The sequence below is a fragment of the Nocardioides islandensis genome (assembly GCF_015352455.1).
Taxonomy (GTDB): domain Bacteria; phylum Actinomycetota; class Actinomycetes; order Propionibacteriales; family Nocardioidaceae; genus Nocardioides; species Nocardioides islandensis.
The window spans coordinates 1-115343 of sequence record NZ_JADKPN010000016.1; the positions used below are offsets into that span (position 1 = coordinate 1).

Annotated in this window: 96 protein-coding genes and 1 riboswitch (1 of these 97 running past the window's edge); of the genes, 55 read left to right on the forward strand and 41 right to left on the reverse strand. The window is 71.5% G+C overall.

Features of this window, described 5'->3' with window-relative positions; all coding sequences use genetic code 11:
* A partial coding sequence (locus ISU07_RS24270; protein ID WP_228522304.1) for a hypothetical protein occupies positions 1 to 275 on the reverse strand: 275 nt, incomplete at its 3' end.
* A gap of 105 nt (positions 276 to 380) precedes the next feature.
* Between ISU07_RS24270 and ISU07_RS20385 the strand changes: the two genes are divergently transcribed.
* From ISU07_RS20385 to ISU07_RS20410, 6 genes are all read left to right on the forward strand, one after another.
* Complete coding sequence (locus ISU07_RS20385; protein ID WP_228522313.1) at positions 381 to 1790, forward strand: wax ester/triacylglycerol synthase domain-containing protein; 1410 nt, start codon at positions 381 to 383, stop codon at positions 1788 to 1790.
* A gap of 10 nt (positions 1791 to 1800) precedes the next feature.
* Positions 1801 to 4479, forward strand: a complete 2679-nt coding sequence (gene adhE, locus ISU07_RS20390) for a bifunctional acetaldehyde-CoA/alcohol dehydrogenase (RefSeq protein ID WP_194708682.1) — start codon at positions 1801 to 1803, stop codon at positions 4477 to 4479.
* Entirely contained in the window at positions 4469 to 4906 is a 438-nt protein-coding gene (locus tag ISU07_RS20395; RefSeq protein ID WP_194708683.1) for an SRPBCC family protein, read from the forward strand. The genes adhE and ISU07_RS20395 overlap by 11 nt, the downstream gene beginning before the upstream one ends.
* Before the next feature lie 92 nt (positions 4907 to 4998).
* Entirely contained in the window at positions 4999 to 6567 is a 1569-nt protein-coding gene (gene guaA, locus ISU07_RS20400) for a glutamine-hydrolyzing GMP synthase (protein WP_194708684.1), read from the forward strand.
* Positions 6568 to 6598: 31 nt separating this feature from the next.
* Positions 6599 to 8380, forward strand: coding sequence for an MFS transporter (locus tag ISU07_RS20405; RefSeq protein ID WP_194708685.1), 1782 nt, complete (start codon positions 6599 to 6601; stop codon positions 8378 to 8380).
* Entirely contained in the window at positions 8377 to 9066 is a 690-nt protein-coding gene (locus ISU07_RS20410; protein WP_194708686.1) for an LppX_LprAFG lipoprotein, read from the forward strand. Before ISU07_RS20405 ends, ISU07_RS20410 begins: the two co-directional genes overlap by 4 nt.
* Positions 9067 to 9381: 315 nt before the next feature.
* Here the strand turns inward: ISU07_RS20410 and ISU07_RS20415 are convergent, their stop codons facing one another.
* From ISU07_RS20415 to ISU07_RS20430, 4 genes are all read right to left on the reverse strand, one after another.
* Positions 9382 to 10584 (reverse strand): glycine C-acetyltransferase, encoded by a 1203-nt coding sequence (locus ISU07_RS20415; protein WP_194708775.1) that lies wholly within the window; start codon positions 10582 to 10584, stop codon positions 9382 to 9384.
* A 3-nt stretch (positions 10585 to 10587) separates the two neighbouring features.
* Positions 10588 to 11619 carry an L-threonine 3-dehydrogenase gene (gene tdh / locus ISU07_RS20420; RefSeq protein WP_194708687.1) on the reverse strand — a complete coding sequence of 344 codons (1032 nt, stop codon included), beginning with the start codon at positions 11617 to 11619 and terminating at the stop codon, positions 10588 to 10590.
* 86 nt (positions 11620 to 11705) lie between these two features.
* A complete protein-coding gene (locus tag ISU07_RS20425) occupies positions 11706 to 12179 on the reverse strand; it encodes a hemerythrin domain-containing protein (RefSeq protein ID WP_194708688.1) in 474 nt (157 codons plus the stop codon).
* Positions 12180 to 12213: 34 nt separating this feature from the next.
* Positions 12214 to 12546 carry a cupin domain-containing protein gene (locus tag ISU07_RS20430; RefSeq protein ID WP_194708689.1) on the reverse strand — a complete coding sequence of 111 codons (333 nt, stop codon included), beginning with the start codon at positions 12544 to 12546 and terminating at the stop codon, positions 12214 to 12216.
* 195 nt (positions 12547 to 12741) lie between these two features.
* On the opposite strand from ISU07_RS20430, the gene ISU07_RS20435 reads away from it, so the two are divergent.
* Positions 12742 to 14040, forward strand: a complete 1299-nt coding sequence (locus ISU07_RS20435) for a cytochrome P450 (protein WP_228522305.1) — start codon at positions 12742 to 12744, stop codon at positions 14038 to 14040.
* Here the strand turns inward: ISU07_RS20435 and ISU07_RS20440 are convergent.
* The 3 genes from ISU07_RS20440 to ISU07_RS20450 all read right to left on the reverse strand — a co-directional run bounded on the left by ISU07_RS20440 (position 14037) and on the right by ISU07_RS20450 (position 18100).
* Positions 14037 to 14618, reverse strand: a complete 582-nt coding sequence (locus ISU07_RS20440) for a DinB family protein (RefSeq protein ID WP_194708690.1) — start codon at positions 14616 to 14618, stop codon at positions 14037 to 14039. The two genes, ISU07_RS20435 and ISU07_RS20440, sit on opposite strands and share 4 nt — an antisense overlap.
* 44 nt (positions 14619 to 14662) lie before the next feature.
* Positions 14663 to 16795: an MMPL family transporter gene (locus ISU07_RS20445; RefSeq protein ID WP_194708691.1), complete on the reverse strand. Its 2133-nt coding sequence runs from the start codon at positions 16793 to 16795 to the stop codon at positions 14663 to 14665.
* A 150-nt stretch (positions 16796 to 16945) separates the two neighbouring features.
* Entirely contained in the window at positions 16946 to 18100 is a 1155-nt protein-coding gene (locus ISU07_RS20450) for an acyl-CoA dehydrogenase family protein (RefSeq protein WP_194708692.1), read from the reverse strand.
* Between the two features lie 68 nt (positions 18101 to 18168).
* Between ISU07_RS20450 and ISU07_RS20455 the strand changes: the two genes are divergently transcribed.
* Together ISU07_RS20455 and ISU07_RS20460 are read left to right on the forward strand one after the other, a co-directional pair.
* Positions 18169 to 21858: an AAA family ATPase gene (locus ISU07_RS20455; protein WP_194708693.1), complete on the forward strand. Its 3690-nt coding sequence runs from the start codon at positions 18169 to 18171 to the stop codon at positions 21856 to 21858.
* A gap of 261 nt (positions 21859 to 22119) precedes the next feature.
* Positions 22120 to 26868: an Ig-like domain-containing protein gene (locus tag ISU07_RS20460; RefSeq protein WP_194708694.1), complete on the forward strand. Its 4749-nt coding sequence runs from the start codon at positions 22120 to 22122 to the stop codon at positions 26866 to 26868.
* Here ISU07_RS20460 and ISU07_RS20465 read toward each other — a convergent pair.
* The 4 genes from ISU07_RS20465 to ISU07_RS20480 all read right to left on the reverse strand — a co-directional run bounded on the left by ISU07_RS20465 (position 26858) and on the right by ISU07_RS20480 (position 30619).
* Positions 26858 to 27736, reverse strand: a complete 879-nt coding sequence (locus ISU07_RS20465; protein ID WP_228522306.1) for an oxygenase MpaB family protein — start codon at positions 27734 to 27736, stop codon at positions 26858 to 26860. The two genes, ISU07_RS20460 and ISU07_RS20465, sit on opposite strands and share 11 nt — an antisense overlap.
* Entirely contained in the window at positions 27724 to 28758 is a 1035-nt protein-coding gene (locus ISU07_RS20470) for an LLM class F420-dependent oxidoreductase (protein WP_194708695.1), read from the reverse strand. The genes ISU07_RS20465 and ISU07_RS20470 overlap by 13 nt, the downstream gene beginning before the upstream one ends.
* Before the next feature lie 86 nt (positions 28759 to 28844).
* The gene (locus ISU07_RS20475) at positions 28845 to 29963 is read right to left on the reverse strand and encodes an acyltransferase family protein (protein WP_194708696.1); all 1119 of its coding nucleotides are present in this window, start codon (positions 29961 to 29963) and stop codon (positions 28845 to 28847) included.
* Between the two features lie 83 nt (positions 29964 to 30046).
* Complete coding sequence (locus ISU07_RS20480; RefSeq protein ID WP_407671470.1) at positions 30047 to 30619, reverse strand: YbaK/EbsC family protein; 573 nt, start codon at positions 30617 to 30619, stop codon at positions 30047 to 30049.
* A gap of 38 nt (positions 30620 to 30657) precedes the next feature.
* Here ISU07_RS20480 and ISU07_RS20485 point away from each other — a divergent pair, with 38 nt between their 5' ends.
* A complete protein-coding gene (locus ISU07_RS20485) occupies positions 30658 to 31335 on the forward strand; it encodes an FMN-binding negative transcriptional regulator (RefSeq protein ID WP_194708698.1) in 678 nt (225 codons plus the stop codon).
* A 78-nt stretch (positions 31336 to 31413) separates the two neighbouring features.
* On the opposite strand, the gene ISU07_RS20490 is transcribed toward ISU07_RS20485, so the two are convergent.
* Genes ISU07_RS20490 through ISU07_RS20500 form a run of 3 tightly spaced genes read right to left on the reverse strand, consistent with a single transcriptional unit; the run spans position 31414 to position 33472 of the window.
* A complete protein-coding gene (locus ISU07_RS20490) occupies positions 31414 to 31617 on the reverse strand; it encodes a PspC domain-containing protein (RefSeq protein WP_194708699.1) in 204 nt (67 codons plus the stop codon).
* The gene (locus ISU07_RS20495) at positions 31614 to 32147 is read right to left on the reverse strand and encodes a hypothetical protein (RefSeq protein WP_194708700.1); all 534 of its coding nucleotides are present in this window, start codon (positions 32145 to 32147) and stop codon (positions 31614 to 31616) included. The genes ISU07_RS20490 and ISU07_RS20495 overlap by 4 nt, the downstream gene beginning before the upstream one ends.
* A 29-nt stretch (positions 32148 to 32176) precedes the next feature.
* Positions 32177 to 33472 (reverse strand): PspC domain-containing protein, encoded by a 1296-nt coding sequence (locus ISU07_RS20500; RefSeq protein ID WP_194708701.1) that lies wholly within the window; start codon positions 33470 to 33472, stop codon positions 32177 to 32179.
* A 156-nt stretch (positions 33473 to 33628) separates the two neighbouring features.
* Between ISU07_RS20500 and ISU07_RS20505 the strand changes: the two genes are divergently transcribed.
* From ISU07_RS20505 to pcrA, 4 genes are all read left to right on the forward strand, one after another.
* Entirely contained in the window at positions 33629 to 34951 is a 1323-nt protein-coding gene (locus ISU07_RS20505) for an ATP-binding protein (RefSeq protein ID WP_194708702.1), read from the forward strand.
* Positions 34944 to 35594: a LuxR C-terminal-related transcriptional regulator gene (locus tag ISU07_RS20510; protein WP_194708703.1), complete on the forward strand. Its 651-nt coding sequence runs from the start codon at positions 34944 to 34946 to the stop codon at positions 35592 to 35594. Before ISU07_RS20505 ends, ISU07_RS20510 begins: the two co-directional genes overlap by 8 nt.
* A gap of 124 nt (positions 35595 to 35718) precedes the next feature.
* Entirely contained in the window at positions 35719 to 36060 is a 342-nt protein-coding gene (locus ISU07_RS20515; RefSeq protein ID WP_194708704.1) for a hypothetical protein, read from the forward strand.
* Positions 36061 to 36270: 210 nt separating this feature from the next.
* Positions 36271 to 38715 (forward strand): DNA helicase PcrA, encoded by a 2445-nt coding sequence (gene pcrA / locus ISU07_RS20520; RefSeq protein WP_194708705.1) that lies wholly within the window; start codon positions 36271 to 36273, stop codon positions 38713 to 38715.
* 130 nt (positions 38716 to 38845) lie between these two features.
* Here pcrA and ISU07_RS20525 read toward each other — a convergent pair whose 3' ends face one another.
* On the reverse strand, positions 38846 to 39712 hold the full coding sequence (locus ISU07_RS20525) for a M23 family metallopeptidase (RefSeq protein WP_194708706.1): 867 nt from the start codon (positions 39710 to 39712) through the stop codon (positions 38846 to 38848).
* 274 nt (positions 39713 to 39986) lie between these two features.
* Here ISU07_RS20525 and ISU07_RS20530 point away from each other — a divergent pair, with 274 nt between their 5' ends.
* The 3 genes from ISU07_RS20530 (at position 39987) to sucD (ending at position 42562) form a co-directional block, all read left to right on the forward strand.
* The gene (locus ISU07_RS20530) at positions 39987 to 40418 is read left to right on the forward strand and encodes a cobalamin B12-binding domain-containing protein (protein ID WP_194708707.1); all 432 of its coding nucleotides are present in this window, start codon (positions 39987 to 39989) and stop codon (positions 40416 to 40418) included.
* Positions 40419 to 40480: 62 nt separating this feature from the next.
* The gene (gene sucC / locus ISU07_RS20535; protein ID WP_194708708.1) at positions 40481 to 41644 is read left to right on the forward strand and encodes an ADP-forming succinate--CoA ligase subunit beta; all 1164 of its coding nucleotides are present in this window, start codon (positions 40481 to 40483) and stop codon (positions 41642 to 41644) included.
* Positions 41645 to 41671: 27 nt separating this feature from the next.
* Positions 41672 to 42562 (forward strand): succinate--CoA ligase subunit alpha, encoded by an 891-nt coding sequence (gene sucD / locus ISU07_RS20540; protein ID WP_194708709.1) that lies wholly within the window; start codon positions 41672 to 41674, stop codon positions 42560 to 42562.
* 114 nt (positions 42563 to 42676) lie between these two features.
* Here sucD and ISU07_RS20545 read toward each other — a convergent pair whose 3' ends face one another.
* The gene (locus ISU07_RS20545; RefSeq protein ID WP_228522307.1) at positions 42677 to 43762 is read right to left on the reverse strand and encodes a class I SAM-dependent methyltransferase; all 1086 of its coding nucleotides are present in this window, start codon (positions 43760 to 43762) and stop codon (positions 42677 to 42679) included.
* Positions 43763 to 43879: 117 nt separating this feature from the next.
* Here ISU07_RS20545 and ISU07_RS20550 point away from each other — a divergent pair, with 117 nt between their 5' ends.
* Entirely contained in the window at positions 43880 to 46003 is a 2124-nt protein-coding gene (locus tag ISU07_RS20550) for an alpha/beta hydrolase (RefSeq protein ID WP_194708710.1), read from the forward strand.
* Here the strand turns inward: ISU07_RS20550 and ISU07_RS20555 are convergent.
* Genes ISU07_RS20555 through ISU07_RS20565 form a run of 3 tightly spaced genes read right to left on the reverse strand, consistent with a single transcriptional unit; the run spans position 45940 to position 52090 of the window.
* Positions 45940 to 49056: an ATP-binding protein gene (locus ISU07_RS20555; RefSeq protein WP_194708711.1), complete on the reverse strand. Its 3117-nt coding sequence runs from the start codon at positions 49054 to 49056 to the stop codon at positions 45940 to 45942. The two genes, ISU07_RS20550 and ISU07_RS20555, sit on opposite strands and share 64 nt — an antisense overlap.
* 10 nt (positions 49057 to 49066) lie before the next feature.
* Positions 49067 to 50194: a hypothetical protein gene (locus ISU07_RS20560; RefSeq protein WP_194708712.1), complete on the reverse strand. Its 1128-nt coding sequence runs from the start codon at positions 50192 to 50194 to the stop codon at positions 49067 to 49069.
* A gap of 33 nt (positions 50195 to 50227) precedes the next feature.
* Positions 50228 to 52090: a sigma factor-like helix-turn-helix DNA-binding protein gene (locus tag ISU07_RS20565; protein WP_194708713.1), complete on the reverse strand. Its 1863-nt coding sequence runs from the start codon at positions 52088 to 52090 to the stop codon at positions 50228 to 50230.
* Positions 52091 to 52272: 182 nt separating this feature from the next.
* Between ISU07_RS20565 and ISU07_RS20570 the strand changes: the two genes are divergently transcribed.
* The 7 genes from ISU07_RS20570 to ISU07_RS20600 all read left to right on the forward strand — a co-directional run bounded on the left by ISU07_RS20570 (position 52273) and on the right by ISU07_RS20600 (position 58753).
* Entirely contained in the window at positions 52273 to 53535 is a 1263-nt protein-coding gene (locus ISU07_RS20570) for a cell division protein PerM (protein WP_194708714.1), read from the forward strand.
* A 2-nt stretch (positions 53536 to 53537) separates the two neighbouring features.
* Positions 53538 to 53614, forward strand: a riboswitch (ZMP/ZTP riboswitch).
* Positions 53615 to 53643: 29 nt separating this feature from the next.
* Positions 53644 to 55197 (forward strand): bifunctional phosphoribosylaminoimidazolecarboxamide formyltransferase/IMP cyclohydrolase, encoded by a 1554-nt coding sequence (gene purH / locus ISU07_RS20575; RefSeq protein ID WP_194708715.1) that lies wholly within the window; start codon positions 53644 to 53646, stop codon positions 55195 to 55197.
* A 134-nt stretch (positions 55198 to 55331) separates the two neighbouring features.
* Positions 55332 to 56177 carry a bifunctional methylenetetrahydrofolate dehydrogenase/methenyltetrahydrofolate cyclohydrolase gene (locus ISU07_RS20580; RefSeq protein WP_194708716.1) on the forward strand — a complete coding sequence of 282 codons (846 nt, stop codon included), beginning with the start codon at positions 55332 to 55334 and terminating at the stop codon, positions 56175 to 56177.
* A 19-nt stretch (positions 56178 to 56196) separates the two neighbouring features.
* Positions 56197 to 56595, forward strand: coding sequence for a DUF3017 domain-containing protein (locus tag ISU07_RS24950; RefSeq protein ID WP_323742733.1), 399 nt, complete (start codon positions 56197 to 56199; stop codon positions 56593 to 56595).
* Positions 56596 to 56651: 56 nt separating this feature from the next.
* On the forward strand, positions 56652 to 57416 hold the full coding sequence (locus ISU07_RS20590) for a DinB family protein (protein ID WP_194708717.1): 765 nt from the start codon (positions 56652 to 56654) through the stop codon (positions 57414 to 57416).
* 9 nt (positions 57417 to 57425) lie between these two features.
* Entirely contained in the window at positions 57426 to 58388 is a 963-nt protein-coding gene (locus ISU07_RS20595) for a hypothetical protein (protein ID WP_194708718.1), read from the forward strand.
* On the forward strand, positions 58385 to 58753 hold the full coding sequence (locus ISU07_RS20600; protein WP_194708719.1) for a hypothetical protein: 369 nt from the start codon (positions 58385 to 58387) through the stop codon (positions 58751 to 58753). Before ISU07_RS20595 ends, ISU07_RS20600 begins: the two co-directional genes overlap by 4 nt.
* An 8-nt stretch (positions 58754 to 58761) precedes the next feature.
* On the opposite strand, the gene ISU07_RS20605 is transcribed toward ISU07_RS20600, so the two are convergent.
* On the reverse strand, positions 58762 to 59751 hold the full coding sequence (locus ISU07_RS20605) for a malate dehydrogenase (RefSeq protein ID WP_194708720.1): 990 nt from the start codon (positions 59749 to 59751) through the stop codon (positions 58762 to 58764).
* 68 nt (positions 59752 to 59819) lie between these two features.
* On the opposite strand from ISU07_RS20605, the gene ISU07_RS20610 reads away from it, so the two are divergent.
* Positions 59820 to 60527 (forward strand): hypothetical protein, encoded by a 708-nt coding sequence (locus ISU07_RS20610; protein WP_194708721.1) that lies wholly within the window; start codon positions 59820 to 59822, stop codon positions 60525 to 60527.
* A gap of 4 nt (positions 60528 to 60531) precedes the next feature.
* On the opposite strand, the gene ISU07_RS24275 is transcribed toward ISU07_RS20610, so the two are convergent.
* Positions 60532 to 61605, reverse strand: coding sequence for an MIP family channel protein (locus ISU07_RS24275; protein WP_228522308.1), 1074 nt, complete (start codon positions 61603 to 61605; stop codon positions 60532 to 60534).
* Between the two features lie 103 nt (positions 61606 to 61708).
* Between ISU07_RS24275 and ISU07_RS20620 the strand changes: the two genes are divergently transcribed.
* The 3 genes from ISU07_RS20620 (at position 61709) to ISU07_RS20630 (ending at position 66165) form a co-directional block, all read left to right on the forward strand.
* Positions 61709 to 63937, forward strand: a complete 2229-nt coding sequence (locus tag ISU07_RS20620; RefSeq protein ID WP_194708722.1) for an NADP-dependent isocitrate dehydrogenase — start codon at positions 61709 to 61711, stop codon at positions 63935 to 63937.
* A 291-nt stretch (positions 63938 to 64228) separates the two neighbouring features.
* A complete protein-coding gene (locus tag ISU07_RS20625) occupies positions 64229 to 65449 on the forward strand; it encodes an MFS transporter (RefSeq protein WP_194708723.1) in 1221 nt (406 codons plus the stop codon).
* 236 nt (positions 65450 to 65685) lie between these two features.
* On the forward strand, positions 65686 to 66165 hold the full coding sequence (locus ISU07_RS20630) for a hypothetical protein (RefSeq protein ID WP_194708724.1): 480 nt from the start codon (positions 65686 to 65688) through the stop codon (positions 66163 to 66165).
* Between the two features lie 5 nt (positions 66166 to 66170).
* On the opposite strand, the gene ISU07_RS20635 is transcribed toward ISU07_RS20630, so the two are convergent.
* From ISU07_RS20635 to ISU07_RS20645, 3 genes are read right to left on the reverse strand one after another with little or no spacing between them, the layout of a single operon-like run.
* Complete coding sequence (locus tag ISU07_RS20635) at positions 66171 to 67283, reverse strand: GNAT family N-acetyltransferase (protein ID WP_194708725.1); 1113 nt, start codon at positions 67281 to 67283, stop codon at positions 66171 to 66173.
* A 19-nt stretch (positions 67284 to 67302) separates the two neighbouring features.
* Entirely contained in the window at positions 67303 to 68418 is a 1116-nt protein-coding gene (locus ISU07_RS20640) for a hypothetical protein (protein ID WP_194708726.1), read from the reverse strand.
* Positions 68402 to 68905, reverse strand: coding sequence for a sigma-70 family RNA polymerase sigma factor (locus ISU07_RS20645; RefSeq protein ID WP_194708727.1), 504 nt, complete (start codon positions 68903 to 68905; stop codon positions 68402 to 68404). The genes ISU07_RS20640 and ISU07_RS20645 overlap by 17 nt, the downstream gene beginning before the upstream one ends.
* Before the next feature lie 87 nt (positions 68906 to 68992).
* On the opposite strand from ISU07_RS20645, the gene trpS reads away from it, so the two are divergent.
* From trpS to ISU07_RS20660, 3 genes are read left to right on the forward strand one after another with little or no spacing between them, the layout of a single operon-like run.
* Complete coding sequence (gene trpS, locus ISU07_RS20650) at positions 68993 to 70081, forward strand: tryptophan--tRNA ligase (RefSeq protein ID WP_194708728.1); 1089 nt, start codon at positions 68993 to 68995, stop codon at positions 70079 to 70081.
* A 10-nt stretch (positions 70082 to 70091) separates the two neighbouring features.
* The gene (locus ISU07_RS20655; protein ID WP_194708729.1) at positions 70092 to 70610 is read left to right on the forward strand and encodes a 2'-5' RNA ligase family protein; all 519 of its coding nucleotides are present in this window, start codon (positions 70092 to 70094) and stop codon (positions 70608 to 70610) included.
* Positions 70611 to 70614: 4 nt separating this feature from the next.
* Positions 70615 to 71685, forward strand: a complete 1071-nt coding sequence (locus ISU07_RS20660) for a YihY/virulence factor BrkB family protein (protein ID WP_194708730.1) — start codon at positions 70615 to 70617, stop codon at positions 71683 to 71685.
* 62 nt (positions 71686 to 71747) lie between these two features.
* On the opposite strand, the gene ISU07_RS20665 is transcribed toward ISU07_RS20660, so the two are convergent.
* Genes ISU07_RS20665 through ISU07_RS20675 form a run of 3 tightly spaced genes read right to left on the reverse strand, consistent with a single transcriptional unit; the run spans position 71748 to position 75229 of the window.
* Positions 71748 to 72488 carry a succinate dehydrogenase/fumarate reductase iron-sulfur subunit gene (locus ISU07_RS20665; RefSeq protein ID WP_194708731.1) on the reverse strand — a complete coding sequence of 247 codons (741 nt, stop codon included), beginning with the start codon at positions 72486 to 72488 and terminating at the stop codon, positions 71748 to 71750.
* The gene (locus tag ISU07_RS20670) at positions 72485 to 74503 is read right to left on the reverse strand and encodes a fumarate reductase/succinate dehydrogenase flavoprotein subunit (protein ID WP_194708780.1); all 2019 of its coding nucleotides are present in this window, start codon (positions 74501 to 74503) and stop codon (positions 72485 to 72487) included. Before ISU07_RS20670 ends, ISU07_RS20665 begins: the two co-directional genes overlap by 4 nt.
* Positions 74504 to 74524: 21 nt before the next feature.
* Positions 74525 to 75229 (reverse strand): succinate dehydrogenase cytochrome b subunit, encoded by a 705-nt coding sequence (locus ISU07_RS20675; protein WP_323742734.1) that lies wholly within the window; start codon positions 75227 to 75229, stop codon positions 74525 to 74527.
* A 197-nt stretch (positions 75230 to 75426) separates the two neighbouring features.
* Between ISU07_RS20675 and ISU07_RS20680 the strand changes: the two genes are divergently transcribed.
* The 10 genes from ISU07_RS20680 to ISU07_RS20720 all read left to right on the forward strand — a co-directional run bounded on the left by ISU07_RS20680 (position 75427) and on the right by ISU07_RS20720 (position 83697).
* Positions 75427 to 75933 (forward strand): SigE family RNA polymerase sigma factor, encoded by a 507-nt coding sequence (locus tag ISU07_RS20680; protein ID WP_194708732.1) that lies wholly within the window; start codon positions 75427 to 75429, stop codon positions 75931 to 75933.
* A 155-nt stretch (positions 75934 to 76088) separates the two neighbouring features.
* The gene (locus ISU07_RS20685; RefSeq protein ID WP_194708733.1) at positions 76089 to 76994 is read left to right on the forward strand and encodes a hypothetical protein; all 906 of its coding nucleotides are present in this window, start codon (positions 76089 to 76091) and stop codon (positions 76992 to 76994) included.
* Positions 76995 to 77077: 83 nt separating this feature from the next.
* On the forward strand, positions 77078 to 78538 hold the full coding sequence (locus ISU07_RS20690) for a nitroreductase family protein (RefSeq protein WP_194708734.1): 1461 nt from the start codon (positions 77078 to 77080) through the stop codon (positions 78536 to 78538).
* 105 nt (positions 78539 to 78643) lie between these two features.
* Positions 78644 to 79213, forward strand: a complete 570-nt coding sequence (locus ISU07_RS20695) for an RNA polymerase sigma factor (protein WP_194708735.1) — start codon at positions 78644 to 78646, stop codon at positions 79211 to 79213.
* Positions 79210 to 80043 carry a zf-HC2 domain-containing protein gene (locus ISU07_RS24280; RefSeq protein WP_228522309.1) on the forward strand — a complete coding sequence of 278 codons (834 nt, stop codon included), beginning with the start codon at positions 79210 to 79212 and terminating at the stop codon, positions 80041 to 80043. The genes ISU07_RS20695 and ISU07_RS24280 overlap by 4 nt, the downstream gene beginning before the upstream one ends.
* The gene (locus tag ISU07_RS24285; RefSeq protein WP_323742735.1) at positions 80040 to 80915 is read left to right on the forward strand and encodes an ATP-binding cassette domain-containing protein; all 876 of its coding nucleotides are present in this window, start codon (positions 80040 to 80042) and stop codon (positions 80913 to 80915) included. Before ISU07_RS24280 ends, ISU07_RS24285 begins: the two co-directional genes overlap by 4 nt.
* A gap of 29 nt (positions 80916 to 80944) precedes the next feature.
* Positions 80945 to 81841, forward strand: coding sequence for a hypothetical protein (locus tag ISU07_RS20705; RefSeq protein ID WP_194708736.1), 897 nt, complete (start codon positions 80945 to 80947; stop codon positions 81839 to 81841).
* Positions 81838 to 82428 carry a hypothetical protein gene (locus ISU07_RS20710; protein WP_194708737.1) on the forward strand — a complete coding sequence of 197 codons (591 nt, stop codon included), beginning with the start codon at positions 81838 to 81840 and terminating at the stop codon, positions 82426 to 82428. The genes ISU07_RS20705 and ISU07_RS20710 overlap by 4 nt, the downstream gene beginning before the upstream one ends.
* Complete coding sequence (locus ISU07_RS20715; RefSeq protein ID WP_194708738.1) at positions 82425 to 83066, forward strand: hypothetical protein; 642 nt, start codon at positions 82425 to 82427, stop codon at positions 83064 to 83066. Before ISU07_RS20710 ends, ISU07_RS20715 begins: the two co-directional genes overlap by 4 nt.
* Positions 83067 to 83253: 187 nt before the next feature.
* On the forward strand, positions 83254 to 83697 hold the full coding sequence (locus tag ISU07_RS20720; protein ID WP_194708739.1) for a hypothetical protein: 444 nt from the start codon (positions 83254 to 83256) through the stop codon (positions 83695 to 83697).
* Between the two features lie 189 nt (positions 83698 to 83886).
* On the opposite strand, the gene ISU07_RS20725 is transcribed toward ISU07_RS20720, so the two are convergent.
* Entirely contained in the window at positions 83887 to 86718 is a 2832-nt protein-coding gene (locus ISU07_RS20725) for an ATP-binding protein (RefSeq protein ID WP_194708740.1), read from the reverse strand.
* Positions 86719 to 87802: 1084 nt separating this feature from the next.
* On the opposite strand from ISU07_RS20725, the gene ISU07_RS20730 reads away from it, so the two are divergent.
* Positions 87803 to 88183: a nuclear transport factor 2 family protein gene (locus ISU07_RS20730; protein WP_194708741.1), complete on the forward strand. Its 381-nt coding sequence runs from the start codon at positions 87803 to 87805 to the stop codon at positions 88181 to 88183.
* Positions 88184 to 88424: 241 nt separating this feature from the next.
* On the opposite strand, the gene ISU07_RS20735 is transcribed toward ISU07_RS20730, so the two are convergent.
* Positions 88425 to 88685: a hypothetical protein gene (locus ISU07_RS20735; RefSeq protein ID WP_194708742.1), complete on the reverse strand. Its 261-nt coding sequence runs from the start codon at positions 88683 to 88685 to the stop codon at positions 88425 to 88427.
* Positions 88686 to 88838: 153 nt separating this feature from the next.
* Between ISU07_RS20735 and ISU07_RS20740 the strand changes: the two genes are divergently transcribed.
* Positions 88839 to 89690: a hypothetical protein gene (locus ISU07_RS20740; RefSeq protein WP_194708743.1), complete on the forward strand. Its 852-nt coding sequence runs from the start codon at positions 88839 to 88841 to the stop codon at positions 89688 to 89690.
* A gap of 51 nt (positions 89691 to 89741) precedes the next feature.
* On the opposite strand, the gene ISU07_RS20745 is transcribed toward ISU07_RS20740, so the two are convergent.
* The 4 genes from ISU07_RS20745 to ISU07_RS20760 form a co-directional block, all read right to left on the reverse strand.
* A complete protein-coding gene (locus tag ISU07_RS20745) occupies positions 89742 to 90164 on the reverse strand; it encodes a cupin domain-containing protein (protein WP_323742736.1) in 423 nt (140 codons plus the stop codon).
* A gap of 163 nt (positions 90165 to 90327) precedes the next feature.
* Positions 90328 to 91290, reverse strand: a complete 963-nt coding sequence (locus tag ISU07_RS20750; RefSeq protein WP_323742737.1) for a GNAT family N-acetyltransferase — start codon at positions 91288 to 91290, stop codon at positions 90328 to 90330.
* 24 nt (positions 91291 to 91314) lie between these two features.
* Positions 91315 to 92688, reverse strand: coding sequence for a sensor histidine kinase (locus tag ISU07_RS24955; RefSeq protein ID WP_194708745.1), 1374 nt, complete (start codon positions 92686 to 92688; stop codon positions 91315 to 91317).
* Between the two features lie 10 nt (positions 92689 to 92698).
* A complete protein-coding gene (locus tag ISU07_RS20760) occupies positions 92699 to 94375 on the reverse strand; it encodes an FAD-dependent oxidoreductase (RefSeq protein WP_194708746.1) in 1677 nt (558 codons plus the stop codon).
* A gap of 149 nt (positions 94376 to 94524) precedes the next feature.
* Here ISU07_RS20760 and ISU07_RS20765 point away from each other — a divergent pair, with 149 nt between their 5' ends.
* From ISU07_RS20765 to ISU07_RS20780, 4 genes are all read left to right on the forward strand, one after another.
* The gene (locus ISU07_RS20765) at positions 94525 to 95316 is read left to right on the forward strand and encodes a hypothetical protein (protein WP_194708747.1); all 792 of its coding nucleotides are present in this window, start codon (positions 94525 to 94527) and stop codon (positions 95314 to 95316) included.
* A 1-nt stretch (position 95317) separates the two neighbouring features.
* Entirely contained in the window at positions 95318 to 97186 is a 1869-nt protein-coding gene (locus tag ISU07_RS20770) for a fumarate reductase/succinate dehydrogenase flavoprotein subunit (RefSeq protein ID WP_194708748.1), read from the forward strand.
* 9 nt (positions 97187 to 97195) lie between these two features.
* Positions 97196 to 97972, forward strand: a complete 777-nt coding sequence (locus ISU07_RS20775) for a succinate dehydrogenase/fumarate reductase iron-sulfur subunit (protein WP_194708749.1) — start codon at positions 97196 to 97198, stop codon at positions 97970 to 97972.
* 124 nt (positions 97973 to 98096) lie between these two features.
* Positions 98097 to 98840 (forward strand): glycoside hydrolase family 16 protein, encoded by a 744-nt coding sequence (locus ISU07_RS20780; protein WP_194708750.1) that lies wholly within the window; start codon positions 98097 to 98099, stop codon positions 98838 to 98840.
* Positions 98841 to 99136: 296 nt separating this feature from the next.
* Here ISU07_RS20780 and ISU07_RS20785 read toward each other — a convergent pair whose 3' ends face one another.
* Together ISU07_RS20785 and ISU07_RS20790 are read right to left on the reverse strand one after the other, a co-directional pair.
* Positions 99137 to 100204, reverse strand: coding sequence for a glycosyltransferase (locus ISU07_RS20785; protein WP_194708751.1), 1068 nt, complete (start codon positions 100202 to 100204; stop codon positions 99137 to 99139).
* A 73-nt stretch (positions 100205 to 100277) separates the two neighbouring features.
* Entirely contained in the window at positions 100278 to 101048 is a 771-nt protein-coding gene (locus ISU07_RS20790; protein ID WP_194708752.1) for an inositol monophosphatase family protein, read from the reverse strand.
* 87 nt (positions 101049 to 101135) lie between these two features.
* Here ISU07_RS20790 and ISU07_RS20795 point away from each other — a divergent pair, with 87 nt between their 5' ends.
* From ISU07_RS20795 to ISU07_RS20810, 4 genes are read left to right on the forward strand one after another with little or no spacing between them, the layout of a single operon-like run.
* Complete coding sequence (locus ISU07_RS20795) at positions 101136 to 102830, forward strand: methylmalonyl-CoA mutase family protein (protein ID WP_194708753.1); 1695 nt, start codon at positions 101136 to 101138, stop codon at positions 102828 to 102830.
* Positions 102827 to 104992, forward strand: coding sequence for a methylmalonyl-CoA mutase (gene scpA, locus ISU07_RS20800; RefSeq protein WP_194708754.1), 2166 nt, complete (start codon positions 102827 to 102829; stop codon positions 104990 to 104992). The genes ISU07_RS20795 and scpA overlap by 4 nt, the downstream gene beginning before the upstream one ends.
* Positions 104985 to 105965 carry a methylmalonyl Co-A mutase-associated GTPase MeaB gene (meaB, locus tag ISU07_RS20805; RefSeq protein WP_194708755.1) on the forward strand — a complete coding sequence of 327 codons (981 nt, stop codon included), beginning with the start codon at positions 104985 to 104987 and terminating at the stop codon, positions 105963 to 105965. The genes scpA and meaB overlap by 8 nt, the downstream gene beginning before the upstream one ends.
* Positions 105966 to 105977: 12 nt before the next feature.
* Positions 105978 to 107156 (forward strand): amidohydrolase, encoded by a 1179-nt coding sequence (locus ISU07_RS20810; protein WP_194708756.1) that lies wholly within the window; start codon positions 105978 to 105980, stop codon positions 107154 to 107156.
* A gap of 42 nt (positions 107157 to 107198) precedes the next feature.
* Here the strand turns inward: ISU07_RS20810 and ISU07_RS20815 are convergent, their stop codons facing one another.
* The 4 genes from ISU07_RS20815 to ISU07_RS20830 form a co-directional block, all read right to left on the reverse strand.
* A complete protein-coding gene (locus ISU07_RS20815; RefSeq protein WP_194708757.1) occupies positions 107199 to 108503 on the reverse strand; it encodes an ABC transporter permease in 1305 nt (434 codons plus the stop codon).
* Positions 108500 to 109771: an ABC transporter permease gene (locus ISU07_RS20820; RefSeq protein WP_194708758.1), complete on the reverse strand. Its 1272-nt coding sequence runs from the start codon at positions 109769 to 109771 to the stop codon at positions 108500 to 108502. The genes ISU07_RS20815 and ISU07_RS20820 overlap by 4 nt, the downstream gene beginning before the upstream one ends.
* Positions 109768 to 111282, reverse strand: coding sequence for an ABC transporter ATP-binding protein (locus tag ISU07_RS20825; protein ID WP_194708759.1), 1515 nt, complete (start codon positions 111280 to 111282; stop codon positions 109768 to 109770). The genes ISU07_RS20820 and ISU07_RS20825 overlap by 4 nt, the downstream gene beginning before the upstream one ends.
* An 86-nt stretch (positions 111283 to 111368) precedes the next feature.
* Complete coding sequence (locus ISU07_RS20830; RefSeq protein WP_194708760.1) at positions 111369 to 112457, reverse strand: BMP family lipoprotein; 1089 nt, start codon at positions 112455 to 112457, stop codon at positions 111369 to 111371.
* Positions 112458 to 112670: 213 nt separating this feature from the next.
* Here ISU07_RS20830 and ISU07_RS20835 point away from each other — a divergent pair, with 213 nt between their 5' ends.
* Together ISU07_RS20835 and ISU07_RS20840 are read left to right on the forward strand one after the other, a co-directional pair.
* On the forward strand, positions 112671 to 113084 hold the full coding sequence (locus ISU07_RS20835; RefSeq protein WP_194708761.1) for a cytidine deaminase: 414 nt from the start codon (positions 112671 to 112673) through the stop codon (positions 113082 to 113084).
* On the forward strand, positions 113081 to 114367 hold the full coding sequence (locus tag ISU07_RS20840) for a thymidine phosphorylase (protein WP_194708762.1): 1287 nt from the start codon (positions 113081 to 113083) through the stop codon (positions 114365 to 114367). Before ISU07_RS20835 ends, ISU07_RS20840 begins: the two co-directional genes overlap by 4 nt.
* Here ISU07_RS20840 and ISU07_RS20845 read toward each other — a convergent pair.
* A complete protein-coding gene (locus ISU07_RS20845) occupies positions 114364 to 114819 on the reverse strand; it encodes a MaoC family dehydratase (protein WP_194708763.1) in 456 nt (151 codons plus the stop codon). The genes ISU07_RS20840 and ISU07_RS20845 overlap by 4 nt on opposite strands.
* A gap of 35 nt (positions 114820 to 114854) precedes the next feature.
* Here ISU07_RS20845 and ISU07_RS20850 point away from each other — a divergent pair, with 35 nt between their 5' ends.
* Positions 114855 to 115343, forward strand: partial view of an adenosine deaminase gene (locus tag ISU07_RS20850; RefSeq protein ID WP_194708764.1) — the start only. Its footprint extends 609 nt past the window's final position; the window shows 489 of its 1098 coding nt (coding positions 1–489); the start codon lies at positions 114855 to 114857; its stop codon lies off the right edge, out of view.

Genomic DNA, 115343 nt, shown 5'->3' on the forward strand with positions numbered 1-115343 from the left:
CGAGCCGGGAGGCCGGCCACGGCCGAGCGTGTCGAGACCGAGGAACGCTCACCGGGTCTCGACACGGGCTCGCCCAGGGGCTCGCCCGGCTCGACCAGCATGACGAGAGGGCCGCGGTGGCTCCATGGTGGTCGAGCCGGGAGGCCGGCCACGGCCGAGCGTGTCGAGGCCGAGGAACGCTCACCGGGTCTCGACACGGGCTCGCCCAGGGGCTCGCCCGGCTCGATCAGCATGACGAGAGGGACGCCGAGCAGCATCAGCCGCTGGATGGGCATCGAGGTACCGCCCGGCGTCCCTGCAGGACGGGACTTCAGGCCCTGCTCGTGCCGCGCATCCGGTCCTAGCGTGGGTGGACGCAGGAGGACGCGATGGCCAGTTTCATGCGCAACACGGATGCCTTCGCTTGGGGCATGGAGGCTGATGCGCGGCTGCGCTCGACAGTCGTCAGCATCGTGGTGCTCGACCGATCGCCGGACTGGGCGGTGCTGGTCGACAGGTTCGAGCGAGTGGCCAGGTTGATGCCGATGTTCCGGCAGCGGGTCGTGCCCTCGCTGCCGCCCGCGCCGCCTCGCTGGGTCTACGACCGCGACTTCGACCTGCGTTACCACCTCCGTCGGGTGATGGCACCGCCCCCCGGGACGCTCGCGACCGTCCTGGAGATGGCGCGCCGGGCCGAGCTCGACGAGTTCGACCACGCCCGGCCGATGTGGAGCGTCACGCTGGTCGAGGGGCTCGCCGACGACGGCGCGGCGCTGGTGGTCAAGCTCCACCACTCGCTCGCCGACGGGATCGGCGCCCTCCAGATCGCCGAGCTCGTCTTCGACCACACGCCCGAACCCGCCGACCGCGGCCCGCTGCCGCCGGTGCCGGTCGCGAAGGAGCCCGGCCTGCTCGACACGCTGCGGCACACGCTCGGCTACGAGGCGGCCACCCTGGGCCACGCGGCGAAGCTCGCCGCGCAGGCCACCCCCTCCGCGATCCTCGGCGGCGTCCGGCACCCCCGGGCGACCGTGCGGGCGGTCACCGAGACCACGGCCTCGGTCTACCGCACCGTGCGGCCGATCAACGAGACCTCCTCGCCGATCATGCGGGACCGGCGGACTCGGCGCGAGCTCGGCGTGCACGAGGTCCCGCTCCTCGCGCTCAGGGAAGCGGCCCACCGCGGCGGCGGGACGCTCAACGACGCCTTCCTGGCCGGGATCACCGGAGGGATGCGGATCTACCACGAGCGACACGGCTCCACGGTCGAGGAGCTGAAGGTGACCATGCCGATCAGCATCCGCTCGCAGGGGGACGAGGTCGGCGGCAACCGGATCACCCTGATGCGCTTCGTCCTGCCGGTCTCCGACCCGGATCCCGCCGCCCGGATCAAGGAGACCCACCGCCGTGCCGGATCCATCCGCGCAGAGCGCTCACTGCCGTACACCCAGACCATCGCCGGCGGCCTGAACCTCCTTCCTCGGTGGTACATCGGCGCCATCCTGCGCCACGTCGACTTCCTGGCCAGCAACGTGCCGGGACTGCCCGTCCAGGTGTACCTCGCAGGGGCAGCGGTGCGGATGCAGTACGGCTTCGGGCCGACGATCGGCGCGAGTGTGAACATCACGCTGATGACCTACCGCGACACCTGCGCGATCGGCATCAACGCCGACAGCGCCGCGATCTCCGACTTCGAGGTCTTCCGCGAGTGCCTGGTCGCCGGCTTCGACGAGGTCCTCGCCCTTGCGGCCGACTCCGAACCCGCGCATCCCGGTAGGACCCCGCGCAAGCGCACTCCAGCACGCAAGTAGGAGATCGACCATGGGCAAGTCAGACGTCGACGTCCGGCCGGCGGCAGCAGCAGAGGCCGTGGCGAAGCACGAGCCACCTCCGTCACCGGCCACATCACCGGCCACACCTGCCGGCACCACTGACGAGAGACTCCACGAGGTCGATGTCGTCGTCGACCGCGCCGCCGAGGCCGCCCGAGCCTTCCGGCTGCTGGACCAGCAGCAGGTGGATGCCATCGTGGCGGCGATGGCCCGCGCGGGCATTCGTGCCGCAGCCGAGCTGGCCACCCTCGCCATCGAGGAGACCGGCTTCGGGGTCTTCGAGGACAAGGTGGTCAAGAACTACGTCGCGACGGAGTTCCTGTCCGACTACCTGCGCGACAAGCGGTCCGTGGGCGTGATCGAGGAGGACGTGGAGCGCAACATCGTCCGGGTGGCCGAGCCCATCGGCGTGCTGCTGGCCATCACGCCGGTGACGAACCCGACCTCGACCGTGCTCTACAAGGCGATCGTCGCGGCCAAGACCCGGAACGCCATCATCTTCCGACCATCTCCGTACGCCATCCGCTCGTGCGAGCGGAGCGTGGCCGTGCTGCGCGAGGCGGCGGAGGCGGTCGGCATGCCCCTCGGCGCGCTGCAGGTCGTCCCGGACGCCGCCCACGACGTGACCCACTACCTCTTCAAGCACCCCGGTGTGGACTTCATCTGGGTGACCGGCGGCCCGAAGATCGTGGCGCTCGCCAACGCCGCCGGGAAGCCCGGGCTCAGCGTCGGGCCCGGCAACGCACCGACGTACATCCACCACACCGCTGACATCCCGGGTGCCGTCGTCGACATCTTGATCTCCAAGACCTTCGATGCCTCGGTGATCTGCCCGGCGGAGCAGACCTGCATCGTGGACGACGAGGTGTACGACGAGGTGCAGGACGAGTTCCTGCGCATGGGCGCCCACCTGCTCACCGGGGAGCAGGTCGGCCAGCTGGTCCAGTTCGCGTTCGGCGACGGCGACAAGGTCAACATGGCGGCCCTCGGCCAGCCCGCCGCCGAGCTGGCCGCGCGCTCCGGGTTCAGCGTGCCGCCGCTGACCAAGATCCTGCTCGCGCCCCTGCCGGCCGACCTCGAGCAGCTCGCGTCCCATCCCCTGCTGCAGGAGAAGCTGATGCCGGTCCTCGGCCTGGTGCGATCGCCGGACGTCCCGCACGCGGTCCAGGTCGCCGTCCTGGTCACCGAGCACGGCGGTCTCGGGCACACCTCGGCGGTGTATGCCCGCGACGCCGCCGTCGTCGACCTCTTCGCCGCGAGCGTCCGCACCGGCCGGATCCTCGTCAACGCGCCGACCGCGGTCGGCGCCCTCGGCGGGGTGTACAACAACCTGACCCCCACATTCTCCCTCGGCTGCGGCACGTGGGGCGGGTCGGTCACGACCGAGAACGTCAACTACGAGCAGCTGCTCAACATCAAGACGGTCTCGCACCGGCGGACGCCCTCCCAGTGGTTCCGGGTGCCCTCCAACACGTTCTTCAACGCTGGGGCGCTGGACAACCTGCGCGACCTCGACTGCGAAGTCGCCGTCGTGGTGACCGATGCCGCCAACGAAGCCCGCGGCGTGACCGACATGGTCCGCTCCAAGCTGCGGACGAGTCACGTCCACGTGTTCAGCGAGGTGGTGCCGGAGCCCGACGAGGAGACGATCCGGCGCGGTGTCGCCATGCTCGAGAAGACCCAACCCGACCTGCTTGTCGCCGTCGGTGGCGGTTCGGTGCTCGACGCGGCCAAGGCCATGCGCCTGTTCTTCGAGCACCCGGACCGCAGGCTCGAGGACCTGACCGTCCCCTTCCTCGACCCGCGCAAGCGGATGGCGGACTTCCCGCGTGAGCCGCACACCGTCCGGCTGGTCGCCGTACCGACGACGTCCGGAACGGGCTCGGAGGTCTCGCCCGCCGCCGTGGTGACGGTCGGCGAGCGCAAGGAGACGCTCGTCGACTACTGCCTGGTGCCCGACGTGGCCATCGTCGACCCGCTGCTCACCTTGTCGATGCCCGAGTCCGTCACCCTCGACAGCGGCATCGATGCCCTGACCCACGCCCTCGAGGCAGTGGTGTCGATCTTCGCCTCGCCGTACACCGACGCCTTCTGCGTGCAGGCGGCGCGGCTGATCTTCGACGCGCTCCCGCGCGTGCTCGACGACCCGGCCGACCTGGCGGCGCGAACGGACATGGCCAACGCAGCGACCCTTGCCGGGCTCGCCTTCTCCAACGCCTTCGTGGGCACCAACCACGCGCTCGCCCACGCCGTGGGCGCTCGCTTCCACATCGCCCACGGTCGCGCCAACGGCGTGTTCCTGCCGCTCGTCCTGCGCTACAACGCCGAGCTCCCGACCAAGTTCATGCCGGCGCCGGGGTACTCGGCGTACATCGCTCCCCAGAAGTACGCCCAGCTCGGGCGGGTCGTCTTCGGGGGGTCGGATCCGGCGGAGAGCCGCCGCCGGCTGTTCGAGGGGGTCGAGGCCCTGCTCGACCGACTGGGCATGCCGCGGTCCCTCCAGGAACTGGGAGTCGACGAGCAGGAGTTCGAGCAGGCCCTGCCGACGCTGGCGATGACCGCGTTCCAGGACCTGAGCAACCGCACGAACCCGCGGATGCCCCTGCTCAAGGAGATCGTCGAGCTGTTGAGGACGGGGTTCGTAGGAGGACGCGTCGATGCCCACTGACAACGCCGTGCGCACCGTCGAGGTGCGGGCTGCCTTCGAGGACGTGCTGTCCACCATCCGTGACGTGGAGAGCCAGCCCGAGTGGATCCCGGAGATCCTCGAGGCCGAGCTGCTCGAGGTCTACGAGGACGACGGGCTGCCGGCGACCGCGCGGTTCAAGGCGTCGGCGACGGTCGGCACCGACCAGTACACGCTCTCCTACGACCACGGGGAGGACTGCATGAGCTGGACGATGGTGGAAGGCCGGCTGCAGACAGGGCAGGAAGGGCGCTACACCCTCGTGCCGCTCGGGCGCGACAAGACCGAGGTCACCTACGACCTCACCATCCACCACAACCTGCCACTGCCCGGGTTCGTCCGGCGCCGCGTGATCGGGGGCCTCGTCGACAGCACCCTGGGCGGCCTCAAGGCGCGCCTGGAGGCCTGATCCCTGCGGGTGGCGACGCCGGTCCGGGACCACGGGGTCTCGACACGGGCTCGCCCGGCGCGACCACCAGGGCGCCTCGATAGGGTTGGGCCATGCCCAACACGGGGTCGGAGCACGACCTGGTCCTCGTCGTGGACTTCGGGGCGCAGTACGCCCAGCTCATCGCCCGGCGCGTGCGCGAGGCGAACGTCTACTCCGAGATCGTGCCGCACACCATGCCGGTGGCCGAGATGCTCGCGCGCGGGCCGAAGGCGATCGTGCTGTCGGGCGGGCCGTCGTCGGTGTACGAGGAGGGGGCGCCGTCACTCGACGGTGCGCTGTTCGAGGGCGACGTCCCGGTGTTCGGGATGTGCTACGGCTTCCAGGTCATGGCCCAGGAGCTGGGCGGCACCGTCTCGCCGACAGGTGCCCGCGAGTACGGCCGCACCCCGGTGGACGTCGTCGAGGCGGGCACGCTGCTCGCCGGCGTACCGGAGCACCACAACGTCTGGATGTCCCACGGCGACTCGGTGACGGCGGCGCCCGAGGGCTTCACCCTGCTGGCGTCCACGCTCGGGACGCCGGTCGCGGCGTTCGAGGACGTGGCGCGCGGGTACGCCGGCGTGCAGTGGCACCCGGAGGTGCTGCACACCGAGCACGGGCAGAAGGTCCTCGAGCACTTCCTCCTCGACATCGCCGGCTGCCGGCCGACGTGGACGATGCTCAACATCGTCGACGAGCAGGTCGGGCGGATCCGCGAGCAGATCGGCGAAGGTCGCGCGATCTGCGCGCTGTCCGGCGGCGTGGACTCCGCTGTCGCCGCCGCGATCGTGCAGCGAGCCATCGGCGACCGGCTGACGTGCGTGTACGTCGACCACGGGATGATGCGGCTGGGCGAGACCGAGCAGGTGCGCTCCGACTTCGAGGCGGTCTTCGACACCCTCGACGTGGTGGACGCCGGCGACCAGTTCCTCGGTGCGCTGGAGGGGATCCACGACCCCGAGGAGAAGCGCAAGATCATCGGCCGCGAGTTCATCCGCACGTTCGAGGCCGCCGAGGCCCGCGTGTTCGGGGACGCGTCCGACGCCACCACGGCGTACCTCGTCCAGGGCACGCTCTACCCGGACGTCGTCGAGTCCGGCGGTGGGGCGGGCACGAGCAACATCAAGTCCCACCACAACGTCGGCGGCCTCCCGGACGACCTCCAGTTCGAGCTGGTCGAGCCGCTGCGCACCCTGTTCAAGGACGAGGTCCGCATGGTCGGCGAGCAGCTCGGCCTGCCGCCCACGATGGTGTGGCGCCAGCCGTTCCCCGGGCCCGGCCTCGGCATCCGGATCATCGGCGAGGTCACCCGCGAACGCCTGGACATCCTGCGCCAGGCCGACGCGATCGCGCGCGCCGAGCTGACCGCGGCCGGTCTCGACCGCGACATCTGGCAGTTCCCCGTCGTGCTGCTCGCCGACGTGCGTTCGGTCGGCGTCCAGGGCGACGGCCGCACGTACGGCCACCCGGTGGTCCTGCGGCCCGTCACCTCCGAGGACGCCATGACAGCCGACTGGGCCCGACTGCCCTACGACCTGCTCGAGAAGATCTCGACCCGCATCACCAACGAGGTGCGCGAGGTCAACCGGGTCACCGTCGACATCACCTCGAAGCCGCCCGGCACCATCGAGTGGGAGTAGGCCCTCCGAACTGTCGCCCTAAGGAACGCATGTGAGGACCAGGTCGCGCCTCGCCGCCGCCGACCCTGCCGGGCGGGTGCTCCTGTGGCTCGCGGCCGTGGCGGTCGCCTTCGCGGCGGCCGACACCTACGTGGTGGTTCTCGCGCTTCCGGAGATGATGGCCTCCGCCGGGCTGTCGGCCGAGGACCTCCAACGGGCGGCCCCCATCATCTCCGGCTTCATGCTCGGGTACGTCGCGGCGTTGCCGCTGGTCGGCCGGATCGCCGACCTACGTGGCCGCACCCCCGTCCTCGTCGGCTCGCTGGTGGTGTTCTCCCTCGGCTCCCTGGTGACCGCGGCGGCCTACGACCTGCCCTCGATGGTGGCCGGTCGCGTGCTCCAGGGCATCGGCGCTGGGGGACTGCTGCCGGCCACGCTGGCCCTGGTGGCCGACCTCTACCCTCCGCGCCGGCGTGGAGTCCCCCTCGGGGTGGTCAACGGCATCCAGGAGCTCGGCAACGTCGTGGGGCCGCTGTACGGCGCCGTCGTGCTCACGTTCGGCACGTGGCGCGACATCTTCCTCGTCAACCTCGCCGCCGGCTTGGTGCTCGCGGCGGTCATCCGGCGGGTCGCCGCGCACCACGGCGACCCAGCCCTACGGCCCCGCCTGCTTGCCCGCCGGGACTGGTTGGGGGTGCTGCTCGCCACCGCGGCCGTCAGCGGGCTCCTGCTGGTGATGGTGCAACCCTCCCGGCTCACCGGCGACGTGGATCTCGGGGTCGCGTTCCTCCCGGTCGCGGGTCAGAGCCGCTGGCTCTCCCCGCTGGGGATCGCGGTTGTCGTGCTCGCGCTGCTGCTTCTCGTGCGCTGCCTGACCGCGCGCTCGCCCCTGGTCGACGTGCCGTCGTGGCGGCCTCTCCTGCGCCAGGTCGACCTGCTCGGTGCCGGGCTGCTGGCCGCAGCGCTCGCCGGGGTGATCCTCGCCTTCGCGGCGACCGACCCCGAGGTGCAGGTGCTTGCGCCCGCCGGGCCCTGGCTGCTGCTGGGCGGCGCGCTGGCGGCCGCCGGCTTCTGGCGTCGCAACCGCGCGGTGAGCAACCCGCTGGTGCCGCCCGGAGCGCTGACGGCGACCCCGGCCTGGGGCGCGCTGGTCGTGAGCTTCTTCGTGGGCGCCGGCCTGATCGCCGCCCTGGTGGACATCCCGATCTTCGCGCGGATCACGATCTACGGCGACTCCCAGCTCGCGGCGGCGCTCGTGCTGGTGCGGTTCCTCGTCGGGCTGCCGGTCGGGGCCCTCGTCGGCGGCTGGCTGACCCACCGGGTCCCGGCCGGGGTGGTGACGGCCATCGGGATGGCGGCGAGCTGTGCCGCGTTTGCGTGGATGTCGCGGTGGGGGCTGGAGTCCCTGCGCAGCCCCGTGGCGACGGTGCCGCTGGTCCTGGGAGGGCTGGGAGTCGGTCTCGCCATGCCCCCGACGAACGCCGCGTTGCTCTCGGCCACCCGCTCCACCACCCACGGCGTGGCCAGCGCTCTGCTCGTGGTGGCGCGGACCGTCGGGAAGCTGGTGGGCATCAGCGCACTGACCACTATCGGGTTGCGCCGCTACTACGTGGCCCAGGCCGACATCCCGGCCGCCCAGGACGTCTGCCCCGGCGGCCGGACCCGCTGCGCGGAGTACGCGCTGATCCTGCGCGAAGCCGGCCTGGTCCAGCTGCACACGATCTTCCTGGGCGCCGCGGTCTGCTGCGCGGTCGCGGGGCTGGCCGCTCTCGTGGTCTTCCGTCACGCCGACACCCGCGACGTCGGCCACGGCCGTGAAAGGCTGGAGCCGTGAAGACGCGTGTCGTCAGGTGGTCGGGTGTCGCACTCGCTGTGTGGGCAGTGGCGGGGTGCAGCTCGCAGCCCGCCACCGAGGGTCGCAGCGTCGACGAGGTGCTCACCGCCGCGAAGGACAACTTCGACGAGGCGGCGAGCGTGCACCTGACCCTGGCGACCAGCTCCACCCCCTCCGGGGGCAACGGCGTGCTGGGTGCCGACGGCACCCTCACGCACCAGCCCGCCTTCAAGGGCATGGTGAGGGTGCTCCTCGGTGGCTTCAACGCCGAGGTGCCCGTCATCTCGGTCGACGGCGAGGTTCACGCCAAGCTCCCGCTGACCACGAGCTACCAGGTCATCGACCCGGCCGAGTACGGCGCTCCCGACCCCGCCGACTTCGCCGACCCGGACAGCGGGATCTCCGGACTGCTGGTGAAGCTGGAGGACCCCTCGCGCGGGGCTGCCATCCGGCAGGGCGACCAGGTGCTGACGACCTTCACAGGGACGTTGCTCGGGACCTACGTGGACCCGATCATCCCGAGCGCCGACGCGAAGGGCGTCTACGACACCGAGATCGGGATCAGCGAGGACGACCAGATCACAACCCTGCGGGTGACGGGCGAGTTCTTCTCGGGCGGCGGCGACGAGACCTACGACATGACCTTCGACGCCTACGGCGAGGCGGTCACGGTCACGGCTCCCTGAGGCGGCGACCGCGGCGGGTGGACGTCCGACCGTCCTTCGGGCTGCCCTTCGTCAGCGGAGAGCTAGGGACCCCCAACGCCTGGACCGCCTTCGCCGGTGCCCACGTGGGGATCGTCCTTGCCGCAGAGTGCACAGCGTCTGAAGCGCTGATGGTCCTCGTTGTACTCCCAGTGCCAGTGGTGCCGCAGGTTGAGCCGGCAGAGCAACGGAACCGGGGGCCTGTTTGGAGCTTCCTCCATGGTCGTCTCCTACCAGACTTCGCGCGTTCAGGGTACCAATGGCCGTCCGGAGTCTCGCCGGGCGTTCCAACGGCGCCTATGCGCGGGTGGGTGGCGGGGCACCCCCGACAGCGTCGCGGGCCTCCACGAAGGCTTGGACGCAGGCGATGATGTCGTCGGCGGAGTGCCCAGCGGAGATCTGAACCCTGATGCGGGCCTTGCCCAAGGGCACGACCGGGTAGGAGAACGGGATCACGTAGACGCCGCGTTCGAGAAGGGCCTCCGCGATGGCGACGGCGTCGTGGGCGTCCGGGAACATGACGGGGATGATGGCGTGCTCCCCGGGCAGCAGGTCGAACCCGGCAGCCTCCATCCGCTCGCGGAAGTCGCGAGCGTTGCGCCACAGCGTCAGGCGCTGCTCGGCGCCGCTCGCCACGAGATCGAGGGCGACGAGGGTGCCCGCGACCACGCACGGCGCGACGGCGTTGGAGAACAAGTAGGGACGTGCGCGCTGCCGCAGCAGCTCGACGATCTCGCGGTGAGCACTGATGTACCCGCCTGATGCGCCACCCAGGGCCTTGCCGAGGGTGCCCGAGAGGATGTCCACGCGGTCGCGCACGCCGAACAGCTCGGGTGTACCCGCGCCTGACGGTCCGACGAATCCGACGGCGTGCGAGTCGTCGACCATCACCAGCGCGTCGTAGCGCTCGGCCAGGTCACAGATCTCCTCGAGGGGCGCGAAGTAGCCGTCCATGGAGAACACACCGTCAGTCACGATGAGCCGACGCCGGGCGCCGGCTGCGGCCCGCAGCTGCTCCTCGAGGTCGGCCATGTCCCGATTGCGATAGCGCAGGCGCTGCGCCTTGCACAGCCGGATGCCGTCGATGATCGACGCGTGGTTGAGCTCGTCGGAGATGACGGCGTCCTCGGCACCGAGCAGCACCTCGAACACGCCGCCGTTGGCGTCGAAGCAGGATGGGAAGAGGATCGTGGCCTCGGTGCCGAGAAGTGCGGACAGCTTGTCCTCGAGCTCGACGTGCTGGCTCTGCGTGCCACAGATGAAGCGCACGCTGGCCATCCCGAAGCCCCAGGTGTCCAGAGCGGCCTGCGCTGCCGCGATGACCCGCTGGTCGTCGGCCAGCCCCAGGTAGTTGTTGGCGCAGAAGTTCAGGACGTCCTTGTCGCCCGTGCGCACGTGCGCCGACTGCGGTGTGGCCAGCTGACGCTCCGACTTGTAGAGCCCGGCGGCCTTGATCTCGGTGAGGGACTGTTCGAGCTCTGCACGAACGTTGGTGTAGATGGCCTACTCCTCGCTCCAGTCGATGATGACCTTGCCCCTGTCGCCACGGCGCGCTGTTGCGAACGCGTCCTCCCAGTGTGAGGACGGGAACCGGTCGGTGATGACGCCGGAGACGTCCAGGCCGGTGCTGACCATGGCGTTCATGGCGTACCAGGTCTCGAACATCTCGCGACCGTAGATGCCTTTGATCGTGATCATGTGAGTGATGACCTTGACCCAGTCGATGGTGACGGGCTGAGCCGGCAGCCCGAGCACCGCGACGCGCGCACCGTGGGTGAGGTTGTCCAGCATCTCGGGCAGAGCGTTGGGAGACCCGCTCATCTCGAGCCCGATGTCGAAGCCCTCCTTCATGCCGAGCACCCGTTGTGCCGAGGCGATCCGCTCGCTGGCGACGTTGACTGCGAGGTCCACGCCCATCTTCCTGGCGAGCTCGAGACGCTCCTCGTTCACGTCCGTGATCACGACGAACCGCGCGCCGACGTGGCGGGCGACCGCGGCTGCCATCAGCCCGATCGGTCCTGCCCCGGTGACGAGCACGTCCTCACCCACGAGGGGGAACGACAGTGCCGTGTGCACCGCGTTGCCCAGCGGATCGAAGATCGCAGCGAGCTCGAGGTCCATGCCGGCCGAGTGGCTCCACGCGTTGCCCTCGGGTATCACGACGAACTCGGCGAACGCGCCGTCCCGGTTGACGCCCACGCCCGAGGTGTGGATGCACAGGTGCCGGCGGCCCGCTCGGCAGTTCCGGCAGTGTCCGCAGACCACGTGCCCCTCTCCGGAGACCAGGTCGCCGACCCGCACCGTGGTCACCGCGCTGCCCACCTCGACGACCTCTCCGGAGAACTCGTGTCCGGGAACCAGGGGTGCGTTGATCTCGCCGGCCGCCCAGCTGTCCCACGCCTCGATGTGCAGGTCGGTCCCACAGATACCCGTGCGCGCGACCCGGATCTTCACGTCGTTGGGGCCGGCAACCGGCTCCGGGCGGTCCGTGAGGGTGAGGCCAGGTCCCGCAGCGCCCTTGAAGAGTGCCTTCACTGCCTCTCCTCCTGGGGGTGTGGTGCGTCTCGCGACGCATCTCCGGAAACAGTCGGACCCTACCGCTGGGCCGTGGCCTGCGGTCCTCAGTCGCTGAGCATGCGCTCGCTCGGATGGGCGTCCTGCCAGGCCGCCATGGACGTGTTCCAGTCATCGCCGTCCAGGGCGGTCAGGGAGGCCGGGAAGAGGCCGTCCTCCTCCTTGCTGATGTGCTCCTTGAGCTCCTCGAACGCCGTCCGCAGGTCCGCCTGGCCCTGCTTCACGGAGAGGTCGACATGGGCGAGGAAGTGCTCCAGCTCGCGGTGCTCTTCGACCAGGGGAGCGACGTACCGGGCGTACTCGTCGTCGCGCGCCGCCATCACCGTGAAGATCCCGTTCTCCTCGCCCGCCCAGTGGCGAGTGAGGGCCTCCCGTGCTTCGTGCACCCCAGCGACCGCGCGGTCGAGGTCGTCGACCGCGATCGCACGCAACGCCGAGTCCAACAGGTCGAGGACGTCGTCGTGCTCCGCGATGTAGTCGCGGATGAGCGGGACGGCTCGACAGCCGCAGTACTGGCACACAGGTCCTCCGCGTCCGGGCGACGTGGGTCGTCCGTCAGCCGCGCAAGGCGACCGTCAGGAGCACGACCGTGTCCTCGACCGCCTCGAGGGCGTGACGAGAGTCGGGGATGGGCATGAGATCGCCCGCCGAACCGTCCCAACGGTCCTCGCCCGCCACGAGGGTCACGCGTCCATGGAGGACCTGGAGCGTTGCCTCGCCCGGGCTCTCGTGCTCGTCGAGGGTCCCGCCGGCCCGCAGCGCGATCAGCGTCTGTCGCAGGGCGTGCTCGTGTCCGCCGTAGATCGTGTGGCCGCTTCGTCCGCTCGCCGCCGCCTTGGCCCTGTCCAAGTGCTGCGGCACGAGCTCGGTGAGTGACTCCTTGTGCACGTTGCCTCCTGATCGGTCGCAGTCACCTCGGTGAGGCACCTTGATCATCGCGCATGGTCGACGGCGAAGCAGTACGTCCATGGCGGCCGTCCTCGCCGACCGGTGTCCGACCCTGACGTTTCCCTGAAACCGCCAGCCGATCACCCGATCGGGTGATCCCGCGCAGTAACCTTCACCGCAGTTTCGAAGACCGAGATGCTGCACGGAGAGCTGGGGGTCGAGATGGCGCTGCTGCTGGAGGCGGTGCGGTCGCGGGTGCGCAAGGCGCTGATCGCCCGCAGCCCTGGCATCGACCTGAGCCGGCTGGACCGGGTGCCCGAGCGGCTCACCTGGCCCCTGAAGCGCGACGGCATGGAGCCGGTCGACCGGATCGGGAACCTCCGCGAGGACAAGGGGCCGGTGGCGAAGGTGGTCACCTTCCTCGGCACCGAGGTCTGGCTGGTCACGGGCGACGCGGAGTGCCGCGAGCTGCTCGCCGACCAGACGTCGTACTCCACCGACATCCGCCCCTACATGGGCAAGGCCGGCGGCGCTGACGGCGACATCGGCGGACTGGGCTTCACCGACCCACCCGACCACACCCGACTGCGCCGCCTGCTGACGCCGGAGTTCACGATGCGCCGGCTCGCGCGGCTCAAGCCCGGGATCGAGCGGATCATCGAGGACCAGCTCGACGAGACCGAGCGCCTCGGCGCCGGGGGCGCGGTCGTCGACCTGGCGCAGACGTTCGCGTTCCCGGTGCCGTTCCTGGTGATCTGCGAGCTGCTGGGGCTGCCGGTCGAGGAGCGCGAGAAGTTCCGCTCGATGGCCAGCGCCCGGTTCGACGTGACGGGCGGGGGCATCGGCACCGTCGGCGCGGTGGCCGGGTCGCGCCAGTTCCTCTTCGAGGAGACGGCCCGCCAGCGCCGCGAGCCAGGGCCCGGCCTGATCGGCCAGATCATCCGCGAGCACGGCGACGAGATCACCGACTTCGACCTGGCCGGGCTCGCCGACGGGGCGTTCACCGGCGGCCTGGAGACCAGCGCCTCGATGCTCGCCCTCGGCAGCGCCGTGCTGCTCGAGCGCCCCGAGCTCTGGCGGCTGTTGATCGAGGAGGACGAGAGCGCCGCGCCGATCGTGGACGAGCTGCTCCGCTACCTCGCCGTCGTCCAGATCTCCTTCCCGCGCTTCGCCAAGCAGGACGTCGTGCTCGCCGGCCAGCGGATCAAGAAGGGCGCGGTCGTCCTCGCCCACCTGCCCTCGGCCAACCGCGACCCACGAGCCTTCCACGCGGGCTTCGACCACGGCCGGGCCACGTCCTCGCACCTGGCGTTCGGGCACGGCTTCCACCGCTGCGTCGGCGCCGAGCTGGCCCGGATGGAGCTGCGCGCGGCGTACCCCGCCCTCGCCCGGCGCTTCCCCGGCCTGCGGCTCGCGGTGGACCCCTCCGAGCTCGCCTTCCACGACCGCTCGATCGTGTACGGCGTGGAGTCGTTGCCGGTCTACCTCGGCTAGGTCCCCGGGGCGTCCGCGGCCAACGGGCGGTCGGTGTGGTGGTCCTCGTGCGGGCGCAGGAAGAGGTCCCGCAGCAGCGCGATCTCGGCGCCGTGGTGGATCTGCTCGTCGACGAGCGCACGGACCTGGTCACCGGCGGCCATGGTGCGCTCCGGCAGGTGGCTCGGCCGCAGCTCGACGAGGTCGTCGTCGTTGGCGTCGGCCAGCCACTTGGTGACGGGCACCCGGCTGTCGTGCCACGCCGCGCGGGCCGAGTCGGCCGTGTGCGGAACCTCGAGGTCGGGGAACGTCAGCGTCGCGTCGCCGAACCCGTGGTTCCAGTAGAGCCGGTTGCCGGCCGTCAGGTGCACCAGGCGCCAGCCGATGGTGGTCAGCGGGGCGGGGTCCTCGGGCGCGAACTCGTACTCGTAGGACCAGCCGCCCACGTGCCGCTCGTCGCGGCGGATGTTCCAGCAGCCCGGCACCGGCTCCCAGAAGAACTCCTCGTCGGTCAGGCCGCGGCAGCGCTCGCGCAGCCGCCGCCCGGACTGCTCCCACAGCGCGAGCAGCACCCGCACGGCCGACGTCGGCTCCCCCATCCGCCCAGAGTAGGACGGCGGGGGAGCCGACGCACCGCCGATCTTCAGTGGGAGAGGATCTGCTCCTGCTGCGGCTCGGGCATCTCCCGCGGCGCGTCACCGCGGTCGAGCTTGCTCGGCCACCAGATCTTCCCGCCCAGGTCCAGGTTGAGCGCGGTGACCAGGACGGACCGGACGACCATCGTGTCGAGGATGACGCCCAGCGCCACCGCCGTGCCCATCTCCGCCAGGAACACCAGGGGCAGGGTGCCGAGCACCGCGAACGTCGCCGCCAGCACCAGTCCCGCGGACGTGATCACCCCGCCCGTGGCCGACAGGGCGACGAGGGAGCCCTCGCGAGTGCCCCGTGTCTGGGTCTCCTCCCGCACCCGGGTCATCAGGAAGATGTTGTAGTCGATGCCGAGTGCCACGAGGAAGACGAACACGAACAAGGGGAACGACGCGTCGGCGTGGTTGAAGCCGTTGCCGTGGTCGATCAGCCGTGTGTAGACCTGCTGGAAGATGATCGTCGAGACGCCCAGGGCCGTGCCGAAGGACAAGATCACCGTCGCGATCAGCAGCAGCGGAGAGATCAGCGCCCTCAGCAGCACCATCAGGATCAGCATCACGACCAGGAGCACCACCGGGATGATGACGAGGTTGTCCCGGTGGGATGCGGTCTGGATGTCGAGGTAGATCGCCGAGGTGCCGCCGACGAGTGCGTCGGCCCCGTCGACCTGGTGCACGGCGTCACGCACCTGCTTGACCAGCTCGAACGCAGCTGGTGAGGCAGGGTCGTCGGGGACGGTCGCCGTGATCAGGGCGATGCCGCCCACGGGCGGGGTGGACGTGTCGGGTTCGCCCAGTCCGGGCACGGACGCGACGGCGTCCGCGACCGCCTGCTGCTGGTCGGCGTTGGCGATGACCTGGATCGGGTTCGAGGTGTCGACGAGCCCGTGCTCGGTCAGCAGCGACTGACCCTTGAGGCTGTCGAACTCCTTGGTGTACTGGTCGTCGGTGTTGAGCCCGGACGTGTCCAGCTGGAGCATGCCGAGGCAGGCGACTCCCAGCACGATGGCGGTCCCGACCCAGACGCGGCGGGGGCGCGGTGCGATGCGGCGGCCGACGCGGGACCAGAAGCCCGTTGACGTGGGCTCCGGCGAGCCGAACGTCGGGCGCTTGGGCCAGAAGATCCAGCGCCCGGTGATCACCAGCAGCGCGGGCAGCAGCGTGACCATCACGGCCAGCGTGACGACGACACCGATCGCCAGCACCGGCCCCAGGCCGGCGGTGGAGTTCATCTCCGCGAGGGTGAGGCAGAGCATGCCGATCGCGACCGTGGCCGCGCTCGCGATGATGGCGGGCGAGGCGCGGTGCAGGGCGAAGGCCATCGCCTCGTGCCGGTCCTCGTGGCGGCGCAGCTCCTCGCGGTAGCGGGCCACCAGGAGCAGGGCGTAGTCGGTGCCCGCTCCGACGACGAGCACGGTCAGGATGCCCTGGCTCTGCCCGTTGACGGTGAGGCCGAAGTTCTTAGCCAGGAAGTAGATGACGGCCTCGCTGGTGAACAGCGCGAACATCGCCGAGAGGATCGGCAGCACCCACAGCACCGGACTCCGGTAGGTGAAGAGCAGGATCACGATCACCACGACGAGGGCCGAGTAGAGCAGCGTGCCGTCGATGCCGGCGAAGGCCTCGGCCGAGTCGGCCGCCTGCCCGCCCGGCCCCGCGATGTGCACGGTGACCCCGTCGATGGCCGCGATCTCGCGGATCTTGTCGGCGGTGTCGGGCAGGTCGTTCCAGCCGTTCTTGCCGAAGTTGTAGGTCACGACGGTCTGGGCGACGGCGCCGTCCTCGGAGGGGATGGGTCCGACGACCTCGCCCTGGACGCCGTCCATGGCCTGGATGTCGGCCACCTGGGACTGGATCGCGGCCATGTCGTCCTGCGTCAGCCCGCCGTCGCGGTAGTAGACGACCACGGTCGGGATGTTGTTCTCGTCCTGTCCCGGGAGGGTGGTGAGCTTGTCGAGAGCCTTGGTGGACTCAGCGCTCGACGGCAGCCAGGAGGCGGCCTCGTTGTTCTGGACGTCGGTGAGCTTGGCGGCGAAGCCGCTCGAGATGACGACGATGACGATCCAGGCCGCAAAGACGAGCCACTTGGTGACACGGCCGGTGAGCTTGCCGGCGATCTGACGATGCATGGGAGAACTCCATCACGGGGCGGGGACAAGGTTCATCGGGTTTACCCCTGAGCAGACCCTGAGAGCGTGATGCACTCATCGCTGCCGGGGCAACCTTGCTGGAACGACGAACGAGATGCCCTGGATGTGACATCAGCCGAATCGTAGGGATCACAGACCCAGGGACCGGCCGATGATCTCCTTCTGGATCTCGGTCGTGCCGCCGTAGATGGTCTGGACCCGGCTGTTCACCCAGGCGCGGGCGATGGGGTACTCGAGCATGTAGCCGTACCCGCCGTGCATCTGCACGCCGCGGTCGACGAGCTTGTTCTGGAGCTCGGTCACCCAGTACTTGGCCATCGACGCGGTGGCGGTGTCCAGCTCGCCGCGGACGTGCTTGGCGAGGCAGTCGTCGACGAACACCCGCGCGATGCGCGCCTCGGTGGCCATCTCGGCGACGGTGAAGCGGTTGTGCTGGAACTTCCCGATCGGCCGGCCGAACGCCGTGCGCTCGCGGGCGTACCTGAGCGTCTCCTCGACCACCACCTCGCACGCCATGGCCGACGACACCGCGATCGAGAGCCGTTCCTGCGGGAGGTTGGTCATCAGGTGCACGAACCCCTGGCCCTCCTCGCCGAGAAGGTTGGCCTTGGGCACCCGCACGTCGCTGAAGAACAGCTCGGCGGTGTCCTGGGCGTGCTGGCCGACCTTGTCGAGGTTCCGGCCGCGCTCGAAGCCCTCCATGCCCCGCTCGACGACGAGCAGGGAGATGCCCTGGTGCCCGGCGTCCGGGTCCGTGCGGGCCACCACGACGACCAGGTCGGCCAGGATGCCGTTGGAGATGAACGTCTTCTGGCCGTTGAGGACGTAGTGGTCGCCGGCGTCGACCGCCGACGTCCGGATCCCCTGCAGGTCGGACCCCGCGCCCGGCTCGCTCATCGCGATCGCGGCGATCGTCTCCCCGGAGCAGAGCCCCGGGAACCAGCGCTCCTTCTGCTCCTCGGAGGCGGCGGCCACCAGGTACGGCGCGATCATGTCGTTGAACAGCGGGTACGCCGCCCCGTAGACGCCGCGGCGCGTCATCTCCTCGCCGATGACGGCGTTGTAGCGGAAGTCGGGCGTGCCTCCGCCGCCGTACCGCTCGTCGAGCTGGAGCCCGAGCAGCCCGTGGGCCCCGGCCTTGGCCCAGACGTCACGGTCGACGACGCCGTCCTTCTCCCACTGGTCGTGGAAGGGCACGACCTCCTTGTCCAGGAAGGCGCCGACGGTCTCGCGGAAGGCCTCGTGCTCGGGGTCGAAGATCGCCCTGGCTGTCCGGTCGCCCATCCCTGCATCGTGACAGTGGAACTGTCACGGTGCAAGGCGCACCAGGGCGGGTGACACGATGGGTGCCGATGGCCGATCTCCTATCGCACCTGCTGCCGGGGGACAACCCTCAGGCGTACATCCCGGGTGACCGCCGTCGCGCGCTCGCGCGCGGGGAGGAGCTGCCCGGCAGGAGCCGCGGCTCGGCCGTGTTCGTGGACATCTCCGGCTTCACGCCGCTGACCGAGGCGCTGGCACGAGAGCTCGGCGGCCGACGCGGCGCGGAGGTGCTGTCGGCCACCCTGGACCGGATCTTCAGCGCGCTGATGGAGCCGCTGCACGTGTGGTCGGGCAGCGTCGTGTACTTCAGCGGCGACGCGGTCACGGCGTGGATCGACGAGGACGACGGCACCCGCGCCGTGGAGTGCGGTCTGGTGATGCAGCAGGTGATGCAGCAGGTCGGGGTGGTCCAGACCCCGGGCGGGATCCCGATCACGCTCGGCGTGAAGATCGCGGTGGCGGTGGGCGAGGTCCACCGCTTCGTCGTCGGCGACCCGAGGGTCCAGCTCATCGACGTCATGGCCGGGACGCTGATGGACTCGCTGGCGGCCGCCGAGCAGCAGTCCCGACCCGGCGAGGTCGTGCTCGACGCCGGCGCGATCGCATCGGTGGGTGACCGCGTCCTGCTGAGCGAGGTCCGGCCCGGCGAGCTGGGCGAGGTCGGCGTGGTCGACGCCCTGGTGGACCACCTCGTCCCGCCGGACTCGGACCCCCGCTGGCCGCAGCTGCCCGAGGAGATCGCGCGTCAGTGGGTGCTGCCGCCGGTGTGGGAGCGGATGGTCGCCGGGCGGGGCGAGTTCGTCTCCGACCTGCGGCCCGCGGTGCCGATCTTCGTGCGCTTCGGCGGGCTGGACTTCGAGCGCGACCCTCAGGCCCCGCAGGTCCTCGACGACTTCGTGACCAGGGCCGAGCTGGCCCTCGACGAGCTGGGTGGCTACGTCCTGCAGCTCACCATCGGCGACAAGGGTGCCTACCTGTACGCCGTGTTCGGCTCGCCGATCGCCCACGAGGACGACGCGGAGCGCGCCTGCGAGGCGGCGCTGCGGCTGCTGGAGATCTCCGACGAGGTCCCGGTCACCGACGTCCAGGTCGGCGTGGCGACCGGCCGGCTGCGCAGCGGGACCTACGGGCACCCGGAGCGACGTACCTTCTGCTGCCTCGGCGACGCGGTGAACCTGGCCGCGCGCCTGATGACGCGCGCGCCGGCGGACGGCATCTGGGTGCACGGGGACGTGGCCGAGGCCGCCGACGACGCGTTCGAGTGGGAGGAGCTGCCACCCGTCACCGTGAAGGGGCGCGAGCAGCAGGTCCCGGTACGCCGCCTGCTCGGCCGCGCCTCCCGACGACGCGCGTCGTCGCAGACCCTCACCGTGCTGGTCGGCCGCGAGGCCGAGCTGGACCGGCTGCGCGACCTCTGGAGCACCGCCGAGGACGGGCACGGGCAGGTCGTGGTCGTCCAGGCCGAGGCCGGCGCCGGCAAGTCCCGGCTCGTCGGCGGCCTGGTCGCCGAGCTGGTGGAGGACGGGGTTCCGTTCGCCGGTGGCGAGGCGACGCCGCACGCCACCCAGGCGTCGTACACCGCCTGGCGCGGCGTGTGGGCCGACCTGCTGGGCCTGGACGAGTCGTCCTCCCCGGACGACGTCGTCCAGGCGGTGGCCCGGCTGGACGCCGGGCTGGTCGGCCGCGCGCCGCTGCTCGGGCCCGTGCTGGGCCTGACGCTGCCCGACAGCGACCTGACCGCGACGTTCGACGGCGAGCTCCGCAAGACCTCGCTCGAGGACCTGCTCGGCCGGTTGCTCTCCGCGCTGGCCGAGGAGGCGGCCGGGCTGGTGATCGTCGTGGAGGACGCGCACTGGCTCGACCCGCTCTCCCGCGACGTGCTGGAGGCGGTGTCGCGCACCGTCGTCCGGTCGCCGGTGCTGCTGATGGTCACCAGCCGGCCCGACGGCACCCCCTTGGCCGGCCTCCCGCTGGGCCGCGGCAGCCACGTCACCGACCTGGTCCTCGAGCCGTTGGACCCCGAGGCCTCGACCGCCCTGGCCCGCGAGCGGTACGTCGCGCTGGCCGGCCGGCCCCCGGCGCCGGAGGTCCTGCAGACGATCGTCGGCCGCGCCGAGGGCAACGCCTTCTACCTCGAGCAGCTGGTCGACTACGTGCTCGCGCACGCCGCACGCGTCGAGGGCCGGGCGGACGGACGTGTCGACCCGGACGCCCTGGAGCTGCCGCCCAGCCTGCACAGCCTGGTGCTCAGCCGCATCGACGCCCAGCCCGAGGGCCCGCGCCGGGCCGTCGGCGTGGCCAGCGTGATCGGGCGGGCCTTCCGGTCGCCGCTCGTGGCCGCGGCGTATCCCGACCTCGGTCCGGAACCGCAGGTCCACGGCGACCTGGTGACCCTCGCCACGACGCGCCTGATCGACCTGGAGGACCCCCAGGACAAGGCGTTCGCGTTCGGCCACGCGGTGACCCGCGACGTCGCCTACGACTCGCTGCCGTTCAGCGTGCGCTCCCTGCTCCACGGCCGGGTCGGCGGCGTGCTCGAGGCCGAGCCGGACGGACCGCGGCGGCACCTGGACCTGCTGGCCTACCACTACTCGCGCAGCGACGACCTGGACAAGAAGCGTCTGTACCTGAGCGTCGCGGCGTCGGCGGCCAGGGCGGCGTACGCCAACGAGGCGGCCATCTCCTACCTCGAGCAGCTGCTGCCGCTGGTCGAGGCCGACGACCGCAACGAGGTGCTGCTCCAGCTGGCCGAGTCGCTGGAGGTCGGCGGCAACTGGGCCGGTGCCGAGGACGCCGTCACCCAGGCGCGCGCCGCGGCCGAGGAGGTCGCCGACGAGGCGGGCGTGGCCCGGGCACGGACGGCGCAGGCCGAGCTGGCGCGCAAGCAGGGCAGGTACGTCGAGGCCGAGAGCGAGCTGGCCGCGGCCGAGGCGGCGTTCACCGACGTCGGCGACGAGGCCGGCCGCGCCCGGGTGCTGCACCTGCGCGGAACCCTCGCCTCGCAGCAGGGGCACCCGGACCAGGCGCGTGCGGCGTACGAGTCGAGCCTCGCCCTCCGCGAGGCCCTCGGCGACGAGGCCGGCGTGGCCGCGCTGCTCACCAACCTCGCCCTGGTCGCCGAGGACGAGGGGGACCTGGAGGAGGCCGAGCGGCTGGGCGAGGAGGGGCTGGCCCGCCGCCGCGCGCTCGACGACCGCCGGGCGGTCAGCGTCTCGCTCACCAACATGGGCATGCTCGCCCAGGCGCGTGGTGACCTGGCGCTCGCCGTGGACCGGTTCGTCGAGGCGCAGGCGCTCGCCGACGAGGTCGGCGACCCGTGGGTGGTGGCCGTGGGTCGCCACAACCTGGGCAACGCGACCCGCGACCTCGGCGACCTCGACGCCGCGGCCGGCCACTTCGCCGCGGCTCTGGGCGCGTACGACGAGCGCGACGACCGTTGGTCCCTCGCCCACCTCTTCGAGGACGTCGCGCTCTGGCTGCTGGCCCGCGGTCCCGAGGGCGACGCGGAGGCCGTCTCGCTGCTGGCCACCGCCGAGCAGCTGCGCGAGGAGATCGGTGCCCCGCGCTTCCCGCCCACCGAGGCCGCGCTGGCCGAGGCCCTCGCCCCGGCCCGGGAGCGGACCCCGGCCGACGTCCTCGACCGGGCGGCGGCCACCGGGCGTACGGCGGCGCTGGACCTGACCGTCCGGCGTGCCGCTCTGTTGCTCGGAAGTGACTGACCGGTAACGATTTCCTGCGTTTCACCGGTCCAGAACTGTCGGATCACGAACAGTTCTGCGTCACTTCCCTCAGGTATCGTGCAAACGCTTTCTCTCGGGGACTCGCCTGCTCGGGCGTGTCTGCGTGCGAGCCAGGGGGGCTTGAGGGACGTGGTGACATCTGTGCGTGCGCCGAGGCGTGCGACGGCGGGTTCGAACAACCGGCGACGCGGTCTCGCCGCCTTCGCCGCATTCCTCGCGGCGCTGGCAGGAGCGCTGACCGTGGTCACGGCACCACCGGCGACCGCGGTCGCCGACGCGCCGTGGACGGCGTCGGTGTTCGCCGGGGGCGGCTCGACGAGCGTCGTCTCCACCGGCGCGGCCACACCGGCCTCGATGACCTACAACTCCGACGGGTCCACGTCCGCGTCCTGGGACTTCACCACCAAGGCCACGGCTGCGAGCGCGGCCGGCCCGATCAAGGTCCCCTACACCTGGCAGGGCCTCCACGCGTGGTTCCAGGTCACCACCCGCCTCGACATGATCGTGAACGGCCAGGTCGTCAAGAACCTGCTCACCGACGGACCCGCGATCTGCTGCACCAGCCCGTCCAACGGCTTCATCTACGGCGGCACCGCCACATTCAACGACGGCACCACCGTCGACCTGGGCGCGGGTGACACCTACGGCTTCCGGATGAGCGGCAGCCACAACGACATCAACCGCCTCCTGCGCGGCACCCTGACGCTCACCACCAGGCCTTACCTGGACGCCACCGTCGGCACCGACAACCGTGACTGGTCGGGCGCGAAGACGCTGCCCACTGACGAGGTCAACCGGTCGCTGAACGAAGCCGGCGAGGCGCGCTGGTTCAAGTTCCCGGTCGTCCCCGGCGAGGACGTCACCGTCGAGCTAAGCGGGCTGACCAAGGACTACGACGTCGCGCTGTACGGCGACATCGGTGCCGCCTACAACGCTCTGAGCGGCGAGGGCGCAGCTGCGAGCAGCGGCACGTCGAGCACGGCCCTCGGCGACACGCAGGTGCCCGGATACCCCAAGACCGTCTCGACCATCCCGACCGCGCAGACCACGCAGAAGTTCGCGCCGCGGATCTATGCGCCGCGGATCTATGCGCCGCGGATCTATGCGCCGCGGATCTACGCGCCGCGGATCTACGCGCCCCGGATCTACGCGCCCCGGATCTACGCGCCGGACGCCTACGTGCCGGAGCTGGTGTCCGACTCGTCCTTCCAGGACGCCTACTCGGCTGCGCAGAACCAGACGCTGCTGGCCGTGTCCACGAACGTCAGCACCACCGACGAGGTGATCAACGCAGCCTCGGGCAACACCAACGGCTACTTCTACATCCGCGTCCAGGGCCACACCGACCAGGACTTCGCGGCGAGCACCCCGTTCACGATCACCGCCGAGGCCTCGGGCTCCGGCTGCACCTCACTGGACGACAAGGGCGGGCTCCAGCTGATCCCCAACGGCCTCAACCCGGGCGCAAACCCCACCACGTTGGTCGTCACCGACTCCTCTCGGACCAACTACGCCACCAATGACCTGGGTGAACGGATCAGCACCCCGCAGGCTCTCCTGGACAAGCTCGGCACCCTCGCCGGCAACCAGAACGGCCTGGTGGTCGACCTCAAGAACTCGCCGCGGGTCCAGGCCCTCTGGGGGCAGACCATCAACCAGAGCGACTGCCCGTACGCCGTGAACCTGGTGGCCGCGGCCGTCGACGAGATCATCGAGACCCTCCAGGGCGCCGGCACCAAGTACGTCGTGCTCGCCGGTGGCGACGACGTCGTGCCGTTCTTCCGGTACCCCGACGTGTCGGGCCTCGGCCAGGAGAGCCAGTTCGACCCGCCGATGCGTCCGGGCACGGCTTCCGACGGCAGCCTTAAGCGCGACCAGGTGCTCAGCCAGGACGCCTACGGCTCACAGACCGACGTGACCATCGCGGGCGTCTCGCTCCCCGTGCCGGAGCGTTCGGTCGGCCGGCTGGTGAAGACCGACCTGGAGATCGAGTCCACGATCGACAACTTCGTGACCGATGGCGGCAACCTGATCACGCCGACGTCCAGCCTGGTCACCGGCTACGACTTCCTCACCGACGCGGCCAACGCGGTCGACGAGCAGTTCACCCAGGCACTCGGGCCGGCTGCCCCAGCGGGTGCGGCCGACAGGCTGATCTCGGACAACAACGCCCCGAACGCTCCCGACTACCAGTGGGACGCCGACGCGCTCGAGGCCAAGCTGCTGGGCGGGTCGCATCACGACGTGGTGTTCCTGGCGGGCCACTTCAGCGCCAACGACGCCGAGGCCGCCGACTTCCACACGGCTCTGGACGCGAGTGCGCTGGCGCCCGACGGCCAGTACCCCGACCACCTGAAGAACACGCTCGTGCTGAGCGCGGGCTGCCACTCCGGCTACAACATCGTCGACAAGGACGGAGTCGTCCCGACCCAGACGGATCCCGGCACGAACACCTTCGACTGGACCCAGCGGATGGCCCAGCAGCACGCGCTGCTGATCGGCGGCACCGGCTACCAGTACGGCGACTCCGACTTCCTCGAGTACAGCGAGCGCCTCTACCTGGAGATCTCCAAGCGTCTGCACGACACGACCGGTGGCCCCATCGCCATCGGCAACGCGCTGGTGCTCGCCAAGCAGGACTACCTGTCCGGCCTGACCAACGTGACCGGGATCGACCAGAAGGCGCTGCTCCAGGCCACGCTCTACGGGCTGCCCATGACCGGGTTCGACGCTCCGGGCCGCACGTCCCTCGCCCCCGAGGACGGTGGCGTCAACCCGGACGACACCACGCGTGAGCCGGGCGCGACGCTCGGGCTGCGCGTGGCGGACCGTCTCTACAACACCGAGAGCCCCAAGCCGCGCCACCACAAGACGCTGGCCGACGGTACCGGCGGCACCGTCGACCTCACCTGGATCGAGGGCAAGGACGGTGTGGTCGTGCAGCCCGGCGCTCCCGCGATCCCCAAGCAGATCGAGGACGTGAGCGTCGATGGCGCCACCCTGCGCGGCGTCGGCTTCCGGAGTGGCAGCTATGACGACACGACAGGACTCTTCCCGCTCACCGGCGCCCCGGCGATCGAGGGGCCGACACCCAACTCGACCTTCGAGTCCGACTTCTTCTTCCCGCAGAGTCTGACGACCGCCAACTACTTCGGCACGTTGGGTGCGAGCGGGCGGACGTCGCTGATCCTGACGCCGGCCCAGTACCGCACCGACGCGGGCGCTGACATCGACCTGCCGACGGACACCGAGCGTGCCTACTCCGACATGGGCGTGCGGCTCTTCTACACCGGGTCCGACGACGCGGCGTCGCAAGCGGCGTCGCCGGCGATCGCGAACGTCCTCGGCACCTACTCCGGCACCGACGTGAGCTTCTCGGCCCAGGTGACGGGCGACCCGCTCGCCGGTGTCCAGCAGGTCTGGGTGACCTTCACTGACGGCCCGGACGGGCCCGACGGCGAGGGTCACGGGACGTGGGAGTCCTTCGACCTGACTCAGGATCCGAACGACTCCACGCGCTGGATCGGGACCACGTCCCTGAACGGGCGCTCGCCGGCCGACTTCAGGTTCCTCGTCCAGGCCGCGAACGGTGCCGGCGCGGTGTCCCTCGACACCGCCGCCGGGGACGGCTACCGCATCGGGACGACCACCGCTGCCGACGCGGCCTTCGTCGCGCTGCAGACGGGCGACGCGAACTCGCCGTACGGCGTCCGGGCCGTGGTCACCGACGGTGGCGGCAACAAGCTCGCCGACCGCACGGTGCACCTGACGGTCTCGGCCGGTGGTCAGGACGCGTACGACTACTACGACGTGACCGACACCAACGGTCGCGTCAGTCTGCGGGTGCCCACCGGCCAGTCCATCCCGTCGGGAGTGATCACGGTGACGGCGACGGTGCTCGGCGCGAGCGGTCAGGTCGTGGACACCGACACGTTGGTGCTCGACACGGCCAAGCTCACCTTGACCAACGGGGATCCAGCAGCGGGCAACCCGCTCGGCTTCAGCGTGCGGGCCACGGACCTCAGTGACACTGCCGTGGCCGGCCGGACGGTCCGCTTCACGGTGACGCGCAACGGCACCGAGCTGTACTCCCGCGACGTCACGACGGACGAGGACGGCGTGGCCGTGGCGCCGCTGAAGTCGGGCGTCACGACGGCTCCGGCGGGCGAGATCAGGATCGTCGCCCGGCTGCTGGACGTGTCGGGCGAGAACGTGCAGGACACGGTGTCGGCGACCAAGACCATCGCCGACGCGCCGGTCACCCTGTCCGCCGTCACGCCCGCCTACGCGGTCACCAGGGCAGGCCGGACCTACACGCTCGGCACTCCGCTGTCGGTGAAGGTCTCGGACCCGTACGGCGACGTTCCGTTCTACACGGTGACGTTCGGGTTCCCGACCGGGCCGGGCGTCGCCACGGCGACGTTCAAGACCTCGCCCACCGCGTCACCGGCGTCGTCGGTCAACGCCACGACCACCGCCTCGGGCGTCGCCACGGTGCCGGCGACCACGATCGTCACGGCGGGGACCCTCGTGGGTTCCTTCAACCTGACGATCACGGCCACGGGTGACTCCAGCACGATCCCGTTCGCGGCGCAGTACCTCCTGAGCCCCTACGGTGCTCCGGTCGACGGTGCCACCGTCGACACGAGCACCGGAGCGACGGTGCCTCTCAAGACCACTGCGGTGCTGGCCGACGACACGCAGCTGTCCGACGCGTTGTCCGCCCAGCTGGTGCCGACCCGCGTCCAGCTCCGCTACCGGGAGCAGGGCACGTCGCTGTGGAAGCTGTCCACGATCCCGATCGTCTACGACAGCAAGAAGCACTTCTTCCAGGTGGACCTGAAGCCCTCGTCGCTCAGCATGTCCAAGGGCAAGAAGTACGACGTGGAGTTCAGGGTCCTGGCGCTGGCACCCAAGCCGAGTGGTGACGAGCTGCAGCTCAACTTCGACCTAGGTCGGCGGAGGGTCGTCATCAACGTCACGAAGTAGCCTCCAGCGCGGCCAGCATGGACTCGGGTCCGAGGTCGCGGAGGGTGTAGCCGCCCGGGTAGGTCGCCGGGCGGTGGCGGTACGGCGTCCGGCGGGGGCGGGCCAGGTGCCGCAGGTACCTGGCCCGCAGACGTAGTGCACCGCGTAGAGCGCGCACGAACCATGCGGGCTGACGCGGCATGCCCAGGACCTGGCGCAGGGGCTCGTCCATCAGGGCGATGGCGATGGGCCGGGTCAGGGGGCCGGCCGGGTACCGGGCGGTGGCCCGTCCGATGCGGATGGTCGCCTCGGCCAGGCGGGTGCTGGCCGGCGTGTGCGCGAAGTGCTCGGCCTCGTACTCACGCAGCAGCCGGTGGTACCCGTCGTAGGTGGTGGGCAGGCCCTTGAGCCCCATCAGCTCGCCGAACCGGGTGGTGATGCGAGCGACGGCGACGAGCTCATGGGGATGCAGCTCACGCCAGCCGAACTGCCGGATCCACTCGACCGGGCCGACGATCGTGGTCGCCAGCACGTAGTGGAACTCGTCCTCGGGGATGTCGTAGTGACCGTGGATCCGGTTGAGCCGGCGCAGCGCGGCGTGCGAGCGCTGACTGTCGATGCCGTCCAAGGTTGCCTCGTCGCCGATGAGCAGCGTGTCGTCGTACCTCTTCACGCCGTGTCGCTCGAACTCGCCGGTGCGGTCGAGCAGCGCCGCGATCGACGGGATGCCGTAGTCGCGCAGGAACGCGATGCCCGTGCCCTGCTGGTAGTCCCACGGGAAGTCGTGCCGGCTGGTCAGCCGCAGGATCTCGTCGGCGTCTGCCTGCGGGTCGAGCGCCTCGATCCGACGGAGGTTGTCGAAGCGACCTCTCCTGTTCAGCTGACCCACTCCTTGAGCTGGCCGACGGTGGCGGCCGGGTCGTCGCTCGCTGGCTGGACGATCAGGTTCGTCACGCCGGCGTCGGCGTACGCCGCGATGCGCTCCTTCACGTACGACGCCGGCCCGACGAGGTTGGTCGCCTCGAGCCACTCCAGCGGGACCTTGGCCTCCGCGTCGCGCTTGTTGCCGCCCAGGTAGAGGTCCTGGATCTCGGTGGCCTCCTTCTCGTAGCCGTACTGGCAGGCGAGGTCGTTGTAGAAGTTCTTCCCCTTGGCGCCCATGCCGCCGACGTACAGCGCGAAGAAGGGTCGCGCGAAGTCCAGCAGTGCCTTGGTCTCCGGGCCCTCGCCGATCGCGACCATGCCGCCGGCCGCGATCTCCAGCGGGCCCAGGCCCTCCTCCCGCTTGGCGTTGCCGGCGGCGAGCGCGTCGCCCCACACCATGTGCGCCTTCTCGGGGTGGAAGAGGAACGGCAGCCAGCCGTCGGCGTACTCGGCCGTGGCCTCGACGTTCTTCGGACCGAGCGAGGCGATCCAGATCGGGACGCTCGGACGCTCGGGCCTGGTGAGCAGCTTCAGCGGCTTGCCGAGGCCGGTGCCCTGCCCCTCCGGGAGCGGCAGCGTGAAGATGCCGTCGTGCCGCAACGTCTCGCGGCGCAGCCCACGGCGGACCAGGTCGACGATCTCGCGGGTCCGGGCGAGGGGCCTGTCGTACGGCACCCCGTGGAAGCCCTCGATCACCTGCGGGCCGCTGGCCCCGAGGCCGAGGATGGCCCGGCCCTGGCTGACGTGGTCGAGCCCGGCGGCGGTCTGCAGGATCGCGCTGGGTGTGCGCGAGTAGATGTTGATGATCGCCGAGCCGATCTCGACGATCTCGGTCTTGGCGGCGAGGTACCCCATCAGCGTGGGGGAGTCGAAGCCGTACGCCTCCGGCACCCACACGGTGTCCAGTCCCGCCTTCTCCAGCTGCACGACCTGGTCGGCGGTCTCCCGAGGGTTGCCGGCGTACATCAGCTGGGTCGAGATCTTCACGTCCTCGACTGTGACAGAGCCACTGTCACGGTCGCAAGGCGCGTGCGGCCAGCCGAATCGAGGACGCGGGTCCCCTTCGGGGGACCTCAGCTCGCGGCGGCGGCGGCCGGCTGCCGGGCCGGTTCCCGGTGGTCGTGGTGCAGGGTCACGTCGACGCCGCTGATGCTGCCGCGGATCGACCGCATGGCGGGCCGCTCGACGACGAACCAGCTGGCAGCCGCGAACAGCCCGGTGCCGATGGCGGCCGTGACCATGTTGGCGAACGGCGTGACACCGAGGCCCAGCAGCACGACCAGCTGCTGGACGGGGAAGGCGTAGACGTACGCGCCGTACGACAGGTCGTTGCGGCGGATCCAGGCCGGGGACGGCAGCACCTGGCCGAGCCACAGCAGCACGATCGCCAGCAGCGGGGCGGCGGCCTGGCCGCCCCAGGCCTCCCGCCACAGGACGGCGCCGACGAAGACGCCGGCCGCGGGGAGGGCGACGTACCAGTGCAGCGGGATGGCGTCGCGCAGCAGCCACACCACCGAGCCGCCGAGGAAGAAGGGCAGCAGCGGCGTCAGGAAGATGACGTCGAGGTGGCCGCCGAAGTAGGTCTGGATCCACTCGGGGTGCGCGAGGAACACGACGCTGCCGACGAACACGGGCGCGAGGAGCAGTGGCCGGCGCCGCATGAACGGCAGGGCGAGCAGCGTGCCCACGATCAGGTAGCACATGAACTCGTAGTAGAGGGTCCACAGCGAGCCGTTCCAGATCCCGGGGAACGGCGCGTCGCTCAGCGTGCCGGCGACGGTGCCGCCGAACACCTTGAGCGTTAGGTTGTTGACGACGTAGTTGAGCGGCCAGTCGGACGTGGTGAGGTAGCCGCCCAGGCCGTGGTGCTGCTTCGCGTAGGCGATCGGCGCGAAGACGGTGATCGTGACGACCAGGCAGGCCAGGAAACCCGGGTAGATGCGGGCGATGCGGCGGACCAGGTAGGACCCGAACGGCGAGCCCACGCGGCTGCCGGTGATCAGGAACCCGCTGAGGGCGAAGAACCCGTACACCGCCCACGTGCCGAGGGTCTTCCCCTGCCAGGTCGGCTCGTCGCCGTGCCCGGTGATGGCGTACGCGTGCGAGACCAGCACCATCAGCGCCAGGACGAGCCGGACCAGGTTGAGGCTGTTGTCGCGACGCTCCGGCACCGCGCGATTCTCGGTCGTCATGTGTCCTCGTCCCACGTCCCGGGCTCGGTCGGGACGCGCCACCCTAACCGCATCGGCGCCGGGTCGCGGAACCCGCGGGTGCGTCACCCGAGGGGGGTGCCCAGCCCCTCGACGACCTCGGCTCCCGGCAGGTCGGCGAGCGCGTCGCCGGGCAGGATGATCTTCGAGCGCCGGTACCCGGAGCCGATCATCGCCGCGGGCTGCGCGAGCACCGCGGCGTCGACGAACACCCGCCAGGCCGCAGGGAGGCCGACCGGCGTGATGCCGCCGTACTCCATCCCGGACTCCTCGACGGCCCGGTCCATCGGGAGGAACGACGCCTTGCGTACGTCGAGCCGCTTGCGCGCCGCGTTGTTGACGTCCGCGCGGGTGTCGGCGGTGACGACGCAGGCGGCGATGCGCTCCTCGCCGCCCCTGCTGCCGGAGATGAGCACGCAGTTCGCGCTGGCCTCGAGCGGGAGACCGTAGGCCTCGGTGAGCGCGGCCGTGTCGGCCAGGTCGGGGTCGATCTCCACGACGGCGACCTCGTCGGCCCGCGACCAGCCGCGGAGTGCGTCGGCCACGGGCGGCGGCACCAGGTGCAGGTGCTGCAGCGCAGGTAGGGAGGTCAGGCCGTCGAAGCCGGGCAAGTTCACAGATGGGGCCATGTGGCCCATCCTGGCCTGCGGCCGCAGCGGCCCGGGAGAATGGGCCCGTGTACGTCCCGCGCTTCAACGCCCTCGAGGGCGTGCCCGAGATCCAGGCCCTGGTCAGCGCCGTCGGCTCGGCGCAGCTGGTCACGACCGGCCCGGACGGCTACCCGCTGGCGTCGTTCCTCCCGGTGATCTGGGAGCCCGCCGGCAGTGACACAGGTGGCCGGCTGGTCATGCACATGGCCAGGGCCAACCAGCACTGGAAGGCGATCGAGCCCGGTACGCCGTGCCTCGCGGTCGTCACCGGGCCGGAGGCGTACGTCTCGCCGGCGTGGTACGCCGCCAAGGCCGAGCACGGCAAGGTCGTGCCGACCTGGAACTACTCCGCCGTCCACTTCACCGGACGGGTCACCGTGCAGCACGACCCGGAGTGGCTGCTGGAGGCGGTCAGCTGGCTGACCGACCTCCACGAGGCGCGTCGCGAGCAGGGCGGGCACGAGGGGTGGTCGGTGTCGGATGCGCCGGAGAAGTACGTCACCGGCCAGCTGCGCGCGATCGTGGGCATCGAGGTCGAGGTCGAGCGGGTCGAGGCCAAGGCCAAGCTGAGCCAGAACCGGTCCGAGGACGACCGGGCCGGGGTCGTCGCGGGGCTGCGGGGCGAGTACGCCGGCGGCGTACGCGGCGAGGCCCAGGTCGCCGACCGGATGGCCGAGGACCTGGGCCTCGATCTGGGTGGTTGAGGGGCGAAGGCCGCGAGGCCTGAGCCTCGACATGGGTGGTTGAGGTGCGAAGGCCGCCAGGCCTGAGCCTCGAAACCACTACGCCTCCGGCATCAGGATCCAGGCGACGACGTAGGCCACGACCAGCGAGCCGAAGCCGAAGATCGCGCCGAGGACCGCGAGCACGCGGACCAGGGCGACGTCGAGGCCGAGGTAGTCGGCGACGCCGGCGCACACGCCGCCGAGCATCGCGTCGTCGGGGTTGCGGGTGAGCCGGCGGGTGCCGGTGGAGGTGGTGCTCATCGGTCGTGCTCCTTCGTGTCGATGGGGTCTGCGGGATCTGCGGGATCTGCGGGATCTGCGGGATCGGCCGGGTCCGCGGGGTCGGCGGGGTCGGCGGGGTCGGCCGGGTCGGCCGGGTCGGCCGGGTCGGCCGGGTCGGCCGGCTCCGGCGGGGCGACGGTCGAGGTCGACTGCCGGACGTTCACCTCGCGCTCGGCGCGGGCGAGCTTCTCGTCCAGGTCGTCGACGGCCGGGCGGGGCTCCTCGTGGCCGACCCAGCCGCGCTCGTGGGCCGAGTACGCCGCCTCGCGCCAGTCGTCGGTGTCGTGGTGCCGGCGGGTGGTCGCGATCAGTCCGGCGACGCCGGCCAGCACCCACGGGACGGGCAGCAGCCAGCGGATGTCGTCGCCGGTCACCGCGTCGGCCTCGACCAGGATCCAGACGAGGACGATGCCGAGGAACGCGATGCCCATCACGAGGTGGCCCACGTTGATCGGGTGGCGGCCGCTGCGCTTGACCGGGTTCTCCGGCCGGGTGTCGATGGTGCTCATGGTGGTCTCCTAGACGTTCGGCTGGGTGCTCAGCGGGTGCGGACGTCGATGTGGCCGACGTCGACCTGGAGGTCGAGGGTGATCGACGGGACGTCTTCGCCGCCGTCGTGGCGCTGGGTGTCGGTGGTGTCGATGCCGCCGCTGTCGTTGCCGAACAGGGTGGTGCCACCAGGACCGTCGACGGCGCCGGTGACCTCGACGTCCATGTCCGCCGGCACCACCACGTCGAGCTCACCGACGTTGACGGTCATGTGGATGGTGCGGCCGTCGAGCTCGTCGGGGTCGCTCACCTCGGTCAGGTCGAGGACGTACTGGCCGACGTCGTAGGTGTAGCTGTCCTTCACCTCGGTCGAGGAGCTCGGCACGACCTCGACCCGGTCACCGTCCCACTTCTCCGACGCCAGGCCGAGCCCGGTCGCGGAGGCGGCGAGCAGCCCGACGAGGATCAGCCCGCCGGCCCGACCGAAGAACGACCCGATCACGAGCATCACGCCGACGACGGCCACGACGACCGCGGGGTACAGGGAGCCGGGCACCGGGGCGCCTGACACGTCCACGACGCCGACCACACCGACGGCCAGGGTCGCCAGCGCCATGGTGAACCAGAACAGCTTCGGGCCGCGCTTGCGCGGGTTGCGCGGTGCGGGCGCGACGTACCGGATGGGCTGCACGGGGGGCGGCGGCGCCGGCTCGTCGGCACGGTCGTACGCCGGGGCCTGCTGGTAGGCCGCCGGGCCGGCCCAGCGCTGCTCGGGCGTGACGGCGTTCGGGCCGGCACCCGGGGGCGGGGCGGCGGGCGCGGCAGGAGCGGTGGGCGCCTGCGCTGCCGTGGCAGTCGTCTCGTTCCGGCGGGACATGAAGAGCCAGACGACCAGGCCGACCAGGATCAGCGGGCCGGGCACCCAGAACCAGTCCCACTGCCCGACGAGCAGGGCGGCGCCCAGGATGCCGGCCAGGATCAGCGCGACGCTGCGGCTGCGGTCGTCCAGGCCCAGCGGCTGCCGCTGCTCGCCGTCCTCGGGGAGCAGGATCCAGCCCGCGGCGTACATCACCAGGCCGGCGCCGCCGAACAGGCTCAGCACCACGAACGCCACCCGCACCACGAGCGGGTCGATGTCGAGGTGGCGGGCGATGCCGCCGGCGACACCGCCGAGCTTGCGGTCCACGGTGATCCGGCGCAGCCGGCCCAGGTCACGGACCTGGTCGAGGGTGACGCGGGGGCCGGTGCCCATCGGCGCCGGCTGGTCGGTCGGCCAGGTGGGGCCGGGGGCGTCCTGTCCGGTGGAGGATGCGCCGGGGCCGGCGGGAGGCGGAGTGCTGGTCATGGCACCAACTCTGCGGCCTCGCGGCGCTCCGGACCATCGGGGACGCCCCTGATCCGACCCTCGCCGGGACCGGCCGTCGGATGGGGGTGCGTCAGGGTGTCCTCAGGGTCTCTCCTCATGGTTCGGGCCCCACCCACCTGCGACGATGGACGCACGATGAGCACCACGCCGACCTACTCGCCCGCAGCCGCGGCACCCGAGGCGCCACCGCGCTTCTACTTCCGCCGCGCGACCCGTGACACCCAGGACCGGGTCATCGGCGGCGTCGCCTCCGGCCTCGCGGCGCACCTGGACGTGCCCGTCCTGTGGGTGCGGGTGGCGTTCGTGGTGGCGACCGCCCTGGGCGGTGCGGGCGTGGCGATGTACGCCGGCCTCTGGATGGTGCTGCCGACCGACGAACGGTTCGCCGAGTCGGCCCCGGGGCTCGAGAGCGCGACCCGCCGCGGGGCGCGGCCGCGCCGGGTACGTCGCCTGGTCGACGCCGGCCCGGCGATCGCGCTCGGCGCGCTGGGGTTCGGCGTCATCTTGCTGCTGCAGAGCCTGCTCGGGGCGGGTGCCTGGTTCTGGCCGCTGCTGATCGCCGCCGTCGGCATCGGCCTGCTGTGGCGACAGGCCGACGAGGCGCAGCGCGAGCGCTGGCTGGACTCGACCGGCCGGGTCGACCCGGTGCGCATCATCTTCGGCACCGGCACGTGGCAGTCGGTCGTGCGCGTGGCCGCGGGCCTGGTGCTGATCATCGTCGCGGTCGGCGTCTTCGCCCTGCGCGAGGGCCAGATCGGCGACATCTACAGCGTGATGCTGGCCGCCGCGGTCGGCGTGCTCGGGCTCGGCATCACCATCGGCCCGTGGATCTACCGGCTGGCCGGCGACCTGACCGCGGAGCGCGCCGAGCGCGTGCGCACCCAGGAGCGCGCGGACATGGCCGCCCACCTGCACGACTCGGTGCTCCAGACGCTCGCGCTGATCCAGAAGAACTCCCACGACTCCGCGCTCGTCGCCCGGCTGGCCCGGTCGCAGGAGCGCGACCTCCGGTCCTGGCTGTTCGAGGGGGACAGCAAGGACTCCGACACCCTCGCCGGCGCCATGCGCACGGCCGCCGCGGAGGTCGAGGACTCCCACGGCGTGGACGTGGACGTCGTGGTCGTCGGCGACTGCGCGTTCACCGAGCCGCTGCGGGCGATCGTCAACGCGACCCGGGAGGCGCTGGTGAACGCCGCCAAGCACGCCGGCACCGGCAAGGTCGACCTGTACGTCGAGGTCTCGCCGTCCGCGGTCGAGGCCTTCGTCCGGGACCGCGGGGTGGGCTTCGACCCCGCCGACGTGCCCGAGGACAGGATGGGCGTGCGCGGCAGCATCGTGGACCGGATGGACCGCCACGGCGGCACGGCCGAGGTCCGGTCGACCCGTGGCGAGGGCACGGAGGTGCGGCTGCGCCTGCCCCGCCCCCAAGGATCCAGCAACGAGGAGAACCATGGCTGACAGCTCAGCGGACAGGGTCCGGGTCGTGATCGTCGACGACCACGCGATGTTCCGGGTCGGCGTGAAGGCCGAGCTCGGCGACGCCGTGGACGTGGTCGGCGAGGGGTACGACGTCGACAGCGCCGTTGCCGCGATCGAGCAGCAGCAGCCCGCGGTCGTGCTGCTCGACGTACACCTCCCCGGCGGCGGTGGCGTCGAGGTCATCCGCCGCTCGCAGGCTCCGGACACGAGGTACCTCGCGCTGTCGGTGTCCGACGCCGCCGAGGACGTGATCGGCACCATCCGCGGCGGCGCGCGCGGGTACGTCACCAAGACGATCACCGGCCCCGAGCTGGTCGACGCGATCAAGCGCGTCCAGCTGGGCGACGCGGTGTTCTCGCCGCGGCTGGCCGGGTTCGTGCTGGACGCCTTCGCGGGCTCGATCGAGGTGGCGTCGGTCGACGAGGACCTCGACCGGCTCTCCGAGCGGGAGCGGGAGGTGATGCGGCTGATCGCCCGTGGGTACGCCTACAAGGAGGTCGCCAAGGAGCTCTTCATCTCCATCAAGACCGTCGAGACCCACATGTCCTCGGTGCTGCGCAAGCTGCAGCTCTCCTCGCGCCACGAGCTGACGAAGTGGGCGTCGGACCGCAGATTGCTGTGATCGTCCCGCCCCGAGCTTGCGAGGGGCGGAAATGGCGATCAGGTTGAGGAGCGTCCACCAAGACCCGAGCTTGCGAGGGGCTGGGTTGCGCGTCTCGAAACATCAGCGGGACTAGCCTCGCGACATGGACGTCGCCCACGTGGTGCTTCTGGTGCTGCACGTCGTGGGGATCGTGGCCCTGCTGGCGGGGATCCTGGTCCAGGTACGCCGCCCCGAGAGGCGCGTCAACGGCCTGATGCGCGACGGCATCGGCATGGCGTTCGTGGCCGGCCTCTTCCTGGTCGGCGTGCTCGAGGCTGGCGACGACCAGGTCGACCACACGAAGATCGCGGTGAAGTTCGGCATCGGCCTGGTCATCCTGGTCCTGGTGATGGCCAACCTCCGCAAGCCCCGCATCCCCGACGGCCTCTACTGGGGTCTGCTCGTCCTCACCCTCGCCAACGTCGGCGTCGCGGTGCTCGTCTGAATGGTGGTCGAGCCGCCGCGAGGGACGAGCGGCGTGTCGAGACCACGGTCACCTCACCGGGTCTCGACACGGGCTCGCTGGCGCTCGCCCGGCTCGACCAGCATGAGGAGACCACGGTCACCTCACCGGGTCTCGACACGGGCTCGCTGGCGCTCGCCCGGCTCGACCAGCATGAGTCGTGGGGGTGGCGGGACGTAGGGTTGGAGCAGCATGACCGAGGCCTTGTCGCTCCCTGAGCTCGAGAACGCCGGCGTCCCCGAGGAGGCGACGCAGCGGCGGCGTCCGCCCACCAGGGACGAGCTGCTGGAGGGGCTCAACGAGCCGCAGCGGGCGGCCGTCGTGCACGCCGGGGCGCCGCTGCTCGTGGTGGCCGGAGCGGGGTCCGGCAAGACCCGCGTGCTGACCCGGCGGATCGCCTGGCTGATCACCGAGCGCAAGGCGCACCCCGGCTCCATCCTGGCGATCACCTTCACCAACAAGGCCGCGGCCGAGATGAAGGAGCGGGTCGAGGCGCTGGTCGGCAAGCGCGCGCGGATCATGTGGGTGAGCACGTTCCACTCCGCGTGCGTGCGGATCCTGCGCAAGGAGATCGACAAGCTGGGCTACAAGTCGAGCTTCTCGATCTACGACGCCGCCGACTCCAAGCGGCTGATGACCCTCGTCCTCAAGGACCTCGACCTCGACCCGAAGCGCTACCAGCCGGGCGCCGTCCTGCACTGGATCAGCAACCACAAGAACGAGCTCCGCGACGCCGACGACGCCGCCAAGGACACCCGCAACAAGTTCGAGGAGTCGATGGCGGCGGCGTACACGCTGTACCAGCGCCGCCTCAAGGAGGCGCACGCCCTCGACTTCGACGACCTCATCATGTTCACCGTCCACCTGTTCCAGCAGTTCCCGGACGTCCGCGAGACCTACCGCCGCCGGTTCCGTCACGTGCTCGTCGACGAGTACCAGGACACCAACCACGCGCAGTACGCCCTCATCCACCAGCTGTGCGCGGACCAGATGGAGGAGACGTCGTACGACGGGTCGTTGCCGCCCGAGGAGACCCCGGACCGCGTGCCTCCCGCCGAGCTGATGGTCGTCGGCGACGCCGACCAGTCGATCTACGCCTTCCGCGGCGCGAACATCCGCAACATCCTCGACTTCGAGCAGGACTTCCCGAACGCCACCTCGATCATGCTCGAGCAGAACTACCGCTCGACGCAGACCATCCTGAACGCCGCCAACGCCGTGATCGGCCACAACCAGGGCCGCAAGCCCAAGCGGTTGTGGTCGGATGCGGGCGACGGTGCGCGGATCACCGGGTACGTCGCCGACGACGAGCACGACGAGGCACGGTTCGTCTCCGAGGAGATCGACCGGCTCACCGACGAGAAGGCCGCGCGGCCCGCCGACGTGGCCGTCTTCTACCGGACCAACGCCCAGTCCCGTGTGTTCGAGGAGGTGTTCATCCGCGTCGGGCTGCCCTACAAGGTGGTCGGCGGGGTGCGCTTCTACGAGCGGCGCGAGGTCCGCGACGCGCTCGCCTACCTGCGGATGCTGGTCAACCCGGCCGACCAGGTCTCGCTGCGGCGGATCCTCAACACCCCCAAGCGCGGCATCGGCGACCGTGCGGTCGAGTGCGTGCAGTCGTACGCCGACCGCGAGCGGATCACCTTCTGGGAGGGCCTCGAGCTCGCGGACAAGGCACCGGGGCTGGCCACCCGTTCGCTGACCAACATCCAGGCCTTCGTCGACATGGTCCACGAGCTCCAGTCGATGGTGGACGCCGGCGAGCGGCCCGACGTGATCCTCGAGTCGGTGCTCGCGCGCTCGGGGTACCTCGAGGAGCTCGAAGCCTCCGACGACCCCCAGGACGCCACCCGCGTCGAGAACCTCGCCGAGCTCGTCGCCGTCGCCCGCGAGTTCTCCGACGACCCGCAGGCCGGCCCGTCCGCCGACCCGGCCGACGTCGACGCCGGGCTCGTCGCGCCCGGCCTGACCGACTTCCTGGAGCGGGTCGCGCTGGTTGCGGACGCGGACCAGATCCCCGACAACGACGGGGACGACGGCGGCGTCGTCACCCTGATGACGCTGCACACCGCGAAGGGGCTCGAGTTCCCGGTCGTCTTCCTCACCGGCCTCGAGGACGGCGTCTTCCCGCACTCCCGCTCGCTCGGCGACCAGCCGGAGCTGGAGGAGGAGCGCCGGCTGGCGTACGTCGGCGTGACCCGCGCCCAGCAGCGGCTCTACGTCTCCCGGGCGCTGATGCGCTCGGCCTGGGGTGCTCCCGCGCACAACCCCGGGTCGAGGTTCCTCAACGAGCTGCCCGTCGACCTGGTCGACTGGAAGCGCACCGAGGCCGCCCAGACCATGTGGGACCGCCCGGACTTCTCCGGCGGTGTCAGCCGTGGCCTCGCGTCGCCGACGGCCGCGGGCCGGCGCAACTTCTCGTCGGCGGCCGCGCGCGCCGACGCCGCCTCGAAGGCCAAGCCCGCTCGCGACATCCCGTCGCTGGAGCCCGGCGACCGGGTCACCCACGACTCCTTCGGCCTCGGCACCGTCGTGGCGCTGGAGGGGGTGGCCGACAAGGCCGTCGCCTCGATCGACTTCGGGTCGGAGGGCGTCAAGCGGCTGCTGCTGAGGTATGCGCCGGTCCAGAAGCTCTAGCGGTGGTCGCGGCTGCCTTGCCACTCGCCGGGTTTCGACGCGCTCGCGTCACCTCGCAGGCTCGGTGACGGTCGCTTGCTCAACCTCCCTCCGGTTGAGCCGATCAGCTCGCTTCGCGTCGCTGATCAGCTCACGGAGTGACACCGTGCACGACGAACGCGGGGTACGGGTCGACCGGGTCGCCACCGCCGGGGCGGACCTCGACGTGGAGGTGCGGGCCGGTCACGTGGCCGGTGGAGCCGATGTACCCGATCAGCTGGCCCGCGGTGACTGTCTCACCGGAGCTGACGACGAACGAGGTCTGGTGGCAGTACCAGAGCTCGGTGCCGTCCGCGAGCGTCTCCACGGTCTTGTTGCCGTAGGAGCCGTCGTAGGAGGCCGAGCTGATCGTGCCGTTCGCGATCGCGTAGATGGGCGTGCCACTGGGTGCGGCGAAGTCGAGACCGGTGTGGAAGCTCGACCACAAGCCGTAGTCGCCGAACCGCGCGGTCAGGTGGTAGCCGACGACCGGCAGGTGCCAGAGGTTCAGCTTGAGGTAGGCCGCTCGCTTGTCGGCGGCCCCCTCGACCTTGGTCCGCGCCGTGGTCACCTGCTCGAGCTGCGCCTCGGCGGCGGCCTCCAGCTCGGCGTCGGGGGAGTCGGTCTGGTCGCGGCGCGAGGCGCGGCTCACGATCGGACCGCGTACGCCGGGGGCCCGGCTCGAGGCCACGGCGCCTGCGCCGGTCAGCGCGCTGGCCTGCATGATCTTGGTCGCGGACGGGGCGTCGGCGCCGACCAGCGACGGGTCGGCCGCGCTGACCGCGCCACCGGCCGAGATCGCCAGGGCGGCGACCCCGAGCAGGATCGGCGCGGACGGGAGGCCCCGGAACAGCGACTTGCGGGGCGCGCAGCGGCGGCCGGTGGCCGTGCGCGCGGCCACGGAGGGCGCCTGCTCGACGGTGCGCTCGACGAGCACCGGAGCGGGGGTCGTGGCCCGTCGGGCCGGCTTCTCAGCCACCCGCTTCCCGGCGGCACGTTTGCCGGCCGGGGAGGAGGGGTACGACGACGATGGAGGGGTCTCCGACTGGCGACCGCGCGAGGCGCGCGTGTCAGCACGGTGGTGACCCATTCGGCGAAGGCTCCGTGATCAGGGGATGGGGGAGACGAGCCACGACTGTAACGGATCGGTCACGGCCTCCGAAATCCTGTCCCCAGGATGGGCCGTGGTGCCGGTCACGCACGCGGGGGACGCCTCGTGGGGCGCCCCTCCGGCCGGCGGGTAGCCTGCGCCCATGACCACGACTCAGACCGGGACGGGCACCGGCCGGCTGCGCATCGTGGTCGGCAAGCCCGGGCTCGACGGTCACGACCGCGGCGCGAAGATCGTGGCCCGAGCACTGCGGGACGCCGGCTACGAGGTGATCTACACGGGTCTGCACCAGACGCCGGAGCAGATCGTGGAGACCGCGATCCAGGAGGACGCCGACCTCGTCGGCCTGTCCGTGCTCTCCGGGGCGCACATGACGCTGTTCCGCACCCTCCTCGACCTGCTGGCCGAGCGCGACGCCACCGACATCGCGGTCTTCGGCGGCGGGATCATCCCGGAGGAGGACATCCCGGTGCTGGAGGAGATGGGGGTGCGCAAGGTGTTCACCCCCGGCGCGTCCACCTCCGAGATCACCGGGTGGGTGGCGGAGTACGCCGCCGGCCAGCCGACCGGCTGACGCCGGACACCGGGCAAGACCCGTCTCGTGCCACGCCGAAAGCCGGGACTAGGGTGCCTGGCGTGGACCTGATGGAGTACCAGGCAAAAGAGCTGTTCGCCAAGCACGGCGTCACCACCACCCTCGGCATCGTGGTCACCACGCCCGAGGAGGCCCGCGCGGCCGCCGAGGAGCTCGGCTTCTGCGTGGTCAAGGCGCAGGTCAAGGCGGGCGGTCGCGGCAAGGCCGGTGGCGTGAAGCTGGCCAAGACCCCGGACGAGGCCTTCGAGCACGCCTCGAACATCCTCGGCATGGAGATCAAGGGGCTGCGGGTCAACCGCGTGCTGATCACCCCGGCGACGCCGCCGCAGGAGGAGTACTACTTCTCCTTCCTGCTGGACCGTGCGAACCGGCGGTACCTCTGCATCGCCTCCGTCGAGGGCGGCGTCGAGATCGAGGAGGTCGCCAAGACCAACCCCGACGCCGTCAAGCAGATCCCGATCAACCCCGGCACCGGCGTGGACGCCGAGAAGGCTCGTGAGATCGCGACCGAGGCCAAGTTCCCCGAGGCCGTCTTCGAGCAGGCCGTCACCATGATCGAGGCGCTCTACCGGGTCTTCACCGAGGAGGACGCCACGCTGGTCGAGGTGAACCCGCTGGCTCGGCTCGAGGGCGACAAGCTCGAGGCGCTCGACGGCAAGGTCTCCCTCGACGACAACGCGTCCGAGGTCCGCCACCCTGACCACGAGCAGTTCGTGATCAAGGACGAGACCGACCCGCTCGAGGCCAAGGCGAAGGAGAAGGGCCTCAACTACGTCAAGCTCGACGGCCAGGTCGGCATCATCGGCAACGGCGCCGGGCTCGTCATGTCCACCCTCGACGTCGTGGCGTACGCAGGCGAGGCGCACGGCGGCGTGAAGCCGGCCAACTTCCTCGACATCGGCGGCGGCGCCAACGCGCAGGTGATGGCCGACGGTCTCGACGTGATCCTCCACGACGCGCAGGTCAAGAGCGTGTTCGTCAACGTCTTCGGCGGCATCACCGCCTGCGACGAGGTGGCCAACGGCATCAAGGGTGCGCTGGAGATCCTCGGCGACGAGGCGAGCAAGCCGCTCGTGGTCCGGCTCGACGGCAACAACGTCGCCGAGGGCCGCCGGATCCTCGACGAGCTGGACCACCCCCTGGTCACCCAGGTGCCGACCATGGACGGCGCGGCCGACAAGGCCGCCGAGCTTGCCCAGAAATAAGCAGAGCGGCGCTGAGGAGCGAGACAGATGTCGATCTACCTGAACAAGGACTCCAAGATCATCGTCCAGGGCATGACGGGCGGGATGGGCTCCAAGCACACCACCTTGATGCTCGACGCCGGCTCGAACATCGTCGGCGGCGTCAACGCCCGCAAGGCCGGGACGACGGTCGAGCTCGGTGGCCAGGAGCTGCCGGTGTTCGGCTCGGTCAAGGAGGCCATGACCGAGACCGGCGCCGACGTGTCGGTCGTCTTCGTGCCGCCGGCGTTCACCAAGGACGCGTGCGTCGAGGCCATCGACGCCGGCATCGGCCTGCTCGTGGTCATCACCGAGGGCGTGCCCGTGCAGGACACCGCCGAGGTCTGGGCGTACCTCGACGGCCCGACGAATCTTGGGGGGACTCGGATGATCGGCCCGAACTGCCCGGGCATCATCACGCCCGGCGAGTCGCTGGCCGGCATCACGCCGCACACCATCGCCGGCAAGGGCCCGGTCGGGCTGGTCTCGAAGTCCGGCACGCTGACCTACCAGATGATGTACGAGCTCAAGGACCACGGCTTCACCACAGCCATCGGCATCGGCGGCGACCCGATCATCGGCACCACCCACATCGACGCCCTCGCGGCGTTCGAGGCGGACCCCGAGACCAAGGCGATCGTGATGATCGGCGAGATCGGCGGCGACGCGGAGGAGCGCGCGGCGGCGTACATCAAGGACCACGTGACGAAGCCGGTCGTCGGGTACGTCGCCGGCTTCACCGCCCCCGAGGGCAAGACCATGGGTCACGCCGGCGCCATCGTGTCGGGCTCGTCCGGCACGGCGCAGGCCAAGAAGGAAGCCCTCGAGGCCGTCGGCGTGAAGGTCGGCAAGACGCCGTCCGAGACCGCCGCGCTGATGCGGGAGATCCTCAGCTCGTAATGCTGGTCGAGCCGCGAGGCCGGCCACGGCCGAGCGTGTCGAGACCCAAACCCCCGTCACCGGGTCTCGACACGGGCTCGCTGGCGCTCGCCCGGCTCGACCAACATGTGGCCGTTATGGACGCGCCTCGTACACGAGGTTGAACGGCGTCTCGGCGACCCGGCGGAACCGGGTGAAGCCGGCGTCGGTGACGACCTGGCGGATGGCGGCCTCGCCGGCCTGGGCGCCGAGGGCGTACCCGCCGGACTGCGACATCGCGTTGGGCACGCAGAGGAACGTCGAGAAGCTGTAGAACACCCGGCCGACGGGGTTCAGGTTCGACTCGACGGTGTCGCCGGCGGCGGGCTCGACGATCATCCACGTACCGTCCGCGGCGAGGGCGCGACGTACGTGCTGCGCCGCTCCCAGCGGGTCACCCATGTCGTGCAGGCAGTCGAACGTCGTCACGAAGTCGAGCCCGGACCCCTGGAGCTCCTGGGCGCTGGCCACGTCGAAGCGCACCCGGTCCCCGACGCCGGCGTCCTCGGCCCGCTCGCGGGCGGCCTCGATGGAGCCGGTGTGGTAGTCGGAGCCGACGAACGTGCTGTTCGGGAACGCGTCGGCCATCAGCAGCGTGGAGGCGCCGTGGCCGCAGCCGAGGTCGGCCACCCGGGCGCCGCTCTCGAGCTTGGCCTGCACGCCGTCGAGCGCCGGGATCCACTCGGTCAGGAGGTGCATCAGGTACCCCGGCCGGAAGAACCGCTCGCACCCGGTGAAGACGTCGTCGTCGTGCTGCCCCCAGCCGTACCCGGCCCCGGTGCGGAACGCCTCCTCGATGTGGTGCTGCGCCTTCAACGCGCCGAGCGCGAGCTCGTAGGCGCCGGGCAGGAACACCGGGCCGGCGGGGTCGGTCAGCGCGAAGGCCTGCTCGGGGGTCATGGAGTACGTCGCGCTGCCCGCGTCGTACTGGATGTAGCCGCCCGCGGCCTGTCCGCGCAGCCACTCGTCGACGTAGCGCGGGTCGGTGTCGGTGGCCGCGGCGAGCGACCGGGCGTCGCCGGGCTGCTGCGCGAGCGCACGGTAGAGGCCGAGCCGCTCGCCGAGCAGCACGTTGCCGGCGGAGATGGTGGCGCCGAGGTCGCCGACGAACTTGCCGACGAACTCCATCAGCGTGTCCATGTCGACGGCGGGGGCGGCGGGCTTCTCTTCCACGGTGGTCATGTCTGGGTCTCCCTGAGGCAGGCATCCCGGGTGGATGCTGGTCGGGCAACCGTGGTGGCAGCCCGTTGCAGGGCGATTGCAACGGCACTGCAACCGGCAACCGGGAGGGTCATCGGCATGCGGGCACGGGAACCTGACGAGCAGGGGTACGTCGAGCGCGACGGCGTGCGGATCGGCTACGAGACGTTCAACATGGCGGCGACCGACAGGCCGGCCGTCCTCTTCGTCCCCATCGACCAGATCGTGCACAGCCGGGCGTGGAAGGGACAGGTGCCGTACCTCGCCCAGCACTACCGCGTCGTCACCATCGACCCGCGCGGCAACGGCCGGTCGGACCGGCCCACCGACCCCGCGGCGTACGGGGACGTGCATGCGACGGCCGACACGCTCGCCGTCATGGACCGTCTCGGGATCGACCGCGCCGTCCTGGTCGGCATCTGCTACAGCGCGTGGCAGTCCTTCGTCACCACCGCCCGGCACCCTGACCGGGTGCTCGGACTGGTCGCCGTCGCGCCCTGGATCCGGGACGCCTCGACGCCGCTGCCGTACCGCGCCGAGGCGGCCGCGCGCTTCGACGAGGAGCTGGACTCCTACGACGGCTGGTTCAAGACCAACCGTCACTACTGGAAGGACCACTGGGGGGACTTCGCCGAGTTCTTCTTCACCCAGCAGCTGTGCGAGCCGCACTCGACCAAGCAGCTGGAGGACGTGGTGGGCTTCGCCCTCGAGTCGACCTCGGAGGCCCAGATCGCCGAGTCCATGGTCGAGCCGTCGATCGCGGACGTCGCCGAGGCCGAGGCGATGCTGCGCGGCATCGAGGCGCCGGTGCTGGTCATCCAGCCCACCGAGGACCACTGCCAGCCGCAGGAGCGGATGGCCAACGCCGCGCGCCTGTTGCGGGCCGAGCACCTCGTGATGGAGGGGTCGGGCCACCTCCCGATGGCTCGTCACCCGGTGGTGGTGAACCGCGCGATCAAGCGCTTCGTCGACCGGGTGTCCGGTGCGGCGGCGCCGGAGCAGCGACGCGTGGTCGGCACGCGGCGGCCGCCCCGTGCGCTCTACCTGAGCTCCCCGATCGGCCTCGGGCACGTGCGACGCGACCTCGCCATCGCCGACGCGATGCGCAAGCAGCGCCCCGAGCTCGAGGTCCAGTGGCTGACGCAGTCGCCCGTGGCGGAGTTCCTCGAGAAGCGCGGCGAGGTCGTGCACCCCGCGTCGCGGCTGCTGGCCAGCGAGTCCGGTCACTTCGAGGCGGAGTCCGGCGAGCACGACCTGCACGCGTTCCAGGCCGTGCGCCGGATGGACGAGGTGCTGGTCAACAACTTCATGGTCTTCGACGACCTGGTCGAGCGGGACCCGTTCGACCTGTGGGTCGGCGACGAGGCCTGGGACCTGGACCACTTCCTGCACGAGCACGCCGAGCTCAAGCGGGCGCCGTTCGCCTGGCTGACGGACTTCGTCGGCTGGGTGCCGATGCCGGACGGCGGCGAGCGCGAGGCGTTCCTGACCGCCGACTACAACGCCGAGATGGTCGAGCACGTGGCGCGACACCCCTCCCTGCGGGACCGGGCCGTGTTCGTCGGCGACGCGGCCGACGTGGTCGACCTCCCGCTCGGCCCGGGGCTGCCCAGCGCGCGGGCCTGGACCGAGGAGCACTTCGACTTCGCGGGGTACGTGATGGGGGACCGCCCCGACCCGGCGGGCCGCGACGAGCTGCGGCACCGCCTCGGGTACCGCGACGGCGAGGTCGTGTGCGTGGTCAGTGTCGGCGGCTCGGGCGTCGGAGGTCCGCTGCTGCGGCGCGTCGTGGCGTCGTACGACGAGGCTCGGCGCCGCGTCGACGGTCTGCGGATGGTCGTGGTCACCGGCCCGCGCATCGACCCGGCATCGATCGGTGCCCCTCCGGGCGTGGAGGTCCACGGGTTCCTGCCGGACCTCGACCTGCACCACGCGGCCTGTGACGTCGCGGTCGTGCAGGGCGGGCTCAGCACCACCATGGAGCTGACCGCGGCCGGCCGGCCGTTCGTCTACGTCCCGCTCGGCCACCACTTCGAGCAGCAGGTCCACGTGCGGCACCGGCTCGAGCGGCACCGCGCCGGTCGCCCACTCGACTACCGCGAGACCGACCCGGGCCGGATCGCCGAGGAGCTCGTCGCGGCCCTGACCACACCGGTCGACTACGTGCCCGTGCCCACCGACGGCGCGGACCGCGCGGCGCGGCTGCTGATCGAGCTGGTCTGAGTCCGCAGCGCCGGCCAGGTGCCCCGGGTCGCCCGGTCCAGCGGCTCGGGGCGCCCCATCAGGAGGTACACGTCGGCGCCGGTCACCCACGCCTCGCCCGGCGGGCACTCGACGGCGTCCAGCGCGTGGCCGGCCTCGCGGACCACCGCGTCGTCCCGGGTCAGCGCGGCCAGGGCCGCCAGGCAGCGCAGGCGTCCGCCGGCCATCGCGACGTCGCCCATGGCCAGGCCGCGCCGCGCGACCGCCTCGGCCTCGGCGCGGTCGCCGGTCTCGATCAGGGTGGCCGCGAGCAGGCCGGCGGCGATGGCGTACCACCAGGGGTGGGTGACCGGTGACGAGGCCTCCACGGCCTCGCGGCCGACCCGGCGAGCGGTGTCGAGGTCCCCGGCCAGCCGCAGGTACCAGCCGTCGTGGGCCCGGAGGTAACCCGCGTACGCCGGGTAGCCGCTGAGCCGGTTCAGCTCCAGCGCCTCGGCGACGAGGGCGCGGGCCTGGTCCAGGTCGCCCCGGCCGGCTGCCGCGAAGGACTTCTCGAACACCGTCCACTGGAGCAGCCAGGTGTCGCCGCGGGCGCGCAGGAGGGGCTCGAGCTCGGCGACGACCGCCTCCAGGCGGTCCGGGTCGCCGAGGTACATCCGGACGGTCTTCAGCCCGTCGAGCGCGAGCACCAGGGCGTCCTCCGACCCGGCGGACCGCGCCCGGGTCACCCCCTTCTCCGCCCGCTCGAGAGCCGTGGCCAGCCGCAGCCGGCTCGCCTCCAGCACGACCAGGCGCCCGGTGAAGTCGGCCTCGGCACGGCGGTCGCCGAGGTCGGCGGCCAGCCGGAGCCCGTCCTCGAGCGGGCGCATCACCTCGTCGAGCGGGAAGCCGAGGCCGACCGCGGCGTCCCCGCCCTCCGCGCGCAGCGCCGCCATCTCCAGCCGCCGGTCGTCGGTGGCGCGGGCCAGGGACAGCGCGTCCCGTACGTCGGCCAGGGCGCTCGCGAACTCCGTGCGGGCCTCGTGCACGGAGGCGCGGGCGAGCAGGGCCCGGGCGCGCGTGCCCACGAAGGCCGTGTCGACGGCCAGCGAGCGGTCGAGCAGCCCCAGCGCGTCCTCGACGGCGGCGCGGCGCAGGGCGTCCTCGCCGGCCAGCAGCCAGCCGTGCGCGGCCCGGGGCTCGTCGCCGGCGGCGTACGCGTGCTCGGCCATCGCCTCGGGCCGGTCGCTCATCAGGTCCGCCGCGCGGCGGTGGTGGGCGAGTGCGACGGCGGGCGGCAGGGCCGCGTGCACGCACTCCTGGAGCAGGTCGTTGGCGAACTCGTAGTGGTCGCCGCTGCGCACCAGGAGGCGCTGGCCGACCAGGGCCTCGCACTGCCGGACCGCGCTCAGCTCGGTGGTCTCCAGCAGCGCCGCGAGCAGCCGCGGGTCGAGGCGGCGGCGGAGCACGGCCGCGGCCTCCACGGTCGTCCGCTGGGCCTCGTCGAGGCGGCCGACGCGGGTCAGCACGGCGTCCGCGAGCGAGTCGGGGACGCCGCTGTCGCCGCCGGCGAGCGCGCGCAGGTACTCGACCACCGACAGCGGGTGTCCGGCTGTCCGGGCCATCACCTGCTCGCCGTGGCCCGCCAGGCCGGCCGCGGCCGCCAGCGCGTCGACGGCCGACCGGGGGAGGGCCTCCAGCCGGAGCCGGACCGCCCGGTCCGCGAGCCGCTCCGCCGTGGCGGCGTCCTCGGCGCGGACCGCGGCCACCAGCAGCACCTCGCTGCGGCCGAGCCGGCCGGCGAGGTACCCCAGCAGGTCGACCGTCGCGGCGCCACCGTCCTGGAGGTCGTCGACCGTCAGCAGGACGGGCCGGTCGAGAGCCAGCCGGTGCAGGGCGGCGAGCACCGCGTCGTACGCCTGGCGTCGCTGCAGGTCGACGTCGGCGGGGAGCGCAGGTACCTCGGGGAGCACGGTCGCCAGGTCGGGGAGCAACGCGACCCAGGCGGCCTCGTGCCCGTGCAGCAGCGAGGCCAGTCGGGACCCGGGGGAGTCGAGGAGCACCGGCCGCAGGGCGTCGACGTACGGCTGGAGGAACAGTGACCGCTCGGCCGGGTGGCAGCGGCCGTGCAGGACCAGCCCGCCGGTGACGATCGCCAGCTCGGCCACCGCGTCGAGGAGCCGCGTCTTGCCGATGCCCGCTTCGCCCTCCACGAGCAGCAGGTGGGCGTCCCGGGCGCCCGCCCAGGCGGCCCCGGCCGCGGCCAGCTCCGGCTCGCGCCCGACCAGGCCGGGACGGGGCACCGGACGCTCGCTGGTCGGCTCGGTCGGGAGCGACGACTCGCGCAGCACCGCGACGTGCAGGTCCGACGTCGCCCGGTCCGGGTCGGTGCCCAGCTCCTCCCGCAACCGGGCGGCGAGGGCGTCGTACGCCGCCAGTGCCGCGCTCGGCCGCCCGTCGGCCACGGCCGCGCGCATCAGGTCGCGGACGGCCTGCTCGTCGAGCGGGTCGGTGGCCACCGCGTCGGCGGCGGTACGAGCGGCCTCTGCGGGCGTCAGCGTGGTGGCGAGGACGTGGCGGGCTCGGCGCCGGAGGGCGTCCGCCTCCCGCCGGACCGCCAGCACCCACGCGGCGTCGCCCTCGTCGGGGAGCGCGGGCTGGGTGCCGAGCAGGTCGAGGGCGCGGCGCCCTGCGGAGGCGGCGAGGACCCGTTCTCCCGCCTCGGCTCGCGCCTCCGCCTCGGCGAGGAGCGTCGCCGCCTCGTCCAGGTCCACGGTCCACGGGCCGCGCGCGGTGAGTCCGTAGGCCCGTCCGGTGCTGGTCAGGACGTCGGGGCCGAGCAACCGGCGGGTCCGGCTGACGAGCGTCGCGACGTTCGCAGCCGGGTCGGTGGGAGGTACGTCGGGCCACAGCGCGTCGACGACGCGGTCCAGCGGGACGAGGCGGCCACGCTCGGCTGCGAGCAGGGCCAGCAAGGTACGCGCCTTGCGGCTGCCCAGCTCCCGGCCGGCCAGCGTCGTGTCCGGCGTGCCGTCCGGGTGGTCGACGGCCACCGCCGAGCACAACCGGATGCGGATCGCTCCGTGGCCCTCCACACAGCGAGTATCACCCGGCGCAGCGCTGGTCGGGCAGCAGCAGCGTCACGCCCGTCACCAAGTGATCCTGTCCGAGCTCGAAGGAGTACGCGCGGTCGGGGTGGCCGGGAACCGGGGCCGTCCAGCCCCGGTCGTCCGGCGTCGCCCCCGGGTACGCCGCGGCGACGTCCCCGGCGGTCGACCCCGTGCCGACCCCCTCGGGCGTCCGGCTCCAGGTCGTTGCCCACAGCGCGACCACGCCGCTGCCTGGCCGGATGTCGGCCATGACGGCGTACGCGCCGCTCGGGTCGTCGCGGTACAGCACGGTGCAGGCGGCCCCGTGCGGCGACTCGGCCCGGACGAGACCGGCCGCGGCGGCCTCGGGCCCCGACATGCCGAGCGTCACGTCGTCGACACCGTCCGGGCCGACCTGCACGACCGGGGCGGTCTCGCGCTGGGAGCAGGGGTGCGCGGCGTACTCGCACAGCTCGGGCATGAAGCTCTCGACCTGCTCCACGACGTCGCCGACCGAGCGGCTGATGGTGTCCGCGGACCCGCCGCCCTCGCCGTACTCGAACGTGAGCAGCACCAGGTCGTCGAGGCGTTGCACGCCGATCACCTCGAGACCGGTGTCGAAGCCGATGTCGCTCCGGTACCGGTGCGTGACGAAGAACGACTCGTCGACGGAGTCGCCCGGGATGAGCTCGTAGACCTGGTCGGTGGCGCCCACCGTCTCGACCGGACACGCCTCGATGGCGTCACGCAGGGTGGCGACGGCGGCCGTCGCGTCCCGCCCGTCGTACCGGGCCAGCGTGCGGCCGCGGACGTCCTCGGCCTCACCGGTGTACGTCGTGCCGATGACGTCGGAGGCCCGGTCCGGGCTCCACGCCTGCCGTCCGCAGAAGACCAGGTCCTCCACGCCGGAGACGTCGCTGACCTCGACCGGGGAGCCGTCGTCGCCGTTCGTCAGGGGGTACCCCCGCACGAGCGGGAAGTCGTCGAGGGGACGGTGGCCGGTGGCAGGCGTCGGCGACACCGTCGGCGACGCGGAGGGCGTCGGCGAGGCGGTGGGCGTCGCGCTGTCGGAGGCGACGGGTGCCGAGGTCGCCTGGCCACAGCCCGCGAGCAGCACGCATGCCACCAGGACCGAGCCCTTCATGCCCGTGGGACGGCCGGCGGCCCGGAGAAGTTGTCAGCTCGCCGGCGCGAGGGCCGGCAGCCGGTCGAGCGCGCGGTGGGCCAGGGCGATGAAGGCGCCCGGAGCCATCTGCACCTTGCCGTCGGGCACGAACCCGATCTGGGCGACCGATCCGTGGTCGCGGAGGATGCCCATCAGGTACGTGACCGTCTGGTTGTCGCTGATCTCGACCTTCACGTGCCAGACCGTCAGGTCCTGCTGCTTGCTGGACATGTCGGCCACCCGGACGACGTCGGTGCCCAGCTGCTTGTCGGCGCAGGAGCGGAGCTTGGCGCGCACCCCGTCGACGAAGGCACGGGCGCGGGGACCCGGGAGGTACCCGACGGTCTCCGTGAGGCCGAACAGGTCGGACAGTCTGGCTTCCGGGATCACGAACGACCGGGTCATGCTGCGCCGCATCTTGTCCACCTGGAAGCTGGTCGAGTCGCAGCGGCTGGCGGCGAGGTTCGTGTTCGCGACCCGTGCCTCCGTGCCCACCCACGGCCGGTCGATCCCCGTGACCGGCGGCAGGTCGACGGCGCTCAGCATCGCCGGCACCTCGCCCGCGGGCACCGGACGTGCCGGGGCGAGGTCGGGCACACCGGCGCAGGTGCCGGCCTCCGGCAGCACGCAGAGGCTGTTCACGGCATCGCCCAGGAGCCGGGCAGCGGCCGTCAGGTCGGGGCGTGCGGTCCCTCGCGTGCGGGTCACGGTGACGGTGCTCGCCTGGCCGGTGCGGGCCACGCCCGCCACGACGGTGCTCTCCGGCCGCTTCCATGAGCGCAGCACCATGACCATCGCGTCGTCGCCGATCCGCCCGACGTCGTAGGTCGAGATGAGCTGCATCCGCGCATCGCCGCACCCGCCGAACCAGCCGAGCATGGTCCGGTACGACGTGCGCGCGGCGCCGGCGGTGGCCGAGACCTCGACCGACTGGACCAGGCTGCGGCGCGGCTGGCCCTTGCGGGCCGGGGTCTTGTACTGACGGACGGCGGACGCGGTGCCCGACGGGTCCGCGAAGCGCGTCGACTGGCAGGGCATCACGATGCCGGTGTCGGACTCGGTGCCGACCTCGCGCCACATCCCGGGCAGCTGTTCGCCGATCTGGTCGAGTGCGACCAGGTCCTCGTCGTCGAGGGCGACCGGCGCCGCAGCGGTGGATGCACCGGGGTCGTCGGCGGTGGCCGGCTTCGCGTGGCCGAGGCGCACCGCCGCGACCCCGGACGAGCGCGCGCTCTCCAGCGAGGGGCGGACCCCCTGCGCGTCGGTGACGACCGCGCCGCCGAGGACCACCGCGCCGACCACGGCGAGGGCGCCGACGGCGGTGTGCGTGCGCCGGCGGGCGGTGCCGGCCCGGCGCACGATCGTGACCCGGGGCCAGCGCGCGTCGTCGACGTGGTCGCGCAGCGGCTCGAAGAGCGGCCGGATGCCGGTGGTCGGCACCTCGCGGGCCATCGAGAACTGGGACGTCGCGGACTGCAGCCGCGTCTCGGCGTCGTGCAGCGTCAGCCCGGCCTCGCGGGCGATGTCCGGCATCGACATGTCGGTCAGGTGGGTCAGCAGCAGCACCTTGCGCTGCACGAACGGCAGCTTGGCCAGCGCGTCCAGGGTGGCCCGGATCTGCGGGTCGAGCTTGCGGTCGCGGTGGAAGATGCGCGCCGAGTGCCGGCGCTGCGCGTGTCGCCAGGCCAGCGGACGGACCCAGGCCTCCGGGTCCTCCAGCCGCGAGACCTTGCGCCAGTGGTGCCAGGCGGCCACGAACGCGTCGCGGACCGCGCCGCGCGAGGCCGGCAGGTCGCCGGTGAGGGCGAAGGTCTGCTGAAGCAGGCGCGTACGCGTCGACTTGTAGAAGTCGTCGAACGCGGCTGGGTCCTGCATGGCCGTTCCACGGTACGGGGCTTTGCCCGGCGGCGCACATCCGTGCCGGAATCCCCGGCCGGCCGGGAAAACCCGCGCTGGACGGGCGAAGCAACGCCCGTCCAGCGTCAGGATTGCCCGTCAAGCGGGGCGTCGGCGTGCCTGACCGGCTGGGGACGCGTTCGCGGCGAGGATGGGCCGCGATGACTTCCCTGCTCAGCGGACCGGTGAGGTCCGAGGCCCGGGCCGCGGCGGACGCGCGGCACCGGCGTCCGCTCGTGCTGCTGGCCGTGCTGGGTGGGGCCGCGGCGGCGGCGAGCACCCTCGTCGTGTGCCTGGCGGTCGGGGTGGTCGGCTGGTTCCTCACCGACGCGGGCTCCCACGGCGCCCCGCGCGACGGCCTGCGGGCCGGCGCGGTCGCCTGGCTGATGGGCCACGGCTCCGGCCTGGTCGTCGACGGGGTGAGGATCACCGCGATCCCGCTCGGCATCAGCGTGATCTGCGCCTGGTCGGTCTGGCGGATCGCCCACCGGGTCGGTGACTCGGTGTCCGGTCACGGACCGGACGCCGACGCGCTGGCAGACGGCGCTCGCGACTGGACGGTCCCGGCGGCGTCGCTGCTGTTCGCCGCGGCGTACGCCGGCGTCGCCGTCGTGGTGCTGCGTGCGGTCGCCGGCGCGGGCTCGCCCTCGGGCGGCCGCGTCGTGGCCTGGTCGGTCCTGCTGTCGCTGGTCGTCGGCGGACTGTCCATCGCGATCGGCGCGGGCCGCGCCGCGATCTGGACGGCGTTCCTCCCGCTGTCGCTGCGGGCCGCCTCGACGGTCTGCCTGAAGGTCGTCTCCCGGCTGCTGCTGGTCTCGGCCGCGACGTTCCTCGTCGCGCTCGCCGTCGACCTCGGCGCGGCCCTCAACGTGATGTCCGAGCTGCACACCGACGCCGGGGCCGCGACGCTCTACTCCGGCGTCAGCCTGGCCGTGCTGCCCAACGCGGTGCTGCTCGCCGCGAGCTACCTGCTCGGGCCGGGGTTCGCCGTCGGCACCGCTACGATCGCCAGCCCGACAGCCGTGGTGCTCGGCCCGGTGCCGGCCTTCCCCCTCCTCGCGGCGCTCCCCGACGACGGGCAGCCCGCCGGGTGGGTGGCCCTCCTGCTGCTCGTCCCGCCGCTCGTCGCGGCGTACGCCGCCGCGCGCGTCCACCGGCTGTACCCGACCACCCGCTGGGAGGAGGGTGCGGTGCGCGGCTGCGCCGGCGGCATCCTCGCCGGGCTCGTCGTCGGGGCGCTCACCGCCCTGGCCGGCGGCTCGGTCGGCCCGGGCCGGATGCAGGACGTGGGCGCGGTCGCCGGCCTGGTCACGCTGCACGCCGTCGTCTCCCTCGGCCTCGGTGCCCTGGTCGGCGCGCTGTGGGCCACCTGGTCCTACCGGCGCCACGTGCGCCGCATGGACGTCCCCCAGGTCGCGCCGTAGGCTGACGCGCACACGACTGGCGCGGGTGGGTGACCACCGGGGAGTGACGTCGTGGGCATCGCCCGCCTGGGTGCCCGCTCCGATCGATCATCGAAGGAGCGACCCCTCATGACGCAGATCCCGATCCGGCGCGCGTTGGTCTCCGTGTACGACAAGACCGGCCTCGACGACCTGGTCCGCGGCCTGCACCAGGCCGGTGTCGCGCTGGTCTCCACCGGGGGGTCGGCGGCCCGCATCGAGTCCCTGGGCATCCCGGTCACGAAGGTCGAGGACCTCACCGGGTTCCCCGAGTGCCTCGACGGCCGCGTGAAGACCCTGCACCCCAAGGTGCACGCGGGCATCCTCGCCGACCGGCGGCTGGAGTCCCACGTCCGGCAGCTCGAGGAGCTCGGCGTCGAGCCGTTCGACCTCGTCGTCTCGAACCTCTACCCGTTCACCCAGACGGTCGCCTCCGGCGCGACGCCGGACGAGTGCGTCGAGCAGATCGACATCGGCGGACCGTCGATGGTGCGGGCCGCCGCCAAGAACCACCCGTCGGTCGCCATCGTCACCTCGCCCGCGTGGTACGACGACGTGCTGGCCGCCGTCGCCGCCGGTGGGTTCACCCTCGAGCAGCGGCGGCGGCTGGCCGCGGAGGCGTTCGCGCACACCGCGGCGTACGACGTCGCCGTCGCGTCCTGGATGAGCCGCGTGCTCGCTCCGCCGGAGGGGGACACGTGCTTCCCGGACTTCGCCGGTGCGACGTTCACCAAGGTCGCCGACCTGAGGTACGGAGAGAACCCGCACCAGGTCGCCGTCCTCTACTCCGACGGCACCGGCGGGCTCGCCGCCGCCCAGCAGCTGGCCGGCAAGGAGATGTCCTACAACAACTACGTCGACACCGACGCCGCTCGCCGGGCTGCGTGGATGTACGACGAGCCGGCGGTCGCGATCATCAAGCACGCCAACCCCTGCGGCATCGCCGTCGGCGCGGACATCGCCGAGGCGCACCGGCTGGCGCACGAGTGCGACTCCACCTCGGCGTTCGGCGGCGTGATCGCGACCAACCGGCCGGTGACCGTGGCGATGGCCGAGCAGGTCGCCCCGGTGTTCACCGAGGTGATCGTGGCGCCGGCGTACGACGACGGCGCCGTGGAGATCCTCGAGGCCCGCAAGAACCTGCGGATCCTGGTCTGTGACGGGCCCGAGCAGGACACCGGCTTCGAGTTCCGCCAGGTGTCGGGAGGCGTCCTCCAGCAGGCGGTCGACCGCGTCGACGCGCCCGGCGACGACCCGTCGACCTGGACCCTGGCGGCGGGACCGGTGGCGGACGAGGCGACGCTGGCCGACCTCGCCTTCGCCTGGAAGGCCTGCCGCGCCGTGAAGTCGAACGCGATCCTGCTCGCCAACGACGGCGCCGCGGTCGGCATCGGGATGGGTCAGGTCAACCGCGTCGACTCGTGCCGGCTGGCCGTGTCGCGGGCCGGCGACCGGGCCAAGGGCTCGGTGGCCGCCTCGGACGCCTTCTTCCCCTTCGAGGACGGCCCGCAGGTGCTGCTCGACGCCGGCGTACGGGCGATCGTGCAGCCCGGCGGCTCGATGCGTGACCAGCTGACGGTCGACGCTTGCGAGCAGGCCGGGGTGTCGATGTACTTCACCGGCACCCGGCATTTCGCGCACTAGCTTTCACGCGTCAGCGGGAAAGCGTGTAGGTGCGCGGGTCGAGCGCGCGCACGAGCGACGAAGGAGCTCGTGACCGCGCAAGTCGAGACCCCACCGACGGGACCAAATACAGCAACCACAGGAGCCCTCAGAAGATGACCGCCCAGAAGCTCGACGGCACCGCCACCCTGAAGACCATCAAGGCGGAGCTCGCCGAACGCGTGTCGGCCCTGAAGGAGCGCGGCATCACGCCCGGTCTCGGCACCGTGTTGGTCGGCGACGACCCGGGGTCGCACTGGTACGTCGGCGCCAAGCACAAGGACTGCGCGGAGATCGGCATCACCTCGATCCGCCGCGACCTGCCGGCGACGGCCACGCAGGCGGAGGTCGAGGCCGTCATCGACGAGCTGAACGCCGACCCGTCCTGCACCGGGTTCATCGTCCAGCAGCCGACCGGGCTCGACGAGTTCGCGCTGCTGTCGCGGGTCCACCCCGACAAGGACGTCGACGGCCTGCACCCCATGAACCTCGGCAAGCTGGTGCTCGGCGAGGCCGGCCCGCTGCCGTGCACGCCGGTCGGCGTGATCGAGCTGCTCCGGCGCCACGGCGTGCCGATCGCGGGCGCGGAGGTGGTCGTGGTCGGTCGCGGGCTGACGGTCGGGCGGCCGTTGGGGCTGCTGCTCACGCGCCGTACCGAGAACGCCACGGTCACCCTCTGCCACACCGGGACCAGGGACCTGGCGGCGCACGTGCGCAACGCCGACATCGTGGTCGCCGCGGCCGGCGTCCCGGGCATCATCAGCGGCGAGATGGTCAAGCCGGGCGCCGCCGTGCTCGACGTCGGTGTCTCGCGTGTCGACGGCAAGGTCGCCGGCGACGTGGCCGACGACGTCGCCGAGGTGGCCGCCTGGGTCTCCCCGAACCCCGGCGGTGTCGGACCGATGACCCGCGCGATGCTGCTGTCGAACATCGTCCAGATCGCCGAGGGGTCGGCGACCTGACCGACTAGTCTGGCTCCTCGTGGCGCACCTCCGCGCGGTCCCGGACCCGGACGACGACGAGCCCGTCGTCGACCAGTTCGTCGACCCGGCCTCGCCGGTCGAGGCGGAGGAGGACGTCGAGGCGCCCGCCGAGGAAGAGGTCCGGCGCTACCCGTCCACGATCGGCGGCGCGTTCTACCTCAGCATCCTGGTGGCCGCCGGCATCGCCCTGGTCATCGCCGCCCGCAGCGACTGGCGGCTCGGCATCCAGGTCCTCGGCAGCGCGATCCTGGTGGCCGCGCTGCTCCGGCTGATCCTGGCCACCCGCGACGCGGGCATGCTGGCCGTGCGGAACCGGTTCCTCGACGTCTTCTTGCTGACCGGCGCCGGAGTCGCGCTGATCGTGCTGGCCTCGAACATCCCCGACATGCCGTCCTGACGCGGTCGGTGCGAACCGGACGGGGACTGTCCGCAGTCGCCCGTACCCTGCCGCGCATGACCGACTTCACCCAGTCCGACGACCTCAAGGGCTCGACGTTCGTCGGCGTGGACCTCTCCGGCGCACGGTTCGTCGAGTCCGACCTCACCGGGCTGGTGATGCGCGGCGTGGAGGTCGCGCGGGCCGACATCGACGCACCCTGGCTCGTGCACGGCGGGTACTTCCGCATCAACGGCGTCGACGTCATCGCCTACGTCGAGGCCGAGCTCGACCGGACGTTCCCCGGGCGAGCCGAGCGGCGGGCCGACGACCCCGAGGGCCTGCGCTCGGCCTGGGCCCGGCTCGAGGCCGCGTGGACCGCGGCGCTGGCGCGGGCGGCGGCTCTGCCGGAGGGCTCCGTGGACGTGTCGGTGGACGGCGAGTGGTCCTTCGCCCAGACGCTGCGGCACCTCGTGCACGCCACCGACATCTGGCTGCGCAAGGGTGCGCTCGGGCTCGAGGACCCGTTCCACCCGCTCGGGCTCGCCGACCTGAGCGCCGAGGACGAGGTCCCCGAGGCGGTCGCCTCCGCGTCGTACGACGACGTGCTGGCCGCCCGGGCCGACCGCGTCGGCCAGGTGCGTGAGGTCATCGCCGGTGCCACGCCGGCGCTGCTGGCCGAGGTTCGTCGCAACCCGCACGACCCCGAGCACGCCGAGACCGTTCTCTCCTGCCTGCACGTGATCCTCGAGGAGGAGTGGGAGCACCTCCGGTTCGCCCTCCGCGACCTCGACGCCGTCGAGGCGGGTATTCCGGTCGACCCGCCCTCAGCCCCCGCCTAGGGTCGCCGGGTGACGTCCCCCGCGCGACCGGTCGTGGGGATCGCCTGCGACGAGTCGGGCTTCGTGGGCGGGTCGCTCTTCGGCGGGATCCGGGTGTTCGCGCACGCCAGCGTCCGCGTCGACGCCCCGGAGGCGGCCGGCCTGGTGGACGAGGTACGCCGCCGCACCCGGTCCGGCGGCGAGGAGCTGAAGGCCTCGCGGCTGAACCGGCCCTGGACGACCCACGTCGCGAGCTGGCTGGTCGGCCCCGACGGCCCACTGTCCGGACGGGCAACGGTCCACGTCACCGACACGCGGCTGTTCGGGCTGGCGCGGCTCGCCCAGGTCTGCCTGGCCGACAGCACGCCCCAGGGCTGGTGGAGCGCCGACCGCGACGCCGCCGCGTGGGCGACAGCCCTGCGGCTGCACCGGCTGCTGGACGGCGTCCCACCCGCGGAGGAGCGCGGGTTCCTCGAGGGCGCCCGCGACCTGCTCTGGGTGACGCGGCGCGCGCGGCTGCGGGCCGTGCCGGCGTCCTGGCCGGAGGTGGCCGCGCGGACGGCACCGGAGCTGGCCGAGCCGGAGGCCCTGCGCCGCGTGGGCGAGTACCTCGAGCGGCCACCCGACACGCCCCTGACCGAGCCGCTGCTGCCGGCGCTGGCCTGGGCGCTGGACCACTGGAGCGCCCAGGGCGACCCGGACGTGGTCCACGACGAGCAGTCGGTGCTCACGCCGGCACGGGTCAGGGTGCTCGCGGACGGGCTGGCGGACGCGCACCCCGGGCGTCGGCTGGCCGGCTTCGAGCGCGTCGACTCGCGCACCGACGCCCGCGTGCAGCTCGCGGACCTGGTGGCCGGCGTGGTCCGCCGCACGGTCGAGGACCACCTGCACGGGCAGGCCACCGGGGACCCCGTGCCCGTGGGTCACCTGGTCGCCGACGCCTCCCCGCTCACCCCGGAGGATTCGGCCGCCTGGGTACGGTCGCTGACATGAGCATCAGCTACCCCGCCAGCCGGGCCATGTCGGCCGCGACCGCCGTCTACGGCGTCTACGCCCTGGCCAAGCCCTCGCACCTCGCCGACGTGATGGGCGCCGACCCGGGGGAGCGGCCCGGCTACGACCAGCTCGCCCGCGCGTACGGCGTGCGCGACCTGGTCATCAGTCTGCTCGGCGTGGTCGGCCCGGCCGGCGCCGTGCGCTGGGCGATGCGGTCGCGGATCGCCGGCGACCTCGCCGACTGCGCGACCCTGGTGGCCAAGGCGGACGAGGGCAAGGTGCGGGGGAAGGTCGCCGCGGTGACCCTCGGGTGGGCGGCGCTGAACCTCGCGGCGTACCGCTGGGACAGGAAGCGCCGCTAGGCCAGGCCCTAGATCAGGCCCAGCTCCACGACGGCGTCCCGCTCCTCGGCCAGCTCGGCGGTCGAGGCGTCGATGCGGCCGCGCGAGAAGTCGTCGATCTCCAGGCCGGAGACGATGGTCCACTCGCCGTGCTTGGTGGTCACCGGGAACGACGAGACCAGGCCCTCGGGGACGCCGTACGAGCCGTCGGAGACGACCGCCATCGAGACCCAGTCGCCCTCGGCGGAGCCGAGCAGCCAGTCGCGGGCCGCGTCGATGGTCGCGTTGGCGGCGGAGGCGGCCGAGGAGGAACCGCGGGCGTCGATGATCGCCGCGCCGCGCTTGGCGACAGTGGGGATGAAGGTGTTCTCGATCCAGTCCTGGTCGTCCACGACCTCGGCCGCGTTGCGGCCGCCGACCTCGGCGTGGAAGAGGTCGGGGTACTGCGTGGCCGAGTGGTTGCCCCAGATCGTCATGTGGGTGATGTCGGTGACCGGCGCGCCGGTCTTCTGCGCGAGCTGGGAGATCGCCCGGTTGTGGTCGAGGCGGGTCAGGGCGGAGAACCGCTCCTTCGGGATGTCCGGTGCGTTGGACAGGGCGATCAGCGCGTTGGTGTTGGCCGGGTTGCCGGTGACGCCGATGCGCACGTCGTCGGCGGCCACGTCGTTGAGGGCCTTGCCCTGCTCGGTGAAGATCGCGCCGTTGGCCGAGAGCAGCTCGCTGCGCTCCATGCCCGGGCCGCGCGGGCGCGCGCCCACGAGGAGCGCGAGGTTGACGCCGTCGAAGATCTTGCGGGGGTCCGAGCCGATCTGCACGCCGGCGAGACCCGGGAACGCGCAGTCGTCGAGCTCCATCACGACGCCCTCGAGGGCCTTCAGCGCGGGCTCGATCTCCAGCAGGCGCAGCTCGATCGGGCGGTCCGCCCCGAGCAGGGACCCGCTCGCGAGGCGGAACAGCAGGCTGTAGCCGATCTGGCCGGCGGCGCCGGTGACGGCGACCTTGAGAGGGGCTTCAGGCACGACGACTCCTTCATCAACGGGTACGTCGGCGACGCTAGCAGCCACCGGCCGTGCGGCATCCTGGGGTCATGCTGCGGCGACGGGTGGTGCTCGCCGCACCCTTCGCCGTCCTCGTCAGCGGCTGCGCCGCCGCCGGCGAGGCGAACCCCGAGAAGATCGGGCCGCGCGGTGTCGACGAGCTGACGATCCCCACGCCGTCTCCGAACCTCGAGGACTTCGTCGCCACCATCGACAACCCGTACCTCGCCGTCGAACCGGGCCGCGTCTGGACCTACGACGTCTCCGGCAGCGCCGCCAGCCGGCTCGTCGTCCGCGTCCAGGACGAGGCGTCGACGGTGGCCGGCGTGCGGTGCACCACGCTCTACTCCCTCGCCACGGCGTCGGGCGGTGCGCCGGTGTGGGAGAGGTACCTCCAGCTCGCCCAGGACCTCCGCGGGAACGTGTGGACCTTCGGTGAGTACGGCGACCGGAGCTGGGGGGCCGGACAGGCCGACGCCCGCGCCGGGCTGTTCATGGCCGCGACCCCGCGGGTCGGGGACGGGTACCTCGAGGAGGACGCCCCGGACGTCGCCGCCGACCGCACGACCGTGCTGTCGCTGACCGAGACGGCGACGGTCCCGGCGGGGGAGTTCGCCGACGTGCTGCTGCTCGAGACGCGAGCCGAGGTGGGCGACCTCGACGTGACGAGACGGTCCTACGCCGTGGGCGCCGGACTCGTGGAGTCGCTGACCACCCTGGGCGGGACCGAGCACGCGGAGCTCGTGTCGGTGACGTAGCCCGTCAGGTCGGGGGTCGTACCTGGGTCTGGCCGTCGTCGTCACCGTTCGGCCACGGCTGCTGCCACCCCTGACCCTGCTGCTGCGGGGGCGGTGCCGGCGGCGGCTGCTGCGGCTGCTGCGGCTGTGGGGGCCACGGCTGGCCCTGCTGGGGCGGCTGGCCCTGGTACGGCGGCTGGCCCGTCGGGTACTGCGGCTGCTGCTGCCAGTGCGGCGGCTGCGGCGGCCACTGCTGGCCGGGCGGCGGCGGGGCGGGCGTGCCGTACTGCTGGTTCCACTGCTGCTGGTAGGCGTCAGGGGCGCCGTACCCGGGCACCGCGCCGGCCACCGGCCGCCGCGCCAGGCGCCAGCCCGATCCCACGACCGGCTCGGCGCCGCGACCGAAGACGGCGGGGTACAGCAGACCGGCCAGGGCACCACCCACGAGCGGGGCGAGGATGAACAGCCACAGCTGGAGGATCGCGTCGGAGCCGGCGAACAGGGCGGCGCCGATCGAGCGGGCGGGGTTCACCGACGTGCCGGTCAGCGGGATGAGCGCGAAGTGGATCATCGCCAGCGACAGCCCGATGGCCAGCGGCGCGAGGGCGGGGTGCTCGTTGCGCTCGTCGGTGACCGACAAGATCACCAGCAGGAAGACCAGCGTGGCCACCGCTTCCACGATGAACGCCGCCCACCAGGCCAGGCCGTTGCCGCTCTGGTCGCCGAAGGCGTTCTGCCCGAAGCTGCCCTCGGAGCTGTAGCCGGGGATGCCCTGCCAGACAACCCACAGGACGCCGGCGGCGACGATGCCGCCGATCAGCTGCGCCAGCATGTAGAAACCGGCCTGCGCCCAGGCGAGCCGGCCCCCGATGACGGCGCCCAGCGTGACCGCGGGGTTGAAGTGCCCGCCGGAGATGCGGCCGACGGCGTAGGCCATCACGACCACCGTGAGCCCGAACGCGAGGCCGGTCGTGACGACCTCCCCACCGGTGGCCACGGCGGTGCCGACCCCGAAGAAGACGAGCACGAACGTGCCGAGGACCTCGGCACCGAACTTCTGCCCTGCCGTGGGCGCCGCGACCGCCACTGTTTCCGTCATGCCGAGCCCCTGTCCCGTCGAGCCGTGCACCGGTGCATCCATCGGGCTCCGGCAGCCTACCCTCGCCTGCGTCGACCGGGCGCCAGCCTGTTAGCGTCCGAACGTGCCCTCACCTGTTCCCTCTTCGGCGATCATCTACACCCACACCGACGAGGCGCCGCTGCTGGCGACGTACTCTTTCCTGCCGATCGTCCAGGCGTACGCCGCGCAGGCGGGCGTGCCGCTCGAGACCCGCGACATCTCGCTGGCGGGCCGCATCATCGCGGCCTTCGGTGACCGGCTGCCCGAGGACCGGCGGATGGCCGACCACCTGGCCGAGCTCGGCGAGCTGGCCAAGCGGCCCGAGGCGAACATCATCAAGCTGCCCAACATCAGCGCGTCGATCCCCCAGCTGAAGGCCGCGATCGCCGAGCTCCGCGAGCAGGGCTACGACCTCCCGGCGTACCCCGACGAGCCGGCCACCGACGAGGAGCGCGACGCCCGCGCGCGCTACGACAGGTTGAAGGGCAGCGCGGTGAACCCGGTGCTGCGCGAGGGCAACTCGGACCGGCGCGCGCCCGACTCGGTCAAGCAGTACGCCCGGACCCACCCGCACTCGATGGGCGCGTGGTCGCCCGAGTCGAAGACCAGCGTGGCCACGATGGACGACGGCGACTTCCGCCACAGCGAGCAGTCCGTCGTCCTGCCCGCCGACGACACCCTGCGCATCGAGCACGTCGGCACCGACGGCGAGGTCACGGTGCTCAAGGAGTCCGTGCCCGTCCTGGCCGGCGAGGTCGTCGACGCGACCCGGATGGACGTCGCCAGGCTCCGCGCGTTCCTGGCCGAGCAGATCGTCCGGGCCGCGGCCGACGGGGTGCTGTTCTCGGTCCACCTCAAGGCCACGATGATGAAGGTCTCCGACCCGATCATCTTCGGCCACGTCGTCCGGGCGTTCTTCCCTCAGCTGTTCCAGGAGCACGGCGCCGCCCTCGAGGCCGCCGGCATCTCCCCGAACGACGGCCTCGGCGGCATCCTCTCCGGCGCCGCGTCGCTCCCCGAGGGTGACGCGATCAAGCAGGCCGTGGCCGACGGCCTGGCCGCCGGACCGCGGCTGGCGATGGTCGACTCCGACCGCGGCATCACGAACCTGCACGTGCCCAGCGACGTGATCGTGGACGCCTCGATGCCCGCCATGATCCGGACCTCCGGGCACATGTGGGGACCCGACGGCGAGGAGGACGACACCTTGGCGGTGATCCCCGACTCGTCGTACGCGGGCATCTACCAGGCCGTCATCGACAACTGCCGCGAGCACGGTGCCCTGGACCCGGCCACCATGGGCACGGTGCCGAACGTCGGACTGATGGCACAGGCGGCCGAGGAGTACGGCTCGCACGACAAGACGTTCGAGATCGCCGACGCGGGCACCGTCCGCGTCGTCAACAGCGCCGGCGAGACGCTGCTCGAGCACGACGTCCGCTCGGGCGACATCTGGCGCGCCTGCCAGACCAAGGACCTGCCGATCCGCAACTGGGTCGAGCTCGCCGTCACCCGCGCCCGTGCCACCGGTGACCCGGCCGTGTTCTGGCTGGACGAGACCCGGGCCCACGACGCCAACCTCATCGCGAAGGTCCACGAGTACCTCCGCGACCACGACACCGACGGCCTCGACATCCAGATCCTCGCACCGGTCGACGCGGCTCGGCTGTCGGTCGAGCGCATCCGCCAGGGCCTGAACACCATCTCGGTCACCGGCAACGTGCTGCGTGACTACAACACCGACCTCTTCCCGATCCTGGAGCTCGGTACGTCGGCCAAGATGCTCTCGGTCGTCCCGCTGCTGAACGGCGGCGGCCTCTTCGAGACCGGGGCCGGCGGCTCGGCGCCCAAGCACGTGCAGCAGCTGCTCAAGGAGAACTACCTGCGCTGGGACAGCCTCGGCGAGTTCCTCGCCCTGGCCGTCTCCTTCGAGCACTACGCCACCGCGACCGGGAACTCCGGGGCGAAGGTGCTCGGCGTGACCCTCGACCGGGCCACCGGCACGTTCCTCAACGAGAACAGGTCCCCGGCCCGCAAGGTCGGCTCGATCGACAACCGCGGCTCGCACTTCTACCTCGCCCTCTACTGGGCCCAGGAGCTGGCCAAGCAGACCGACGACCCCGCTCTGGCCAAGGCGTTCGCCCCGCTGGCCGAGACCCTCGCCGCCAACGAGCAGGTCATCACCGACGAGCTGATCGCCGTGCAGGGCTCCCCGGTCGACCTCGGCGGCTACTTCCGCCCCGACCCCGAGAAGGCCGCCGCGGTCATGCGCCCGTCGACGACGTTCAACGAGGTCCTCGCCTCGCTCTGACCGCTGGACGAGGACGGCGCTCTCGCGCCGGTCACGGGAGCCGGTGGCTGTGCGCCGCTGCCGGTTTCGCTGCGATCGCGCGGTTGTTGCAGGTTTCGGGGCCGTGGATCTGCCATTCGGCCGCGATCGCGCGATTACTGGCACCCACGGATCGGCCAGCTCTCGGTCCCGCCACCGGTTCGTCCGCGTCGGCCGAGCGGGAGACTCGGCAGCGGACCGCAGACGAACCGCGTCCTGTCGACGTGCGCGGGTTCACGGAATAGTCGGGGGCTGCGGGAGGCTGTTCCCGCGATGACCACGACGGCCCCCCTGCCCACCGACGCACCCGTACGCGCCCGGCACTTCGTCCTCGCCGTGCTCGCGCTCGCGATGGGCGGGTTCGCGATCGGCACGACGGAGTTCGTGACGATGGGGCTGCTGCCGCAGATCGCGGAGGGCGTGGACGTCTCGATCCCGACGGCGGGGCACGTGATCTCGGCGTACGCCGTGGGCGTGGTGATCGGAGCGCCCGTGCTCGCCTTCCTGGGCGCCCGTCTCCCGCGGCGCGGCCTGCTGATCGGGCTGATGGTGGCCTACGCCGTCGGCAACGCGGCCAGCGCCGTCGCGTCGTCGTACGGGCTGCTCAGCCTGGCGCGGGTGGCGACCGGGTTCCCGCACGGCGCGTACTTCGGCGTGGCCTCGCTGGTGGCCGCCTCCCTGGCGCCGCCGGCGCGCAAGGGGCGCGCGGTCGCGATGGTGATGCTGGGCCTGTCGGTGGCCAACGTCGTCGGCGTGCCCGCCGCGACCTGGCTCGGCCAGCACCTCGGGTGGCGGTCCGCGTTCTGGGCGGTCACCGGCCTGGCCCTGGTGACCGCGCTGCTCGTGCTGCTGTTCGTGCCGTCCTGCCCCGGCGACGGCGAGGCGACCGGCCGGCGCGAGCTCCAGGCGTTCCGCGAGCCCCAGGTGTGGCTCACGCTGCTGGCCGGTGCGGTCGGCTTCGGCGGGATGTTCGCGGTGTACTCCTACATCGCACCGACCGTCACCGAGGTGGGTGGGCTGTCCGAGGGCACGGTCCCGCTCTTCCTCTTGGCCTTCGGACTCGGCATGGTCGTCGGCACGTGGCTCGCCGGCGAGCTCGCCGACTGGTCGGTGTTCCGCTCCCTGCTCGGCTCGGCGTTGGGCTTGGCCGCGGTGCTGCTCGCCTTCTCGGCCGTCGCGCCGTACGGCTGGGCCCTCCTGCCGATCGGCTTCCTCATCACGGTGCTCGGCTCGGTGCTGGTGGTGAACCTCCAGCTGCGACTCATGGACGTCGCCGGTGACGCCCAGACGATCGGCGCCGCGTCCAACCACGCCTCGCTGAACATCGCCAACGCCGCAGGCGCCTGGCTGGGCGGGCTGGTGATCGCGGCCGGCTACGGCTACCGGTCGACCGGCATCGTCGGTGCGGCGCTGGCGCTGGCCGGGTTCGCGGTCCTCGTCGTCGCCGCGGCCCTGGAGCGGCGATCGCGGTCGCACGTCGTACGCACGGACTAGCGGCCGATCCTTCGGATCGACCGCAGTCGGAGCTCGCACAGCCCCCTCGGGCCTAGGCGGCGTAGTCATTTGTGACTACGCCCTCGCGGCCGCCCGGGCGCATTTGTACCGAATCGGTCGAGTTTCAACCAGTTCGACCGCGTGGGGCCCGACGCCCGGGTTACGTTGTCCGCACTGGCCGTCGTGCCCCCCCATTCCTCAGGCCGCCATCCCCCCAACCCTTCCGGGAGCTCAGCATGTCGTCGTCCCAGACCGTCGCGCGTCAGCGCGTTTCGAGGCGCACCGTCACCCGTGGGGCCGCCTGGAGCGTGCCCGCCGTGGCCGTGGCCGTGGCCGCGCCGGCGTTCGCCGCTTCGAACACCAACCCGGTCGTCACGGCCGGCGCGAGCTGCAAGTGCCCGGGCTCCGGTGGCAACAACTTCAACTTCAAGGCCGTGCTGTCGGTGACCACGGCCGGCAGCGCCGACTGGAAGTTCCACTTCACGGCGTTCACGTTCGACGGAAGCGTCGCCGCACTGCCGGCCGACCAGACGCTGACCGGCGGCGACGGCAACCTGGTCCTGGTCTACAACCTGACCAACAGCGCGGCGAAGCACACGGTCTTCGTGCAGATGACCGCGACGAACCTCACGACCAACGCGACGGCGAACCTCACGTTCGGCCCGCAGGAGCTGACGTTCGCGCCGAACTGCGTCTCCCCGATCCTCTGCCCGTAGGCGCCTCAGCCGGCCGCCCTGCGCGCCCACTCCCCGCGCAGGACGTCATAGAGGACGGCGTCCACCCGGCCGTCGGCCGTCACCGTGCCCAGGCGCTCGACGCCGTGCTCGGTCAGCCCGTTCGCCTCGAGCACGTGGCGTGAGGCGGCGTTGTCCGCGGCGGCGTACGCCTTGACCCGCTGCAGGCCGAGCACCTCGAACGCGTGCCGCAGCACCAGCCCGACGGCTTCGGTCATCGCACCGCGGCCGCGCGCCTCGGGGTGCACCCAGTAGCCCACCTCGCCGAACGCCAGGTCGTCGGGCAGGTCGAAGATCCCGACCGAGCCGATCAGCAGGTCGGTCGACGGGTCGGCGACCGCCCAGCTCAGGCCACGTCCCGCGGCCCGCATCGACGTCCTGCCCCGGATGAAGGCGAGCGCGTCGTCGGGACCGTACGGCGACGGCAGCTCGGCGAGCCAGGTGCGGGTCCGCTCGTCCCGGCACGCCTCGACGACGCGTTCGGCGTCCCGCTCCTCGAACGGCCGCAGCCGCACGCCGCCGCCGTCGAGCACGGCGTCGTCGATCCAGCGCCCGTGCGGTTCGCGCGGGTCGTCGGCGAGGAGCGTGCCGGCCCAGGCATCGCGCAGCTGGCCGCGGTGCGGCAGCCACTGGCGCAGCGTGCCCTCGAACGAGAAGCCGAGCTTCCACGCCAGTCGTCGCGACGCCCAGTTGCCGACGTTGGCCAGCCAGATGACCGTCGCCAGGTCCTTCTCCCGGAAGCCCCAGTCGAGGAGCATCCGCAGGGCGTGCTCCATGTGGCCGGTGCCGCGCACCCACGGGTGCGAGCCGTAGGCGATCTCGGCCCTGCGGTCGCCCTCGTTGCGCAGGCAGATGTGGCCGGCGTACCGCCCCTCGGCCTCGACCACGAACCCCCACTCGGTGTCGCTCTCCCACGCGCCTGGGACGAAGCCGAGGATGAAGTCGCGGGCGTCGGCGTGGGAGTACGGGATCGGGACGGTCGTCCACTGCTGCGACAGCGGGTCCTGGCACTGCTCCCAGGAGCCCTGCACGTCGCTCTCCTGCGGGTGGCGCAGGGTGACGGGGCCGTCGGTCAGGGTCGGCGCGATCACGGGCGGCATGCGGGCCACCCTCTCAGGCTCACTCCCCGATGCCGGGCAGCACGGTCTCGGTCCAGGTGCGACCGTCGTCCTCGGAGTAGAAGAGGGGACCCTTCATGAACCCGTACGCCGAGACGTACAGGCGGTTGCCGGCCACGAACGCCTCGCCCACCTTGCGCTGCGGCGTCGTGACCTGACCGTCGGGACGCACCAGCAGCCACCGGCCGCTGCTCGCGTCGGTGACGACGGTGCTCCCCCCGGGCGTCACGACCACGGACGAGACGCCCGGGAGCAGGTCGGCCTGCGGGTAGTGCCAGATGTCGCCCGACCGGGTCATCAGGCCCGTCATGGGGATGCCGCCGTCGGGACGGTCGCCGAGGCCGACGATGGCGAGGTCGTCGCCCCGTCCCGCCATCACGCAGGTCTTGCCGGGCACGCCTTCGCGCAGGATGTCGGACGGGGAGAAGAAGATCTGGAAGCGGCCGTTCCACCGGCACGTGTCCAGCACGCCGTCCGGCGTGACGTACCCGTCGGCGACGCCGCCGTCGAGGTCCGGCACGGCTGCGAGGCTGCGGTCCACCGGGGAGTAGAGCCAGCTGGAGTACTGCCCGCGCACGAGCACGTCCCCGGCTCGCGCGTCCCGACGGCCTGTCGGCTCGGGCAGTGCGCTCCAGTGGCCGTCGGTCGTGATCAGCCAGGCGCGCGACGAGTACGTGCCCACCCACCCCCCGGGCACCGGGGTCAGGGAGAGCGGCTCGTCCAGCCACCGGCCGTGCACCGTGCCGTCCGGCCCGCGGACCACGAGGGCGAAGGTCGGCGCCCCCGGCTCGAGGGCGCGCCAGACGACCGCGACGGAGCCGTCGTCGGTGCCGGAGATCACGAACGGGTGCGAGTCGGTGCCGTCGACCACCTGACGCCAGGAGCCGTCGATCGAGCCCGGACTGGTGACCGGCGGGGCGGGGGCCGGCGCGGGCGCGGGTGACAGGTCCTGCCACAACGCCAGACCGCCGACGACGAAGGCGGTGGCGGCCAGGGTGCCCGCCGTGGCGCGGCGGCGACGGGCGCGGACGCGTCCGGTCACCGCGTCGTACGGCGGCGTGACGGTGCGTGCGCTGACCTCACCGGCGAGGTCGGGGAGCTCATCTACGTTCGACAACGTCGTCCTCCTGGGTGGTCTCGGACAAGAGAGTGGCGAGGGCGGCGCGGCCGCGGGCGAGCCTGGCCTTCACGGTCCCCTCGGGCACGCCGAGCGTCAGCGCGACCTCGGCGACGGGCAGGCCGGCCAGGTGGTGCAGGGCGATCGCCTCCCGCTGTGCCGTCGGCAGGGCACGGAGGGCGGCCATCAGGGAGATCCGATCCTCGGGCAGGTCGGCGTACGCCTCGGACTCCACCAGCTGGGGGAGCAGGTGCGAGCGGCGCAGCAGCCTGCGCCAGCGACTGCGGGCGAGGTTGACGGCGACCGTGCGCAGCCAGGCCTCCGGGTTGTCGAGCTCCTCGAACTCCCGCGGACGGGCCGCGGCGCGCGCGAAGGCCTCCATCACGACGTCCTCGGCCTCGGCCGGGTCCCCGGTGACGCCGGTGAGCTGGCCGACCAGGCGCGGGTACGCCGCGGCGTACACCTCACGTAGCCGCCGGTCGTCCACGTGCCCTCCTCGTCAGATGGTCCCAACTATGCGACCTCCGGACGGCGCGCGGGGTTGCATCGGACCCCTGACAGAATGCAGCCCGTCATGAGCGCGATCACCGAGCCCGAGCTGGCGGTCCCGACCGCACCCACCGACGCCGCCCGCCCGCGGGTGCTGTCAGGCATCCAGCCGACGGCGGACTCCTTCCACTTCGGCAACTACCTCGGGGCGCTGCGCCAGTGGGTCGACCTCCAGCGTGACCACCAGCCGTTCTTCTTCATCGCCGACCTGCACGCGATCACCGTCGAGCAGGACCCGAAGGTGCTCCGCGAGCGCACCCTGCGCGCCGCCGCGCAGCTCCTGGCGATGGGCATCGACCCCGAGCGCTCGGCGATCTTCGTGCAGAGCCAGATCCCGGCGCACGCCCAGCTGTCGTGGGTGCTCCAGTGCCTCACGGGCTTCGGCGAGGCTCGCCGGATGACGCAGTTCAAGGACAAGTCGGCCAAGGGTGGCGAGGGCGCGGCCAGCGTCGGCCTCTTCACCTACCCGATCCTCCAGGCCGCCGACATCCTGCTGTACCGCCCCCACTACGTGCCCGTGGGCGAGGACCAGCGCCAGCACCTCGAGCTGACCCGCGACCTCGCGCAGCGGTTCAACCACCGCTACAAGAAGACGTTCCGGCTGCCGGAGCCCTACATCCTCAAGTCGACGGCGAAGATCACCGACCTCCAGGACCCGACCGCCAAGATGTCCAAGTCCGCGTCCTCGCCGGGCGGCATCATCGAGCTGCTCGACGACCCCAAGGTCAGCGCCAAGAAGATCCGCTCGGCCGTGACCGACTCGGGCTCGGACATCCGCTTCGACGTCGAGGAGAAGCCGGGCATCAGCAACCTGCTGACGATCTACTCCTCCCTGACGGCACGCAGCATCGCCGACCTCGAGGAGGAGTACGCCGGCAAGGGGTACGGCGACCTGAAGAAGGACCTCGCGGACGTGGTCGTGGACTTCGTGACGCCCTTCCGCGACCGCACTCTGGAGCTCCTCGAGGACCAGCAGCAGCTCAGTGACGTGATCGAGCAGGGCCGGCAGACGGCGAGCGAGGTCGCCCAGGCCACGCTGGCCGACGTCTGGCAGCGCGTGGGGTTCGTGGCCGCGAACCGACTGCCGGGCCACCCCGGACCTGGGGGTCGCTAGGGTCGGTGGGGTGCCTGTCATCGGAGTCGCCCTCTCCATCCCGGAGCCCTGGGCCACCGAGCTCCAGGACTACCGCTCGAGCCTCGACCCGTCCGCGGCACTGATCCCCACGCACATCACGCTGGTGCCTCCGACGGTGCTGGACGAGAGCCAGGTCGGCGGGGTGGAGGACCATCTCGCCCAGGTCGCCGACGACCTGGCCACCTTCGACGTGCACCTGCGCGGCACGGGGTCCTTCCGGCCGGTCTCACCGGTCGTGTTCGTCAGCCTGGTCGAGGGGATCTCGCAGACCGAGCAGCTGGCCGCCGCCGTGCGCACCGGGCCCCTCGACATCGACGTCGAGTTCCCCTTCCACCCGCACGTGACCATCGCCCACCACCTCGAGGAGGACGTCATGGATCGCGCCTTCGACGACCTGGCGGCCTTCGACTGCGCCTTCGAGGTCGGCGCCTTCCACCTCTACGTGCACGACGAGACCCAGGGCTGGCGGCCGACCCGCGAGTTCCCGCTCAAGCGGGCGAGCGGCTGACGCGATGACCTCGCTGAAGGATCGGGCCGCAGCGACACTCGACCGGGCACGGGCCCGCTCGCGCCTGCTGGACCACGGCGTCCGCACGCAGCAGCACTACTCGCGCGTGAAGGGCAACATCCAGGCCGGCGCCGCGACGTACTTCGCCTTCCTCTCGTCCTTCCCGATCCTCGCGCTGGCGTTCTTCGTGATCGGGTACGTCGCGCGCGTCTGGCCGCAGGCGCAGGACGAGCTGGTCAAGGCCCTCGACACCGTGCTCCCCGGGCTGGTCGGTCCCGACGAGGACCAGATCTCGCTGCAGTCCGTCCAGGACGCGGCCGGCACCGTCGGGCTGATCGGCCTGGTCGCCCTGCTGTACTCCGGCCTCGGCTGGCTCTCGGCGATGCGGGACGCGCTGATCGACATGTTCCAGGAGCCCCCGTCGATCCAGCCGTCGTTCGTGGCCGGCAAGCTCCGCGACCTCGTCACGCTCGGAGTGATCGGCCTGGTCCTGGTCGTGTCCGTGGCGATCTCCGGTGCCATCACCGGGTTCTCGGGCGACCTGCTCGACCTCGTGGGGCTGGACACCGACCTCACCTGGCTGCTCACGCTGCTGGGCGTGGTCGTCGGCGGCCTCGCCGACATGGTGCTCTTCTTCGCGCTGTTCCGGCTGCTGGCCAAGCCGAAGCTGCCCAGGCGCGCCCTCTGGAACGGCGCCCTCCTCGGCGCGATCGGCGCGGAGGCGCTCAAGTGGGCGTCGTCGTACCTCATCGGCGCCACCAAGGACCAGCCCGCCTTCCAGGCGTTCGGCATCGCGCTGATCCTGCTCGTCTGGATCAACTACTTCTCCCGCCTGGCGATGTACGCCGCCGCGTGGGCCTTCACCTCACCCCGCACCGTCCCGCTGCCGCAGGTCATCCAGCGCACCTCGCGCCCGGACCTGGCCGAGGCCCGCGGCGTCGAGCTGGTCCTGCCGGAACGGGCCGCCCGCCGTACGCCGCCCGACGTGCCGGCGTCCGCCTGGTTCGGCTCGGGCGCAGCTCTGATGCTGGCGGTCGTGGCGTTCGCCTCCCGTTGGTCGAGGAAGGCGCGCTAGCGCCTGTCACGAGACCGCCCGCGGGTCTCGCGACGGGACTTCGTCCCTCCTCGACCAGCGGGTCAGTGGCCCTTGCGGATCGCCGTCCTCAGGTCGCTGTTGAGCTGGGAGATCACGTCGAGCGGGATCTCCTTGGGGCACGCGGCGACGCACTCGCCGATGTTGGTGCAGCCGCCGAAGCCCTCGTGGTCGTGCTGACCGACCATGTCGACGACGCGGCTCCACCGCTCGGCCTGGCCCTGGGGAAGCTCGCCGAGGTGGGTGACCTTGGCGCCCAGGAACAGCGTCGCCGAGCCGTTGGGACAGGCCGCCACGCAGGCGCCGCAGCCGATGCAGGTCGCGGCGTCGAAGGCGCGGTCGGCGTTGTCCTTCGGCACCGGCGTCGCGTGGGCGTCCGGGGCGGCGCCGGTGTTCACCGAGATGTACCCGCCGGACTGGATGATCCGGTCGAAGGCCCCGCGGTCGACGCACAGGTCCTTCAGCACCGGGAACGCCGTGCTGCGCCACGGCTCGATGGTGATCGTGTCGCCGTCGGCGAAGGACCGCATGTGGAGCTGGCAGGTCGTGGTGCGTTCGGGCCCGTGCGGCTCGCCGTTGATCATCAGCCCGCACATGCCGCAGATGCCCTCGCGACAGTCGGAGTCGAAGGCGACGGGCTCCTCGCCCTTCTCGTTGAGCTCCTCGTTGAGGACGTCGAGCATCTCCAGGAACGACATGTCGGGGGAGGCCTCGACCTGGTAGGTCTTCATCTCCCCGGCCGACGCGGTGCTCGCCTGGCGCCAGATGTTCAAGGTCAGCTTCACTTGTAGCTCCGCGCCTTCATCTCGACGAACTCGTAGACGAGGTCCTCCTTGTGCAGCACGGGCGGGTCGTCGGGGCCCGCCCACTCCCACGCGGCGACGTACGAGTACTGCTCGTCGCGCCGCAGCGCCTCACCCTCCTCGGTCTGCGACTCGGCGCGGAAGTGGCCGCCGCAGGACTCGCGGCGGTTCAGCGCGTCGATGCACATCAGCTCGCCGAGCTCGAGGAAGTCGGCGACGCGGCCGGCGCGCTCCAGTGACTGGTTGAGGCTCTCGGCGGAACCGAGCACCTTCACGTTGCGCCAGAAGTCGTCGCGCAGCGTGCGGATCAGGTCGATCGCCTTGCGCAGCCCGTCCTCGGTGCGCTCCATGCCGCAGTACTCCCACATGATGTTGCCGAGCTCGCGGTGGTAGGAGTCGACCGACCGGGTCCCAGTGTTCGACATGAAGTGGTCGATCCGGCTCTGGACGGCGGTCTGCGCCTCGACGACCGCGGGGTCGTCGTCGGCGATGCGGTCGAACGGCCCGTCGGCCAGGTAGTCGCGGATGGTGTTGGAGAGCACGAAGTACCCGTCGGCCAGGCCCTGCATCAGCGCGGAGGCGCCGAGCCGGTTGGCGCCGTGGTCGGAGAAGTTCGCCTCGCCGATCACGAACAGGCCGGGGATCGTGGTCTGCAGGTCGTAGTCGACCCACAGCCCGCCCATCACGTAGTGGACGGCCGGGTAGATGCGCATCGGCACCGAGTACGGGTCCTCGCCCGTGATCCGGGCGTACATGTCGAAGAGGTTCCCGTACTTCTCCTCGATGGCCTCGCGGCCCAGCCGCTCGATCGCGTCGGCGAAGTCGAGGTAGACGCCGCGGCGCACGCCCTCCACCTCCGGGCCGACGCCGCGCCCCTCGTCGCACATGTTCTTGGCCTGCCGCGACGCGATGTCTCGCGGGACCAGGTTGCCGAACGCCGGGTAGATGCGCTCGAGGTAGTAGTCGCGGTCCTCCTCGGCGATGTCACGCGGGTCCTTGGTGCAGTCGGCCTTCTTCTTCGGCACCCAGATGCGGCCGTCGTTGCGCAGCGACTCCGACATCAGCGTCAGCTTGGACTGGTGGTGGCCGGTGACCGGGATGCACGTCGGGTGGATCTGCGTGAAGCAGGGGTTGGCCATGTAGGCGCCCTTGCGGTGCGCACGCCAGGTCGCGGTGACGTTGCAGCCCATCGCGTTGGTGGAGAGGAAGAAGACGTTGCCGTAGCCGCCGCTGGCCAGCACCACGACGTCGGCGAAGTAGGTCTCGATCTCGCCGGTGACCATGTCCCGCACGATGATCCCGCGAGCGCGGCCGTCGACGACGATCAGCTCGACCATCTCGTGGCGCGTGTAGCAGCGCACGGTGCCGGCGGCGACCTGGCGCTCGAGCGCCTGGTACGCCCCGATCAGCAGCTGCTGCCCCGTCTGGCCGCGCGCGTAGAACGTCCGGGACACCTGGACACCGCCGAACGAGCGGTTGTCGAGCAGGCCGCCGTACTCGCGCGCGAACGGCACGCCCTGCGCGACGCACTGGTCGATGATGTTCGTGCTGACCTGGGCCAGCCGGTAGACGTTCGACTCGCGCGAGCGGTAGTCGCCGCCCTTGATCGTGTCGTAGAAGAGCCGGTAGACGGAGTCGCCGTCGCCCTTGTAGTTCTTGGCCGCGTTGATGCCGCCCTGCGCCGCGATCGAGTGGGCGCGGCGCGGGGAGTCCTGGTAGCAGAACGACTTCACGACGTACCCGGCCTCGCCGAGCGTGGCGGCCGCGCTCGCGCCGGCGAGGCCCGTGCCGACCACGATCACCGACAGCCGGCGGCGGTTGGCGGGGTTGGCGATCCGGGCCTCGAACTGCCGGGTGTTCCAGCGCTCGTCGAGCGGGCCGCTCGGCGCCTTGGTGTCGCGGATCGGGTCGCCCGGCGTGTAGTAGCCGGCGGCATCATCGGCGAACTCCGCGGGCGCCGTCGCCGACTCGGGCGCGGTGGTCGTGGTGTCGGGCATGTCCGTCACGGGTGCCGCTCCCTACTTGTCGATGACGCCGGCGAGCACGAACACCGGCACGAGGCTGAACCCCACCGAGATCACGAGGGCGATCGTGAACGCCGCCTGCTTGGCGAGCCGGCGGGAACGGGCGTGCGGCGTGAGGCCGAGCGTCTGGAGCGCGCTCCAGATGCCGTGGTGCAGGTGGGCCCCCAGCATCAGCATCGCCGCCAGGTAGATCAGCGTCAGCCACCAGACCTGGAACGAGTCCACGACCAGGTCGTACGGGTCGCTCGTCGGGCCGCCGCTGACGTTGACCTTGCCGATGGTGAAGTTCAGCAGGTGCCAGACGATGAACAAGAGGATCGTGACACCGCCCCAGCGCATCAGCCGGCTCGCGTACGTCGCTCCGGTGTGCTTCTTGACGACGTACGGCACCGTGCGAGCGGCCTGCGCGCGCCGCCAGAGCGCGACGGCGCAGCCGACGTGCACGACCAGTGAGAGCACCAGCACGACCCGCGTGACGAACAGCAGCCCGCCGAACGGCAGCATCGGCTCGGCGAACGTGCGCAGGTGGTGGGCGTACTCGTTGTACGCGTCGTGCCCGGCGAAGGCCTTGAGGTTGCCGTACATGTGCAGGGCGACGAAGGCGAGGAACAGCAGACCGCTGACGGCCATCAGGATCTTCAGGGCGATGGTGGTGCGAACGCCTCGGGTGCCCTTCACCAAGGTGCTGGTGGTTGCCACGGCACAGCACGCTATCGCCAGCGGCGTCGCACGCCGACCCCTGGAGGGGTGTGAACGTGCACGCGCGTGACCAGCCTGGGTCGACCATCCGTGGGTGCGCGAGTGAGATGGTGGCGCTGACGTCGACCGAGAAAGTTGGGCTCTCGACCCAACACTTCGGCCATGCTCGTGCGTTAGGTGTCCGAAAGGGGGCCGCCATGGACGAGTCAGCGTTCGTCGAGTACGTGGCGGCGCGGCGGCCGCAGCTGTTCCGGACCGCGTTCCTGATCTGTGGGGATCCGCATCGTGCCGAGGACGTCGTCCAGGACGCGTTGACCCGGCTGTACGCAGCGTGGGGCCGGGTCGAGCGGATGGACAACATCGACGGCTACGTGCGTTCGATCATCGTGAATGCGCACTACAGCGACCGGCGCAGGCCATGGCGGCGTGAACGGCCCACGGAGCCCCGCGACGTACCACTCGAGCCGGGGTTCGCGGTCGAGGACGCCCAGGTGATCAGGGCCGCGCTCGGGGCGCTTCCGCCGGGCCAACGCCGGGTGATCGTGCTGCGCCACATCTGGAACCTCACCATCGAGGAGACCGCCGCAGAGCTGCGGATCAGCACGGGCACCGTGAAGAGCCAGAGCGCCGACGCGCTCGCGGCGCTCCGGCGGACACTCGCCCCGGCGTTCGGGGCCGCACTCGGGCAGGGAGAAGAACGATGAACCACGAACAGGACGTGTTGAGCCGGCTGGTGGAGTACCACGACCACATCGCTGCGCCCCTCGTGCCCCTCGCCGACGACCTCCGCCGCGGTCGTGGCCGGGTACGACGCAACCGCGGCCTGCTCGCCGCGGGCGTGGCTCTCGGGGTTGTCGCGGTGGTCGCGGCGGTGTCGCTGTCCGACGGCGGCCGTTCGGCTGACGACGTGCCGCAGCCGGCAGACCCGTCAGGGTTGACCACTCCGCTGGTTGCGCCGGAGTCCCTGCTCGACGTGTCCGAGCTCGGCTTCCACATCGAGCCGGTGCCCTTCCTGGTAGCGAACGGCGACTGGGCGATCGACCAGGACCGGCAGTCGGCCGGTGTCCGGGTCTTCGGTGGCGACAGCAACGGCATGGAGTTGCAGGTTGAGGTGTACTACGAGGGCCGGCCTTTCGAGCTGCCCAGGAACGGGACCCGCGAACCCGTCACCGTCCATGGCCTCCCCGGCACCTACATCGAGCTGAGCACGCAAGGCGGCGGAGGCCACGCGGCCATCCTGGCCTGGGAGTACGCACCGGACTCGTGGGCCACCGTGTCCGCAGGCTGGATCGAATCGGCGCTGCCCTCGGACCTGCGCAGCAAGATGCTCGGCGCTGCCGCGGCCGTCCGCCCCGGAGGCGAGGCCCTGCGCGTCCCGGTCCGCGTCGGCACGATGCCCGCGTCGCTGCCGTCGCTGGAGGCCGCTCACGACGTGAGCGTGGCCTTCTGGGACGGAGACTGGCAGTGGTGGCTGTCGCTCGACGATGCCATCCACATCCACGCCACTGCCGAGACAGGCAGCGACTGCGAAGGCGACGACGGCAGCCTCCACCCGGCGAGCTTCACCTACCGCGGGCACGCCGGCTGTCTCGTGGACGGCGAGCGCATCGGCCTCAGCCTTGACGAAGCCCAGGTGTTCATCGACTTCGTCGACGCCGACCCGAAGCCGCCGATCAACGACCTGAAGCAGGTGCTGGCGGACCTGGGCATCGCGTCGGATGACGCGTCCACGTGGTTCGACCTGAGGACCGCCCTGGGTGGCTGAGCGAGGACGGTCCGCGATGCGGTCGTGGACGGTGCCCGACGGAGCCTCGGCCGTCGTTCGCCGTCTGGGAGGATGGGTGCCCGATGGCTCCCTCGACCGAGACCGCCACCCAGGCGCTACACCGCCTCACCTCGTACGGCAGGTACGACGCGTCGGACCCTGACCTGAACTGGGCGCCGCCCGTGGACGATCCCCGCGTGGTCGCGGACCTGGTCGTGAACGACACCGACCGCCTCCCCTGGTTCTACAAGCGGTACCCGGACGGGCTCCCGACGGTGTCGCTCCCGCGCGACCTGCCGACCACCGCGGCACCCGCGGTCGCGGTCCTCGCCGGAACCGCTGCGATCGCTCCTGGCACGCTCGACCTGCCCCAGCTCTCGCGGGTGCTGCACCTGGCGGCCGGCATCGTGCGGACGACGGTCCGGCCGTACGCCACCTGGCTGTACCGCAACGCGGGCTCGGCCGGCGGACGGTTCCCGCTGGAGCTGTACGTCGCCGTGCCGGACGGCCACGGCGTCCCGGCCGGCGTGCACTGGTACCACCCGCAGGAGCACGCGCTCGTCCGGATCGGTCCGGCTCCGGACGGCGGGACGCCCACCGTCGTCGTCACCGGCGTCCCCTGGCGGACCGGGTGGAGCTACCGCGAGCGGGGATACCGTCACGTCTACTGGGACGCGGGGACGATGCTCTCGCACCTGCTGGCCGCGGCCGCATCGGCGGGGTTGGAGCCCGCCCTCACCACGAGGTTCCCCGACGGCGACGTCACGACGCTGGTCGGCGCCGACGGCGTCCACGAGTGGCCGGTCGCGCTGGTCACGATGGGCGGAGGGTCACCCGCCGTCGCCGCGGCCGGCCCCGCCGTGGCTGGACAGGTCGACGTCGCGCCCGTCGAGTTCCCGCTCGTGACGGCGGCGCAGCGCGCCGGTGACCTGGACGCGCTCGGATCGCCGTGGCCCTCGGCGCCGCCCGTGGGTGTCCCGGTGGTGGACGGCCCGTCGCTCGACGAGGTGATCCGGTCGCGTGGCTCGACCAGGCTCCTCGACCCGACCCGGAGTGTCTCGCTCGACATGTTCCGGACGTCGATGCTCGCCGGGACGCGCGGGATCGACGTGGCGCACGTGGTCGCGGTGCACGCGGTCGACGAGATGGCGCCCGGCATCTACCTGTGGCCCGAGCCCGACCCGCGGCGGGTCGGCGACGTCCGCGACGAGCTCTACGTCCTCGCGCTCGAGCAGGGCCTCGCCCAGGAGGCGGCGTTCGTCACGATCGGGATCGCCGACGTGGGGTCGCTCGACGATCGCGCCTACCGCGAGGCCCAGCTGGGCTCGGGCATCGTGGAGGGCCGGCTGCACCTCCTCGCGTACGCGATGGGCGCCGCCGCCTCCGGCATGACGTTCGCCGACAGCGAGATCGCCGACGTGGTGGGCGAGCCGGCCGACGGGCTGCTCCTCACCTGCGTGGGCGTGCCCGAGTACCGGTCGGCGACCGCCGGACCCCCCGGCGCGCCCGTCGAGGTCGCGAAGGTGACGCCGCGCACGTCCTAGTCCCCGCACGACCCGAGCGCTGCAGAGCCGGCGAGAGTCCCGCAATCCGCGTATTGACGTCGGCGGACGGGAACCAAAAGGCGTAGCCACTGCGACAGTGAGGTCATGGGCACCACCCCGATCGTGACCGACGCAGCACTGGTGGCTGCGGTCGCGGAGGGGGACATGACGGCGCTGCGGGAGCTCTACGGGCGGCACGGCGCCTGGCTGCACGCCCGGCTCCTCCGCCGCTGCAACGATCCGGAGGTCGTCGTCGAGGTCGTGCAGGACACCTTCGTCACGCTCTGGAAGGACGCGCGGCGGTTCCGTCACGACGGCGAGGTCGGTGCGTGGCTGTGGGGCATCGCGTTCCGGCGGATGGTCTCGCGGCTGCGGTCCCGGCGGGACGCGGTGCTCATCCCGGATTGGGACGTGCCGCCGGCGCCGCCGCAGGTGATGCCCTCCGCCGAGGACCAGGTGCTGCTCGGAGTCGAGTACGGCGATCTGGCAGCGGGGTTGCGACGCCTGTCACCGGAGTTCCGCTCGGTGGTGCAGGCCGTCGTGCTCGACGGCCTGACCACGAAGGAGGCGGGACGACTTCTCGGTGTCCGCGAGAACACCGTGAAGACGAGACTCCACCGCGCCAAGGCACAGCTGAGGACCGCGCTCACCGAGCCGCAGGAGGGATGGCGATGACCACGGGGACCCAGGGTTGGCACGCCGACTCGGCGCTGCTGTCGAGCTACCTCGCCGGAGACCTCGATGCGGTCACCGGCGCCTCGGTCGAGCAGCACGTCAGCCGATGTGCGACGTGCCGGGCGACGGTCGGGCGACTGGTGGAGCCACAGCTGCTCGAGCAGACGTGGACCGGCATCCGCGACGTCGTCGAGCGTCCGGCTCTGCCGTTCGCCGTGCGCCTCGCCCGGCGGTGCGGGCTCTCGGAGCCGACGGCGGTTCTGCTCGCGTCGGCGGCCTCGCTGCGCGGTGCCTGGCTGGTCGGCGCCTTCTTGTCGTTGTCGTTCGCGACGTTGGCCGCCTACGCGTCAGGCGGAACGGCGCTCGCCCCGTTCCTCCTGGCCGCGCCGCTGGCGCCGGTGCTCGGTGTCGCCGCCGCCTACGGCCCGCGTCAGGACCCGCTCGAGGCGCTGATCGCCACCGCGCCGTACGGGCGGACCCGGCTGATCCTGCTGCGCACGATCGGCGTCCTGGTGTCGGTGCTGCCGGTCACCGTCCTGCTCGGCCTCGCCATTCCCGGGCCGCCGTGGCTCGCCGCGGCGTGGCTCGGCCCTGCCCTGGCGCTGGTGCCGGTGCTGCTGGCGCTGGCCGGCTTCGTCGGGCCACGGACCGCGGCGGCCGTCGTGTCGCTGCTCTGGTCCGGTGTCGTGCTCGGCTCGACGCGTGCCCTTGCGCCCACCTGGCCGGTCGAGGCCGCCCAGCAGGGGGTCTACCTCGGGCTGGCCGTGGTCGCCTGTGCCGTGATCGCGATCCGGGCCGGTGCCGACCGGCAGCCGGGGGTGGCGTTGTGAGCACCGTCGAGCTCACCGGTGTCAGCAAGCGCTACGGCCGGGGCCGCATCCGCGCCCTCGCCGATGTGGACATCGCCTTCGACCAAGGCGTCACGGGTCTGCTCGGCCCCAACGGCGCCGGCAAGACGACGCTGCTGCGCATCGTCGCCACGTCGATCGCTGCGGACAGCGGCGACGTCCGGTTGCTCGGGCGCGACCCGCAACGCTCTCAGGCCGAGGTGACCGCGGTGCGTCGCGAGCTCGGCTTCCTGCCGCAGGAGCTGGGCTACCCCTCGGACATGACCGCCTTCGGGTTCATCGAGTACGTCGCGGTCCTCAAGGAGTGGAACGACCGCGAGGTCCGGTCTCAGGAGGTACGCCGGGTGCTCGGCGCGGTCGGGCTCGCCGACCAGGCCTCGGTCCGGATCAGCCGGCTGTCCGGTGGGCAACGCCGGCGTGTCGGGCTGGCTCAGGCGCTGCTCGGGGAACCGCGGCTGCTCGTGCTCGACGAGCCCACGACCGGCCTCGACCCGGCGCAGCGCGCCGACCTGCGACGTTCGTTGTCCGCTGTGGCCCACCGCTCCACGGTGCTGCTGTCCACCCACCAGACGGAGGACGTCGCCGCGCTCTGCGAGCGGGTGGTCGTGCTGGCCGGCGGCACGGTCAGGTTCGACGGTGCCGTCACCGACCTGGTTGCCACCGCCGTCGGCCAGGTCTGGCTCGCCGACGAACCCGGCGAAGACGCACTGGTCAGCTGGCGGACCGGCACCGGACGCCATCACGTCGTCGGCGGCAGGCGGCCCGTCGGCGCGGATCCCGCCGAGCCGACCCTCGAGGACGCCTACCTGCTGATGCTCGGGCCCGATGCGCAACGTGTCCACACACCCTCGTGACGCTGTCCCGACCACACCTGGAGCGACCGATGAGCAGTCTTTCCATACCCACCTCCGGCATCGCGGGCCACCGCGCGATGGCCGTCATCGAGGCCCGCCGGATGGCCCGCCACCCCGTCTTCGTCCTCGGCGTCGTCCTCGGCTTCCTCGTGCTGGGGTTGTACGTCGTCCTCGTCGGCGACGAGAAAGGGCTCCCGGTGGCGCTCACGCTGCCGTTGCTGGGCGCCTTCTACATCGGCCTGACCAGTGTGATCGCCGCCGCCTGGCTCACCCGGTCCACGGAAGTCGCCGTGGAGGCCGTCGCGACCGCACCCGGCACCGAGGCCCGCCGGACGCTCGCCCTCGCCGCGGCCGGCATCCCGCCGTTCCTGGCCGGGCTGGTCTTCACGGCCGCCCTCGTGGTCAGCGCGAGGGGTATCGGCGTGGCTCCGCAGGAGTGGTGGTTCGGCACGCTTCCCGACTGGCAGGTGTGGAGCATCGTGCTTCTCTGCCCGGTCGCATGCCTGGACGGTGCGCTGCTGGGCGTGCTGACCGGCCGCTGGCTCCGCTTCCGCGGCGCCCCGGCCATGGTGGTGGTCGCACTCATCGTGGTGACGCTGCTCGGGCAGGTCCCGCTCCTGGAGACCAGCAGCTCCGAGTGGCGGCTCTGGGTGCCGTGGGCCATCTTCCACACCGGCGACAACGCGGACGGAACGCAGACGCTCATCGCCGGCAACCCGGCCGCCTATCTCTGCTACCTGCTGGCTCTCGGCGCCCTCGCCGTCCTGGGGGCGATGTGGCACGACCGCACTGCCAGGACGCCCAGGTTCCGCATCCTCGTCGCGGCCGTCGCGGCCGCCGCGCTGGCGTTCTTCGTCCTCGCGGCCACCACCGGCAACCACGACAACCGGGTCTCCGACCCGATCCCGTCACGAGCGACGAGTTGAACGCTCGGTTCTGGTACCTGCGGCGCGGCGTGGCGTGGCACCCGGTGCTCGGGGCCTGTGGCGCCGCGGCCATCACCGCAGTCCTGCTCGCGCGGTGGCCTGACGACGCCTTCCTGCTCGCCCCGGCGCTGCTCGCGTGCTGTGCGGCCGCCGCGGCGTTCGTCTACGACGAAGACGGCCTTCCGGTGGTGGCCGTGACCCCGCGCGGCGCGAGCTGGCGGCGCGTCAACCGGCTCTGTGTGGCGCTGGTGCCGCTGTCGCTGTGGGCATTGATCGTGAGCGTGCGGCCCGGCCACGTGTCCCTGGCACAGCCGGGCTGGTGGCTGCTGGGAGGCTCGACCGTCCTGCTCGTCACCGGCCTGGCGGCGCTCGCCTCCCGACGACTCGTCCCGACGCCCGGCGCCCTGCTCGCCCCGGTGGTGGCGATCGCCGCGGTCGCGCCGGTGACGTTCGCCGGGTTGTTCAGCTGGGGAACGCTCTATCCCATCGGTGACTTCCCGGATCCCGTGCGAACGGTGTGGCTGGGGGTGGCGCTGACCGGCGCAGCCCTCAGTGCCCTGGCGCTCCGGCCAGGACTACGCCCATGAAGACCGCGGCGGTTCCACGGTCTGCGGCGCGTGAGCCGGGGTCGCTGCTGACCAAGGCGAGTAGGACGGTGCCCCGCGCAGCTTTGCTGGTGACCGGGGGCGGGCTCTGCGGGCTTGCCTGGGCGTCGGGGCTTCGGGGCTTCATGGCCCAGATCACCGACGAGTCGAGTGTGAGTTGGTTCGGAACGTTCGGCTTCGTCCTTCTGCCGGGCCTCGCGATCGGAATGACCCTCGGGTGGGCAGAACATGTCCGAAGGACGGGCGGTCGCCGCGGCTGGCGTTGGCTGGCCCTCTCACCGCTGTTGTTCGCTGCGGTTCTGTTCAGTGAAGGACCGCTCGGGGTGCTCGGCATCTTCGAGGACGGAATCGGAGGGGGAGCACTCGGTGTCCCGCTCTACGCCATGGCCGGCGGCTTCGCGCTGTCGGGCCGCGGCCCCCGATGGGCTCGAGCACTGTGCGGTGGCCTCGCCCTCACTGCGATCCCCATCTGGGCGCTCACGGTCGAGTCGTTCGGCGGACCCGACCTCGCCGTGACCACAGCACGAGGGCTCTGGGTCGCGATCTACTACTACTCGTTCCTCGCCGTCTTCAGCCTCGGTGCGGCCATCCCGCACCGCGCGTTGGACGTCGCGCCATGAAGCGGCGAAGCTGCCGCTGAGCCCGCCGTACGTGCTCGTCGGCCAATCGGGTGGCGGCAACCTCCCGCCAGACCGCAGCGGTAGACGCTCTTGGATCCTCACCGCCCTTGGGCGGTCTCGCGGTGGTCGCGACGCAGGACGCCTTGTGGCACGCTCCAGAGACACGTGCGATCGCGAGGGGCAGCGCATGAGGGTCGAGCCGCTGTATCGGATTCGTTTCACCTATCCGCACGGATGGGCGGTGGATCTCGAAGGTGGTTGGCAACAACACCTGTACCTGATCGATGGCCGGTGCGAGGGCGCGATCAGCGGCAGCTTCCAGGGAGCGAACTTTCCCCTGAGACGCACCTCGGACGGGCCCTTCTGCCCCGACCTGCGCGCGGTGATCGACACCGACGACGGGGCCACCATCATGTTCGAGTCTCGCGGCTACGGGCGGGCGTACCCGCCCGGGCGAAGGCAGATCGTCGGCTCTGTGTTCCACCTCAGCGATGACGATCGCTACAGCCGGCTCAACGACGTGGTGTGTGCGTGTGTGGGCGAGGTTCGGTCCTCCGACGATCCGAATGCGACGAGCCCCGTGTTGGTATTGGACGTTGCTGAGCTCGTGTGGCAGCCCATGGCGGAATGACGGTGGACGCGCCGTCGCTCCGCGAGGTTGGACCGAATGCGGGCAGCCGAATGGCCGCCGACCGTGGCCTCTTCTCGGCCCTGTGACTGCGCAGGGACGGACGCCAATGGCTGCGTAGTGTGGTCTTCTCAGAACAAGCGTGTCGCGATGGCCGACAGCGCTCGCAACGAATTCCGCGTGGAGCGAGGGTCAGGTCGCGCCAATCGCGTCCGTGAGGGGCCGGTGGCGTCGTGCGTCGCGCGCGGCCCGCCGGAGCAGCTGCTGAGCGGTCGTCTGGTCGCCCGAGCGCCTGGCAGCCTGCGCACCTCGCAGCCGCGCGTACGCCGCGTCGTACGGTCGTGCTAGCCGGTCCCATGCCACGGCAACCCGGATCCAGTCCTGCACGCGGTCGCGATCCCGCGAGCGCGCGAGCTCCTGACCCACCATCGCCTGTTGTGCCGGGAGAGCTGCCATCATGCAGCCCCGGGCTGCGCCCGCGACTCGGGCGACGCGGTGGGCAGCGGCCTTCGACGAGGCGTCGGCCGCCGCTCGCGCGGCCGGGACCAAGAGCAGCCAGCAGCTGTCCGGGTCCTCGGTCGTCAGGGTCTCCTCGAGCAGGGGAAGCACGAGGTCCAACGCCTCCTGGTGCCGGCCAAGCCAGCAGCGAGCCACCACGGACCGCGACATGACCTCCGCGCGCTGGGCGATGCTGACGAGTCCCAGGGCCTCGATGGCCGTGAAGCGCGCCAGGGCCGTCTCAAGGTCTCCGGCGGCCACGTCGAGCTCGGCTCGCTGGAGGTGCGCCGCCCAGGTGTCCAGGTTCGCGCCGCCGACGAGTCCAGGATCGACCACGGCGCGAGCACCGTCCGGGTCGCCCGCCTGCAGAAGGGCCTGACCGACGTTGCCTCGCAGGACCGACGTGCCGTACGTCGTGAGCTGCCAACGATCCGCGACGGCAAGGCCAGGCGCTGCGGCCGCCGCGATCTCCGCCGCGGGAGCGGCGCAGCGGAGCAGGACGTCCGTGCGACCACAGGCAAGCTCCACGTCCCCGATCGGGTCGCCCCCTGGCACTTCCACCGCGGCGGCTTCGACGAAGGCACCGTCCGCTTCGTCGACCCTGCCCGAGGCTGCGAGATGCCAGCCGCGCAAGGCGATCAGGCGGCGCAGCTGGCGGGGGTCGCGCACCTCGCGCGCGACCTCCACGCCGCGTGCCGCGGCTGCGGCTCCGTCGCTCCGTCGCCCCAGCGCGCCCAGCAGTCCTTCGAGACGCTCGAGCGCCTCGACGTGGCCTGCTGAAGGAGGTAGCCGCTCGTAGATGCGCAGAGCCCACGACACGTACCCGAGTCCGATGGTCGGACTGTGAACGGCGCCCGTCAGGTCACCGATGCGCTGGTACAGCGCCGCTGTCTCCTCCGCCGTCAAGGACGCCAGATGGTCCTGCGCACGATCGGCGATCCGCAGGGCTTCGACGGCGTCGCGCGCCGCCATGGCATCGATGGCCTCGATGAGCATCGTGCCGACGTGGACCGGCGGCTCGCCTGCCTCAGCGCGATCCTCCGGCCAGAGTGCCAGCACTCGCCGCCACTGGGTCCGGCACTCGTCGAGGGCCAGCCTCGACCATGCGTCCCTGGCGGCCTGGAGCCGCCAGGTCAGCTCGGCCTCGGGGTCTCCGGCGCCGTGCCAGTGCTCCGCCACCTCTGCAGCCGACCTGCCGGGCTCCGTCCCGAGGGCGACGGCGAGACTCCGATGCTGCTCGGCGCGTTCGGTGGCCGTGGTGCGACGCTCGACTGCCTCGGCCAGCAACGGGTGCTGGAGGGCGACTTCGGGCGTCCGGCCTGGCGCCACCAAACGCAGCGCACGAAGTCGCCGGATGCCGTCCGCCAGGTCGGTGAGGCCGAGTCCGGTGACTGCAGGCAGGACCCGCTCTGGAAGGGGCCGCGCGGCCACGCCGAGCGCCCGGACCAGGGGCCAGGTGGTGGCGTCGAGCCGCCCGAGCCGGCGGTCGAGGAGATCAGCCAGTGCCACGGGCAGGTCGGACGCGTCGTGACTGGCGAGCTGCTCGGTGAACAGCGGCTGTCCCAGCGACCTGGTGAAGACCCGGTCGAGCGGCAGGTCGGCTCCCAGCAGGGCCAGCTGCAGGGCAGTCTCCTCGCGTGACAACGGGCCCAGCTCGAGCACGTTGACCCAACGGTCGCGGGCAACGCGACCCAGCCAGTCCAGGTGCTGCGACGGGGTCGCGGGATCAGCCAGTCTCCAGGTGGCGACGACCGGGACTGTCGATCGGCGTGACACGAGGTACTCGACGATGTCGAGAGTCCCGCTGTCGGCCCAGTGCAGGTCCTCGAGCACGAGCGCGAACGGACCGCGCCCCGCCAGCGCCACCAGGGCGGCGGACACGGCTGACAGGATCCGCTGTCGCGACGATCTGCCCGCCGGCGAAGGCACCGGGGTGCCTAGTTCGGGGAGGAGCGTGCCAAGGGTGTCAGCGACGTACGGCGCACAGCCTGCCAGAACCTCGCGAACCCGGTTGCCGTTGTCGAGTTCCCACACACTCCGGAAGGCGTCGGCGATCGGGAGCAGTGGCACCTGCCCCGACAGCGGGAGGCCGGCGCCTCGGGCCACCCGTGAGTCGACCGATCTTCCCAAGGATGCCGTCGCCACCAGGGTGGTCTTGCCGATGCCTGCCTCGCCCGTCACGAGCAGTAGCCCCGGTGACTCGAGTGCCCGGCGGACCGTGTCGAGCTCGGCGACCCGACCGGCCATCGGCAGGTCCCAGGTGGGGTCCGGGGACCCGGCGGCCAGCCACAGGCCGCGGAAGCGGTCGACGTCGCCGTCCAGCGCCTCCACGACCAGCTCGAGCAGTCCCCATGCCGGCAGTCGCGGAGCGGTGAAGACCGCAGACACCGTGGTCGGGCTGCAGCCCACCTGGCGGGCGATCACGCGCAGGCTGGGCCAGCCGGCGCGGTGGTGCAGGTCGTGCAGTGCCTCCACCAGGTCACGTCGCGGACCTGCGGCGACGTCCGGACGCGACAAACCGGGCACAGGATCAGGATGCCGGTCAGCCCGGCGAGGGGTCTAGCGGTCATCTGACCGTCCAGTCCTGTCCAGTTTCGTCAAGCGAGGGTCCAACGACCCGAGGCTCGTCGAGTCCACTCAGGCACAGGAAGGCACCCTCATGAACATCTCGACCAAGGCCCGCACGGTCGCCGCTCTGGCAACCGTGGCCGTCACTCTCGCCATCACGCCCTCGGGTCCCGCGAGCGCGACCCGTGGTGGCACGCACCGCCAGCAGGACGTTTGCCGGCTCGCCGTTCGGTACCTGCCCCAGACGCCGGACGCTGTGGAGGGGTGGCTACGCCACTGCCCCCGGTGATCCGTGCCTGAGGGGACCGGCCCGGGTCAGGACCTTTCCCGGGCCGGTCTCCTCGAAACGTCTACGAGTCTCCGCCGCCGGCCCTGCAGCGATGCCCGTAAAGTTCGTGCTCCCTCACGACAAGTGATTGAACCAGGCGAACGCACCTTTGCTTAGGCGCGCCAGCCCAGTGCGGGTTGCGTAACAGGCGAAGTGACGCACGGCGACTGTTGCGTGGTGGACGCTGGCCGTCCAAGGGAGTTGGTCGGTAATCTGCGGTCTCGTCAGACGGAGACATACACGCTCCGACCGGGCCGAGCGACTTCAGTCGCGAACCCATCGTGCCGGGCTGGATATGAGCCAGTTGAGCACGCGCCCTGAGGAACGGTCGCGATGCTCGACTGCTCGAAGAAGTCCTACCCGTCCCAGTGGTCCGCCGAACGCGCCCTGCGCGCGATGCACGAGTCCTGCCGGTCACGCGGTCGAAAGGCTCCGACCGGGTCGTACTGGTGCGGCCCATGCAAGGCCTGGCACCTGACTTCGAAATCGAAGAGCCGAACTCCAAGATGGCTGCGAGAGAGACGGTCTCCCCACCGCGAGGGAGGATAGGCAGTCGCGGCGGTGTGACGCTGGGTAGGGCGAAGGGCAGCGGGGCCTTGAGCCATCTGCTCAGAAACCGCGAGAGTGCTAGTTTGCCCGGAGGAGTCGATCCGGGGGATCGGGCCCCCGAGAATGGGGGATTCAATGCAGCGTAGCCACGCAGTCGAAGCAGTAGTGCTCGAGATGCTCGAGGCCATGAAGACAGGCGACGCCGACGTTGCCACCGCCGGACTGTCCGAGGACCTCACGACCGCGATCGGAACCGACGCGGAGGAGTGGTGGGAGGGCTACGACACCTCGGCGAAGGCGTTCCGGGCCCAGCTCGAGGTGTCGGGCGGCCTGCCGATTGAGATGACCGACGTTCGCGGATACGAGAACGACGGGATGGGATGGTTCGAGGCCCGCGGGAGCGTTGCGGTCGAGGGTGCGGCCCCCGCAGTTGTCCGGATGACCGGTGTGCTCCGTCGTGAGCCCGATGCCTGGAGAGTGATCCAGGTGCACGCCTCGGCCGGCATCCCGAACGCGGAGCTGGGCATGGAGGGACTCCCCATCTAGGCGCCGCCGAACCAATCGGAAGGCCATGGAGCGACGGCCTGCTCCGCGGCGTGTTGCGGTCGGAGGTTTCAATGCTCCTACATTCAGTCAGGGCCGGTACTGGAGGTTCGAGCTGAGCTCTTCCTCTTGAGGGTCAAGGCAGCGAGTAGCTAGCCGCCCGGTCCACTGGCGGCGAAGTGACGCGGCTACTCGTCCGGCGGGGCCGACTCGGCTCGGTAGACGATGCCGTGGTGCGCTGCGACTAGAGACAAGGTCTCGCAGCCCCATCGATCCGCTGAGTAAGCGGTAACGGGTCGTCCAGGTCCGAGTCGCACTCGCCCCCTCCAGTGCCGCAGTCTGGATGGAGGGCGACGATGCTGCGCGCCAAGGGATCGTTGATGGAGTTCAGTCGACGCATCGCGTCGATCCACTCCCCGCGGGAGCCAGGCCTGTCGTCGATCTCGTGAACCACGTCCATATGGAGACGCTCACTTGCCTCTTCGTCATAGACGTGCTTGGTCACCTGCGAACGCTAGCCCAGGACGATTCCTCAGCGCAGACAGATCGTCAGCAACAGCTCCTTGGAGAAGCTTCGCGGCGGATGGACGCAGGTCCGCACCGGAGTTCCTGTCTCGGGCGAACGCGAGATGTCGGTGCGGAGCGCGACCATGTGTGCGTGCTGACAGATCGAGTCCCGGCGGGGGAGATGGACCTCGGGGAGCTCCCTCGCCGTTGGAAGGTGCTTGAGGATCTCTATCGCGGTACTCGGCAGGCCCTCCAGGACCGTGACGCCCGCATTCTTCACGATCGGATGATCGACGAGGCGCAGACGAGTGGCAGGAGAACCTACTTTGGTGCGCAGCGCTGCTTGGACATCGCTTGGGATAACCACGATGCCCTGCGGTCGCTGTTGCATCATCACGGGGCAACGCAGTTCGCCCCGTGGAATCTCCTGCGCCCAACATTTGAGGCGGCGTTCTACGCGATCTGGCTACTTGACCCGGACGAAAGTCTCGAGCGCCGCAGACGAGGCTTGCTACTCGAGTGGCTTGACGAATTGGAGCATCGCACCTACTACGCCGACCTCAAGTCGATCGAGCGATTCGTTGATCCTGAGGATCACGCGAGACTGGAGGCCGACCGAGCTCAACATCGGGCGGTCATCGAGGACCACGATCGCACTTACAGTCGCGAAGCCGAAGAGCTCGGCATGAATTGGCCCCTCCCCAGGAAGGTCAATGTGCTCGACGAACTCGGGAAGTTGAGGCACTGCGATTTGAGGGACGGCTCCGATCTCATCCTGCGTAGCACGTGGAGAACCCTTTCGGGCATGCAGCATGGTCGCGGAAGCACGATGCTGCGCGGTTCGGACAGGCTTGACGAGAGCCCCATCGAAGGTGGAGTGCACGCGCTGCTTGCGGTGAACGACGAGGCGTTTGTTGGCGCGGCCACCATCACCAACGGCCTGCACCAGCAGGCAGTGATGTTGTTCCGTGACCGAAGCGTGCCCAATCGCAGCCGTGGATAGTGGTGGGCTGGTAGTCCTGCTCGCGGCGGTGTGACGCACCGGCTGGACCGATCACCGACCTTCGGGAGCTGTCGGCTTCCAAGGCCCTTCGAGGACGGTCGCTTCTTGGTCGCCGGGCCACGGCGGCATGGAGATGCAGAGGAACCGGAGTGGGTCGGCGCTGGTGCAGCGATCTTGGAATGCGGTCCCGACCGGTATGTCGATAGTGACGCCTGCCGTCAGAACGGTCGTTTCCTCGGCAGTGTCGTTGCGTCGCCATATCTGCCCCTGGCCCGAGAGAACATGCCAGAACTCGCTGACCGTGGCATGGACGGTCGCCCGATTCACCTGACCTGCCGGGACGGTGGAGTGGATCATGTTGCCCGTCTCGCCCTCGATCAGGTACCGGATCTCTGCCCCTGCTGGGGAGCGAGCGTCGGGTGCGGACGGAAACGGGCGAGTCTGCATGGCGTACCTCCCTGTGAGCAGAACCATTGTCCCGCGACTGACGCCTCGGCATCCCTCCGTCTTCGCGTGTTGCTCCGGCGGCGTGGTGGAGCGAGTCAGTGTCCCTCTCAGATGCGCCGTTTCGCGGCGGTGTGACGAACTGAGGGAGGAACAGCCAGCGGCGGTTGGCGAGGACCGGCGAACTGATCGATCAGTGCCCCACCAGCCGATGGAGGCGGGTGAACGTGTCGCGGTACCCCAGGCCGCGCCAGGCGCGGGAGGAGAGCAGGTTGGTCTCGCGCCAGTCGGTGACCAGGCTCGAGTACCCCTCGGCGAGCGCCCAGGCCGACACCGCCTCGCCCAGCGCGCGGCCGACGCCGAGCCCGCGAGCGCCGGGGAAGACCGCCGCGAAGCCCAGGAAGCCAGCGTGCTCCGGGGCCGCCGGTCCGGCGTGGCTGGAGGAGACGTCCAGCGAGCAGCCAACCGCGCTGCCGACGAGCGAGCCGTCGTGCTCGACCACGACGTTCCAGTACTTCGGGTTGTCGAAGTCCTCCTCCCAGTCCGCGACCCGCTCCTCGTAGACGTCGAGCGGACCGCCGGAGAAGCACGGCGAGAGGTGCTGGTGGTCGGTGAGCACCATGTCGAGCCGCGCGAGCACGGGGATCTCGTCGCGACGCGGCTGCCGCACCGTGAGCCCTTCGCGGACCGGGCCGGCCTCAGCAGGCTCGCGGACGGCGTGGGTGTGCTGCCAGCCGAAGGCCAGCCGGAACCAGGTGTGCACCAGCTCCGCGTCGTGCGACGGCAGCAGGACGTAGTGCGCCGTCCGGCCCTCCTCCAGCCACCGCGTCGCGGCGACGGCGTACAGGGTGCGCGCGACCTCCGGCACCTCGACCGCGTGGCCGGCCGACTCCACCCACGTGTTCACACCCCAGGAGTCGTTCTTCGGGGCGCCCAGCAGGTAGCCGACGACGCGGCTCCCGTCGAGCGCAACCGCCCCGGAGGCGTCGTCCGCGGCGTACGCCGTCGCGATCAGCTCTCGACAGGCAGCGGCGTCCTCGTACGCCGGCGACAGCAGCGGCTCGGCGGCGCGATGCCGCCGGTGCCGGGCGGCCAGCACCTCCGCCGCGCCGTCCAGGTGTTCCTCGGTCAACGGCGCGATCTCCGGTCCCTTCACGCGCGAAGGCTAGCGATGAGGGACCTAGCGCGGCAGCCGGATTCTCGCCACCGTCTCGCCGCCCTCGCGGACCAGCTCGATGGTGCCCTGGTGGCGCTCGACGACGACGCGGCGGGCGATGTCGAGGCCGAGGCCGGTGCCCTTGCCGACGTCCTTGGTCGTGAAGAAGGCGTCGAAGGCGCGGCTCTCCGCCTCCGGCGAGAGGCCGGGGCCGCTGTCCGCGATCTCGATCACGATCGCGTCGTCCTCGGCGCGCGTGCTGATGCGCAGCGTGCCGACGCCGTCCATCGCGTCGACGGCGTTGTCGATGAGGTTCGTCCAGACCTGGTTGAGCTCGCCGGCGTACGCGTCGATCCGCGGCAGGTCGGGCGCGAAGTCGCGCTGCACCTCGACACCGTCCTTCAGCTTGTGCCCGAGCATCACGAGCGTGCTGGTCAGGCCCTCGACGACGTCCACGGGCTGGAGCGACGCGCGGTCCATCTGCGTGTAGGACCGCACCGCGCTCACCAGCTCCGAGACCCGGCCGGTCGCCTCGCGCAGCTCGCCGAGCTGGGCCGCGACCGACAACGTGCCGGCGACCCACGAGAGCCCGGCCTGCAACGCCCGTCCGGGCAGCAGGTCGGCGGCCTTCTCGCACCAGTCGATCGGTACGCCGGCTCCGGCCAGCGTCGCGGCCAGGGCCCAGGCGTCCTCGACGTCGTGGTCCTCGAGCCACTCGCCGAGCTCCTCCTCGGCGTCCGAGATCTGCATCGGTGAGCGGGTCGCGGCCGGTGGCTCGATCGTCCGGCGCAGCCGCTCGAGCGCGAGGAACTGCTCGGCGGTGATGGCGCCCTCGGCCAGCTGGCCCAGCGAGGCCAGCAGGCCGTCCAGCGTCGTGCCCATGGTGCCGACGGTGCGCACCGCCGCCGAGGCCGGGTTGTTGAGCTCGTGGGCGAGACCGGCCGACAGCGTGCCGAGGGTGACCAGCGACTCCCGCTGCCGGACGGTGGCCTCGATCGTGCGCGCCGTCCCGAACACCCCGCGCACCAGGTGCACCGCCAGCGGCAGCCACTCCTCCATCAGGTCGCGCAGGTCGTGAGCGGGCACCTTGAGCAGCCGCCCGAACTCGACCCCGCGTCCGGTCGCGAGGTACACGCCGTCGTCGTCCCACGCGCGGAAGCCGCCGGCCCACCGGCCCGGCAGCATCTGCCCGACGCGGGCCTCCTCGCGGCCGACCGTGCGGAACAGGTCGACCGCACCGTCGACCAGCACCCACCAGTGGTCGGCCGGGTCGCCCTCGGTGAACAGCTGGAGCCCCGGCTCGATCTCGACGGTGTGGCCGACGTCGAGCAGCCGCTGCAGTCGCTCGTCGTTGACCTTCTCGAAGATGGCCAGCTGCCGGAGCTCGTCGACGCGCACGTGTCCGTCCTCAGGTCGTCGCGAGGTACCGGTGCACCAGGTGCACGGCCATCGCGCCCTCGCCGACGGCGGAGGCGACGCGCTTCATGGAGTCGAAGCGCACGTCACCGGCCGCGAAGACGCCGGGGACGCTGGTCTCCAGCGCGTACGGCGCCCGCGCCGGCAGCGGCCAGGTGCTGGTCTCCCCGGCGTCGGTGGCACCACGCACGAGGTCCGGGCCGGTGACGACGTACCCGCGCCGGTCCCGCGCGACCTCCTTGCCCAGCCAGTCGGTGCGCGGCTCGGCGCCGATGAAGATGAACAGCCAGCTCGCCGGGACCTCGGTGCACGTGCCGGTGCCGCGGTCGAGGATGGTCAGGCCCTCGAGGTGCCCGTCGCCGCGGACCGAGCGGACCTCGCTGGACGCCCGTACCTCGATCGAGGGGTGCGCCTCGATGCGGTCGATGAGGTAGCGCGACATGGATGCCTCGAGGTCCGTCCCGCGCACGACCATCACGACCCGTCCCGCGTGCTTGGCCATGTTCAGCGCGGCCTGGCCGGCGGAGTTGGCCGCCCCGACGACGTAGACCTCGTCGCCCTCGACCTGACGCGCGTCGCTGGCGTCCGCGCCGTAGTAGATGCCGCGTCCGGTCAGGTCGTCGAGGCCCTCGGCCTCGAGCCGGCGGTAGGAGACGCCGGTCGTCACGATCACCGAGCGCGCCTCGATGGCACCCCCGTCGAACAGCACCGCCCGTACCGGGCCGCGCTGCTCGAGCCCGACCACGTCGCGGGCCAGCACCAGCTCCGCACCGAAGCGCTGGACCTGGGCCAGCGCGCGTGCCGTGAGGTCCGCACCGCTGAGGCCCTTCGGGAAGCCGAGGTAGTTCTCGATCGCCGCGCTGGTGCCGGCCTGGCCGCCCGGTGCGTGCCGCTCGACCACGATCGTGGACAGACCCTCCGACGCTGCGTACACCGCGGACGCCAGGCCCGCCGGGCCGCCGCCGACGATGCACACGTCGTACAGCGGCTGCTGCGCCTGCGTGCTCAAGCCGAGGGCGTCGGCCAGCTGCACGTTGGTGGGCGCGCGCAGCGGGTCGGCCTCGGCCGGCAGCACGAGCGGCAGGTCCTCGGGGGCCGCGCCGGCGAGGTCGGCCAGTCGCCGGCCCTCCTCGTCGAGCTCGACGTCGAGCCAGCGGTACGGCACGTGGTTGCGCGCCAGGAAGGTCTTCACCTCGTGCCCGCGGTCGGACCACCGGTGGTCGACGACACGCAGCTCGGAGGTCTGGTCGGGGTTCTCGGTGTGCCAGTCGCCGAGCAGGTCGTCGAGGACGGGGAACAGCCGCTCCTCGGGCGGGTCCCACGGCTTCATCAGGTAGTGGTCGAGACCGATGTCGTTGATGGCCTGGATGGCCACCTCGGTGTCGGCGTACGCCGTCAGCAAGACGCGCTTGGCGCCCACGGCGTACCCGCGCTGCTGCGCCTCGGCCAGCACGTCGATGCCGGTCATCCGCGGCATCCGCTGGTCGGCCGCGATCAGGGCCACCGGGCGGTCGCGCAGCGTCAGCTCGGCGAGCACCTCGAGGGCCTCCTCGCCGGAGGAGGCACGCACGATGCGGTAGTCGCGGCCGTACTTGCTGCGGAGGTCGCGAGCCAGGGCGGCCGAGACCTGCTGGTCGTCGTCGACCGTCAGGATGGCGGGCTTCGACACGGCGTGAGGATAGCGCGGGGCGTGACGTGACATAGCCCACAGCGCGCCCGATGGGGGCCACCCCGTGTGGCGACGGCCGATCCCGAGGCATAACCTCCAACGGCACCGACGAACTCCAGAATGCTCGCGAATCCAGAAGGGACCACTGGATGTCCACAGGCGTGACCGGGCCCACCAGGGCCAGGATCCCTGACAAGACCCTGCGGACCGACCGGTGGTGGCTCTACCCGCTGACCACCTTCGTGATCTTCTCCGGGTTCGTCGTCTACGCGACGTGGCGGGCGTTCGCCGGCTCGAACTACTTCACCGAGCCGTACCTGTCGCCGTTCTACTCGCCGTGCCTCGGCGACTGCGTGAACGGCGCTTCGGACTTCGGCCAGCCCTTCGGCTGGTGGCCCCTCTCGGCGGCGCTGATCATCCTGATCTTCCCGCTGGGCTTCCGGATGACCTGCTACTACTACCGCAAGGCCTACTACCGCGCGTTCTGGATGAGCCCGCCGGCGTGCGCGGTCGCCGAGCCGCACAAGGCCTACTCCGGCGAGACCCGGCTGCCGCTGATCCTGAACAACATCCACCGCTGGTTCTGGTACGCCGCCGTGGTGGTCGCGCTGATCCTGAGCTGGGACACGGTCCTCGCGTTCGGTCCGGCCGAGGGTGAGTCCGACGGCATCCACATGGGTCTCGGCACGCTGATCTTCCTGGTCAACATCGCGCTCATCTGGCTCTACACGCTCTCCTGCCACTCGTGCCGGCACGCCGTCGGCGGCCGGCTGCGGCACTTCTCCAAGCACCCGGTGCGCTACAAGCTCTGGACCTGGGTGTCCAGGCTGAACGGCGACCACGCGAAGTACGCGTGGGCCTCGCTGTTCTCCGTGGCGATCGCCGACTTCTACGTCTACCTGTTGTCGACCGGTGCGTTCGACGACCCGAGGTTCTTCTGAGATGACCGACACCCCGATGGAGGACCGCCACCCGATGACGGGCAACCGCATGTCCGACGAGGAGTCTCGCGGTTCGCACGGCATCGAGCACCACAAGTACGACGTCGTCGTGATCGGCGCCGGCGGTGCCGGTCTGCGCGCGGCCATCGCGGCGCACGACGCGGGCGCGAGGACCGCCGTCGTCTGCAAGTCCCTGCTCGGCAAGGCGCACACGGTGATGGCCGAGGGCGGCATCGCCGCGGCCATGGGCAACCTGTGGCCCGACGACAACTGGGAGGTGCACTTCCGCGACACCATGCGTGGCGGGAAGATGCTCAACAACTGGCGGATGGCCCAGCTGCACGCCCAGGAGGCGCCCGAGCGGGTGCTCGAGCTCGAGGACTGGGGTGCGCTGTTCGACCGCACCCAGGACGGCCTGATCTCCCAGCGCGACTTCGGCGGCCACCGCTACGCACGGCTCGCCCACGTCGGCGACCGCACCGGCCTGGAGATGATCCGCACGCTCCAGCAGCGCACGGTGCAGCTCGGCATCGACGTGTTCATGGAGTGCACCGTCACCGACCTGCTCAAGGACGGCGACAAGATCTCCGGCGCCTTCGGCTACTGGCGCGAGACCGGCCGCTTCATCACGTTCGAAGCGCCGAGCGTCATCCTGGCCACCGGGGGCATCGGCAAGTCGTTCAAGGTCACCTCGAACTCCTGGGAGTACACCGGCGACGGCCACGCGATGGCCCTGCGCGCCGGCGCGAAGCTGATCAACATGGAGTTCGTCCAGTTCCACCCGACCGGCATGGTGTGGCCGCCGTCGGTGAAGGGGCTGCTGGTCACGGAGTCGGTGCGCGGCGACGGCGGCATCCTCAAGAACTCCGAGGGCAAGCGGTTCATGTTCGACTACATCCCCGAGTTCTTCAAGGCGGAGACGGCCGACACCGAGGAGGAGGCCGACCGCTGGTACGAGGACAAGAAGAACAACCGCCGCCCACCCGAGCTGCTCCCGCGTGACGAGGTCGCGCGCGCGATCAACTCCGAGATCAAGGCGGGCCGGGGCAGCGAGCACGGCGGCATCTACCTCGACATCGCCTCGCGGCGCACGCCGGAGTTCATCCGCAAGCGGCTGCCGTCGATGTACCACCAGTTCAAGGAGCTGGCCGACGTCGACATCACCGCGGAGCCGATGGAGATCGGCCCGACGTGTCACTACGTCATGGGCGGCGTCGAGGTCGACGCGGACACCGAGCTGTCCGCCGTGCCCGGCCTGTACGCCGTGGGCGAGTGCTCCGGCGGCATGCACGGCTCGAACCGGCTCGGCGGCAACTCGCTGTCCGACCTGCTGGTCTTCGGCCGGCGCGCGGGCGAGTCCGCCGCGGCGTACACGAGCGGCCTCGGCGACGACCGGCCGGCGATCTCCGACGACGACGTCCGGGCGGCCGAGAAGCACGCGCTGGCGCCGTTCGAGTCGACCGGTGGCGAGAACCCGTACTCCATCCAGCAGGACCTCCAGCAGAAGATGAACGACCTCGTCGGCATCATCCGCACCGCCGAGGAGCTCACCCAGTCGCTGAAGGAGATCGAGACGCTCAAGGAGCGTGCGCGCAACCTCGTCGTCGAGGGCCACCGGCAGTACAACCCCGGCTGGCACCTGGCCATCGACCTGCGCAACATGCTGCTGGTCTCCGAGTCGATCGCGAAGGCCGCGCTGGAGCGGCAGGAGTCGCGCGGCGGGCACACCCGCGACGACTTCCCCGGGCCGAACCCCGAGTGGGGCGCCAAGAACCTCGTGGTGTCGATCTCCGAGGACGGCGAGAGCGTGATGCTCAACCCGCAGCCGCTGCCCCCCATGCCCGACGACCTGAAGAAGTTCTTCGACTAGGAGACCCTCGTGGCCTACACCCTGAAGATGCGGCTCTGGCGCGGCGACCAGTCGGGCGGCGAGCTCAAGGACTACGACGTCGAGGTCGAGTCCGGCGAGGTGGTGCTCGACGCGATCCACCGCGTGCAGGCGACCCAGGCGGGCGACCTCGCGGTGCGCTGGAACTGCAAGGCCGGCAAGTGCGGCTCCTGCTCGGCCGAGGTCAACGGCCGGCCGAAGCTGATGTGCATGTGCCGGCTCTCGGACTTCGACGAGGCCGAGACCATCACGGTCACGCCGTTGCGCACGTTCCCGGTGATCCGGGACCTGGTCACCGACGTCTCGTACAACTACGAGAAGGCCAAGGAGCTGCCCTACGTGCAGCTCCCGGAGCGCAAGCCCGGCGAGAAGCGCACGATGATGCAGGAGGACGTCGAGCGCGGCCAGGAGTTCCGCAAGTGCATCGAGTGCTACCTGTGCCAGAACGTCTGCCACGTCGTCCGTGACCACGAGGACAACAAGAAGGCCTTCTCCGGCCCCCGGTTCTTCCTGCGGTACGCCGAGCTCGACATGCACCCCCTCGACACCGCCGACCGCCGCGAGCGCGCCCAGGACTCGGCGGGCATCGGCATGTGCAACATCACCAAGTGCTGCACCGAGGTCTGCCCCGAGGGCATCCACATCACCGACAACGCGATCATCCCCATGAAGGAGCGCGTGGCCGACAAGAAGTTCGACCCGCTGGTGTGGCTCGGCGACAAGATCGGCATCCGCAACAAGGACAACGAGGGCCGTACGCCGGTCTGAGCGGGCGGCCTGTCGGTTTCACCGGCCGGCCGGTGAAACCGCCGCTGGATGGGTGAAGCTTCGCGTCCTGCGCAAGGATTGCCCGTCCAGCGACGCCGGGGGCGGCCGCCGCTAGCGTCGCCGCATGGCGTTCCGCGACGACTTCGACGGGCCCGAGCTGGACACCGGCGTCTGGTTCCCCTGGTACCTCCCGGCCTGGAGCTCGAGGGACCAGACCCGGGCGTCGTACCGCATCGAGGACTCCTGCCTCGTCCTCGACATCCCGACCGACCACCCGACGTGGCCGGTCCACGAGCCGCCGTTGCGGGTCTCCGCCATCCAGTCCGGCAGCTGGTCCGGGCCGACGGGCAGCACGCTGGGCCAGCAGCGCTTCCGCGAGGGCCTGACCGTCCGGGAGGAGCAGCCACGCTTCGAGGGCTGGCTGCCCAGCAGCGGTCACGTCGAGATCCGCTGCCGGATGACGATCTCGCCGCGGTCCATGGGGGCGCTGTGGCTGGCCGGGCTCGAGGACGACCCGGAGCAGCTGCGCTGCGGCGAGCTGTGCGTGGTGGAGATCTTCGGCCGGTCCGTGCGCGACGGGAGCGCGGAGGTCGGCGTGGGCATCAAGGCGTTCCGCGACCCGGCGCTGACCCAGGACTTCGACTCGCCCCGGCTGCCGATCGACCCGGCGGACTTCCACACCTACGCGGTCGACTGGGACGGGTCGGAGGCGGTCTTCTCGGTGGACGGCGAGGACGTACGCCGCTGCCCACGGCCGCCGACGTACCCGCTCCAGCTGATGGTCGCGGTCTACGACTTCCCGCAGTGGTCGGTCGGCGGGGACGACCACCTCGTCCCGGAGCTGGTCGTCGACCACATCGCGGGCTGAGGCGGGCACGAGCTGACCGGCCGACCGGAGGGGGGGTCCGGTCGACCGGCCAGCAGCCTGGGGGGGCGCCCCTGTTCCTGCCACGGCACGGGGCTCTCCGCCTGGCCGCGCAGCACAGGACGGGGGACCCGGTCGCGCGACCAGCAGATATGTGCAGCGCCGTGCCCGAGCCCTGGAGCGCCGATGTGTGGTCGCGCTCCTGGCTCACACACAGGGCGGCGACTTCGTGAGCGGAATGTTACGAAGTCAACGGATCGCGCACCAAATCCCCGGAGGGAACACCGGAAACGCCCAGGTCAGGCGGCTGCGGAGAGGCTCGAGCCCAGCAGCGGGGCGTAGTGCTCGCGCACCAGCTCGTCCACCGCGTCGCGCCAGGTACGCCGCGCGGAGACCTCCCGGGCGTGGTCACCGAGCAGCTGACGGCGGCGGTCCGCGACGACCGCGGCCACCGCGTCCGCGAGTCCGACCGGGTCGGCGGGGTCGTACAGCAGCCCGGTCTCCAGGTGCCGCACCACGTCGATCGCGCCGCCGGCCCGCGGCGCCACGACGGGAACCCCGCAGGCCGCGGCCTCCCGGAGTGCGTGGGCACACGTCGCCACCGTGCTCGGCGCTACGAGCAGGTCGAGCGACGCGATGGCCATCGCCGCCTCCCGCGGCTTCAGCGTGCCGGTGAACCGGACCGACTCCGGCAGCCGGCTGCGCAGCCACGCCTGCTGCGGCCCGTCGCCGACGACCACCAGCCGGGTGCCCGGCACGGCGGCCACCTCGGCCAGGCGGCGTACGCCGTGCCGCTTGCGCAGGCTGCCGACGTAGCCGACGACGACCTGCGTGAGGTCGCCGTCGGTCCAGGAGGCGCGCAGCGCCTGGTCGCGGCGCGCCGGCGAGAACACGTCCGTGTCCACGCCGGGCGTCCACAGCAGCGCGGGCAGGCCGGCACCACTCAGGCGGTCGCGCAACCAGGAGGCGGTGACCACGAGCCGGTCCGCCCGCTCGGCCACGCTCGCGCGCCACTGTGGCGGCGCGTACTCGGCGCGCGGCGACGTCTCGGTCACCAGGGTCGGCACGCCCATCCGACGCGCCTGGCGGAGGGCTCGCGTGCCCACAGGACCCGGCGTGAACACGTGCACGAGGTCCGGCCCGAACGCCGTCAGTGCCTCGCGCAGCTTGGCGTTGCGGCGCGGCGGCGAGAACCGGCTGATGCCGACCGCGTGGTACGACGCGGGGCCGGGCCCCGCGGTCAGGATCCGCACGCGGTGGCCCAGCGCCACCAGCCGGTCGGCGACCTGCCGGACCGTGCCCGCGGTCCCCGTGAGCCGCGGGTCGAAAGACTCCGTCACCAGGACGATGCGCCGTGGGCTGGTCATGCCTCCAGCGTGGGCGGCCCGGGTACGTCGCGGCGAGGTCGGCGTGAACGCGACCGCAACCGGGGATGAACCCTCAGCGGTCGCGCAGGATCGCCAGGAGGGCGGCGTGCGTCTCCTCGTCGGCAGCGGCCAGCAGGCCGAGCCGGCCGGTGTGGAGGGGCTGCCCCTGGACGCCGGTGACCACGCAGCCGGCGGCCTGGGCGATGGCGATCGGTGCCGCGAAGTGGACGTTGCGGTGGACGTCGCCCTCGTGCAGGTAACCCGCCCGCCGCCCCGCCGCGAGCCAGGTCATGGCCAGCGTCGTCGAGCTCACCCGGGGCTGGAAGTCCCGCAGGAACGTCGGGTGACCCAGCAGGTGCAGGCTCTCGCCGCCGTCCGGGTGGTCCATGTCCAGGTCGACCAGCAGCGAGACCGCGCTCGGCGTCAGCGGGGTGTCGACCCCGTCGTGACGCAGCCAGGCCGCAGCGCCGTCGGTCCAGAACACCTCGCCCGAGATCGGGTCGGCGCTGGCCGCGGCGACGACCTCCGCGCCGGCGTACAGGGCGACGTTCACCGCGACCAGCGGCGTGGTGGCCGCGAAGTTGCGGGTGCCGCAGAGCGGGTCGACCACCCACTCCCGCGTCGCGCCGTCGGGACCGGACCGGCCCTCCTCCTCGCCGACCATCGCGTCGCCGGGGCGCTGCTCGGTCACGACGGCGCGGATGGCCCGCTCCGAGGCGATGTCGGCGGACGTCGCGAAGTCGGTGCCCTCCTTGGCGTAGCGGTCGACCGGCCTCCCGTAGCTCGCACGCACCTCGGCCGCGCCGGCCGTCGCGGCGGCGATGGCTACCTCGGCGTCGTTCACGCGCCCATCCCACCACGGACCCGGAGCCAGAAAAGTCACAGTGGTCCCGACTGGCTGGGTCCTGAGGCCACTCCTAGAGTCGAACCCATGACCGCGCAGGACCCCGTCGACGGCGGCCTGGCCGAGCCCGAGGAGCTCGAGCCTCCCCAGGGCACGCTCGCCCTCGAGCTCGACGGCCCGGCCGCGACGCGTGCCGACTGGGAGCGGGCCGCGGCGGCCGTGCTCCACAAGTCGCGCCGGCTCGGCGAGGCGGACCCGGACAGCACGGTGTGGGACAAGCTCACGCGGACGACCCTCGACGGGATCGCCGTCAGCCCGCTCGGCACGCCGGAGCTCACCGAGTCCCTGGACCTCGGGACTCGTCCGGTGGCACCGGGCGGACGCGACCTGCGCGTGGAGGTGCGCGGAGACGACCCGGCCGTGCTCAACCGTGAGCTGCTGGCCGACCTCGAGGGCGGAGCCACCTCGCTCTGGCTGCACGCGGGCCCGGGCACCGACATCGCCGCCCTGCTCGACGGTGTGCTCCTCGACCTGGCGCCCGTCGTCCTCGAGCCTGCGGGCGACCCGGTCGCCACGGCACGGGGGCTGCTCGACCACCTCGGCGACACCACGCCCGCCCCCGGCACCAACCTCGGCGCCCCCGCCGACGCCGCCGACGACGACCTGGTCGCGGTGGCCCGGCTCGCGCTGGACGCCGGAGTGGCCGCGGTCGTGGTGGACGCGTCCGCCGTGCACGACCGCGGTGCCTCCGAGGTCCAGGAGCTCGGCTGGTCCGTGCTCGCGGCGGTCCGCGTGCTGCGCGTCCTCGAGGGCGCGGGCATCGAGGTCGACGTGGCGGCGCCTCTCCTCGAGTTCCGGTACGCCGCCACCGACGAGCAGTTCCTCACCATCGCCAAGTTGCGCGCTGCCCGCCTGCTCTGGGCCCGTGTGCTCCAGGTGTGCGCGGCGGCGCCGGCCCAGCAGCGGCAGCACGCCCTCACCAGCCGGCCCATGATGAGCAGGTACGAACCCTGGGTGAACATGGTGCGCACGACCGTCGCCGCGTTCGCCGCGACGGTCGGCGGCGCCGACGCCGTCACCGTGCAGCCGTTCGACCGGCCGCTGGGCCGGCCCGACGCCCTGGGACGCCGGACCGCCCGCAACCAGATGGCGCTGCTGCTGCAGGAGTCGCACGTCGGCGCCGTCACCGATCCGGCCGGTGGGGCCTGGGCCGTGGAGAGGCTCACGCACGACCTCGCGGAGGCGGGATGGACGTTCCTCCAGGCACTGGAGAAGGGTGCGTCCCTCGATGACGCCGTCGCGGGCACCGTTGCCGAGCGCGACCGCCAGGTGGCCACGCGCAGGCGCCCGATCACGGGCCTGTCGGAGTACCCGAACCTCGCCGAGACCCTGCCCCAGCGCGACGGCGAGCCGGACGACGTCCGTCACTACGGCGCCGCGTTCGAGGCGCTCCGCGACGAGCCCGCCCCTGCGGCCGTCTTCCTGGCCACCCTGGGTCCGGTCGCCGCCCACACCGCGCGGGCGATGTTCGCGACCAACCTGCTCGCGGCGGGCGGGGTCGCGGTCGAGACGGGCGAGTACGCCGGCCAGCCGGTCGTCTGCGTCGCCGGGACCGACGCGGCCTACGACGAGTCGGGGGCCGAGACCGCGGCCGCGCTCCGCGAGGCCGGGGCGAAGCGGGTCGTCGTCGCCGGCCAGGCGCGGGACTGGGCCGACGACTCGTGCTCCCTCGGTGTCGACGCGGTCGCGTTCCTCACCCGGACGAGGGAGGTGCTCGCATGAGCCTCCCGGAGAGCTTCGCCGACATCCCGCTGGTCGAGGAGGGCCGTCAAGGCCCGTCACGAGGCGCTGGCACGCCGTCCCCGACCAGCGGCAACGGGTGGCAGAGCCCGGAGGGCATCGAGATCCTGCCGGTCTACGGTCCCGAGCACCTCGAGGGGCTGGACGCGCTGGCGACCTGGCCGGGACTGAGCCCGTTCCTGCGTGGCCCGTACCCGACGATGTACACCACCCAGCCCTGGACGATCCGCCAGTACGCCGGCTTCTCGACCGCCGAGGAATCCAACGCCTTCTACCGGCGCAACCTGGCGGCCGGCCAGAAGGGCCTCAGCGTCGCCTTCGACCTCGCGACCCACCGGGGCTACGACTCCGACCACCCGCGGGTGCGCGGCGACGTCGGCATGGCCGGCGTCGCGATCGACTCGATCTACGACATGCGCACGCTCTTCGACGGCATCCCGCTCGACCAGATGAGCGTGAGCATGACGATGAACGGCGCCGTGCTGCCCGTGCTCGCGCTCTACATCGCCGCGGCCGAGGAGCAGGGGGTGAAGCCGGAGCAGCTCAGCGGGACCATCCAGAACGACATCCTCAAGGAGTTCATGGTCCGCAACACCTACATCTACCCGCCGGCGCCGAGCATGCGGATCGTGTCCGACATCTTCGCGTTCACCGCCGAGCACATGCCGCGGTTCAACTCGATCTCGATCTCCGGCTACCACATGCAGGAGGCCGGGGCGACCGCCGACCTCGAGCTGGCGTACACGCTCGCCGACGGCGTGGAGTACCTGCGCGCCGGCCTCGACGCGGGCATCGACATCGACAAGTTCGCGCCGCGACTGAGCTTCTTCTGGGCGATCGGCATGAACTTCTTCATGGAGGTCGCCAAGCTCCGCGCGGCCCGCGCGCTGTGGGCCCGCCTGGTGAGCCAGTTCGACCCGCAGAACCCCAAGTCGCTCTCACTGCGCACCCACTGCCAGACCAGCGGCTGGTCGCTGACCGCGCAGGACGTGTTCAACAACGTCGGCCGGACCTGCATCGAGGCTATGGCCGCGACCCAGGGCCACACCCAGTCGCTGCACACCAACGCCCTCGACGAGGCCATCGCCCTGCCGACGGACTTCTCCGCGCGGATCGCGCGCAACACCCAGCTGCTGCTCCAGCAGGAGTCCGGCACGACCGCGACCATCGACCCGTGGGGCGGCAGCTACTACGTCGAGCGGCTGACCCACGACCTCGCCGAGCGGGCCTGGGCCCACATCCAGGAGGCCGAGCAGGCGGGCGGGATGGCGGCGGCGATCGAGCAGGGCATCCCCAAGCTGCGCATCGAGGAGGCGGCGGCTCGCACCCAGGCACGCATCGACTCGGGGGCGCAGAAGGTCATCGGCGTCAACACCTACCGCCTCGAGCAGGAGGACCAGCTCGACATCCTCCGCGTCGACAACGACGACGTGTACCGCCAGCAGGTCGCCAAGCTCGAGCGGCTGCGCGCCGAGCGCGACGACGACGCCGTACGGCGGTCGCTCAGCGCACTCACGTCGGCCGCCGAGGGGTCGGACAACCTGCTCGCCCTGGCCGTCGACGCGGCCCGCAACAAGGCCACCGTCGGCGAGATCTCCGATGCCTTGGAGAAGGTGTGGGGGCGGCACCGGGCCGTGATCCGTACGATCTCGGGAGTGTTCAGGGACGAGGCCGGCAGCTCGGGCGACGGGCTCGTCGGTGAGGTGCTCGCGGCGACCGAGGAGTTCGAGCAGGCCGAGGGCCGGCGTCCGCGGATCCTGGTCGCCAAGATGGGCCAGGACGGCCACGACCGTGGCCAGAAGGTCGTCGTCAGCGCCTTCGCCGACATGGGCTTCGACGTCGACGTGGGTCCGCTGTTCAGCACGCCGGAGGAGGTCGCCCAGCAGGCCGTCGACAACGACGTGCACCTCGTCGGCGTCAGCTCGCTGGCCGCGGGACACCTCACCCTGCTGCCGGCCCTCAAGCGTGCGCTGGCGGACCTCGGCCGGCCCGACATCATGGTCGTGGTCGGCGGGGTGATCCCGCCTGACGACGTACCGACGCTCCAGGAGATGGGCGCGGCCGCGGTCTTCCTGCCCGGCACGGTGATCGCAGAGTCGGCGCTCGGCTTGCTCACTCAGCTGCGCGCCCAGCTCGATGTCTGACGTACCCGCCCTCGTCGAGGGGGTGCTGGCCGGTCGCCGGGCAGCGGTGTCCCAGGCGATCACGCTGGTGGAGTCCAGTCGGTCCTCGCACCGCGCCGAGGCTCGTGACTTGCTGGCCGGCCTCGAGGCCGGACCGGCTCGTGAGCCGGCCGTCCGGGTCGGCATCTCCGGCGTCCCGGGCGTCGGCAAGTCCACGTTCATCGAGGCGCTCGGCACCCGGCTGACCGCGGAGGGCCACCGGGTCGGCGTGCTCGCCGTCGACCCGAGCAGCACCCGCACCGGTGGCTCGGTCCTCGGCGACAAGACGCGGATGGGCGCGCTGGCGGCCGACCCGGCGGCGTACATCCGCCCGAGCCCCACGGCCGGGACGCTCGGCGGCGTGGCTCGGGCCACCAGCCAGGCGATGCTGGTGCTGGAGGCGGCCGGGTACGACGTGGTGCTGGTCGAGACCGTCGGCGTCGGGCAGTCCGAGGTGACCGTGGCCGGGATGGTCGACACGTTCCTGTTCCTGACGCTGGCGCGCACCGGCGACCAGCTCCAGGGCATCAAGAAGGGCATCCTCGAGCTGGCCGACGTCATCGCGGTCAACAAGGCCGACGGCGACCGTCAGCAGGAGGCGCGGACCGCGGCGCGCGAGCTCGCCGGGGCGCTGCGGCTGGTGCACGGCAAGGGGCCTCGCGTGTGGACGACGCCCGTGGTGACCTGCTCCGCGCTGACCGGCGAAGGAGTCGAGGCCGTCTGGGAGCAGGTGCTCGCCCACCAGGCGTCGCTCGGGGAGGAGGGGCTGGCCGCCAAGCGGGCCGAGCAGCGGCTCGAGTTCACCTGGGCGCTGGTCCGCGACGAGCTCGAGCAGCGGCTGCGGAGGTCGCCGGAGGTGGCGGCCATCAGGGCCGAGGTACGGGAGGCGGTGCGCTCCGGTGACCTGGCTCCCACTGCCGCCGCCGATCGCATCCTCGAGGCCTTCGACCGGTAACCTGGCCCGGACATGACGACTCCCGCGCACGACCTGATCGATGCCGCGGTCGAGGCGCACCGGACCGAGCTTCTCGAGCTGCGCCGCGACCTGCACGCCAACCCCGAGCTCTCCTGGCACGAGCAGCGCACCACCGACGCGGTGGCCACCCGGCTGGAGGCCGCGGGCCTCTCGGTACGCCGCCTCCTGCAGACCGGACTGGTCGTCGACGTCGGCGACGAGCCGCCGCGGGTGGCGCTGCGCGCCGACCTCGACGCGCTCCCGGTCGACGACCTGACCACCGACCCGTGGGTCAGCACCCGGCCCGGCGTGGCCCACGCGTGCGGCCACGACGTGCACACGGCCGGCCTGGTCGGCGCGGGGCTCGCGCTGGCCGAGCTGCACCGCGCGGGGCTGCTGCCCGGCGGCGTACGGCTGCTGTTCCAGCCGGCCGAGGAGGTCATGCCCGGAGGCGCCACGGCGCTCCTCGAGCAGGACGTCCTGGTCGGCGTCGAGCGGATCTACTGCCTGCACTGCGACCCGACCCTCGACCTCGGCCAGATCGGTGTCCGCGAGGGCCCCATCACCGGCGCAGCCGACCAGCTCGAGGTACGTCTGACCGGCAGCGGCGGGCACACCTCCCGCCCGCACCTGACCGAGGACCTCACCTTCGCGCTCGGCAAGCTGATCACCGAGCTGCCGGCCGTGCTGTCCCGCCGCCTCGACCCCCGTGCGGGCGTCAGCGTGGTGTGGGGCATGGTCCGCGCCGGCGTCGCCCCCAACGTGATCCCGGCGGCCGGCGTGGTCGGCGGCACGGTCCGGATGCTCGACGCGGTCGCCTGGTCCCACGCCGAGCGCCTCGTGCGTGAGTTCATCGACGACATCGTGGCGCCGTACGGCGTGAAGGCCGAGGTGGACTACCGCCGCGGCGTCCCGCCGGTCGTCAACGACCATGCCGCGACCGCCCTCCTGGCCGGCGCCGTCGAGCACGTGGTCGGCGTCGAGGGGCGCGTCAGCACGACGCAGAGCCTGGGCGGGGAGGACTTCGCCTGGTTCCTCGACGCCATCCCCGGCTCCATGGGCCGCCTCGGTACGCGCACGCCGGGTGGCCCGACGTACGACCTGCACCAGGGCAACCTGCGCGTCGACGAGGGTGCCGCTCTCGTTGCCGCCCGTGTTCTCGCCACCGTCGCCCTCGACACGCTCGCCTGAGCGCCGGCCGTTTCAGATTTCTCCGGTTGACCGCGCCGGTCGCTAGTGCCCGTCGACGCTGTAGGGCACGCCGTCGGCCGCAGGGGCGCGTGAGCGGCCCACGAGGCCGGCCACGGCGAAGACGGTGACGACGTACGGGAGCATCAACATGAACTGGCTCGGCACGGGGGAGCCGATGACCGAGAGGACACCCTGGAGGTTCGAGGCGAAGCCGAAGAGCAGCGCCGCCAGGGTGGCCCGGATCGGGTCCCACTTGCCGAAGATGACCGCCGCCAGCGCGATGTAGCCGGCGCCGCCGGTCATCTCGCGGTTGAACTGCGGCACCGACACCAGCGTGTAGAACGCGCCACCCATGCCCACGATCGCGCCGGCCAGCAGGACGGTGCGGTAGCGGGTGCGGTTGACCTTGATGCCCACGGTGTCGGCGGCCTTCGGGTGCTCGCCGACCGCACGGACCCGCAGGCCCCACCGGGTGCGCCACAGCGCCCAGGTGACCAGGGCGACGGTGACGTACAGGAGGTACACGACCGGGGTCTGCCGGAAGAAGATCGGCCCGATGAGCGGGATGTCGCCCAGGAGCGGGATGGGGAGCCGGGCGAAGCGCGGCGGGTCGTTGAGCGTGGCGGCGTTCGGCGCGAGCACCTGGCTGAACATGAAGCTGGTGATGCCGATGATCAGCACGTTGAGCACCACGCCGACGATCACCTGGTCGACCAGGTAGTTGATCGCGAACAGGCCGAGCACCGCCGCGACCAGCAGGCCGGCGGCCATCGCCGCGATCAGCCCCACCCACGTCGACCCGGTGAGCGAGCCCAGCATCGCGGCGGCGAACGCCCCGAAGAGCAGCTGGCCGTCGATGGCGATGTTGACCACACCGGACCGTTCGCCGAGGACGCCGCCGAGGGCGCCGAAGACGAGGGGTACGGCGAGGGCGAGCGCGCCTCCGAGGAGGCCGACGACGGGGATCGAGCCGCCGGCGGCCGCCCAGGTGAGGAAGGCCGTCATCCAGGCGACGGCGAAGACCACGACCAGCCACATCGGGGTGTTGCGCTTCTGGGTGACCCACCAGCCGGACAGGCCGGCGCAGAGGGCGCACACCAGGATCAGGACCCAGGCGGTGACGGTCGAGGGGACGGTGACGGTGGGCAGCTGCACGAAGTCGTCCGGGGCGGCCAGCCGGAACGACGTGTCGCCGTCCTGGGCGCCGAACAGCAGCGTGATGGCCAGGCCGACGGTCAGCACCGAGAAGATGACCGCCGCCTTGCGGTCGACCACGTGCACCTCGCGCAGCACGATCTCCTGCTCGGGCGGCGGCGGCGTGGTGGCGGGCGTCGCTGCGTGGCTCATGCGGCCTCCCTCGCAGGCAGGCGGAAGATGGCGCGGACCAGGGCGGGTGCCGCGATGAACAGCACGATCAGCGACTGCACGACGAGCACGATGTCGACGGGGATGTTCTCGGAGGCCTGCATCGCGAAGCCACCGGCCTTGAACGCCCCGAAGAGCAACCCGGCGAACATGATGCCGATCGGTTTCGACCTGCCGAGCAGGGCGACGGTGATCGCGTCGAAGCCGATGCCGGCGTCGAGGTCGGTGGTGACGCCGCTGGTGACGGTGCCGAGCACCTGGTTGACGCCGGCCAGACCGACCAGCGCACCGGAGATCATCATCACCACGGTGTAGGTGCGGCCGACGTCGATGCCGGAGCTGCGGGCGGCGGCGGGGTTCGCACCGACCGCACGGATCCGGAAGCCCAGCGACGAGCGGTTCAGGATCCACCAGACGACCGCGACGGCGACCAACGCCAGCAGGAAGCCGAGGTGCAGGTTGAAGCGGTCGCCGAGCAGCTTGGGCAAGGTCGCGGACTCGTGCGCCGGCAGCGACTTCGGGTTCACGGTGTTGGGAGCCTGGAGCAGGCTCTGCTCCGAGAGCGCGAAGAACACCAGGTAGTAGGCGACGTAGTTGAGCATGATCGTCAAGATCACCTCGTGTGCGCCGGTGCGTGCCTTGAGGAAGCCGACCAGGCCGCCCCAGAGGGCCGCCGCCAGCATCCCGGCCACGATCGCGAGGGTCAGGTGGATCGGCCAGGGCAGCTCGAACTGGTAGGCCACCCAGCCCGAGGCGGCGCCGGCCAGCAGCATCTGGCCGCGGCCACCGATGTTGAACAGCGCGGCCCGGAAGGCCAGGCCGACGCCGAGACCCGCCGCGATCAGCGGTCCTGCGAACTTCAGCGTCTCGGTCAGCGGCCGGATCTGGGTGGCGAAGTCGAGCGCAGGACCACCCTCGCGACCGGGGTTGAAGACGGCTCCGCGGAACAGCGCCGTGTACGCGCCCCAGATGGCGTCCCAGGAGGCGGAGAAGAAGTCGCCGGGCCGGGCGGTGACGTAGCCGAACGTCTCCCGCACCCGGTCGTCGGTGAACATGATCAGCAGCGAGCCCACCAGGACGGCCAGCAGCACCGAGAAGAACGCCACGGCGGCGTTGCCCGCGACGATGCTGCGGAACGCGGCGTTCCAGCGGTCGTCGTCCTTGCTGACCGGCGCCTTGGCCGGCGGCTCCTTGACCGTCGGGCCAGGGGTGTGACCGGTCGGGTTCGGCTCATCGGTCGGGGTGGTCATGCCACGGCTCCTTCCGGACGCTCACCGGTCATCATCAGGCCGAGCACGTCGCGCGGGGTGTCGGGTGGCACGATCCCGACGATGCGTCCGCGGTAGAGCACCATGATCCGGTCGGCCAGCGCCACCACCTCGTCGAGCTCGGTCGAGACCACGATGACGGGCACGCCGGAGTCGCGGGTGGCGATGATCTGCTTGTGGATGAACTCGATCGAGCCCACGTCCACGCCGCGGGTCGGCTGGGCCGCGACCAGCAGCCGCAGGTCGCGGGAGAGCTCCCGGGCCACCACGACCTTCTGCTGGTTGCCTCCGGACAGGTTGTCGGCGTGCGTGGAGATGCCGGGGGCGCGGACGTCGTACTCCTTGAGCTTCTGCTGCGCGAACTCGTCGAGCTTGCCGAGCTGGAGGTTGCCGTTCTTCACGAACGGCTCGCCGAAGCTGCGGTTGAGCATGAGGTTCTCGGCGATCGACATGTTGCCGACCAGGCCGTCCTCCTGGCGGTCCTCGGGGATGAAGCCGACGCCCGCGTCGAGGATCTTGCGCACCGACCGCCCCACGAGCTCGTGGCCGTCGAGCTTGATCGAGCCGGTGACGTGGGTCTGCAGACCGAGCAGGGCCTCGGTGAGCTCGGTCTGACCGTTGCCCTGCACCCCCGCCACGGCCAGCACCTCGCCACGCTTGATGCTGAAGCTCAGGTCGTCGACGTGCACGTGGCCGAGGGCGTCGATGACCCGGAGGTCCTGGACGACCAGCCCCTCCTCGCCCAGCTTCGGCGGGCCCTTCCGGACGGTCAGCTCGACCGGCCGGCCGACCATCATGGCGGCCAGCTCCTGGTTGCTCGCGGTGGGGGACGCCTCGCCGACGACCTTGCCGAGACGGATCACGGTGATCTTGTCGGCGACCGCACGTACCTCGCGCAGCTTGTGGGTGATGAAGACGATGGCCTTCCCGGCCTCCTTGAGCTGGCGCATGGTGCCCATCAGCTCGTCGGTCTCCTGCGGCGTCAGCACGGCGGTCGGCTCGTCGAACACGAGCACCTCGGCGTCGCGCGAGAGCGCCTTGATGATCTCGACGCGCTGCTGCACGCCGACCGGCAGGGTCTCGATGACGGAGTCCGGGTTCACGTGGAAGCCGAACTGCTGGGAGATCTCCTCGACCCGCTTGCGGGCCGCGTCGAGGTCCAGCGAGCCGGCGAAGCCGGTGGCCTCGTTGCCGAGCATGACGTTCTCGGCGACCGTGAAGACGGGGATCAGCATGAAGTGCTGGTGCACCATGCCGATGCCGGCCGCGATCGCGTCGCCGGGACCGGTGAAGTGCTGGACCTGGTCATTGAGGAGGATCTCGCCCTCGTCGGCGCGGTAGAGGCCGTACAGCACGTTCATCAACGTGCTCTTCCCGGCGCCGTTCTCGCCCAGCAGGGCGTGGATCTCGCCCGGCTCCACGGTCAGCGAGATCCGGTTGTTGGCGACCAGCGTCCCGAAGCGCTTGGTGATGTCACGCAGCTCCAGCCTCATGGGCTCGCATCCTAGTGATCGGCGGGATGTGGAACGGGGGAGGCCGGGACGACCCGACCTCCCCCGAACGAGGAACTACTGCTTGCTCACGAACCCGACAGGTAGGACTTCACCGGGATCGAGCCGTCGATGATGCCGGCCTTCACGGTGTCCAGCTCGCCCTGCAGGTCGGGGTTGACCTTGTCCTCGAAGTTGTGGAACGGGGCGATGCCCACGCCGTCGTTCTCGAGGGTGCCGATGTACGGGGTGAAGTCGAAGTCGCCACCGCTGGCGGCGGACTTGATCGCCTCGTAGGTCGAGACCTTCATGTTCTTCAGGATCGAGGTGAGCACGACGTCCTGCGTGGTCGGGTCGGTCTCGAAGAAGTCGGCGTCCACACCGATGAGCGCGACGTCCTTGCCGGAGTCCTCGATGGCGGTCAGCGCGCCCTGGTAGATCGGGCCACCGACCGGGAGGATCACGTCGACGTCCTGGTCGAGGAGCTGACGGGCGGTGTTGGTGGCCGTCTCGTTGGCCTCGAAGCCACCGGTGAACGAGCCGTCCTTGCCGTTCCAGCCGACGACCTTGACGTCTTTGCCCTTCTCCTTGGCGTAGTAGTCGACGCCCTGCTTGAAGCCGTCCATGAAGATCGTCACGGTCGGGTACGGCTGGCCGCCGTAGGTGCCCACGACGCCGGTCTTGGTGTAGTCGGCAGCCGCGTAGCCGGCCAGGAACGCCGCCTGGGCGGTGTCGTAGAGCAGCGGCTTGATGTTCGGCTCGTCGGCCTTGCCGTCGAACGTCTGGCCGTCGTCGCCACCGTCGGCGGCGTCGTCGATCAGGACGTACTCGATGTCCGGGTTGGCCTTCGCGGACTCCTTGGTCGCGGCGGCGAGCGCGAAGCCCACGGTCACGATGGTGTTGCAACCCTCGGAGACCAGGCTCTCGAGGTTCGGCGCGTAGTCGTTCTCGCTGTTGGACTCCACCGCCTTGAACTCGATGCCGAGCTCGTCGGCAGCCTGCTTCACGCCCTCGTAGCTGAGCTGGTTGAACGACTTGTCGTCGAAGCCGCCGGCGTCAGAGACGATGCAGGGCAGGTAGTCGCTGGCGGCCGCGGTGGTCTCGCCGCCACCGGTCGTGCCCCCAGCGTCCGGGGACGAGCTGTCAGGAGCGTCTCCACAGGCGGCGAGCGCCGCCATGGTCACAAGGGCGGTGATGCCGCTCGCGACGGCTCTCCTCGTTTTGATCACAATGCCTCCAGGTAAGTGTGCTCAGCACCCGTCACGGGAACCGGGCTGAGCGTTGTACGTGCGAATGGTGCCTTGTCCCGCCCCACGGAGGAAGTCCGCAACGCCAAGGGTTATCCACTCGCGATCTTTGCGGGCCGGGCGGGGGGCATAGGTTAACCCGCTATGGACTGGGAGAAACTCACGGCCGAGGCGGTCGCCATCGCCGAGCGCGCGTACGCACCGTACAGCGGCTTCCCCGTGGGCGCTGCGGCAATGGTTGACGACGGCCGCACGGTGGTTGGGTGCAATGTTGAGAACGCGGCGTACGGCGTCGTGCTGTGCGCCGAGTGCGGTGTGGTGAGCCAGCTGCACGCCACCGGAGGGGGCCGGCTGACCCACTTCGTGTGCGTGAACGGGCTGGGTGAGGTGATCATGCCCTGTGGTCGCTGCCGCCAGCTGCTGTACGAGCACGGCGGGAAGTCGCTGGTCCTGATGACGCCGCTCGGGGAGCGGACCATGGACGAGGTGCTACCCCAGGCCTTCGGGCCCGACGACCTGAGACATGTCACGGACGCCCGGAAGGGGACCCCAGCGTGAGCAAGCACGACGCCGTCGAGGTGATCATCGCCAAGCGCGACCACGGTGAGCTCAGCGACAGCCAGATCGACTGGGTGGTGGACGCCTACACCCGCGGCGAGGTGGCCGACGAGCAGATGTCCTCGCTGGCGATGGCGATCCTGCTGAACGGCATGAACCGCGGCGAGATCTCCCGCTGGACCGCCGCGATGATCGCGTCGGGGGAGCGGATGGACTTCTCCCACCTGTCCAGACCGACCGCCGACAAGCACTCCACCGGTGGGGTCGGGGACAAGATCACCCTGCCGCTGGCGCCCCTGGTCGCCGCGTGCGGGGTCGCCGTGCCGCAGCTCTCGGGCCGCGGGCTCGGGCACACGGGAGGCACCCTCGACAAGCTCGAGTCGGTGCCCGGGTGGCGCGCGGCGCTGTCCAACCAGGAGATGGTCGACCAGCTGGAGTCGGTCGGGGCCGTGATCTGCGCCGCGGGCGACGGCCTGGCACCGGCGGACAAGAAGCTCTACGCGCTCCGCGACGTGACGGGCACGGTCGAGGCGATCCCGCTGATCGCCAGCTCGATCATGTCCAAGAAGATCGCCGAGGGCACGGGCGCGCTGGTGCTGGACGTGAAGGTCGGCTCCGGGGCGTTCATGAAGTCCCTCGACAAGGCCCGCGAGCTCGCCGAGACGATGGTCGCGCTGGGCACCGATGCGGGCGTGCACACGGTCGCCCTGCTCACCGACATGGAGACGCCCCTCGGGCTCACCGCGGGGAACGCGATCGAGGTGGCCGAGTCCGTCGAGGTCCTGGAGGGTGGCGGCCCCGCCGACGTGGTCGAGCTGACCCTGGCCCTGGCGCGGGAGATGCTCGCCGGAGCGGGCCGCGGGGACGTGGACCCGGCCGACAGGCTCGCCGACGGGTCGGCCATGGACGCCTGGAAGCGGATGATCAGCGCCCAAGGAGGCGACCCCGACGCCGCGCTGCCGACCGCGCGCGAGACGCACGTGGTGAACGCCCCCTCGTCGGGGATCCTCACCCGGCTGGACGCGATGGCGGTCGGCATGGCCGCCTGGCGCCTCGGTGCCGGTCGGGCCCGCAAGGAGGATCCGGTCCAGGCCGGCGCCGGCGTCGTGTGGCACGCGCGGCCCGGCGACGCGGTGGCCGAGGGTCAGCCGCTGTTCACCCTGCACACCGACGAGCCCGAGCGGTTCGAGCGGGCGCTCGAGTCGCTGGAGGGCGGGTACGACGTGTCGGCCGACGGGGCGTCGTACGAGCCGACGCCGGTGCTGCTCGACCGGGTGGGCTAACCGCCCAGCAGGAGGACGACCGTCTCGGCCACGCAGCCGGGCTTGGGGGCGCCCTCGACCTCGATGGTCCAGCCGAAGGTCGCCTGGCGCCCGGCGGGTACCTCGGCGACGTCCACCAGCTTCGCGTGGGCCCTCACCCGGGAACCCACGGGGACGGGGGCGGGGAAGCGGACCTTGTTGACGCCGTAGTTGAGCTTCGCCCCGGGTGTCTCGAGGCTGAAGACCTGGGCGCCCAACATCGGGACGAGCGAGAGCGTGAGGTACCCGTGGGCGATGGTGCCGCCGAACGGGCCGGCCTTCGCGCGCTCGACGTCGACGTGGATCCACTGGTGGTCGCCGGTGGCCTCGGCGAACTGGTCGACGCGCTCCTGCTCGATCGTCAGCCAGTCGCTGGTGCCGAGGTCCTCGCCGACGGCGGCGGTCAGGTCCTCGAGCGTGGTGAAGGTGCGCACCGGGCGAACTTAGCCGGTCTGACAGGATCCTCCGCATGTCCGTGGTCCGCGACGTCGACGCACCCCGTCCCTCCGCCGAGCAGGTCAAGCAGGCGCCCAAGGCGCTCTTGCACGACCACCTCGACGGCGGGCTGCGGCCACAGACGGTCCTGGAGATCGCGCGCGAGATCGGCCACGGGCTGCCCGCGGACGACGCGGACTCGCTGGGTCGCTGGTTCGCGGAGTCGGCGGACTCGGGCTCCCTGGTGCGATACCTCGAGACGTTCGACCACACCGTCGCGGTCATGCAGCGTCCCGACGACCTCACGCGGGTCGCGCGCGAGTGCGTGGAGGACCTGGCCGAGGACGGGGTGGTGTACGCCGAGGTGCGCTACGCCCCCGAGCAGCACGTCACCGGCGGCCTGGCCCTCGACGAGGTGGTCTCGGCCGTCCAGCGCGGGTTCGACGAGGGCATGCAGCAGGCCGGCGGACGGATCGTGGTGCGCCAGCTGCTGACCGCCATGCGGCACCAGGCCCGCTCCCGC

What these genes read in the sequence shown, in the direction of transcription:
- ISU07_RS20560 (WP_194708712.1), bottom strand. Translation starts at nt 50,194, where the DNA reads ATGAAGGGCTCGGTCCTGGTGGCATGCGTGCTGCTCGCGGGCTGTGGC.
- ISU07_RS20455 (WP_194708693.1), top strand. Translation starts at nt 18,169, where the DNA reads ATGGCCGATCTCCTATCGCACCTGCTGCCGGGGGACAACCCTCAGGCG.
- ISU07_RS20475 (WP_194708696.1), bottom strand. Translation starts at nt 29,963, where the DNA reads ATGACGACCGAGAATCGCGCGGTGCCGGAGCGTCGCGACAACAGCCTC.
- ISU07_RS20820 (WP_194708758.1), bottom strand. Translation starts at nt 109,771, where the DNA reads ATGACCACCCCGACCGATGAGCCGAACCCGACCGGTCACACCCCTGGC.
- guaA (WP_194708684.1), top strand. Translation starts at nt 4,999, where the DNA reads ATGCCCAACACGGGGTCGGAGCACGACCTGGTCCTCGTCGTGGACTTC.
- ISU07_RS20490 (WP_194708699.1), bottom strand. Translation starts at nt 31,617, where the DNA reads ATGAGCACCACCTCCACCGGCACCCGCCGGCTCACCCGCAACCCCGAC.
- ISU07_RS20500 (WP_194708701.1), bottom strand. Translation starts at nt 33,472, where the DNA reads ATGACCAGCACTCCGCCTCCCGCCGGCCCCGGCGCATCCTCCACCGGA.
- ISU07_RS20660 (WP_194708730.1), top strand. Translation starts at nt 70,615, where the DNA reads ATGACCTCGCTGAAGGATCGGGCCGCAGCGACACTCGACCGGGCACGG.
- ISU07_RS20515 (WP_194708704.1), top strand. Translation starts at nt 35,719, where the DNA reads ATGGACGTCGCCCACGTGGTGCTTCTGGTGCTGCACGTCGTGGGGATC.
- ISU07_RS20815 (WP_194708757.1), bottom strand. Translation starts at nt 108,503, where the DNA reads ATGAGCCACGCAGCGACGCCCGCCACCACGCCGCCGCCGCCCGAGCAG.
- ISU07_RS20680 (WP_194708732.1), top strand. Translation starts at nt 75,427, where the DNA reads ATGGACGAGTCAGCGTTCGTCGAGTACGTGGCGGCGCGGCGGCCGCAG.
- ISU07_RS24275 (WP_228522308.1), bottom strand. Translation starts at nt 61,605, where the DNA reads ATGACGGAAACAGTGGCGGTCGCGGCGCCCACGGCAGGGCAGAAGTTC.
- ISU07_RS24280 (WP_228522309.1), top strand. Translation starts at nt 79,210, where the DNA reads ATGACCACGGGGACCCAGGGTTGGCACGCCGACTCGGCGCTGCTGTCG.
- ISU07_RS20505 (WP_194708702.1), top strand. Translation starts at nt 33,629, where the DNA reads ATGAGCACCACGCCGACCTACTCGCCCGCAGCCGCGGCACCCGAGGCG.
- ISU07_RS20835 (WP_194708761.1), top strand. Translation starts at nt 112,671, where the DNA reads ATGGACTGGGAGAAACTCACGGCCGAGGCGGTCGCCATCGCCGAGCGC.
- sucD (WP_194708709.1), top strand. Translation starts at nt 41,672, where the DNA reads ATGTCGATCTACCTGAACAAGGACTCCAAGATCATCGTCCAGGGCATG.
- ISU07_RS20635 (WP_194708725.1), bottom strand. Translation starts at nt 67,283, where the DNA reads ATGCCGCCCGTGATCGCGCCGACCCTGACCGACGGCCCCGTCACCCTG.
- ISU07_RS20545 (WP_228522307.1), bottom strand. Translation starts at nt 43,762, where the DNA reads ATGACCACCGTGGAAGAGAAGCCCGCCGCCCCCGCCGTCGACATGGAC.
- ISU07_RS20690 (WP_194708734.1), top strand. Translation starts at nt 77,078, where the DNA reads ATGGCTCCCTCGACCGAGACCGCCACCCAGGCGCTACACCGCCTCACC.
- ISU07_RS20825 (WP_194708759.1), bottom strand. Translation starts at nt 111,282, where the DNA reads ATGAGGCTGGAGCTGCGTGACATCACCAAGCGCTTCGGGACGCTGGTC.
- adhE (WP_194708682.1), top strand. Translation starts at nt 1,801, where the DNA reads ATGGGCAAGTCAGACGTCGACGTCCGGCCGGCGGCAGCAGCAGAGGCC.
- ISU07_RS20395 (WP_194708683.1), top strand. Translation starts at nt 4,469, where the DNA reads ATGCCCACTGACAACGCCGTGCGCACCGTCGAGGTGCGGGCTGCCTTC.
- ISU07_RS20765 (WP_194708747.1), top strand. Translation starts at nt 94,525, where the DNA reads ATGTCCACAGGCGTGACCGGGCCCACCAGGGCCAGGATCCCTGACAAG.
- ISU07_RS20385 (WP_228522313.1), top strand. Translation starts at nt 381, where the DNA reads ATGCGCAACACGGATGCCTTCGCTTGGGGCATGGAGGCTGATGCGCGG.
- ISU07_RS20495 (WP_194708700.1), bottom strand. Translation starts at nt 32,147, where the DNA reads ATGAGCACCATCGACACCCGGCCGGAGAACCCGGTCAAGCGCAGCGGC.
- ISU07_RS20630 (WP_194708724.1), top strand. Translation starts at nt 65,686, where the DNA reads ATGTCGTCGTCCCAGACCGTCGCGCGTCAGCGCGTTTCGAGGCGCACC.
- meaB (WP_194708755.1), top strand. Translation starts at nt 104,985, where the DNA reads ATGTCTGACGTACCCGCCCTCGTCGAGGGGGTGCTGGCCGGTCGCCGG.
- ISU07_RS20480 (WP_407671470.1), bottom strand. Translation starts at nt 30,619, where the DNA reads ATGGGCCACATGGCCCCATCTGTGAACTTGCCCGGCTTCGACGGCCTG.
- ISU07_RS20450 (WP_194708692.1), bottom strand. Translation starts at nt 18,100, where the DNA reads ATGGGCGACCGGACAGCCAGGGCGATCTTCGACCCCGAGCACGAGGCC.
- trpS (WP_194708728.1), top strand. Translation starts at nt 68,993, where the DNA reads ATGAGCGCGATCACCGAGCCCGAGCTGGCGGTCCCGACCGCACCCACC.
- ISU07_RS20670 (WP_194708780.1), bottom strand. Translation starts at nt 74,503, where the DNA reads ATGCCCGACACCACGACCACCGCGCCCGAGTCGGCGACGGCGCCCGCG.
- ISU07_RS20830 (WP_194708760.1), bottom strand. Translation starts at nt 112,457, where the DNA reads ATGGCGGCGCTCGCCGCCTGTGGAGACGCTCCTGACAGCTCGTCCCCG.
- scpA (WP_194708754.1), top strand. Translation starts at nt 102,827, where the DNA reads ATGAGCCTCCCGGAGAGCTTCGCCGACATCCCGCTGGTCGAGGAGGGC.
- ISU07_RS20565 (WP_194708713.1), bottom strand. Translation starts at nt 52,090, where the DNA reads ATGCAGGACCCAGCCGCGTTCGACGACTTCTACAAGTCGACGCGTACG.
- pcrA (WP_194708705.1), top strand. Translation starts at nt 36,271, where the DNA reads ATGACCGAGGCCTTGTCGCTCCCTGAGCTCGAGAACGCCGGCGTCCCC.
- ISU07_RS20445 (WP_194708691.1), bottom strand. Translation starts at nt 16,795, where the DNA reads ATGCATCGTCAGATCGCCGGCAAGCTCACCGGCCGTGTCACCAAGTGG.
- ISU07_RS20570 (WP_194708714.1), top strand. Translation starts at nt 52,273, where the DNA reads ATGACTTCCCTGCTCAGCGGACCGGTGAGGTCCGAGGCCCGGGCCGCG.
- ISU07_RS20705 (WP_194708736.1), top strand. Translation starts at nt 80,945, where the DNA reads ATGAGCAGTCTTTCCATACCCACCTCCGGCATCGCGGGCCACCGCGCG.
- ISU07_RS20715 (WP_194708738.1), top strand. Translation starts at nt 82,425, where the DNA reads ATGAAGACCGCGGCGGTTCCACGGTCTGCGGCGCGTGAGCCGGGGTCG.
- ISU07_RS20810 (WP_194708756.1), top strand. Translation starts at nt 105,978, where the DNA reads ATGACGACTCCCGCGCACGACCTGATCGATGCCGCGGTCGAGGCGCAC.
- ISU07_RS20510 (WP_194708703.1), top strand. Translation starts at nt 34,944, where the DNA reads ATGGCTGACAGCTCAGCGGACAGGGTCCGGGTCGTGATCGTCGACGAC.
- ISU07_RS20770 (WP_194708748.1), top strand. Translation starts at nt 95,318, where the DNA reads ATGACCGACACCCCGATGGAGGACCGCCACCCGATGACGGGCAACCGC.
- ISU07_RS20780 (WP_194708750.1), top strand. Translation starts at nt 98,097, where the DNA reads ATGGCGTTCCGCGACGACTTCGACGGGCCCGAGCTGGACACCGGCGTC.
- ISU07_RS20785 (WP_194708751.1), bottom strand. Translation starts at nt 100,204, where the DNA reads ATGACCAGCCCACGGCGCATCGTCCTGGTGACGGAGTCTTTCGACCCG.
- ISU07_RS20600 (WP_194708719.1), top strand. Translation starts at nt 58,385, where the DNA reads ATGAGCATCAGCTACCCCGCCAGCCGGGCCATGTCGGCCGCGACCGCC.
- ISU07_RS20550 (WP_194708710.1), top strand. Translation starts at nt 43,880, where the DNA reads ATGCGGGCACGGGAACCTGACGAGCAGGGGTACGTCGAGCGCGACGGC.
- ISU07_RS20590 (WP_194708717.1), top strand. Translation starts at nt 56,652, where the DNA reads ATGACCGACTTCACCCAGTCCGACGACCTCAAGGGCTCGACGTTCGTC.
- ISU07_RS20720 (WP_194708739.1), top strand. Translation starts at nt 83,254, where the DNA reads ATGAGGGTCGAGCCGCTGTATCGGATTCGTTTCACCTATCCGCACGGA.
- ISU07_RS20795 (WP_194708753.1), top strand. Translation starts at nt 101,136, where the DNA reads ATGACCGCGCAGGACCCCGTCGACGGCGGCCTGGCCGAGCCCGAGGAG.
- ISU07_RS20435 (WP_228522305.1), top strand. Translation starts at nt 12,742, where the DNA reads ATGCTGCACGGAGAGCTGGGGGTCGAGATGGCGCTGCTGCTGGAGGCG.
- ISU07_RS20695 (WP_194708735.1), top strand. Translation starts at nt 78,644, where the DNA reads ATGGGCACCACCCCGATCGTGACCGACGCAGCACTGGTGGCTGCGGTC.
- ISU07_RS20745 (WP_323742736.1), bottom strand. Translation starts at nt 90,164, where the DNA reads ATGGTTCTGCTCACAGGGAGGTACGCCATGCAGACTCGCCCGTTTCCG.
- ISU07_RS20440 (WP_194708690.1), bottom strand. Translation starts at nt 14,618, where the DNA reads ATGGGGGAGCCGACGTCGGCCGTGCGGGTGCTGCTCGCGCTGTGGGAG.
- ISU07_RS20625 (WP_194708723.1), top strand. Translation starts at nt 64,229, where the DNA reads ATGACCACGACGGCCCCCCTGCCCACCGACGCACCCGTACGCGCCCGG.
- ISU07_RS20610 (WP_194708721.1), top strand. Translation starts at nt 59,820, where the DNA reads ATGCTGCGGCGACGGGTGGTGCTCGCCGCACCCTTCGCCGTCCTCGTC.
- purH (WP_194708715.1), top strand. Translation starts at nt 53,644, where the DNA reads ATGACGCAGATCCCGATCCGGCGCGCGTTGGTCTCCGTGTACGACAAG.
- ISU07_RS20530 (WP_194708707.1), top strand. Translation starts at nt 39,987, where the DNA reads ATGACCACGACTCAGACCGGGACGGGCACCGGCCGGCTGCGCATCGTG.
- ISU07_RS20580 (WP_194708716.1), top strand. Translation starts at nt 55,332, where the DNA reads ATGACCGCCCAGAAGCTCGACGGCACCGCCACCCTGAAGACCATCAAG.